The 115343-nt window shown below is 60.4% G+C and carries 110 protein-coding genes and 1 pseudogene (1 of these 111 running past the window's edge); 27 read left to right on the top strand and 84 right to left on the bottom strand.

Annotated elements, in window-relative coordinates:
- From infB to rimP, 4 genes are all read right to left on the bottom strand, one after another.
- Window positions 1–914, bottom strand: the start of a protein-coding gene (gene infB / locus QP970_RS00555; protein ID WP_239269503.1) for a translation initiation factor IF-2. 1954 nt of this gene lie to the left of the window's left edge; 914 of the gene's 2868 nt are visible here — the first part of the coding sequence; it begins with the start codon at window positions 912–914; its stop codon lies off the left edge, out of view.
- A 107-nt stretch (window positions 915–1021) separates the two neighbouring features.
- A complete protein-coding gene (locus QP970_RS00550; RefSeq protein WP_239269502.1) occupies window positions 1022–1384 on the bottom strand; it encodes a YlxR family protein in 363 nt (120 codons plus the stop codon).
- 84 nt (window positions 1385–1468) lie between these two features.
- A complete protein-coding gene (gene nusA / locus QP970_RS00545) occupies window positions 1469–2485 on the bottom strand; it encodes a transcription termination factor NusA (protein ID WP_239269501.1) in 1017 nt (338 codons plus the stop codon).
- 23 nt (window positions 2486–2508) lie between these two features.
- Window positions 2509–3048: a ribosome maturation factor RimP gene (rimP, locus tag QP970_RS00540; RefSeq protein WP_239269500.1), complete on the bottom strand. Its 540-nt coding sequence runs from the start codon at window positions 3046–3048 to the stop codon at window positions 2509–2511.
- Between the two features lie 38 nt (window positions 3049–3086).
- Here rimP and QP970_RS00535 point away from each other — a divergent pair, with 38 nt between their 5' ends.
- On the top strand, window positions 3087–3935 hold the full coding sequence (locus QP970_RS00535; RefSeq protein ID WP_239269499.1) for a DUF4439 domain-containing protein: 849 nt from the start codon (window positions 3087–3089) through the stop codon (window positions 3933–3935).
- 178 nt (window positions 3936–4113) lie between these two features.
- The gene (locus QP970_RS00530; protein ID WP_370657795.1) at window positions 4114–4443 is read left to right on the top strand and encodes a transglycosylase family protein; all 330 of its coding nucleotides are present in this window, start codon (window positions 4114–4116) and stop codon (window positions 4441–4443) included.
- A 124-nt stretch (window positions 4444–4567) separates the two neighbouring features.
- Here QP970_RS00530 and QP970_RS00525 read toward each other — a convergent pair whose 3' ends face one another.
- Together QP970_RS00525 and QP970_RS00520 are read right to left on the bottom strand one after the other, a co-directional pair.
- The gene (locus tag QP970_RS00525) at window positions 4568–4930 is read right to left on the bottom strand and encodes a DoxX family protein (RefSeq protein ID WP_239269498.1); all 363 of its coding nucleotides are present in this window, start codon (window positions 4928–4930) and stop codon (window positions 4568–4570) included.
- A gap of 60 nt (window positions 4931–4990) precedes the next feature.
- Entirely contained in the window at window positions 4991–6760 is a 1770-nt protein-coding gene (locus QP970_RS00520) for a proline--tRNA ligase (protein WP_284771445.1), read from the bottom strand.
- A gap of 30 nt (window positions 6761–6790) precedes the next feature.
- Here QP970_RS00520 and yaaA point away from each other — a divergent pair, with 30 nt between their 5' ends.
- Complete coding sequence (yaaA, locus tag QP970_RS00515; protein WP_239269496.1) at window positions 6791–7513, top strand: peroxide stress protein YaaA; 723 nt, start codon at window positions 6791–6793, stop codon at window positions 7511–7513.
- 22 nt (window positions 7514–7535) lie between these two features.
- Here the strand turns inward: yaaA and QP970_RS00510 are convergent, their stop codons facing one another.
- Genes QP970_RS00510 through QP970_RS00495 form a run of 4 tightly spaced genes read right to left on the bottom strand, consistent with a single transcriptional unit; the run spans window position 7536 to window position 11196 of the window.
- Window positions 7536–8273 carry an ABC transporter permease gene (locus QP970_RS00510; RefSeq protein WP_239269495.1) on the bottom strand — a complete coding sequence of 246 codons (738 nt, stop codon included), beginning with the start codon at window positions 8271–8273 and terminating at the stop codon, window positions 7536–7538.
- 28 nt (window positions 8274–8301) lie between these two features.
- Window positions 8302–9201, bottom strand: a complete 900-nt coding sequence (locus QP970_RS00505) for an ABC transporter ATP-binding protein (protein WP_284869380.1) — start codon at window positions 9199–9201, stop codon at window positions 8302–8304.
- Window positions 9202–9260: 59 nt separating this feature from the next.
- Window positions 9261–10022 (bottom strand): response regulator, encoded by a 762-nt coding sequence (locus QP970_RS00500; protein ID WP_239269493.1) that lies wholly within the window; start codon window positions 10020–10022, stop codon window positions 9261–9263.
- The gene (locus QP970_RS00495; RefSeq protein WP_284869379.1) at window positions 10015–11196 is read right to left on the bottom strand and encodes a sensor histidine kinase; all 1182 of its coding nucleotides are present in this window, start codon (window positions 11194–11196) and stop codon (window positions 10015–10017) included. Before QP970_RS00495 ends, QP970_RS00500 begins: the two co-directional genes overlap by 8 nt.
- A gap of 66 nt (window positions 11197–11262) precedes the next feature.
- Between QP970_RS00495 and QP970_RS00490 the strand changes: the two genes are divergently transcribed.
- Both QP970_RS00490 and QP970_RS00485 read left to right on the top strand, forming a co-directional pair.
- On the top strand, window positions 11263–12087 hold the full coding sequence (locus QP970_RS00490) for a PhzF family phenazine biosynthesis protein (RefSeq protein WP_239269491.1): 825 nt from the start codon (window positions 11263–11265) through the stop codon (window positions 12085–12087).
- Window position 12088: 1 nt separating this feature from the next.
- Complete coding sequence (locus tag QP970_RS00485; RefSeq protein WP_239269490.1) at window positions 12089–13444, top strand: protein adenylyltransferase SelO; 1356 nt, start codon at window positions 12089–12091, stop codon at window positions 13442–13444.
- A gap of 105 nt (window positions 13445–13549) precedes the next feature.
- Here the strand turns inward: QP970_RS00485 and mqo are convergent, their stop codons facing one another.
- Window positions 13550–15046, bottom strand: coding sequence for a malate dehydrogenase (quinone) (gene mqo / locus QP970_RS00480; protein WP_005278731.1), 1497 nt, complete (start codon window positions 15044–15046; stop codon window positions 13550–13552).
- A 285-nt stretch (window positions 15047–15331) separates the two neighbouring features.
- Between mqo and QP970_RS00475 the strand changes: the two genes are divergently transcribed.
- Window positions 15332–16378, top strand: a complete 1047-nt coding sequence (locus QP970_RS00475) for an alpha/beta hydrolase (RefSeq protein ID WP_239269489.1) — start codon at window positions 15332–15334, stop codon at window positions 16376–16378.
- Between the two features lie 35 nt (window positions 16379–16413).
- Window positions 16414–17814, top strand: coding sequence for a mycothione reductase (gene mtr, locus QP970_RS00470; RefSeq protein WP_284869378.1), 1401 nt, complete (start codon window positions 16414–16416; stop codon window positions 17812–17814).
- Window positions 17815–17934: 120 nt separating this feature from the next.
- Here the strand turns inward: mtr and map are convergent, their stop codons facing one another.
- The 5 genes from map to dxr form a co-directional block, all read right to left on the bottom strand.
- The gene (gene map, locus QP970_RS00465) at window positions 17935–18804 is read right to left on the bottom strand and encodes a type I methionyl aminopeptidase (RefSeq protein WP_005283598.1); all 870 of its coding nucleotides are present in this window, start codon (window positions 18802–18804) and stop codon (window positions 17935–17937) included.
- A gap of 65 nt (window positions 18805–18869) precedes the next feature.
- Window positions 18870–20720 (bottom strand): penicillin-binding transpeptidase domain-containing protein, encoded by a 1851-nt coding sequence (locus QP970_RS00460; protein WP_284869377.1) that lies wholly within the window; start codon window positions 20718–20720, stop codon window positions 18870–18872.
- A 93-nt stretch (window positions 20721–20813) separates the two neighbouring features.
- Window positions 20814–21977: a flavodoxin-dependent (E)-4-hydroxy-3-methylbut-2-enyl-diphosphate synthase gene (gene ispG / locus QP970_RS00455; RefSeq protein WP_239269486.1), complete on the bottom strand. Its 1164-nt coding sequence runs from the start codon at window positions 21975–21977 to the stop codon at window positions 20814–20816.
- Window positions 21978–22155: 178 nt separating this feature from the next.
- Window positions 22156–23364: a M50 family metallopeptidase gene (locus QP970_RS00450; protein WP_239269485.1), complete on the bottom strand. Its 1209-nt coding sequence runs from the start codon at window positions 23362–23364 to the stop codon at window positions 22156–22158.
- Window positions 23365–23377: 13 nt separating this feature from the next.
- Window positions 23378–24538, bottom strand: coding sequence for a 1-deoxy-D-xylulose-5-phosphate reductoisomerase (gene dxr / locus QP970_RS00445; RefSeq protein WP_239269484.1), 1161 nt, complete (start codon window positions 24536–24538; stop codon window positions 23378–23380).
- Between the two features lie 140 nt (window positions 24539–24678).
- On the opposite strand from dxr, the gene QP970_RS00440 reads away from it, so the two are divergent.
- Window positions 24679–25167 carry a DUF2631 domain-containing protein gene (locus QP970_RS00440; RefSeq protein WP_239269483.1) on the top strand — a complete coding sequence of 163 codons (489 nt, stop codon included), beginning with the start codon at window positions 24679–24681 and terminating at the stop codon, window positions 25165–25167.
- Between the two features lie 178 nt (window positions 25168–25345).
- On the opposite strand, the gene rlmN is transcribed toward QP970_RS00440, so the two are convergent.
- Window positions 25346–26458, bottom strand: coding sequence for a dual-specificity RNA methyltransferase RlmN (gene rlmN, locus QP970_RS00435; protein ID WP_239269482.1), 1113 nt, complete (start codon window positions 26456–26458; stop codon window positions 25346–25348).
- A gap of 104 nt (window positions 26459–26562) precedes the next feature.
- Here rlmN and QP970_RS00430 point away from each other — a divergent pair, with 104 nt between their 5' ends.
- On the top strand, window positions 26563–26976 hold the full coding sequence (locus QP970_RS00430; RefSeq protein WP_239269481.1) for a LapA family protein: 414 nt from the start codon (window positions 26563–26565) through the stop codon (window positions 26974–26976).
- Between the two features lie 108 nt (window positions 26977–27084).
- On the opposite strand, the gene QP970_RS00425 is transcribed toward QP970_RS00430, so the two are convergent.
- The 5 genes from QP970_RS00425 to rpsB all read right to left on the bottom strand — a co-directional run bounded on the left by QP970_RS00425 (window position 27085) and on the right by rpsB (window position 31580).
- Entirely contained in the window at window positions 27085–27963 is an 879-nt protein-coding gene (locus QP970_RS00425; protein WP_239269480.1) for a phosphatidate cytidylyltransferase, read from the bottom strand.
- 124 nt (window positions 27964–28087) lie between these two features.
- Window positions 28088–28645, bottom strand: coding sequence for a ribosome recycling factor (gene frr, locus QP970_RS00420; RefSeq protein ID WP_005278690.1), 558 nt, complete (start codon window positions 28643–28645; stop codon window positions 28088–28090).
- 70 nt (window positions 28646–28715) lie between these two features.
- Window positions 28716–29402: a UMP kinase gene (gene pyrH, locus QP970_RS00415; RefSeq protein WP_005278688.1), complete on the bottom strand. Its 687-nt coding sequence runs from the start codon at window positions 29400–29402 to the stop codon at window positions 28716–28718.
- Window positions 29403–29629: 227 nt separating this feature from the next.
- Window positions 29630–30442, bottom strand: a complete 813-nt coding sequence (gene tsf, locus QP970_RS00410; RefSeq protein ID WP_239269479.1) for a translation elongation factor Ts — start codon at window positions 30440–30442, stop codon at window positions 29630–29632.
- A 304-nt stretch (window positions 30443–30746) separates the two neighbouring features.
- Window positions 30747–31580, bottom strand: coding sequence for a 30S ribosomal protein S2 (gene rpsB, locus QP970_RS00405; protein WP_005278684.1), 834 nt, complete (start codon window positions 31578–31580; stop codon window positions 30747–30749).
- Window positions 31581–31971: 391 nt separating this feature from the next.
- Here rpsB and QP970_RS00400 point away from each other — a divergent pair, with 391 nt between their 5' ends.
- Window positions 31972–32493 carry a M23 family metallopeptidase gene (locus tag QP970_RS00400; RefSeq protein WP_239269478.1) on the top strand — a complete coding sequence of 174 codons (522 nt, stop codon included), beginning with the start codon at window positions 31972–31974 and terminating at the stop codon, window positions 32491–32493.
- A gap of 7 nt (window positions 32494–32500) precedes the next feature.
- Here the strand turns inward: QP970_RS00400 and QP970_RS00395 are convergent, their stop codons facing one another.
- From QP970_RS00395 to rimM, 15 genes are all read right to left on the bottom strand, one after another.
- A complete protein-coding gene (locus QP970_RS00395) occupies window positions 32501–33418 on the bottom strand; it encodes a tyrosine recombinase XerC (protein WP_239269477.1) in 918 nt (305 codons plus the stop codon).
- A gap of 22 nt (window positions 33419–33440) precedes the next feature.
- Window positions 33441–34622: a DNA-processing protein DprA gene (gene dprA, locus QP970_RS00390; RefSeq protein WP_239275479.1), complete on the bottom strand. Its 1182-nt coding sequence runs from the start codon at window positions 34620–34622 to the stop codon at window positions 33441–33443.
- Window positions 34619–36184: a YifB family Mg chelatase-like AAA ATPase gene (locus QP970_RS00385; protein WP_239269475.1), complete on the bottom strand. Its 1566-nt coding sequence runs from the start codon at window positions 36182–36184 to the stop codon at window positions 34619–34621. Before QP970_RS00385 ends, dprA begins: the two co-directional genes overlap by 4 nt.
- Entirely contained in the window at window positions 36171–36569 is a 399-nt protein-coding gene (locus QP970_RS00380) for a YraN family protein (protein WP_239269474.1), read from the bottom strand. The genes QP970_RS00385 and QP970_RS00380 overlap by 14 nt, the downstream gene beginning before the upstream one ends.
- 182 nt (window positions 36570–36751) lie before the next feature.
- On the bottom strand, window positions 36752–37057 hold the full coding sequence (locus tag QP970_RS00375) for a DUF2469 domain-containing protein (RefSeq protein ID WP_005278666.1): 306 nt from the start codon (window positions 37055–37057) through the stop codon (window positions 36752–36754).
- Between the two features lie 62 nt (window positions 37058–37119).
- The gene (locus QP970_RS00370) at window positions 37120–37770 is read right to left on the bottom strand and encodes a ribonuclease HII (protein WP_239269542.1); all 651 of its coding nucleotides are present in this window, start codon (window positions 37768–37770) and stop codon (window positions 37120–37122) included.
- On the bottom strand, window positions 37748–38485 hold the full coding sequence (lepB, locus tag QP970_RS00365; RefSeq protein ID WP_239269473.1) for a signal peptidase I: 738 nt from the start codon (window positions 38483–38485) through the stop codon (window positions 37748–37750). The genes QP970_RS00370 and lepB (QP970_RS00365) overlap by 23 nt, the downstream gene beginning before the upstream one ends.
- Window positions 38463–39158, bottom strand: coding sequence for a signal peptidase I (gene lepB / locus QP970_RS00360; protein WP_239269541.1), 696 nt, complete (start codon window positions 39156–39158; stop codon window positions 38463–38465). Before lepB (QP970_RS00360) ends, lepB (QP970_RS00365) begins: the two co-directional genes overlap by 23 nt.
- Window positions 39159–39403: 245 nt before the next feature.
- Complete coding sequence (gene rplS / locus QP970_RS00355; protein ID WP_005278655.1) at window positions 39404–39748, bottom strand: 50S ribosomal protein L19; 345 nt, start codon at window positions 39746–39748, stop codon at window positions 39404–39406.
- A 174-nt stretch (window positions 39749–39922) separates the two neighbouring features.
- Window positions 39923–42130, bottom strand: coding sequence for a YhgE/Pip family protein (locus QP970_RS00350; protein WP_284869376.1), 2208 nt, complete (start codon window positions 42128–42130; stop codon window positions 39923–39925).
- A gap of 260 nt (window positions 42131–42390) precedes the next feature.
- Window positions 42391–44715, bottom strand: a complete 2325-nt coding sequence (locus QP970_RS00345) for a Tex family protein (protein ID WP_239275473.1) — start codon at window positions 44713–44715, stop codon at window positions 42391–42393.
- Window positions 44716–44873: 158 nt separating this feature from the next.
- Entirely contained in the window at window positions 44874–45464 is a 591-nt protein-coding gene (locus tag QP970_RS00340; RefSeq protein ID WP_239269470.1) for a hypothetical protein, read from the bottom strand.
- Between the two features lie 97 nt (window positions 45465–45561).
- Window positions 45562–45936, bottom strand: a complete 375-nt coding sequence (locus QP970_RS00335) for a hypothetical protein (protein ID WP_239269469.1) — start codon at window positions 45934–45936, stop codon at window positions 45562–45564.
- A 5-nt stretch (window positions 45937–45941) separates the two neighbouring features.
- Complete coding sequence (gene trmD, locus QP970_RS00330; protein ID WP_239269468.1) at window positions 45942–46832, bottom strand: tRNA (guanosine(37)-N1)-methyltransferase TrmD; 891 nt, start codon at window positions 46830–46832, stop codon at window positions 45942–45944.
- Window positions 46829–47326, bottom strand: a complete 498-nt coding sequence (gene rimM / locus QP970_RS00325; RefSeq protein WP_239269467.1) for a ribosome maturation factor RimM — start codon at window positions 47324–47326, stop codon at window positions 46829–46831. The genes trmD and rimM overlap by 4 nt, the downstream gene beginning before the upstream one ends.
- Window positions 47327–47412: 86 nt before the next feature.
- Here rimM and QP970_RS00320 point away from each other — a divergent pair, with 86 nt between their 5' ends.
- Window positions 47413–47838, top strand: coding sequence for a cupin domain-containing protein (locus tag QP970_RS00320; RefSeq protein ID WP_239269466.1), 426 nt, complete (start codon window positions 47413–47415; stop codon window positions 47836–47838).
- 27 nt (window positions 47839–47865) lie between these two features.
- Window positions 47866–48570 carry a TetR/AcrR family transcriptional regulator gene (locus QP970_RS00315; RefSeq protein WP_239269465.1) on the top strand — a complete coding sequence of 235 codons (705 nt, stop codon included), beginning with the start codon at window positions 47866–47868 and terminating at the stop codon, window positions 48568–48570.
- A 165-nt stretch (window positions 48571–48735) separates the two neighbouring features.
- Here the strand turns inward: QP970_RS00315 and rpsP are convergent, their stop codons facing one another.
- The gene (gene rpsP, locus QP970_RS00310) at window positions 48736–49233 is read right to left on the bottom strand and encodes a 30S ribosomal protein S16 (RefSeq protein ID WP_284851456.1); all 498 of its coding nucleotides are present in this window, start codon (window positions 49231–49233) and stop codon (window positions 48736–48738) included.
- Window positions 49234–49589: 356 nt separating this feature from the next.
- Between rpsP and QP970_RS00305 the strand changes: the two genes are divergently transcribed.
- Window positions 49590–51857: an acyltransferase family protein gene (locus tag QP970_RS00305; RefSeq protein ID WP_239269464.1), complete on the top strand. Its 2268-nt coding sequence runs from the start codon at window positions 49590–49592 to the stop codon at window positions 51855–51857.
- A gap of 80 nt (window positions 51858–51937) precedes the next feature.
- On the opposite strand, the gene ffh is transcribed toward QP970_RS00305, so the two are convergent.
- The 16 genes from ffh to QP970_RS00225 form a co-directional block, all read right to left on the bottom strand.
- Window positions 51938–53578, bottom strand: a complete 1641-nt coding sequence (ffh, locus tag QP970_RS00300; RefSeq protein WP_005278622.1) for a signal recognition particle protein — start codon at window positions 53576–53578, stop codon at window positions 51938–51940.
- Window positions 53579–53629: 51 nt separating this feature from the next.
- Window positions 53630–55762: a [protein-PII] uridylyltransferase gene (locus QP970_RS00295; protein ID WP_239269463.1), complete on the bottom strand. Its 2133-nt coding sequence runs from the start codon at window positions 55760–55762 to the stop codon at window positions 53630–53632.
- 6 nt (window positions 55763–55768) lie between these two features.
- Window positions 55769–56107 (bottom strand): P-II family nitrogen regulator, encoded by a 339-nt coding sequence (locus tag QP970_RS00290; RefSeq protein WP_005278617.1) that lies wholly within the window; start codon window positions 56105–56107, stop codon window positions 55769–55771.
- 227 nt (window positions 56108–56334) lie between these two features.
- A complete protein-coding gene (locus QP970_RS00285; protein WP_239269462.1) occupies window positions 56335–56703 on the bottom strand; it encodes a Na+/H+ antiporter subunit G in 369 nt (122 codons plus the stop codon).
- Window positions 56704–56706: 3 nt separating this feature from the next.
- Window positions 56707–56997: a cation:proton antiporter gene (locus tag QP970_RS00280; RefSeq protein WP_005278611.1), complete on the bottom strand. Its 291-nt coding sequence runs from the start codon at window positions 56995–56997 to the stop codon at window positions 56707–56709.
- Window positions 56994–57527 carry a monovalent cation/H+ antiporter subunit E gene (locus QP970_RS00275; RefSeq protein ID WP_005278609.1) on the bottom strand — a complete coding sequence of 178 codons (534 nt, stop codon included), beginning with the start codon at window positions 57525–57527 and terminating at the stop codon, window positions 56994–56996. Before QP970_RS00275 ends, QP970_RS00280 begins: the two co-directional genes overlap by 4 nt.
- Window positions 57528–59069 carry a monovalent cation/H+ antiporter subunit D family protein gene (locus tag QP970_RS00270; RefSeq protein ID WP_284869375.1) on the bottom strand — a complete coding sequence of 514 codons (1542 nt, stop codon included), beginning with the start codon at window positions 59067–59069 and terminating at the stop codon, window positions 57528–57530.
- Entirely contained in the window at window positions 59069–59545 is a 477-nt protein-coding gene (locus QP970_RS00265) for a sodium:proton antiporter (protein ID WP_239269459.1), read from the bottom strand. Before QP970_RS00265 ends, QP970_RS00270 begins: the two co-directional genes overlap by 1 nt.
- Entirely contained in the window at window positions 59545–62520 is a 2976-nt protein-coding gene (locus QP970_RS00260; protein WP_239269458.1) for a DUF4040 family protein, read from the bottom strand. The genes QP970_RS00265 and QP970_RS00260 overlap by 1 nt, the downstream gene beginning before the upstream one ends.
- Window positions 62521–62769: 249 nt before the next feature.
- Window positions 62770–64797 carry a signal recognition particle-docking protein FtsY gene (gene ftsY, locus QP970_RS00255; protein WP_284869374.1) on the bottom strand — a complete coding sequence of 676 codons (2028 nt, stop codon included), beginning with the start codon at window positions 64795–64797 and terminating at the stop codon, window positions 62770–62772.
- Between the two features lie 54 nt (window positions 64798–64851).
- Window positions 64852–68364, bottom strand: a complete 3513-nt coding sequence (gene smc, locus QP970_RS00250) for a chromosome segregation protein SMC (protein WP_239269456.1) — start codon at window positions 68362–68364, stop codon at window positions 64852–64854.
- Window positions 68365–68421: 57 nt separating this feature from the next.
- A complete protein-coding gene (locus tag QP970_RS00245; RefSeq protein WP_239269455.1) occupies window positions 68422–68700 on the bottom strand; it encodes an acylphosphatase in 279 nt (92 codons plus the stop codon).
- Window positions 68701–68718: 18 nt separating this feature from the next.
- Window positions 68719–70221 carry an alanine/glycine:cation symporter family protein gene (locus tag QP970_RS00240; protein ID WP_239269454.1) on the bottom strand — a complete coding sequence of 501 codons (1503 nt, stop codon included), beginning with the start codon at window positions 70219–70221 and terminating at the stop codon, window positions 68719–68721.
- A gap of 53 nt (window positions 70222–70274) precedes the next feature.
- Complete coding sequence (gene mutM / locus QP970_RS00235) at window positions 70275–71090, bottom strand: bifunctional DNA-formamidopyrimidine glycosylase/DNA-(apurinic or apyrimidinic site) lyase (RefSeq protein ID WP_239269453.1); 816 nt, start codon at window positions 71088–71090, stop codon at window positions 70275–70277.
- Window positions 71091–71093: 3 nt separating this feature from the next.
- A complete protein-coding gene (gene rnc / locus QP970_RS00230) occupies window positions 71094–71864 on the bottom strand; it encodes a ribonuclease III (protein ID WP_239269452.1) in 771 nt (256 codons plus the stop codon).
- Window positions 71861–72409, bottom strand: a complete 549-nt coding sequence (locus tag QP970_RS00225) for a YceD family protein (RefSeq protein WP_239275467.1) — start codon at window positions 72407–72409, stop codon at window positions 71861–71863. The genes rnc and QP970_RS00225 overlap by 4 nt, the downstream gene beginning before the upstream one ends.
- A 150-nt stretch (window positions 72410–72559) precedes the next feature.
- Between QP970_RS00225 and QP970_RS00220 the strand changes: the two genes are divergently transcribed.
- Window positions 72560–73177, top strand: coding sequence for a hypothetical protein (locus QP970_RS00220; protein WP_284869373.1), 618 nt, complete (start codon window positions 72560–72562; stop codon window positions 73175–73177).
- Window positions 73178–73278: 101 nt separating this feature from the next.
- Here the strand turns inward: QP970_RS00220 and QP970_RS00215 are convergent, their stop codons facing one another.
- Both QP970_RS00215 and gdhA read right to left on the bottom strand, forming a co-directional pair.
- Window positions 73279–74046, bottom strand: a complete 768-nt coding sequence (locus QP970_RS00215) for an SPFH domain-containing protein (protein ID WP_239269449.1) — start codon at window positions 74044–74046, stop codon at window positions 73279–73281.
- Between the two features lie 377 nt (window positions 74047–74423).
- A complete protein-coding gene (gene gdhA, locus QP970_RS00210) occupies window positions 74424–75770 on the bottom strand; it encodes an NADP-specific glutamate dehydrogenase (protein ID WP_284869372.1) in 1347 nt (448 codons plus the stop codon).
- Window positions 75771–75971: 201 nt separating this feature from the next.
- On the opposite strand from gdhA, the gene QP970_RS00205 reads away from it, so the two are divergent.
- The gene (locus QP970_RS00205; RefSeq protein WP_239269988.1) at window positions 75972–77057 is read left to right on the top strand and encodes a glycerate kinase family protein; all 1086 of its coding nucleotides are present in this window, start codon (window positions 75972–75974) and stop codon (window positions 77055–77057) included.
- On the opposite strand, the gene QP970_RS00200 is transcribed toward QP970_RS00205, so the two are convergent.
- A complete protein-coding gene (locus QP970_RS00200) occupies window positions 77054–77452 on the bottom strand; it encodes a hypothetical protein (protein WP_239269987.1) in 399 nt (132 codons plus the stop codon). The two genes, QP970_RS00205 and QP970_RS00200, sit on opposite strands and share 4 nt — an antisense overlap.
- Window positions 77453–77488: 36 nt before the next feature.
- Here QP970_RS00200 and QP970_RS00195 point away from each other — a divergent pair, with 36 nt between their 5' ends.
- A complete protein-coding gene (locus QP970_RS00195; RefSeq protein WP_239269986.1) occupies window positions 77489–78691 on the top strand; it encodes an amidohydrolase in 1203 nt (400 codons plus the stop codon).
- Window positions 78692–78773: 82 nt separating this feature from the next.
- On the opposite strand, the gene pyk is transcribed toward QP970_RS00195, so the two are convergent.
- From pyk to hisD, 14 genes are all read right to left on the bottom strand, one after another.
- On the bottom strand, window positions 78774–80192 hold the full coding sequence (gene pyk / locus QP970_RS00190; protein WP_175279200.1) for a pyruvate kinase: 1419 nt from the start codon (window positions 80190–80192) through the stop codon (window positions 78774–78776).
- A 121-nt stretch (window positions 80193–80313) separates the two neighbouring features.
- Complete coding sequence (gene lgt / locus QP970_RS00185; RefSeq protein ID WP_239269985.1) at window positions 80314–81285, bottom strand: prolipoprotein diacylglyceryl transferase; 972 nt, start codon at window positions 81283–81285, stop codon at window positions 80314–80316.
- A gap of 52 nt (window positions 81286–81337) precedes the next feature.
- Complete coding sequence (locus QP970_RS00180; protein ID WP_239269984.1) at window positions 81338–82168, bottom strand: indole-3-glycerol phosphate synthase TrpC; 831 nt, start codon at window positions 82166–82168, stop codon at window positions 81338–81340.
- An 86-nt stretch (window positions 82169–82254) separates the two neighbouring features.
- The gene (locus QP970_RS00175) at window positions 82255–82890 is read right to left on the bottom strand and encodes a TIGR02234 family membrane protein (protein WP_239269983.1); all 636 of its coding nucleotides are present in this window, start codon (window positions 82888–82890) and stop codon (window positions 82255–82257) included.
- Entirely contained in the window at window positions 82890–83252 is a 363-nt protein-coding gene (gene hisI, locus QP970_RS00170) for a phosphoribosyl-AMP cyclohydrolase (protein ID WP_023022973.1), read from the bottom strand. The genes QP970_RS00175 and hisI overlap by 1 nt, the downstream gene beginning before the upstream one ends.
- On the bottom strand, window positions 83249–84019 hold the full coding sequence (gene hisF, locus QP970_RS00165) for an imidazole glycerol phosphate synthase subunit HisF (RefSeq protein ID WP_239269982.1): 771 nt from the start codon (window positions 84017–84019) through the stop codon (window positions 83249–83251). Before hisF ends, hisI begins: the two co-directional genes overlap by 4 nt.
- 32 nt (window positions 84020–84051) lie before the next feature.
- On the bottom strand, window positions 84052–84822 hold the full coding sequence (locus QP970_RS00160; protein WP_239269981.1) for an inositol monophosphatase family protein: 771 nt from the start codon (window positions 84820–84822) through the stop codon (window positions 84052–84054).
- 3 nt (window positions 84823–84825) lie between these two features.
- Window positions 84826–85614 (bottom strand): bifunctional 1-(5-phosphoribosyl)-5-((5-phosphoribosylamino)methylideneamino)imidazole-4-carboxamide isomerase/phosphoribosylanthranilate isomerase PriA, encoded by a 789-nt coding sequence (gene priA, locus QP970_RS00155; protein ID WP_239269980.1) that lies wholly within the window; start codon window positions 85612–85614, stop codon window positions 84826–84828.
- Between the two features lie 13 nt (window positions 85615–85627).
- A complete protein-coding gene (hisH, locus tag QP970_RS00150; RefSeq protein WP_239269979.1) occupies window positions 85628–86260 on the bottom strand; it encodes an imidazole glycerol phosphate synthase subunit HisH in 633 nt (210 codons plus the stop codon).
- Between the two features lie 3 nt (window positions 86261–86263).
- Window positions 86264–87514 (bottom strand): MFS transporter, encoded by a 1251-nt coding sequence (locus QP970_RS00145; protein WP_284849578.1) that lies wholly within the window; start codon window positions 87512–87514, stop codon window positions 86264–86266.
- Complete coding sequence (locus QP970_RS00140) at window positions 87511–87669, bottom strand: CG2302 family histidine operon protein (protein WP_496111633.1); 159 nt, start codon at window positions 87667–87669, stop codon at window positions 87511–87513. The genes QP970_RS00145 and QP970_RS00140 overlap by 4 nt, the downstream gene beginning before the upstream one ends.
- 12 nt (window positions 87670–87681) lie before the next feature.
- On the bottom strand, window positions 87682–88284 hold the full coding sequence (gene hisB, locus QP970_RS00135; protein ID WP_239269977.1) for an imidazoleglycerol-phosphate dehydratase HisB: 603 nt from the start codon (window positions 88282–88284) through the stop codon (window positions 87682–87684).
- A gap of 3 nt (window positions 88285–88287) precedes the next feature.
- Window positions 88288–89400, bottom strand: coding sequence for a histidinol-phosphate transaminase (locus tag QP970_RS00130; RefSeq protein ID WP_239269976.1), 1113 nt, complete (start codon window positions 89398–89400; stop codon window positions 88288–88290).
- Window positions 89401–90711 (bottom strand): histidinol dehydrogenase, encoded by a 1311-nt coding sequence (hisD, locus tag QP970_RS00125; protein WP_239269975.1) that lies wholly within the window; start codon window positions 90709–90711, stop codon window positions 89401–89403. It abuts the gene before it with no gap.
- Between the two features lie 138 nt (window positions 90712–90849).
- On the opposite strand from hisD, the gene QP970_RS00120 reads away from it, so the two are divergent.
- Complete coding sequence (locus QP970_RS00120) at window positions 90850–91749, top strand: YbjN domain-containing protein (protein ID WP_239269974.1); 900 nt, start codon at window positions 90850–90852, stop codon at window positions 91747–91749.
- Here QP970_RS00120 and QP970_RS00115 read toward each other — a convergent pair.
- Both QP970_RS00115 and QP970_RS00110 read right to left on the bottom strand, forming a co-directional pair.
- Window positions 91736–92155, bottom strand: a complete 420-nt coding sequence (locus QP970_RS00115) for a hypothetical protein (RefSeq protein ID WP_239269973.1) — start codon at window positions 92153–92155, stop codon at window positions 91736–91738. The genes QP970_RS00120 and QP970_RS00115 overlap by 14 nt on opposite strands.
- 118 nt (window positions 92156–92273) lie before the next feature.
- Window positions 92274–93044, bottom strand: a complete 771-nt coding sequence (locus tag QP970_RS00110; RefSeq protein ID WP_239269972.1) for a hypothetical protein — start codon at window positions 93042–93044, stop codon at window positions 92274–92276.
- Between the two features lie 161 nt (window positions 93045–93205).
- Here QP970_RS00110 and QP970_RS00105 point away from each other — a divergent pair, with 161 nt between their 5' ends.
- The 4 genes from QP970_RS00105 (at window position 93206) to QP970_RS00090 (ending at window position 96893) form a co-directional block, all read left to right on the top strand.
- Complete coding sequence (locus QP970_RS00105) at window positions 93206–93739, top strand: TetR family transcriptional regulator (RefSeq protein ID WP_239269971.1); 534 nt, start codon at window positions 93206–93208, stop codon at window positions 93737–93739.
- Between the two features lie 102 nt (window positions 93740–93841).
- Window positions 93842–95194, top strand: coding sequence for a 3'-5' exonuclease (locus QP970_RS00100; protein WP_239269970.1), 1353 nt, complete (start codon window positions 93842–93844; stop codon window positions 95192–95194).
- Between the two features lie 72 nt (window positions 95195–95266).
- A complete protein-coding gene (locus tag QP970_RS00095; protein WP_239269969.1) occupies window positions 95267–95884 on the top strand; it encodes a hypothetical protein in 618 nt (205 codons plus the stop codon).
- A 10-nt stretch (window positions 95885–95894) separates the two neighbouring features.
- Window positions 95895–96893, top strand: a complete 999-nt coding sequence (locus tag QP970_RS00090; protein WP_239269968.1) for a GTP pyrophosphokinase — start codon at window positions 95895–95897, stop codon at window positions 96891–96893.
- On the opposite strand, the gene QP970_RS00085 is transcribed toward QP970_RS00090, so the two are convergent.
- From QP970_RS00085 to ilvA, 4 genes are read right to left on the bottom strand one after another with little or no spacing between them, the layout of a single operon-like run.
- Entirely contained in the window at window positions 96890–97279 is a 390-nt protein-coding gene (locus QP970_RS00085; protein ID WP_005283779.1) for an RNA-binding S4 domain-containing protein, read from the bottom strand. The genes QP970_RS00090 and QP970_RS00085 overlap by 4 nt on opposite strands.
- On the bottom strand, window positions 97279–97518 hold the full coding sequence (locus tag QP970_RS00080) for a hypothetical protein (protein WP_284869371.1): 240 nt from the start codon (window positions 97516–97518) through the stop codon (window positions 97279–97281). Before QP970_RS00080 ends, QP970_RS00085 begins: the two co-directional genes overlap by 1 nt.
- A complete protein-coding gene (locus tag QP970_RS00075) occupies window positions 97515–98159 on the bottom strand; it encodes a YigZ family protein (protein ID WP_239269967.1) in 645 nt (214 codons plus the stop codon). The genes QP970_RS00080 and QP970_RS00075 overlap by 4 nt, the downstream gene beginning before the upstream one ends.
- Window positions 98159–99427, bottom strand: a complete 1269-nt coding sequence (ilvA, locus tag QP970_RS00070) for a threonine ammonia-lyase IlvA (protein ID WP_284869370.1) — start codon at window positions 99425–99427, stop codon at window positions 98159–98161. Before ilvA ends, QP970_RS00075 begins: the two co-directional genes overlap by 1 nt.
- A 122-nt stretch (window positions 99428–99549) precedes the next feature.
- Here ilvA and QP970_RS00065 point away from each other — a divergent pair, with 122 nt between their 5' ends.
- The gene (locus QP970_RS00065) at window positions 99550–101418 is read left to right on the top strand and encodes a choice-of-anchor I family protein (RefSeq protein WP_239269965.1); all 1869 of its coding nucleotides are present in this window, start codon (window positions 99550–99552) and stop codon (window positions 101416–101418) included.
- A gap of 277 nt (window positions 101419–101695) precedes the next feature.
- On the opposite strand, the gene dnaE is transcribed toward QP970_RS00065, so the two are convergent.
- Window positions 101696–105268 (bottom strand): DNA polymerase III subunit alpha, encoded by a 3573-nt coding sequence (gene dnaE / locus QP970_RS00060; protein ID WP_239269964.1) that lies wholly within the window; start codon window positions 105266–105268, stop codon window positions 101696–101698.
- A 45-nt stretch (window positions 105269–105313) separates the two neighbouring features.
- Between dnaE and rarD the strand changes: the two are divergent.
- Window positions 105314–106272 (top strand): annotated as a pseudogene (rarD, locus tag QP970_RS00055) (EamA family transporter RarD).
- On the opposite strand, the gene QP970_RS00050 reads toward rarD, so the two are convergent.
- The 4 genes from QP970_RS00050 to lspA form a co-directional block, all read right to left on the bottom strand.
- The gene (locus QP970_RS00050; protein WP_239269963.1) at window positions 106269–107291 is read right to left on the bottom strand and encodes an HNH endonuclease signature motif containing protein; all 1023 of its coding nucleotides are present in this window, start codon (window positions 107289–107291) and stop codon (window positions 106269–106271) included. The pseudogene rarD and the gene QP970_RS00050 sit on opposite strands and share 4 nt — an antisense overlap.
- A 61-nt stretch (window positions 107292–107352) precedes the next feature.
- Window positions 107353–107892 (bottom strand): hypothetical protein, encoded by a 540-nt coding sequence (locus QP970_RS00045; protein WP_239269962.1) that lies wholly within the window; start codon window positions 107890–107892, stop codon window positions 107353–107355.
- Window positions 107889–108815 (bottom strand): RluA family pseudouridine synthase, encoded by a 927-nt coding sequence (locus tag QP970_RS00040; protein ID WP_005278479.1) that lies wholly within the window; start codon window positions 108813–108815, stop codon window positions 107889–107891. Before QP970_RS00040 ends, QP970_RS00045 begins: the two co-directional genes overlap by 4 nt.
- Window positions 108808–109308, bottom strand: coding sequence for a signal peptidase II (gene lspA, locus QP970_RS00035; RefSeq protein ID WP_023023023.1), 501 nt, complete (start codon window positions 109306–109308; stop codon window positions 108808–108810). The genes QP970_RS00040 and lspA overlap by 8 nt, the downstream gene beginning before the upstream one ends.
- Before the next feature lie 32 nt (window positions 109309–109340).
- Here lspA and QP970_RS00030 point away from each other — a divergent pair, with 32 nt between their 5' ends.
- The gene (locus QP970_RS00030; protein WP_239269961.1) at window positions 109341–110285 is read left to right on the top strand and encodes a hypothetical protein; all 945 of its coding nucleotides are present in this window, start codon (window positions 109341–109343) and stop codon (window positions 110283–110285) included.
- Window positions 110286–110291: 6 nt separating this feature from the next.
- Here QP970_RS00030 and QP970_RS00025 read toward each other — a convergent pair whose 3' ends face one another.
- Window positions 110292–110927: a WKL family lipoprotein gene (locus QP970_RS00025; protein ID WP_239269960.1), complete on the bottom strand. Its 636-nt coding sequence runs from the start codon at window positions 110925–110927 to the stop codon at window positions 110292–110294.
- A 107-nt stretch (window positions 110928–111034) separates the two neighbouring features.
- On the opposite strand from QP970_RS00025, the gene QP970_RS00020 reads away from it, so the two are divergent.
- Window positions 111035–111949, top strand: coding sequence for an asparaginase (locus tag QP970_RS00020; protein ID WP_239269959.1), 915 nt, complete (start codon window positions 111035–111037; stop codon window positions 111947–111949).
- Here QP970_RS00020 and QP970_RS00015 read toward each other — a convergent pair.
- A complete protein-coding gene (locus tag QP970_RS00015; protein ID WP_239269958.1) occupies window positions 111946–113331 on the bottom strand; it encodes a DNA polymerase IV in 1386 nt (461 codons plus the stop codon). The genes QP970_RS00020 and QP970_RS00015 overlap by 4 nt on opposite strands.
- Window positions 113332–113410: 79 nt before the next feature.
- On the opposite strand from QP970_RS00015, the gene QP970_RS00010 reads away from it, so the two are divergent.
- Together QP970_RS00010 and QP970_RS00005 are read left to right on the top strand one after the other, a co-directional pair.
- Complete coding sequence (locus QP970_RS00010) at window positions 113411–114055, top strand: GntR family transcriptional regulator (protein ID WP_239269957.1); 645 nt, start codon at window positions 113411–113413, stop codon at window positions 114053–114055.
- Window positions 114052–115269, top strand: coding sequence for an MFS transporter (locus QP970_RS00005; protein WP_239269956.1), 1218 nt, complete (start codon window positions 114052–114054; stop codon window positions 115267–115269). Before QP970_RS00010 ends, QP970_RS00005 begins: the two co-directional genes overlap by 4 nt.
- Window positions 115270–115343 lie beyond the last annotated feature (74 nt).

The following is a 115343-nucleotide window of genomic DNA, read 5'->3' as shown; positions in this document are numbered from 1 at the left end:
GGACGACCGCCGCCTGGGCCACCTGGGCCTCCTGGTCCACCGTGGCCACCGCGACCGCGGCCACCGCGTCCCCCACCGCTCGGTGCCTTGGACGGCATCGAGGCTGGGTTTGGATGCGAAGGCATCATGGCAGGCGATGGACGACGTCCGCCGCCACCCTGGCCTTGGTTCTGATCCTGGCCCTGACGGTTATTGCCACCTTCATTGCGGCCGCCGCGCTTTCCACCGCGATTATCGCCGGGGCGGTTGCCGCGCTGGCCCTTAGAGCCACCGGGGCGTGGGCCTGGGCGGTTGTCTCCCCCACCCGTGGAAAATGGGTTATTGGCCACGCGGCGGGATCCGCCGGGCTTAGGCATCGGTCGCGGCATGGCGTTGCCTGGGGTCGGGCGCTCGCCCGACTTCTTGGCATCGCCTTGACCTGCGTTCTGGCCTGGCTTCGGTGCACCTTGGCCGGGCTTAGGTGCTGGCTTGGAAGCAGCGGCGCCTGGCTTTGGTGCTGCCTGACCTGGCTTGGGGGCAGCCTTAGCGGACCCTGCACCTGGCTTCGGCGCAGCGTCGGATGGCTTCGGTGCCTGTGCACCTGGCTTAGGGGCGCCGGGCTTTGGCGCAGCGGATTTCGCGCCGCCCTGTGCACCTTGACCTGGCTTCGGCGCAGGCGATGCCGGCTTCTTGGCGTTGCCCTGGCCGGGCTTAGCGGGCTTGGCAGCCTTCTCAGTCTTGTCTGCCTTGCCTTCGGTGGCATCGCCACCGGACTGTGCTTCATAGTGAGCACGCATCTTCTTGACCACCGGTGGTTCGATGGTCGAGGATGCGGTTTTGACGAACTCGCCTTGTTCCTTCAGGGTGGCGAGCAGTTCCTTGCTGGTTACTCCGAGCTGTTTTGCCAACTCGTGAACACGTAGCTTTCCGGGCACTTGTCTCCTCTTGGTATCGCCTAGGAGCCAAGGCCGCGAAAAACTGGCCTGACTCCTAGTTAAACGTTCTGGACTTTCATCGCTGATGCTTCATCGTTGTGCGCTCATCAGTGTTCGGTCTTCCTTTTTAACTCTGGTGTGTACGAATCTTGTGCAGCTTGTTCCGCACACGGTACTTTTTCGCCCTGTACATTTTCGCACTGTGCTTCCAAGTACCTACGTACCTGACCTGTGTCCACGGATGCGGACGTGCGGAGCGCGCGCTTGAAAGCATGTTTGCGCTCAGCTAGCTCGAGTGCAGAAAGCGTGGGGCTAATCCATGCGCCACGGCCAGGAAGCCGCCGGAATGGATCCGCCACCGCGCGGCTGCCGTGAGGATCATTGGCATCAATGACCACCCGCAGCAGCTCCGTATCGGGCATGCGGCGACGCGTAGCGATGCAAGTACGAAGCCGTTGAGTCTGCGACATCCAACTCCTTAACTTTCGCTGCGTCTACATGTCCCTTTCTGCATCTGGGCCGTTTACTAGCCTACGCTATATATCCGCATTTCCTTAATTCGCGTCCGCGTCTGAATGAATATCGATCTTCCATCCGGTCAAACGGGCGGCTAGGCGCGCGTTCTGGCCTTCTTTACCAATGGCAAGGGACAGCTGGTAGTCAGGGACGATGACGCGCGCCACCTGCTCCTCGCTATCGAGCACGGTCACCTTGATCACCTTTGAAGGAGCCAGGGCATTGCCCACATACACGGTGGGATCTTCGCTGTAATCGATGATGTCGATCTTTTCGCCACCCAGCTGACGCATGATGTTATTCACGCGCTGGCCGCGCGGGCCGATGCACGCACCCTTGGCGTTCAGGCCCTTCGCGTGGCCGATGACGGCGACCTTCGAGCGGTGCCCAGCTTCGCGGGCGATGGCGATCATTTCCACGCTGCCATCCGCAACTTCCGGAACCTCCAGTTCAAAAAGCCCGCGCACCAGCTCCGGGTGGGTCCTGGACAAGTTGATCTGCACATTGGCACCATTGCGGTTTACTCCCACCACATAAGCCTTGATGCGGTCACCGTGCTGCAGCTTTTCCCCGGGGATTTGTTCTGCGGGAAGCAGGATGCCGTCCTGCGATTCCAGCTCGGAGCCGAGCTGGACCACGACGATGCCGCGGGCATTGGCATGCGCATCGCGCTGGACGATGCCACTGACAACGCGCCCGCTCAGCTCCGAATAGGAATCAAAAGTGCGCTCAGCTTCGGCCTCGCGCAGCTTGCGTAAAATGGCTTCGCGCACGGCACGTGCACCCACGCGGCCAAAGTTATCCGGGGTGTCATCGTACTCACTGGTTACTTCCCCGGTTTCGGGGTCGCGCTCGGTAACGATGACGCTGACGGCACCGGTAGTGGTATCGATGTCTACCCGGGACTTGGCGCCTTCGGCCTTGCCCTCCGCGGTGGATTCGCGGTAATCCAGGTAGGAATACAACAAGGCACTTGCAATCGACTCCAACAGGTCATTGACTGGGACCTGCCGTTCGGATTCGATGGTGCGAAGTGCCTCAAGATCAATATTCACTTGTCTATCCTCTCGATTGCCGGTTAGCTCTCGGCTTCTGCAAATGGCTGGTGCACGGCGTCTAGCTCACGTTGTGATGGCTGTGCAAACTCAATTTCTACCACTGCGTGGGCAATGTTTTCCAATCGCTCCACTTCTGTATGAACCTCGTTTTTCTCAGAGGTGATAAGGACAACGGCATCTTCGTCCGCGTTGAGTGCGCCGATGCGCGCGGTATGGCTCTTGTCGTCGCCGCGATTAAAGGTCACCTTCCTCCCCTTGTTGCGGCGCCAGTGGCGCGGTGCAGTCAACGGCAAATCCACACCGGGGGTGGAGACCTCCAAGGTATATCCAGCACCAAAATTCAGCTCGCCCACAGCCTCTAGTTCATCGAAGAAGGCCGAAATATCGTCGGAGACTTCCTCTAATACGTCGGAGCTGGGACGCCTATCGCCATCGATGCGGATGATGACCTGTGATTTCTTTCCCGCCTTGGTGGTTTTAATATCCTCCACGTCGAGCCCGCGGGCTTCTAGGCGAGGTTGGAGCAAATCAGTTAATTGTTGTGCATCTGGGAAAGCCATGCCCACTAGCCTACGTCCTTCAAGGTACAGTCTTTTGGGTGAACCGCCGACGTATTGCTTTAACCTGTGTAGCCTCGACTGCCGCCCTGCCCGCACTCGCGGGCTGTTCCGCGGTCGATTCCGTCGTCGACTATTTTGGCCCGCGCCCAGAAGACGCGCTCGAGCGCCTTGCCGTGGCCGCCGCTAGCGATAGCCTCGCCCTCCAGGGCGTCGATGATGCGGCCGCGGATATGCGCAGCTCCCAAGCCGATGCGCTGTATGAGGAGATCGCGCGCCTCTGCGGCACCGATGACCAAGGAAACCTCCCGCACAGCTGTGAGGTGGAACGGCCCACGCAGGCACCGCCGGCCCCAGATTCCTCCCAGGTACTAGAAGAAGCCGCCTCGGCCACCACGGAAGCCGCCGATGAAGTCAGCTCTGAGTCGCGGCCGATAGTTACCCAACAGGCCATCACGCTTAATGCTTGGCTGCCTGGCGATGCCCCCGATATCCCCACGCTCTCCCAGCCGCACCGCGAGAGCGCGGCTGATTTGTTGCAGTGGGAATACGAGCAGGTCTTTGGCCTGGATTTCGCTCGGGCTTATAGCGAACCTGCTGCCGAGGGGCGCATCGATACGCTTTTAAGCCTCCATCATCGCCGCATCGACCAACTGCAAGAGGCGCTTAGCCAAAATGGCGAGGCTCCCCAGCCGGAGCCTGCCTATTCCTCCGGCGCAGCCACGCTTCCCAGCGATGCGGACTCCGCTGCCACCTTCCTCGATACCTTGGTTGAACGAGACGCCGACAAATGGCACGCGGCCGCGGTGGCTGCCGCACAACAAGAAAGCCCAAACCAGGAGTGGCTGAACTGGTTAATCGGCACCGCCGCCGAAGCCAAGGCCGCATAGTTCCCGTTTTTCCCACCGCGCCTACCTGAACATTCACTGTCCGGTGGGCAGCGAAAAATCAGCGAATTATAGGCCGATATTCATTGATAATTCGTCCAACCCCTACGTAACTTGGTGGATTACGTGCTTGATGGAGATTCCACAAGCCCAAAACACAATGAGAAGGAGTGCTTTCTCAATGCGTACTAAGAAGACCTTGCTTACTATGGCCGCAGCTACGTTGGGCATCGCCGGCATTGCCGCACCAGCCGCCAATGCAGCCCCGGCGAGCGCCTGGGACCAAGTCGCCGCGTGCGAGTCCGGCGGTGACTGGCACATCAACACCGGCAACGGCTACCACGGCGGACTGCAGTTCTCCCAGCAAACCTGGGCCGGTAGCGGCGGCACCCAGTACGCGGCTACCGCTGACCAAGCCACAAAGGAGCAGCAGATTGAAATCGCTGAAAATGTTCTTGCAAACCAGGGAGCTGGCGCATGGCCTAATTGCGGCGGCCCCGTGGCTGGCTAAACCTCTTCCGCCCGCAGCGGTCGCGTGATGCTGCGCTAGCGGCGGCATCACGCAAGCTACCGACCCCCGATTTCCTCTGGGTATCTATTTTCTTGGAAAATTGGGGAGTCGGTTCTTTTTGGTTTTATGTCCTACCCTGCGCGATCTTCCATGCGTAGCGAATCAACGGAATCTGCAGCGGCAACCGAATGATGTGATACAGCTTCTTCGGCCATCCCGCGTCGCGCTCGATCCAGGCGTGGTACATATTCGCCGGCCACACGGCAAGAAATAGCGCCGCGGCTGACGCGCCACCGGACTCGCGAGTGGCGCGTTCAGTGAGCAAACAGCCGGTAGCTATTTCCCAGGCGCCGGAAGCAAAGTTATACAACCGCGGCGAGCCCGGCAGCTGCGGCGGCACGATAGATTCAAAATTTTTAGCGCGCAGGAAATGCAGCGTGCCCATCGTAATAAGGGCCATGGGGAGCACGTATTTATTAAGTCTCATGCTTCCCCAGGCTACCTTGCCCCTGCTTATGAGCGCTGGGCCTTGGCGCGGTGCTTTAAGTTAAGCCCGCACAAGCTCGAGGAGTTTATCCACGATTTTCTCCGCCGGAACTTCCAGAGTTTCCTGCCCGCGGATGCGCAGCTCAATGATGCCGTCTTTGAAGGCGCGTCCCAAGATGGCCACAAAGGGCATGCCAAGTAACTCTGCATCTTTGAACTTCACGCCCGGGGAGACCTTGGGGCGGTCATCGAAAAGCACCTCAAGGCCTGCCTGGGATAGCTCTTCTACCAGCTTATCGCCGGCCTCCATGGCCGCTGCATCCTTATTCGCCACCGCCACGTGCACTTGGTACGGCGCCACCGCCACCGGCCAATTCAGGCCCTTTTCATCGTGGCGCTGCTCTGCCAGCACGGCCAGCATGCGGGAGATGCCGATGCCATAAGAGCCCATCGTGGGGATGGCGCGCTTGCCGTTTTCATCGAGGATTTGCACGTCAAAGGCCTCGGTGTACTTGCGGCCCAACTGGAAGATGTGGCCCAGCTCGATGCCTCGCTGCAAGGCCAAGGTGCCCTGGTTATCCGGTGCGGGATCGCCCTCTTTGACCTCTGCTGCTTCCACGAACTCATCGACGTGGAAATCGCGGCCGGCCACGCAGCCCACGACGTAGCAGTTTTGCGCATCCGCGCCGGTGATCCAGGAAGATCCCTTGACCACGCGGGGATCGGCAAAGACCTTCACGCCATTGGAGTTCAGCGCGCGCGGGCCCACAAAGCCCTGTTCCAAGAAATCGTATTGCGCATAGATCTTATCGCTTGCCAGGGTGAATTCTGCCGGTTCCAAGGCCGCTTCAAGGCGCTTGGGATCTAGTTCGCGGTCGCCCGGGATCAGAATCGCCGCCAATTCCTTCTTCTCTTCAGCATCCTCTAGCGCCGGGTGAGTTACCTCCACCATGACGCACTTGAGGATATCCGCGGCCCGAGCCTCATGGCCGTCGACCGCTATGTCCTCGGTCTTCGCCCAGTGCACCAGCGCTTCAATGGTGGCGGCATCCGGGGTACGATATTCCTTTGCCGCGGGCTGACCCGCAATGTCCTTTTCTGGGGGCGCTTGGGTCACGACCGCCTCTACATTGGCCGCATAATCGCCTTCGGTGGAGCGAACAAAAAGGTCTTCGCCCACCTCAGAAAGCGCCAAGAACTCCTCGGAGGCGGATCCGCCCATCGCGCCAGAAGTGGCCTTACAAATGGCGTAATCGATTTCCAAGCGGTCAAAAATATTCTGATATGCCTTGCGGTGACGGGCGTAGGAGGAGTCTAAGCCCTCATCGTTCATATCGAAGGAGTAGGAATCCTTCATCACGAACTCGCGCCCGCGCAGCACCCCGGCGCGGGGGCGTTCCTCATCGCGGTACTTCGTCTGAATCTGATACAGGGTGACCGGGAAATCCTTGTACGAGGAGTACATGTCCTTTACGGCATTGGCAAACATTTCCTCGTGTGTTGGCCCCAGCAGCAGGTCCGCATTCTTGCGGTCCTGCAGCCGGAATAGGTTGGGACCGTATTCCACCCACCGGTTGGTCTTTTCATAGGGCTCGCGCGGTAGCAGCGCTGGGAAAAGCATCTCTTGCCCGCCAATGGCATCCATTTCTTGGCGTACCACGTCTTCAATCTTGCGCAGGGTGCGCAGCCCTAATGGCAGCCAGGTATAAATGCCCGGCGCGACGCGGCGCACGTAACCGGCACGCACCAGCAGCTTGTGGCTGGGGACCTCGGCATCGGCTGGGTCCTCGCGAAGGGTGCGGAGAAATAGTTCAGAAAGGCGGGTAATCATGGTCAAAATATACATCGCTACCCTATCTATATGCTCATTGTCCTCCCTCCTTCAGAAACCAAGGCCCATGGCGGCACGGGAAAGCCGCTCGATTTTGCGCACCTATCTTTTCCAGAACTTACCGATACGCGGCGCGAAATCGCCGCTGAGCTGCAGTCTCTTCCCGTTGATGAGGCGATGGTGACGCTGAAGCTCTCGGAAAAGCTGCGCAGTGAGGCCGAATCCAACAGCCAGCTTTTTACCACCCCCACCATGCCGGCGGTCGAGCGCTATACTGGCGTGCTTTTTGATGCACTTTCGGCATCCACCCTTCCCTCGTGGAGCCGCCTTGCTATTGGCGATGCCCTCTTCGGCCTCCTGCGCGCCGACGACCCCATCCCCCATTACCGCTTATCGGGCGGAACCAAGCTGGGCGGTCGCACCATGAAGTCTTTTTGGGGCAAGCAGATAACGCAGGCACTAGAAAACATCGACGAGCTGGTTGTGGATCTGCGATCGGGCACCTACCAGCAATTGGGCCGGCTGCCTTCGGCGGTGACGGTGCGGGTGGAAAGCGTGCAACCGGATGGCTCGCGCAAGGTGGTCAGCCACTTTAATAAGCACTTTAAAGGCCTGCTGGCCCGGGAGCTGGCGCTTTCGCCCGCCGATGCCTTCAGCGCCGCCGATGTCGCCGCTATCGCCCGCGCGGCCGGCATGACGGTGGAGGAACCGCCGCACGGCTCACGGGAGCTTACCCTCGTCGTATCCCCGTAGGGTGTGAGTGCCTGGCAGGAGCTTAGACCACGGCGCGGCGGCGCTGGACGGCCGCTGCCCCACCGAGGACAGCTACCACCATGGCTAGGACGATAACGCCGGATACCCACTGCGGGGCCATGAGCCCGAAGGTGTTTTGGCCTTGGAAGAAGGTGCGCAGGTTGGCATCGGGCAAAATCTGCAGGATGATTTTGGCCCAGCCCATATCCATCGAGGTCAGTACGCTTTCGATGACGAAGTACTCAATAATGAGCAACATGGCCGCGAAAGTGCCGCTGCGCAGGATATATGCCAAGCCGGTAGCGAGCAGGGTGTAGACGATGTATTCCACAAAGGTAAATAGGAACACGGCGTTATCTGGGTAGTGCACGAAGCTGGAGAAGTCATACGAGCTGCCGAGCGCAGCGTTAAACAACATTCCGAGGATGCCTGCCAAGGCCGCGGCGGCAACGTTAGCCACGGTAATGACGAGGATCTGGCTCGAAAGCACTTGTAAACGCCGGTTGGTAGATAGGTAGCTCCAGGCTACGGTGCCTTTCTGTAAGTCGCCACCGACGAGCGTGGCCGAAGAAAAGATCATGATGACCACGGCGAAGATGGCGCCGATGGCTAGGTCAGAGGATTGGAGGGCGCTGTCGTCATTGCGGATAGCTCCCATCAGCACGTTGGCGGCTGTCAGCCCGACGGTGATGATAGCGAGGTATACCCACGTTGAGCGCAGGGAAAATATCTTGCGGGATTCGGAAACGATGGTATTCATGGCTCGTCATCTGCCTTTCTTAAGCGAGTTATGCGGAGCGGTAGTCCAGGTGGTCTGCGGTAGCGCCGAGGAAGGCGTCTTCTAAGGAGGGATGCTTGACCTCAAGGCTGCTGATGCGGATGCGGTGGTCAAAGCACAATTGGCCGACCTCGTCGCGGTATAGACCGGTAATGCGCAGCACTTCCCCATCAAAGGAGGTCTCCGCCTGCGAATCGTGCAGCAGGCGAGCCAGCTCTTCGGGCTGGTCCACGACGACCTCCACGGTGGTAGCACCAGAGGCGTTGACGAATTCTTCTACCGTGCCTTCGCCGACGAGCTTGCCCTTGCCGATGACCACTAGGCGGTCCGCCGTGAGCTGCATTTCTGAGAGCAGGTGGGACGACACCAGCACGGAGCATCCCCCGGCGGCGAATTCGCGGATGCGGTCGCGCATCCAGTGCACGCCTTCGGGGTCGAGGCCGTTGACGGGTTCATCGAGAAGCAAGTGCTTGGGCTGTCCCACCATGGCGCAGGCGAGGCCCAGGCGCTGTTTCATACCAAGCGAATAGCCCCCGATGCGCTTTTTCGCCACCTTTCCGAGCCCGACGCGCTCCAGGGTGTCATCGACGTGATTCATCGATACCCCCTGCAGTGCTGCCATATAGCCCAGGTGCGCGCGGGCGCTGCGGCCGGGGTGGAACCAGTTGGCATCGAGCAGAGTGCCCACCATGGAGGCAGGATCGGATAGTTCGCGAAATGGGGTGCCATCGAAAGTGGCGGTGCCGGAGGTGGGATTTTCTAGACCGACGCACATGCGCATCGTGGTGGATTTGCCGGAACCATTGGGTCCAAGGAACCCGGTGACCTGGCCATCGGGAACCTCGAAGGAGAGGTTGTCTACTGCTGTAAAGGAACCGTATTTCTTGGAAAGCTGTGTGACTGTGAGCATGGTTTTATCCTGGCGCTTTCCCGGCGCGAAGTAACCATCCTCGAGGCGGATTTAGCCGTTCATCCCTGGGGATGAGAAAGCAGCTCCTCTACGGTGACTACCCCATGGGTATAGGCATACAGCACGGCCTGGACGCGGTCGCGGGACCCAGTCTTGGTCAGCACGTGGCGCACGTGGGTCTTGACCGTTGCCATGGAGACAAACTCCTCTTCGGATATTTCGGTATTGGAATACCCCAGCGCCATGAGCCTTAAAATATCCATCTCGCGCGGGGTGAGCTCCGCTGCAGGCGGGGTCGTGGCGGCATCGGCGCCGGGCTGCGCTGCCGCAGCGGTATGCGAAGCCGAGTGCTCCTTCCCGCTATCCCCACCCTCCTCGCTGCGGACTTGTTGGAGCACCTGGGCGGTAATGCGCGGCGAAAGCACGGCCTCGCCCGAGTGCACGGTGCGAATGGCGGAGAGCAGCTCCTCGGGCTCGACGTCTTTGAGCAAGAATCCAGACGCCCCAGCAGAGATTGCGCCGTGGACAAAGTTGTGATCATCAAAGGTGGTCAGCATGATGACCTTGGTCTCCGGGAATTCTGGGAGAACTTCCTCCGTGGCCGCAATGCCGTTGACCCGCGCCATTTGCACGTCCATGAGGATGATATCGACGGGCTCTTGCCGCGCAAGGTCCAGTACCTCATCGCCATCGGAGGCCTGCCAGACCACGCTCATATCCTCCTGCGAGCCGATCAGCATGGCGAACCCGGCGCGCAGGAGCGGTTGGTCATCGACAAGCGCAATGCGAATGGGCTCAGGTTCCTGTTCCGGATTAGACATGCGGTACCTCCACGGTGATTGCAAACGTTCCATCCTCGGCCTTGGTGGACACACTGCCACCATAGGCCTTTACGCGCTCTTTCATCCCGATGAGGCCGTAGCCTGGCGTGTGGTCCTTGTCCGGCTGCGCCATGGGGTTGTGCCCCTCGATAACAAGCGCCGACCTATCGCTGCGAAAGCGCAGGGTTCCCCTATTTTGGCTGGAGTATTTGAGCATATTGGTCAGCATCTCCTGCACGATGCGGTAGATGGTGAATTGATAGAGCTCATCGCTATCGGCGGGTAGCTTTTCCATGCCGTAGACGGTGATATCGAAGCCGGCGCGCCGGGCCTCCGAAAACAGCCCGGCGATGTCTGAGGTGCCTGGGGCCTTGGTTTCCCCGCGCGAATCCTCTTCGCGCAAGACGGAGAGCAGGCTGCGCATCTGTTTTAAAGACTCGCGCGAGGTGGAGGCGATGGTATCGAGCGCCTCCGTGGCTACCTTGGGGTCTTTGGTGGCGGCGAACCGGGCGCCATCGGCAAGCGCAATGACGCCAGCGAGGTTGTGGGCGACGATGTCATGCATCTCGCGGGCGATGCGGTTGCGCTCGACGGCGCCGGCCATCTCCGCGCGCTCGATGAGCAGCTGTTGGCCCTCCCGGCGCTTCCGATTATTGGTGCCGAGCAGGTAGAAAAAGCCCAAGACCGGCCAGCCGAGCAGGACCGTGCCGGCATAGGCAAGCAGCGGGCTCATGGTCGCATCGCCCAGGCCGATGTCGCTACCCGCGAAGAGCTTTTCCCCAAATAGGCTTGCGGTGGTTCCGGCCAAAGAGCCCAAGGCGATCCAGGAAAGCCAGATATAGCGCAAGCGCTTGCGGGAATGCGTGCCGATGAGAAAGGCCGTGTAGGCAAAAATCGGGGCGTGGAAGTTTGCCAGGGAGGCCAAGGGCGTGAAAATGCACAGCGTCATGGTGCCGGCAACGAAGAAAATGGACTTTTCTTGCAGCTTGGGATGCAGCCACAGCGCCAGCGGGATGCCGACGGTGTACAAGACCGCGACGATGGCCTGGAAGGGCGAATCGGTGTGTAAAAAGTTCGCGGCGTTGGGCAACAGCACGCCGAAGAACACGGGGATAATGATTCGCCACGGCGGTCCAATCCAGTCGCGCAGACGATCCGGCCAAAGCTTAGTCATAAGGGCAAGGCTAGCGCAGAAGCCAGCCTGCCGGCCTCATCCCCAGGGCTGACTAGACTGGCGGGCATGCAACTCCAGTTCTTTGAAGTCGATGTCTTTGCCACCTCGGCGTTTTCCGGTAACCCGCTCGCCGTCGTGGCCCATGCCGATGGGCTCTCGACGCAGCAGATGCAGGCCATCGCGCACTGGACCAATTTTTCTGAAACTACGTTCTTGCTCGAGCCCACCGATCCCGCGGCGGACTATCGCGTGCGCATTTTTACCCCGCACGAGGAATTCGATTTCGCCGGCCACCCCACCCTGGGCAGCGCCGCCGTCTGGCGGGCACTCGGCAATAAACCGCAGAAGGAAGGCACCATAGTGCAGGAATGCGGGGTGGGGATGGTCTCCGTGCGCGAAAGCGGGAGAATTTATTCTTTTGCCACCCCTCCCCTGCGCGCGAGCGGGCCGCTGAGCAGCGCCGAACTGGCAGAGGCCTGCGCGGGCTTGAATATCGCAGAAGCAGATGTCATCGATTCCGCTTGGGTGGACAATGGGCCTGGTTGGCGGCTTTTACAGCTGCGCGATGCCGCGGCCGTGCGCGCGGTTCAGCCCGCCGCAACCCGACCCAAGGTGGGCGTGGTGGGCATGTGTAATAGCAGCGCGGGTACTGATTCCGCCGCCTATGAAGTGCGCGCGTTTACCGCAGGATTCGAGGATCCTGTCACCGGCTCCTTCAACGGCGGTGCCGCACAATTCATGCGCTCGCGCGGGCTGGTCCCTGCCCGCTACACCGCCTGCCAGGGCAGCCAGCTGGGACGAGACGGGGAGGTCTTTATCCACGATGACGGCGCCGATATTTGGGTCGGCGGCCGCGTCCACATCCGCGTGCAAGGAAAATTGGAGGTCTAAAATGCACCTACACCACGACTATGCAAAGCACCTGCCGGACTTGGTGGCGGCAACGCACGGCGAGGAACAACCGGATCCTAAGCTCGTGGTTCTCAATGAAGAGCTGGCCCGACAGCTGGGCCTCAATACGGACTGGCTGCGCTCTGCAGAGGGCCTGGATTTCCTCTTGGGCCGCGGCGGCGGGCATGCCATGGCCTATTCCGGTTTCCAATTCGGCTCCTTCAACCCGCAGATGGGCGATGGCCGAGCCATGCTCTTGGGCGAGGTGGAAAAAGACGGAAAACTGTGGGATCTCCATGCCAAGGGCACGGGGCTGACCCCCTATTCCCGCCTGGGTGCCGATGGCCGCGGCACCCTTTCATCCATGCTGCGCGAATACCTGATTTCTGAGGCCATGCATGCCCTCGGCGTGCCCACCACGCGCTCGCTCGCCGTGATTTCCACCGGCCGGCCCATCCAGCGCGGCCACGTGCAGCCGGCGGGCGTCCTGGTCCGCGTGGCCGCCAGCCACATCCGGGTCGGAACTTTTCACTATGCCGCGCAGTCCGGCCACCTCCAGGCTCTCGCGGACTACGCCATCGCGCGCCACTACCCTGGGGCAGACTACCGGGAGTTCTTCCAGGGCGTGATGGACCGCCAGATAGCCACCGTGTCTTCGTGGATGCGCTTGGGCTTTATCCACGGGGTAATGAATACGGATAACACCACCATCTCCGGTGAAACCATTGATTATGGCCCGTGCGCCTTTATGGAGGCTTACTCTCCCGATACGGTATTTTCCAGCATTGACCAGCAGGGACGCTATGCCTTTGGCAATCAACCAGCCATCCTGGGCTGGAACCTCGCCCGGCTCGCGGAATCGCTCGTGCCGCTTTTTGATGCCGATATCAACGCCGGGGTCGACTTCGCGCAAGAGACCATCAACGGGTTCCAGGAGAAATTCGCCACCCAGCGCCACAGCGATATAGCCGCGGCCCTCGATTCCACCACCGAGGTAGCCTCCGCCTACCTTACTGCGATGCAGCTATCTCGCCCGGATATCACGTTGGCGCACCGTGCGCTTGCCGATGCCGCCCGCGGCCACACCCTTCCTGCCCAAGAGCTCTTCACAGGTACGGACTTCCTGGATAGCTACCTAGCCACTCACCCCGCCCCGGATGCCGTGGATGCTGCCATGCCCCGGGTCATTCCCCGCAACATGGCCGTCGAAGCCGCGCTGCGCGCCGCCGAGGCGAGCGATATGCAGCCCTTTACTGAGCTCCTCCACGCCGTGACCCACCCGTGGGAGCCGCATCCGTCCTACGAACAGCCCGACCCGAATGGGCTTGCAGGTTTTCTCACCTACTGCGGTACCTAATTTTCTAGCCACCCCGAATTCAAAAGTTGCACAGCACAAAGCCCTCCGCGCAGTACGTTCTGCACGGAGGGCACGGGCTGGGACTTAGTCCCAGCCGAAGGCGTTTTAGCGCTCTAGCTTCAGCGTCTTCTGGGTGTATTCCCACATCTCGTTGTAGAAGTCCTCATCATTGGCCAGCTTCATGCCGTAGGACGGGACCATCTCGCGAATCTTATCGCTCCAGTCAATCATGCGCTCGCCAAAGCAACGCTCCAGCAGCTCCAGCATGACGGCTGGGGCAATCGAAGCACCCGGGGAAGCACCGAGCAGGCCGGCAATATTGCCCTCCTGGTTATTAACCAAGGCGGTACCAAACTCGAGGGAGCCAAAGCGCGGTGCACCAGCAGGCTTGATGACCTGTACGCGCTGGCCGGCAATCACGGTTTCCCAGTCACTTTCCTTCGCATTCGGGACGTATTCGCGGAGGGAATCAACGCGGTCAGAGAAGTCCTTGCGCACCTCATCAATGAGGTACTTGGTCAGGCCGAATTCCTGCACGGCAACGCCCAGGTAGGAGGTGATGTTATCCGGGCGGATGGACTTGAAGAGATCCAGGTAGGAACCCTTCTTCAAGAACTTCGGGCTCCAGCCGCCGTACGGGCCAAACAGCAGGCCCTTCTCGCCGTCGATAACGCGGGTATCCAGGTGCGGCACGGACATCGGAGGAGCACCCACCGCTGCCTTACCGTAAACCTTAGCCTGGTGCTGCTCAATGAGCTCCGGATTCTTGGCGCGCAGCCACAGGCCGGAAATGGGGAATCCGGCGTAGCCAGCTACTTCCTTCACCTTTGCCTTGCGGAGCAAGTCCAGGGCGTAGCCGCCGGCACCGACGAAGACGAACTTCGCCTTCACCACGGTGATATCGCCAGTGTGCTTGTTCTTGGAATAAACCTTCCAGTCGTTTCCGTCGCGGTCGATATCGAAGACCTCGTGGCCGTAACGGATCTCCGTGCCAGATGCGCGCGCCGCGGTCAGGAACTGCTTGGCCAGGGCGCCGAAGTTCACGTCGGTGCCGACTTCGGTCCAAGAGATAGCGACCTTATTGGAAAAGTCGCGGCCGTCCGCCATGAGCGGCAGCTTCTCCGCAAAGGTGGATTCGTCATCAGAGAACTGCATGCCGGGGAACATGTGCTTTTCACTCAGCACCTCGTAGCGGCGCTTCAGGTAGTCCGCCTGGATTTCGCCCTGGGCGAAGGAGACGTGCGGGACTGGGTTGATGAACTCGCTGGGTTCAGTCAGGATGCCGTTGTTGAGCTGGTGGGACCAGAACTGGCGCGACTTCTGGAACTTCTCGTTGGTCGCAATGGCCTTAGAGATATCGATGCGGCCGTTCTTCTCTGGTGTGTAGTTGAGCTCGCACAGGGCGGAGTGGCCGGTACCAGCGTTATTCCACGGCGAGGAGGATTCCAGGGCGGGGCCATCAAGGCGCTCAAAGATCATCTGGGTCCAGCTCGGCTCCAACTCGCGGAGCATAGCGCCCAGAGTGGCGCTCATGATGCCGGCACCGACCAGTGCGACATCGACCTCATCTACAACTTGTGCTGTCTTCTTTGCTGAGGACACTGTGTTATAACCTCTTCGAATTGAAAATTTATATACATCGGCGCGTTCTGCACCATATATTTTAAGCGCTTTGCGCCCCACACCGCGACTGTTGTGCACAGCCAACCTGCCGATGTGTCACGCATTAACGCCTTACCTTACGCTTTTCTTTTCTCGATTGGTTTTTCTCCCCCACCCTGGTCACCACAATATGGGGCGACCTGTTATACAGTTCACATTTCACTGAAATAATGGCAGGTCACGCAGCTACCGTAGTGACGACCAACTGTTGACTAGACTCGTGTCATGGCTACAGCAACTCCGTCATGGGGGCCCGATATCCTCGGCCCCGATTTTCAATCAGCCACCCTCGACCTTGGCCCCGATCCCGATGGCGAGGGGGATATTGTCACCACCCTCGTCCGCTATGCGCCAGGCTCGGCCGCAGGCTCCACGGATTCGGGCCCCGCCGATCCTTCTTCGCCTTCTGCCACTTCCCGCCCGGCCTTGGTATGGCTGCACGGGATGACTGACTACTTCTTCCAAACGCACGTCGCACAGCACTTCGCGGCACAAGGCTATGACTTCTACGCGGTTGACCTGCGCAAATGCGGCCGATCGCACCGCCCGGGCCAGTCCTGGCACTACGTTTCGGACTTGTCCTTATATAACGCGGATCTTTCCGCAGCCCTCGATGCCATTACAAACGACGAGGTAATCGTTATCTCCCACTCCACCGGTGGCCTGATTGCGCCGCTGTGGATGGACTTCTTACGCCGCCATGACGCGGAGCGCTTCTCCCGCCTGAAGGGCCTCATCCTCAATAGCCCCTGGCTGGACATGATGGACGTTCCCAGCTGGGCCGTATCAGCGCTGAAGCCGGCGATATACTCCACCGCCAAGATCGCACCCAAGATCGCCTTGCCTGGGGGCAACCTCACTGCCTATGGCGAATCGGTGCACAGCGACTTCTACGGCGAGTGGGACTACGACCTCAGCCTGAAACCATTAGCCGGGCATAAGAAATATATCGGCTGGCTGGCCGCCGTCTTCCACGGTTTTGACGCCATACACAGCGGCCGCATTAATGCCGGGGTCCCCGTATTGACGCTGCAATCTACCCGCTCGCTATTGGGCACGCCCTACTGCGATGCGGTCAATCATGCCGATTGCATCATCGATGTCGCACAGACCCGACGGTGGGCAAAAGAGCTCAATGCGCACTACACGCTGCGTTCCATCGAAGGCGCGCGCCACGATGTCTTTTTATCCCTCCCCCACCCCTTAGAAGAGGCCTTCGCGGCGTGCGATGCGTGGCTTCCCACCATTGTGGAAGCGCCCACACCAGCATAAATACCCAAATTGGACACATGGATTAAGGTACAAATATGACCACAATTGATACAGCAAATACTCCGGCCGCTGAGGAACACTACGCCCTCATCATCATTGGCACCGGTTCCGGCAACTCCATTGCCAACCGCGATTTTCACGATAAGAAGATTGCCATCATTGAAAAGGGCCGCTTCGGTGGCACCTGCCTGAATGTCGGCTGCATCCCCACCAAGATGTACGTCTACGCAGCCGATGTCGCCCTCGCCGCCCGCGAAGGCGAGCGCCTCGGCATTGACGCCCAGGTCAACAACGTGGAGTGGAACTCCATTGTGGAGCGCGTCTTCCACAACCGCATTGACCAGATCGCCCAAAGCGGCGAGGACTACCGTCGCGGCGACAAGACCCCGAATATCACCGTCTACGACGAGCACGCACGCTTCGTCGGCTCTAAGACCATCCAGACCGGCGATCACGTCATCAGCGCCGATCAGATCGTTGTTGCTACCGGCTCCCGCCCGGTAATCCCTGAGGTCTACGCCAATTCCGGTGTGAAGTACTACACCAACGAAGACATCATGCGGATGGACCGCCAACCAGAAAGCCTGATCATCGTCGGCGGCGGCTATATCGCCATGGAATTTGCCCACGTATTCGATGGCCTCGGCACCAAGGTCACCGTGGTCAACCGCAGCGAGACCTTGCTGCGCCACCTCGATTCCGATATCTCTTCACGCTTCAACGAAATTGCCCGCGAGCGTTTCGATATACGGGTTGCTAACGGCACCAAGCTGGAAGAAACCGACAAGGGCGTAAAGCTGAAGCTCGATAATGGCGAAACCCTCGAGGCAGACGCCATCCTGGTAGCCACCGGCCGCAAGCCAAATGGCGATCTCATGGATGTGGACAAGGCCGGCATCAGGCTGCTGGACAATGGCCGCATTTCCACCGATGCTCATGGCCTCACGGATGCAGAAGGCGTCTGGGCGCTTGGCGATGTCTCTTCGCCCTACATGCTCAAGCACGTCGCCAACGCCGAAGCCCGCACCATCCAGCACAACCTGCTCCACCCAGAGGATCTGCAGGATCTTCCGCACGACAATGTTCCTGCCGCCATCTTCACCCACCCGCAGATCGCCTCTGTGGGCTTGAAGGAAGAAGAAGCGCGGGAGCAGGGCTTCGATGTCACCGTAAAGATTCAGAACTTCGGCGACGTGGCCTACGGCTGGGCCATGGAAGATACCACCGGTATTTGCAAGCTGATTGCGGACCGCAAGACGGGCCAGCTCTTGGGCGCCCACCTGATGGGCCCGCAGGCTTCCACCCTGATCCAGCAGCTGATTACCGTAATGGCCTACAAGATCGACCTGCGGGACTTTGCCCGCAAGCAGTACTGGATCCACCCAGCCCTGCCTGAGGTCGTAGAAAACGCCCTCTTGGGCCTCGAATGGGACTAAGGCACCGTAGCTAAGATTCCATAGTAAAAGCCGCCTCCCTGGCCACGCGCAAAGATTCATGCGCGGCGGTTAAGGAGGCGGCTTTCGCCGTGCCTAGGCCTTGAAGAAGGGCCCTAGCGATTAATCCTCATCTGGGATGGTCAGGATTTCATTGCCATCATCGGTGATGACCAAGGTGTGCTCGAACTGGGCGGTGAACTTACCGTCCCGGTTCTGCACGGTCCAGTCATCATCCCAAATATCGTAATCCAGCGAACCCAGGTTGATCATCGGCTCTACCGTCAAGGTCATGCCCGGTTCCAAGATGTCGCGGTACGTGGTGGAATCGTGGTGCAAGACCACCAGCCCATTGTGGAAGGTGGGTCCTACACCGTGACCGGTGAAATCGCGCACGACGTTATAACCAAAGCGCTTGGCATATGACTCGATAACGCGGCCGATAACGTTAATCTCGCGGCCAGGCTTTGCGGCCTTAATGCCGCGCATCGTTGCCTCTTTGGTGCGCTCTACTAATAGGCGGTGCTCCTCTGATACGTCACCGGCCAAGAAGGTGGCGTTATTATCGCCGTGCACGCCGTTTTTATAAGCGGTGACATCGATATTGACGATGTCACCTTCTTCAATCACGGTGGTATCCGGAATGCCGTGGCAGACGATTTCATTCAGCGAAACGCAGCTACCCTTGGGAAATCCCCGGTATCCCAAGGTAGATGGGTATGCGCCGTGATCACACATATACTCGTGCGCCACGCGGTCGACCTCATCCGTCGTTACGCCAGGCTTTACGGCCTTGCCGGCTTCCTTCAGCGCGTTGGCCGCGATCTTGCAGGCCTCCCGCATCTTCTCAATCACTTCGGGGGACTGTACAAAAGGCTCGCCGATGGCCTCTTGTACCTCGTCTTTCCACACATATTCCGGGCGCTCGATATCTTCTGGCACCGGCCGGATGGGGGTTGGTTTACCTGGCTTCAATTTTCCACGAGTACTCATAATTGCCCATGGTAGTCCTCATACCGCGTAGCGCAGTATCCGGGTATCGCGTCCGAGGCTGCGGATTACTCGACCATCGGCGCTGGGCCATCATTGGGACGCGAGCGGTAATCATCCAGCTTCCGCAAGAAGTTATCCGTAATGGCTACCGAGGATTCAGAGCCACCGCCCAGCACGACGAGCGTGGCGAAGGCGATATCGTCTTCTTCCCGGTAGCCCGTAAACCACGCGTGCGAGCCTTCATTGATCTCGGCCTCACCAGTCTTGCCGTAAATGGTTCCGCCTGCTTGTATTCCGCGAGCGGTACCGCTGGTGACCACCTGGCGCATCATGCCGCGCACGTTATTCAACACGTCCTCGGGAATCTGCGCCGGCTTATCCGAGGCCTTGGTCTCGCGGCCCTCAATAAGCGTCGGCGTTGGGGTCTTTCCCGCCGCCACAGAGGCAGAAACCATAGCCATGCCGAACGGACTGGCAAGGTCGTAGCCCTGACCATAACCGGCTTCGGTACGCTCCAGTACTTCCTTGCCCTCCGGAATCGAGCCGGTCGTAGTGGTGAGCCCGGGGATTTCATAATCCACCCCGAAGCCAAACTTCTTGCCGATTTCCTTCAGCTCACCGGGTGCCAGCTTGGTAGAAATATCCGCGAAGGTGGTATTGCACGATTGGGCGAAGGCCCGGCTTAACGGCACATTGCCGAGCGAAAACGCGTTGTAGTTGGTCACCACGCGGCCATAGATATCCATCGTGCCAGGGCACGGAACGATGGTATCCGTGTTCAGGTTTTGTTTTTCTACGCCCGCAGCGGCGGTAAGGATCTTGAAAACCGAGCCGGGCGGGTATTGGCCTTGCAAGGCGACGTCGCCGTCTTCGTCCGCCTTCTCGGTCTGTGCGACGGCCAGGATATCGCCATTGGAAGGCCGGATGGCCACCAGCATGGCCTGGGCGTCCGAGCGCTGATCCACTGCCTCTTGGGCCGCGCGTTGGACGTCATAATCCAAGCCCACCTTGATGGAGGGGGCGGCCTCGGGCGCATGCTTTTCGACATCGGAAAGCGCCGCACCGTTCTCATTGACGACGGCAATGGACCAGCCGGTCTCGCCGTCGAGCTCGTCATTGACGGCCGAGCGCACGCGCGATAAGAGATCGGGTGCGAGGCCGCGGTCCCGGGTCACCAGCGCGGGTTCTTCATTAATGCGGACGCCGTCCATCCCCTCCATCTTGGCGCGGATGACGGACTCCTGCTCTTCTGTATAAAGGCCCACCGAATAGGCAGAATCTGCCTTTTCTAGCTTTTCGGCGAGCTCTTTGGCGTCCACCTCCGCGATCGAGTCGTCCTCGCGGTGCGCCGCAGCAAGGGCGCTGCTGACCTTGGAGGCCGTGGGGCGGACATCGGAAAGCGAGCTCGTATCCACGATGACACGGTAATTCAGCCCGGGGCTCATCAGCTCCACCCCGTTGGAGGAGACGACGCTAGCGCGCGTGGCTTCCAAGGCGCGCAGCTCCAAATGCTGGTGCGCACCCAGGTCCGGGTGAATAATGCTGGGCTTCCACCGCACCGTCCACTCATCTTCGGCCTTGGTCAAGGTCATCTGCGTGGTATAGCTCAGGCTGCGATCCTTGGGCAGATCCCACGTGACCTTATAATCCGCCGTGGCCACGGTTTCGTCCTGCTTTACCCCCTCGAGCTCAATATCGAGGCCCTCTGCCTGCAAACCCGAGTAAGAAGCATCGAGGGCCTGCGTGGCGTCATCGGGGGAATCCGTAAGCTCTGCCAAGCCCTCGTTATTTCGGCTCTCCATGCCTTCAATGAACTCTTCTGCCACCGGCTGTGCAGATACGGGCTTAGGGGTACAAGCAACCACACCAGTTGCAGCAAGCGAGACTGTAGCAACCAGTGCGAATAACTTCTTCATGCTTTGGCACATTAGCAGCGCACGCAGCAAAAAAGACTGCCCCACACCGAGGTGCAGGGCAGTCTATTAATAATTAGCGTAGAGGCGCGCGGCTTACTGCGTCACGCGGACATCGGCCTTAGCGCCGTCCACGGCTTCGAGGCCTTCCTCATCCGCAATGCGCATTGCCTCTTCGATGAGGGTTTCCACGATTTTGTCTTCCGGCACGGTGCGCACCACTTCGCCCTTGACGAAGATCTGACCTTTTCCGTTACCGGATGCCACGCCCAAGTCTGCGTCGCGGGCCTCGCCCGGCCCGTTAACGACGCAACCCATGACAGCAACGCGGATGGGAAATTCCATGCCCTCGAGGCCGGCGGTAACTTCCTCCGCCAGCTTGTACACGTCCACCTGCGCGCGGCCACACGACGGGCAGGAGACGATTTCCAGCTTGCGCGGGCGCAAGTTGAAGGACTGCAGAATCTGGTCTCCCACCTTGACCTCTTCTTCCGGCGGGGCGGAGAGCGAAACGCGAATCGTATCGCCGATGCCTTCTGCCAAAAGGGCGCCGAAGGCGACGGAGGACTTAATGGTGCCCATGAACTTCGGGCCCGCTTCCGTCACACCCAAGTGCAGTGGGTAATCGGTCTGCGCGGCCAGCTGGCGGTAGGCCTCCACCATCAGCACGGGGTCAGAGTGCTTGACGGAAATGGCGATATCGCCAAAGCCGTGCTCCTCAAACAGGCCCGCCTCCCAGATAGCGGACTCCACGAGCGCTTCTGGGGTGGCTTTGCCGTACTTTTCCAACAGGCGCTTATCCAACGAACCGCCATTGACGCCGATGCGGATGGGGATTCCCGCATCGCCAGCGGCCTTCGCCACTTCCTTAACGCGGCCATCAAATTCACGGATGTTGCCGGGGTTGACGCGGATTGCCGCGCAGCCAGCATCGATAGCCTGGAAGATGTACTTGGGCTGGAAGTGGATATCCGCGATGACCGGGATCGGGGATTTCTTGGCGATGGCCGGCAGCGCCTCCGCATCCACCGGCTTAGGGCAGGCCACGCGCACGATATCGCAGCCAGAGGCAGTAAGCTGTGCGATTTGCTGCAGGGTGCCGTTGATGTCATGGGTCTTGGTATTAGTCATCGACTGCACCGAAATTGGGTAGTCAGAACCAACGCCCACTGGGCCTACGTGCAATTGCCGCGTTTTCCGGCGCGGGTGCAATACTGGCGGAGGCCCGTCAGGAATTCCTAGACCGATAGGACTAGACATGAATGCTCCTTATTTCTAGCTCGTGGCTCGTTGCTAAATGTTATTGCACAATAAGTGTTGAACGTCCCCACTCTAGCACTAGATGGTTAAGCGCTAAAGTGCGCGCTCGCGCTGTACACGTGCGCTAAGCGTTGGGCGCTCTACTCACGCCGAGCGGCGGGCACAGGGGCTAACGAACCTAGCCAAATAGCCTGATCGGATTGACCACATCCGCGATGATTATCACTACGCCCAGCGCCATAAGTAAGGCCGCCATGACATAGGTAATGGGCATAAGCCTGGTGTAATCGGCCGGACCCAGCGGCTGCTTGCCCATCAATTTGCGAATGCCATCGCGGATCTTCTCATACAAGATGACCGCGATGTGGCCACCGTCAAAGGGCGGCAGCGGAATGAGGTTAAACAGAGCGAGGAAGAAGTTCAGCGTCGCCAGCATCATGAAGAACGATGCCCACAGGGAACGCTCCACGAGTTCGCCACCAACCCGCGATGCACCGACGACAGACATCGGCCCGTTGACATCCCGCTCGTGGCCAAAGATGGAGGCCACCACGCCCGGTACCTTAGCGGGGAATTGTTTGATTCCTTCCACCGTGGCCTCGAGCGAATAGGTGGTGAAATGCCACGTTGCGGGGACCGCCTGCGTTGCTGAATACTTCTCGACGATGTCGAGGACCTCATTGCTCAGCCCGATCGAACCGGCGTCGACCAATTCGCCCTGTTGATTCAGGCGCTTGACCGTTTCCAATTCGATGGAGAAATCTTTTTCCTCACCGTCTCGCTCTACTGTAAGAGTCACGGTCTCGCCGGGGCGCTGCATGACCTCATCGCGCAATTGCGTAAAGGAATCTAGGTGCTCGCCATCGAGCGCGAGAATGATATCGCCTTCCTGCACACCGGCCTTACCAGCGGGCCCGTTCCCGGTGCATGATTCCAGCTCCTGGTTTTCTTTTTGGTCAGCGGTGCAGGTTACCTCTCCCACCCGCGGGCGCACATCGGCATCTGGGTTGGGTAGCCCCGCAGTCATCGCCACGAAATACAAGATGACAAAGCCGAGGATCAGGTTGACGCCGATACCACCTGCAAGAACGATGATGCGCTGCCACCAAGGCTTTTTGTACATTGCATAGGGCTTTTCTTCCTCCGTAAGGAATTCATCCTGCGCGGTCATCCCGGCGATATCGCAAAATCCACCCACCGGGAACGCGGCTAGGCCGTATTCGGTATGCCCCTTGCGGAAGGAGAAAACGCGCGGGCCAAAACCAATGAAATACCGGCGCACCCGCATACCAAAGGCGCGGGCAGTAAACATATGCCCTGCCTCATGGAGTGCCACGGTCAGCCCGATGCCAAGGGCGAAAAACACGATGCCCAGCAAATTTGCCATTAAAGAAAGCTTTCTAGTCAGCTAAACGGTCAATGCGCGCATTCGCGCGCCTGCGAGCCTCACCCTCTACGGCGAGGATTTCATCGAGGGTAGAGACTACACCAGCAAACTGGGAAGACTCCCCGAGGATCTCGCCTACAACATCAACAATCTCTGGGAAGTGGATGCGACCAGACAAGAAGGCCGCAGCGGCCTCTTCATTGGCCGCGTTATAAATCACTCCAGTTCCCTGCGCCGCGGCCTCGCGGGCGAGGGATACGGCGGGAAAAGAAACATCATCAAGCGGCTCAAAATGCCACGTATGCGCTTGTGAAAAATCGAGCGCCGGCTGCGCCCCCGGCACACGCTGGGGCCAATTCAGCGCCAGGGAGATGGGCAGCTTCATCGACGGCGGCGAAGCCTGGGCGATAGTGCAACCATCTTTAAAAGTGGCCATAGAGTGAATGACCGACTGCGGGTGAACTGTGACATCGATGCGCTCTGGCTCAATATCAAAAAGCAGCGTGGCCTCAATGAGCTCGAGCCCCTTATTGATCAAGGTGGCGGAATTCAGCGTATTCATCTGCCCCATGGACCACGTGGGGTGCTGCGCGGCTTGCTGCGGGGTAACGTCCCACATCTGCTCACGCGTCTGGCCGCGGAAGGGGCCGCCCGAGGCCGTGAGGACGAGCTTCGCCAGCTCGCCCTCTTCGCCCGCGCGCAGGCATTGCGCCATCGCAGAATGCTCCGAATCCACGGGGATGATCTGGCCTGGCCGCGCGGATTTCGTGACCAGCGTGCCGCCGGCAACCAAGGACTCCTTATTCGCTAGTGCGAGGTACTCGCCCATGTCCAGCGTGGCTAAAGTGGCCTTAAGCCCGAGGGAGCCCACTAGGGCATTGAGCACGGTATCGGCGGGAACCGAGCGCACCAGCTCTTCTGCAGCACCATCACCAGAAAGTACCGTACCGCCTAAAGCCGCAGAAACCTCCGCAGCCGCCGCAGGCTGGGCCACAGCAATGTGGTCAAACGAAAGATGGAAACTACGGGCCTGCTCAATGATCTGCTGCGGGTTAGAGCCGCCCGCGGCAATGCCCACGACCTCGAATTTATCGGGGTTATCCGCAATTACTTCTAATGCTTGCGTGCCAATAGAGCCGGTGGAGCCAAGGATAAGGATTCGCTGAGTAGTCACCCCTCTACCCTAGCGGTCATTTACCGCGCCCTGCTATGGGGTGGAGCCGGTCAAGCAGGCGGGGGTGTTTAATCGCCTTTGCAGCCACGATGTTTTAAAATAGGTGTCAGTCAAATGGCATTGGTGTGCCCCCTCGATTAATGGACACACGCGATAGCGAAGGAGAGCAAGTGTCTTCCCACAAGCCGGTACCGCAGGTTTATGACGGTGTTTCTACCGAAGATGTTCCATCCGCAGGCTTCGGTTGGTCCCGCATCAGCCGCTCTGGTGTGCAAATCGCGGGTTGGATCTCCGTGATCTTCATGATTGGTTTCAACTTTGGTAACCACAAGGGCCACGTGGAGACCGTCTGGCTCGTCGCCCTGACCGTCCTGTTGGTTGTGGGCCTGCTCATCTTCACCTTCGAGCCGAAGCTCAACCAGGTGCGCACCATCACCGCTAATAATAAGCCGGCCGACCACCAAGAACGGGACTGGACTTATGACCAGAAGACCGTTTCTGGCGCCTACACCGAGTTGACCGACTCCCAGCTGCGCGCGTTGAATATCGAGCCTTCCCGCGTAGCCCACCTGCGCGTTGACTCCGCGTCCGACGCTGCCGAGGTAAGCTCCGGCAAGCACGCGCTATAATCCTAGCTACGGAAAACCGCCGATCCTCCTCATTGCGAGGGGCTCGGCGGTTTCGTGGTTTTACCGGGTACGTAGCCGTACTGCGTTTGACTGCACCGCACGTATAAACGCAGAATACAACGAGAAAACCACCTAAGCACTTATCCAAAAATGCCTAGGTGACTGTGACAGCGGGCTCTTAGGCCGACATGTCTTCTCGTTCATCGGCGGCAAGTTGGCCACAGGCTGCCGCGATTTCATCGCCCTTAGTATCGCGCACAGTGCACGGCACTCCTTGTGCTTGGACGCGGCGCACGAATTCATCAAGCCGCGTCTTAGGAGCTGCGTCCCACTCCGAGCCAGGGGTCGGGTTAAGAGGGATCACGTTAACGTGCACCTTGGAGCCGAGCTTCTGGTGCAGCTTGCGGCCTAGCATATCGGCGCGGAAATCCTGGTCATTCTTATCCCGGATAAGGGCGTACTCGATAGATACGCGGCGGACGGATTTATCGGCGTAGTACCGTGCTGCGTCGAGGACCTCATCAACGGACCAGCGGTTATTTACCGGAACCAGGCTATCGCGCAGCTCATCATCCGGGGTGTGCAGCGACACCGCAAGCGTGCAGGCAAGGTCTTCGTCCGCGAGCTTGCGGATGGCAGGTGCCAAACCCACGGTGGATACGGTCACATTGCGCTGCGAGAGCCCAAAGCCCGTTCCATCCTGGCCGGTAATCTGGCGCACCGCCTGGACCACGCGCTTGTAGTTTGCCAGCGGCTCTCCCATGCCCATGAAGACCACATTGGATAAGCGCCCGCCTTCGGCCGCCATTGCTGCGGCTGCGTGGCGGAACTGTTCGACGATTTCGCCGGTAGAAAGGTTGCGGTCTAGTCCGCCCTGGCCGGTAGCACAGAACGGGCAGGCCATTCCGCAGCCAGCCTGGGAAGAAATGCACAAGGTAGCGCGGCCAGGATACCGCATCAGAACGGACTCCAATAAGGTGCCGTCGTGCAAGCGCCACAGGGACTTGGTGGTTTCCCCATCGTCGGTAGAAGTCGTACGAATAGGCTTCATGAGCTCAGGGAAGAAGGCCTCTTTGACTTCCTCGCGCTTGCCGGCGGGGATATCCGTCATCTCTTCGACGTCGTCAGTGAGATGCTCATAGTAGTGCTTGGCAATTTGCTTAGCACGGAATTTAGGTAGGCCAATTTCTGCGAGCTTATCGATGCGCTCGCTTTCAGAGAGATCTGCAAAGTGCTTGGGTGGCAGACCGCGCCGCGGCGCGGAGAAGTTAAGTTTTACTGGTTGAGCCATAATAACGCCCATCTTTCCACGGTTTACCGGTACTTTTCCAATTGGGAAGGCCTCAATTTATAGCCAAGTGGAATTTTGGAAGGGTTTACAGAAATAATGGACACATGACCAATCCGAAATACCCCGAAGATGACTTTTCCGCCTCCAATGATGAGGCCACCGCGGCAGGCGATAATGCCGCTTTGGCCGAAACCGGAAACAAGGAAGTCTCCACCGGTGCCGGCGCCGACGCTGGGACCACCGAGCCCGCTGCCGCACCACAAAAAGCCCAAGGCTCGTTCGCCGCTAGCACTTGGGCAGCGCTCATTGTCGGCTTCCTCTTGCTGATCGTGTTGATCATCTTCATCATGCAAAACCAGCAAGAAGTGCCGATGAACTTCCTGGGCTGGTCGGGGCAGTTCCCAGCGGGCATTGCCTACCTGATGTTTACCATCGGCGGCGCGCTCATCATGGCGCTTGTGGGTGTGTGGCGGATGCTTGAATTGCGCCGCCAATTGCGTAAGCAGGCCGAAGGCTAAAAGAGCCGTACCGCCGCTCTCCTCCCTGCCCTCGAGATATTTCCGGTGGCACAGGGGAAGCGGCGGTTTATGCGCAGCAGTCCTTATACGCGGTGACTGCGACTCGGTTTAGACCGCGAAATTTGCCATGAGGCTCATGGCCACCCAGGTAACCATGGCAGAGGGAAGCATGCCATCAAGGCGGTCCATCAAACCACCATGCCCGGGGAGGATGTGGGACATATCCTTAATGCCCAGCTCTCGCTTAAACTGCGATTCCACCAAGTCACCCAACGAGGCGCAAATCACAAGGCCGAGCCCCATCAAGGCGCCTATCCACGCCGAATGATGCAAGAGGAAATGGACGGACACGGCACCAACGATGACGCCGAAGCCAATGGAGCCGCAAAAGCCCTCCCAGGATTTCTTCGGGCTCACGGCCGGTGCCATGGGGTAGGAGCCAAACATCACGCCGACGATATAGCCGCCCGTATCGGAGGCGACCACGCACAGCATAAAGACCACGATGGAAGCAGCGCCGCTGGCCACCGGGGTAGAAATCAGCGATAGCATCGCAGCAAAGGTGGCGAAAAGCGGAATCCACGTCAGCACGAAAATGCCGACGGACATGTCCCGCAGATAATTGATGGGTGGGCGATGCCGCCCATTATGGAAAAGCCTGCCGAACATCAAAATGAGTACGGCGGTGACGTAGACGGCCACGAGGCCGGGCGCGCCAAGCGGCCAGGAAATCCACACCATGGCCTGGCCCAAGATGATTAACAGCGTGCGCGGGATATAGTACGAGTTCTCCCGCAGGCGGGTAAGAACTTCCCACATGGCCCCGCCGACGGCGACGGCTACCACCGCATACCAGGCCAAGGGGCCAGCCCACACGGCGAGGACAACGAGGGCGCCGAGCCCCACGCCTACTCCAATAGCCGCCGGTAAGTCACGGCCAGGGCCATTTTTCGGCTGCGGCAATCGGCGGTTCAAGGCGTCACTCACCGTGACCGGCTCCTTTCACTTGGCGTTGTATGCGCGTCGCGGGGCTTATCTATTTCCTATACAAAAATACTACGTAAAGAAAAGCGCCGCCGGCCGAGGTGGGCGCGGCGGCAGCGGAAAAGGCCTAGACCTCCATCAATTCGGATTCCTTGTTTTCCACCAGCTTGTCAACCTGCTCGACATAGCCAGCGGTAATCTTTTCCATTTCCTTTTCTGCGGCAAGGACCTCATCCTCGCCCTCTTCGCCATCCTTTTGGAGCTTCTTCAGCTGTTCCATGGCCTTGCGGCGGATATTACGGATGGCAATCTTGCCGTCCTCGCCCTTGCTCTTGGCCAGCTTGACCATTTCCTTACGGCGTTCCTCGGTCAACTGCGGAACGGTCACACGCAGTACGTGGCCATCGTTGGTGGGGTTAACGCCCAGGTCCGAATTGCGGATGGAGTTTTCAATCTCTTGGATCATGGACTGCTCGTATGGCTTGATGAGCAACATGCGCGGCTCTGGCACGGAGATGGTAGCCATCTGAGTAATCGGGGTCGGCGCACCGTAGTACTCCGCGATGAGTCCGTTGAACATCGCCGGGTTCGCGCGGCCGGTGCGAATGGTCACCAGCTGCTCGCGGGTGTGCTCGACGGAAGCGGTCATGTGTTCTTCGGCTTCGAGCTGAATGTCATCGATCATGAGGCTGAATCATCCTTCAACGTTGAGGGGTAGCTGTATAAAAGGTAGCAGGTTCTGTGCCGTTTTAGAATTAGGACTGCACCAGCGTGCCGATAACCTGGCCGCTTGCGGCGCGGGCAATATTCCCCTCTTCCAAGAGGTTAAAGACCAAAATCGGCATGTCATTGTCCATGCACAGGCTAAAGGCGGTTGCATCGGCTACCTTGAGCCCCTTTTCAATAACCTCGCGCGGAGTGATTCGGGTGTAGAGCTCCGCATCGGGGTTCGTCCGTGGGTCGTCGGAGTACACGCCATCAACACCCTTGGCCAGGAAGAGGACATCGGCTCCGATTTCCAGGGCACGCTGCGCGGCGGTGGTATCCGTGGAAAAGTACGGCATGCCCATGCCGGCACCAAAAATAACGACGCGGCCCTTCTCCAAGTGGCGGTCAGCGCGCAGTGGCAGGTATGGCTCCGCGATTTGCGCCATGTTGATAGACGTTTGCACGCGGCAATCAACGCCCTTTTGCTTCAAGAAGTCCTGCAGGGCCAACGAGTTCATGACCGTGCCCAGCATTCCCATGTAGTCAGACCGGGCGCGGTCCATGCCGCGCTGTGAAAGCTCTGCACCGCGGAAGAAGTTGCCGCCGCCGATCACCACGGCGATTTCGATGCCCTGCTCGGCCACTTCAGCGATTTGGCGAGCGACGTTATCGACAACGTCCGGGTCGATGCCAACCTTGCCGCCGCCAAACATTTCGCCACCGAGTTTCAGCATTACTCGTTTGTATCCGGTTCGCTTCTCGTCTGCAGAAGTCACGCCTTCATCGTCTCCTTTTGCGGGGGCTGATTTATTTCTTTTCTATCTTACCTACACTGCCCTCGCTTCCCCACACCGCACCGCGGCCCGGCAGCCGCCCCTTCCCCATTGCCCCTAGACAGCAGAAAAGCCCACCGAGAGGGTGTACCTCCCGTGGGCTTTAAAGGCTAAAAAGCGGCTGAGGCTTAAGCGCCAACCTCGTAGCGGACGAAGCCGGTGATGGTGGTGCCGACCTCTTCTGCGACCTGCTTGACGGTCTTCTTGTTATCGGACAAGGAAGCCTGCTCCAGCAGAACAACGGACTTGTAGAAGCCGTTCAGGCGGCCTTCCACGATCTTTGGAAGCGCAGCCTCAGGCTTGCCTTCCTCGCGAGTGGTGGCCTCAGCGATGGAGCGCTCCTTCTCGACGATCTCTGCAGGAACGTCTTCGCGCTTCAGGTACTCAGCGTTCATAGCTGCAATCTGCAGAGCGGCAGCGTGTGCGCCTTCCTTGTTGCCTTCGTAGGAAACCAAGACACCGACTGCAGGAGGCAGGTCAGCGGAGCGCTGGTGCAGGTAGACAGCAACGTTGTCGCCATCGACGGTGACTGCACGGCGTGCCTGCAGCTTCTCACCGGTCTTTGCGGACTCCTGGTCAACGAACTCGGAGACCTTCTGGCCGTCGATCTCTACGTTGTTGAGTTCTTCCGGCGAGTTAGCCTTGGCTGCGGCTGCAGCTTCAACAATCTTCTTAGCGAAGGACTGGAAGCCCTCGTTCTTTGCCACGAAGTCGGTCTCGCAGTTGATCTCAACCATGGTGTTACCGGATACGGCAACGAGGCCCTCGGTAGCCTCGCGGTCAGCGCGCTTGGACACGTTCTTTGCGCCCTTGATGCGCAGGAATTCAACGGCCTTGTCGTAGTCGCCGCCGTTTTCTTCCAGCGCCTTCTTGCAATCGAGCATGCCGGAGCCAGTTGCTTCGCGCAGTGCCTTCACGTCTGCAGCAGTGTAGTTCGCCATAGTTAGGGCGATCCTCCTTGAAAATCAGTCAGTGTTCGTTGAGACAGCGTAGCCGAAGAAGCGGTCTCGCGCCGTCTTTGGGTGGGGGTATCTACCCCAGTTTCCTTCATCAATGCGATTGTACGGAGGCTAGGTTTAGCCGCCTCCAGCATAGATAAAAGTAACCCCCACCGCCGTAGCACACGGTGGTAGGGGTTAGGTAAACAGCCTTGTACAGGAATTATTCCCTAGCTGCCCCACACCAAAATGTGCGTGGGGTATTCAATTAAGTGCAGTTAAGAAAGAATCCTCACAAGAGGCAGGCCTACTGTGCAGGCTTGTCTGCGGGTGCTTCCTCAGCCTTTTCTGCAGAAGCAGGATCGGATGCGGCTGCAGCAGCCTCAGCATCGCGCTGTTCCTTCTCTGCGGAATCGCCGGCAGCTTCCTTAGCGGCTGCGAGCTGGCGCTCCTCGCGAGCCTTCTTGCCCTCTTCGACGGCGGAAGCCACGATGCCGGACAGCAGCTTGGTGGAACGGATTGCGTCATCGTTGCCTGGGATCGGGAAGTCAACGTCATCCGGGTCGCAGTTGGTGTCCAGGATGGCAACAACCGGGATGTTCAGCTTGTGGGCTTCCTTAACCGCGATGTGCTCCTTGTTGGTATCAACAATCCACAGTGCGGACGGGGTCTTGGCCATCTCGGAGATGCCGCCCAGAACGCGCTCAAGCTTGGCGCGCTCGCGGTTGAGCATCAGAACTTCCTTCTTGGTACGGCCCTTGTAGCCGTCCTCGCGCTCATCCATTGCCTGAAGCTCCTTCATGCGCTTCAGGCGCTTGGACACGGTCTGGAAGTTGGTGAGCATGCCGCCCAACCAGCGGTGGTTAACATAAGGCATGCCGACGCGGGTTGCTTCTTCAGCAACTGCTTCCTGCGCCTGCTTCTTGGTGCCAACGAAAAGGATGGTGCCACCGTGAGCGACGGTTTCCTTAACGAACTCGTATGCCTCATCGATGTAGGTCAGCGTCTGCTGCAGGTCGATGATGTAGATGCCGTTACGGTCGGTGAAGATGAAACGACGCATCTTCGGGTTCCAGCGACGGGTCTGGTGACCAAAGTGCACACCAGCGTCGAGGAGCTCGCGCATGGTTACAACTGCCATGATTCGCTCGCTTTCTTTTAATTGTCTTTCGGTTTTCCAATTGTGCGGTGTTTTATTCCGCACCCTAGCAACGAAGGCCCTGCCAACACCTTGTTTCCAAGGACCGCGTCAGCTGTCGGACCGCCACACCCTTAACTCAGGATGCGACAACTTCGTCGCGCGTAGTCAATGCCTCCGTGAGGGTTAACTCCCAGCGGACGCACTGCTATGAAAGACAATAATCCCAGCCAGCTGAATTTTCCAAACCGAACAAGCACTTTTCCACAAGTTTCTTTGAGCGTTTTACCTCGGTTGTCACTTGAGTTTCTTCCGCCCCACCGCTGCTGGTTTATCCACAGCCGGTCCACCTTTCGCCGGGCATTATTGACCGCAGCGCACCACACTGTGCCACATGCACTTATTGCCACGACCACGAAATACCGCCGCTTGCCGATGCCCCCTTATCCCCACCCTCGCCACCATCCTCACTGGTGCGCTAGTGCTACTGTGCGCCGCGCCCGCTGCCGCATACGTCGATCCCGCCTCGGGTAAACCGCGCCCGGTGCGAGTGCTGCGCGGCTTTGATAAGCCCGAGCATAAGTGGAGTGCGGGACACCGCGGCGTCGATATGGCCCTAAGAATTGGCGGCCGCGTCGTCGCCGCCGAATCCGGCACCGTCGCTTTTGTCGGCACCGTCGCCGGAACCCCGGTCATCTCGATCGACCATGCAGATGGCATACGCACCACGTATCAACCCGTGCACGCGAGCGTCACCCAAGGCCAAGCGGTGCACGAGGGCCAAACTATAGGCAAGCTCGCCCACCCAGTAGACGGCACACCAGGGCTGCATTGGGGCGCCCGGATTGCCAAGGACAGCTACATTGACCCCTTAAGCCTGCTGGATATGCCGGTTATCCGCCTCAAGCCTTTATAAGAATCACTCAGGCCCGCGGGTGGGCCTGGGAATAAACCTGCTTTAGCCGCTTTGCGGAGACATGTGTATAGATTTGCGTGGTACTCAAAGACGAGTGCCCCAGTAACTCTTGGACCACGCGCAGGTCCGCGCCGCCTTCTAAGAGATGTGTAGCCGCAAGGTGGCGCACCCCGTGCGGGGTTAGGCCACTTGTGCCGGTGACCGTGGCGGCTTTGTCCACGATGCGCCGCACCTGGCGCTGGTCAATGCGCGCTCCCCTGCTGCCTACAAAGATGGCCTGGGTATCTCCCCGCGCCATTTCTTTACGCCCGCCGTCTATCCACTGCTGCAGGGCATCGGTTGCGGCGGCACCAAAGGGCACGACCCGTTGCTTATTTCCCTTACCAGTAACACGTGCGGTGGACCGCTTAAAGTCCACGTCTTCTATATCGAGGCGGACCAATTCCGCCACGCGCATTCCGGTGGCATAGAGCAACTCCAAAATCGCGCTATCGCGCTGAAAATGCGCTTCATCGACAGAAACGGCGTTGCCCACAAGTTCGCCCGCCTGTTGCGGGGCCATCACCGTCGGGAGATGCTGTCCCACCTTCGGTGTTACCAATCGTGCCGCAACATCGCGGCTTAGGTAGCCTTCCCTTTCCGCCCAGGTAGAAAAGGCTTTAACTGAGGCTGTCCTACGCGCCAGCGTTGCGCGCGCCTTTCCTTCTGCGACCGCGTTTCCTAGCCACTGGCGCAGGTTATTGAGGTTAAAGTCCGCAAATGCATCGATGTCTTGGGCCAGGTTTTTTAAGTCCGCGCGGTAGCCACGCACCGTGGCCTCCGCACGGCCCTTGACGTGGAGTTGGAAGTCCGCGAAGTCCTCGATAGCCTCGTCCATCTGCCCGACCGGGCCACGACTTACTGCGGCCTTCCATTTATCACTCATACCCCACGAGTTTACTTGCTTTTCAGCCCATCTCTAAGCGAACCCAGTTATTTCCCTCCCGCACGATCACACACATTTTCTCTAAGGCAAGCAATAAGTGGACGGTGAGGGGCAGGCGGAATCCCGCGTCCCGCGCAATATCTTCAGCAGTAGCCGGAGGGCTTCCTGGCGGCGGGGTCGCATCAAAGACTCGCAGCTCATTCCGCGATAATCGCTGCGTTAAAGACGCCGCAAAATTCATTTCATACTGCGCCTCCGGATCAACCGTCCCGGCGCGGCCCACCAGGGCGCGGACTTCGTCGGCGCTGGCGACCAACTGGGCTCGTCCATCCTGGATGCGCTGGTGGCACCCGAGCGAACCGCTCGTCGTAATTGGTCCCGGCACGGCCATGGCAACGCGCCCCAAGGCTTCTGCCCAGTTGAGGGTATTAAGCGCGCCCGAGCGATATGCCGCTTCCATGACCACGATTCCTTGGCTTAGCGCAGCAACAAGGCGGTTGCGAATGAGGAAGCGATGCCGCTTGGGTGCAGTCTCTGGAGCGAATTCGGAGACGATGCAGCCATTATCGGCTATCTGATCAAAGAGTCCACCGTTGCGGGCTGGATAATTCTTATCGATTCCGCACGCGGCGACCGCGACAGTGCGCCCCGCATTGTGCAAGGCGGTCTCATGCGCCACGGTATCTACCCCCAAAGCCCCGCCGGAGACGATAGTCCACTGATGATTCACTAGGCCTGAGACCACGCTTTGGGTTGCCTGCCACCCGTAGCGCGAAATGGCGCGCGTGCCTACGATTCCAACGGCCTGCCCTACCTCGGGTTTAAGCGCTGAGCCGCGTACCCACAAGCTATGTGGCGGCACCGCTTGCTCATCGAATGTGGCCGGCGCATCCGCGCCATTCTGGTAGAAGCCAAAGGCAGAAGAAAACGCCTCGGCTGGCCACTCGGGGCTATCGGCAGTGATCAATCGCGCCCCCACGCGCTCTGCGGCGGCGAGGTCTTCTTTTTGCCGCACCCAATCAAACCGCGAGGCGGTGCGGGCTAAAAGAGGACCGATCCAATCGGCTCGGTGATAAATCCCGTGGGCAATCTCTTCGGCCGAATGATGTTCCAGCAAGGCCTGCAAGGAGGCGGACGGGCCTTCCACCACGCGATTGAGATATACCCATGTGGCAAGTGGAGTCGATAAATCAAGATCGCTCATGCCGAAATCCTCCCTACCGTCTGGCTCGAACGAAGGTCGAGGGCTTGGCCCACTTCCGCAAGATCGGGTGTGGAGCTGCCGTGCAAATCCGCCAAGGTCCACGACACGCGCAGGACGCGGTCGATGCCGCGCTGCGAAATCTCGCCCTCGGCGAGGTAGGCAGACAACATGATCATGGCGGACTCGGAAGCCGGGCGGTGCCGGCGCAAATATGACGAGGGCACGGCGCCGTTGACGCGCGCGGGAATGCCGTCGGCCGCCCAGCGCACCCGGGCACGGTCGCGGGCCGCGGCGACCCGCTCGGCAATGGCAGCAGAGGATTCTTCGCCCTCCGCATTGATGGTGGCTGACTGTCCGGAGAGGGTGACCACCATGTCCAAGCGGTCGCGCAACGGCCCGGAGAGATTCGATAGATAATTAAGCCGGTCATGCGGATTGCACGTACATTTAGAGGGATCTTCGGCGGCGCACCGACAGGGGTTGGCTGCCATAATCAGTTGGAATCGCGCCGGGTAGTCAATCTCCTGCTGCGCGCGTGCCAGGCGGACATGGCCTTCTTCCAAAGGCGCGCGCATGCCGTCGAGCACTGGGGCGCTTACCTCGCTGACCTCATCGAGGAAGAGCACCCCATTATGGGCCAAGCTCACCGCGCCTGGGCGAGGATGGCCGCTTCCTCCACCAAGGAGCGCCGCGCGGGTAACCGAAGAGTGCGGGGCGATGAAGGGTGCGTGGGACACCACTTCACCGGGAGTTCCCGTCAGCGAGTGGATGGCAGTGGTTTCTACCATCTGGTCTGGGCTTAGCGCCGGAAGAATGCTGGGCAATCGCGAGGCAATCATGGATTTCCCCGAGCCCGGTGGGCCGATCATTAACAGGTGGTGCCCACCGGCGGCGGCGACTTCTGCAGCCCACTTTGCATGGTGCTGGCCGGCTATATCGCAATAGTCGAGCCGTTCCTGTGTGGGTGCCGGTGCGAGTTGGTCAGAGCAGCACTCGGCCGCGCGGGGTAGGTCGCGCTCTCCTAGCGCCCACGCAAAGGCATCAAAGAGCGTGGCTGCAACCAGCACATTCATATCGGGAACGAGGGTAGCCTCGGCAGCATTTCCTGGCGGAATGACCAGCGTAGAAATGCCCTCCTCGCGGGCAGCGAGAAGCGCTGGGATGATACCGGGTACTGCTCTAACCGTGCCGTCCAGGCCTAGTTCCCCAAGCACCAGGGTTTCTTTAAGAACCTGACTGGGTGACTGCACGGAACGCGCGTAGTCAGCGCCGTGCTGTTCTACGTGGGCGGCGAGAATCGCAAGCGCCATAGGCAGGTCAAAATGGGATCCTGATTTTGGGAGCGAGGCCGGCGACATGGACACGATCACCTTGGTTTTCGGCCATGGCAGGCGGGAATTCGCGGCGGCGGTCTTGATGCGGTCGCGGGATTCAGATATCGCGGTATCCGCATGCCCCACCACATGGATTCCGGGCAGGCCGTGCCCTACGTTGGCTTCGACGTTGATGACGCGGGCGAGCACGCCGTGCAGGGAGACTGCTAAGCATTTACCGAGAGCCATCGTCGACCCCCGTAAAGTGCTCTAGTTCAAAACCCTCGCCTTTGACCACGAGGGCTATGACATCGAAGCGCACGGTGGCCAGTGGCTTGCCGTCTAGCCACTGGACGGCGGCCCTGCGCATGCGGGCAAGCTTGTGTGGAGTCACGGCCTCGGCTGTGCCATAGCTCGCGGTAGAGCGGGTTTTTACCTCTACGAAGACGATCGTGCCATCGGGCTCGCGGGCAATAAGGTCGATTTCTCCCACTCGGTAGGAGACGTTGGCGGCGATGATATCGGAGCCACGCTCGCGGAGGTAGCGCGCGGCGAATGATTCTCCCCGCTTGCCCAGTTCTTGCCTGTGCCGAGGGTGCTTCGTAGCGAGGTGATTATCGGATGCAAATTGCATGTGCGGCGTCCTTTTCTTTCGTGCTGTTTGTGCTGCACGCACAGAACATCGCAGGATGCGGGCCGGCTGCAAGCCCGAAAACCAGAAAACCGCCGCGGATGTGAATAACTTCGGCATCACGAAGAGTTATCCACAGCTGCGGCGGGATGAAGCGGGCGCCGAGTTGACAGGCGCCCAGTTCCCTAGTCCGGCATGATGAAATCCGGCTTATCCAGTTCCTCGATATTGACGTCCTTGTAGGTAATGACGCGGACGTAGCGCACGAATCGGGCGGAACGGTACATATCCCATACCCAGGCATCGGACATGCGCACCTCGTAGTACACATCGGGCCCGGCGGTATGGGGAATCAGTTCTACGGCATTGGCCAGGTAGAATCGTCGTTCGGTTTCTACGACATAAGAAAACTGGCTGACGACATCGCGATATTCGCGGTAAAGGGACAGCTCTACCTCTGCCTCGTAGTTTTCGAGTTCCTCTGCACTCACTGTGGACCTCCAAAATATGGGATAGCTCGCCCTAGCTTAGCGCGCAGAAACCACAATTTTCGCTAGGCACGCGCAGTGAAGTGGGCATGCGCGCGCTGCACATTGCTGTAGCTCATGCGGTGTTCTGGACTCGCCCCCAAGGCGGCAATCGCGGCCTCGTGTGCCTTGGTTCCATAGCCCTTATGCCCAGCCAATCCATAACCTGGAAAGCGCTCGTCTAGATCCCGCATGAGGCGATCTCGGCTTACCTTGGCCAGCACGCTCGCCGCCGCGATGCACCGCGCCGCCGCGTCCCCACCGATGATGGGCAGGTGGGGTTGGGTGAGGCCGGGGATAAAGAGGGCATCGGAAAGCACATAGCCTGGGCGCTGTTCCAGGCGCGCTATCGCCCGGCGCATGCCTGAGGTATTGGCGTGCTGGATGCCGCGCTTGTCGATGTCCCCCGCACCAATATGCACCACAGACCAGTCTACAGCCTTGTCTTTGATGATGGGGAAGAGCTTTTCGCGCTGGCGGGGCGTGAGCTTTTTGGAATCAGTTAAGGTATCCAATTCGCTCACGATGCGCTCGGGCAGGATGCAGGCGGCGACGGTGACGGGGCCGCAGCACGCACCGCGGCCGGCCTCATCCACCCCGGCGACGGGGCCGAGCCCCGCCCGGGCCAACGCCACTTCAAAGGTGCGCTGCTGTTTAAGCCGCCGCATCCTGGATATCCGGATCGTCGATGCCGCCAAAGCGCGATACGGGCAGGATCACGGCTTCTACCTTGCCGCGCACGTTGTCCACCGGTACGGTGCCTTGCAGGTGATCGCCTATGTGCGCGCGAGAGTCCAGGGAATTGGTGCGGTTATCCCCCATGACCCACATATTGCCTTCTGGGACGGTCACGGGGCCAAAGTACTGGCCACCGCAAGCCTGCGAGCCGGAGCTGGGATCGACCGGGATCTCGGGCGGATCCAACGTGAAGCTCTGGTCTATCGGTGCACCATCCACCATCACCGCGGAATCGCCCTCCTCGCACTTGACCGTCTGACCCTCGGTAGCGATAACGCGCTTGACTAGGATATTTTCCCCATTGGGCAAAAGCCCCACCGACGCCAAGGCGTTTTGGGCGCCGCGCACAAGCACGTTATCGGAGCGCTGCACCTCAAATTCCGTATTCCAGGACTCAGGTCCTTCAAATACCACGACATCGCCCGGGTCCGGGTCGTGGAAGTAATAGCTCATCTTCTGCACCGCGATGCGGTCATTATCGCAGCCGGTACAACCATGCAGCGTGGGTTCCATCGACGCGGAGGGGATGACATACATCCGGCCGACGAATGCCTGCAATAAAACTAGGAGCACGAAGCCGCCTATGACCGGCGCAAGGAAATCGCGCGTGCGCAGGCGCTGTTGCTGTGGTTTAGCTTTGGATGTCTGGGTCATCGACCCCACCAATGCGGTTGAACGGCCAGAATACGAACTGCACCTTTCCGCGCACGTTATCTACGGGGATCGTGCCGTGGAAGTTATCGCCCATGTGGTAGCGCGAATCGGCAGACGCGGTGCGGTTATCCCCCATGACCCAGATATTATCCTCAGGCACCTTCACTGGGCCGAAATACGGGCCACCGCAGGCTTCCGATCCGGTCGATTCATCCACTGGGTAGGTCGGCGGATCCTGCACGTAGTCCTGCTTGATGGGCTTGCCATCCACCATGACGGCGGGATCGCCCTCTTGGCAGGACACCGTCTGTCCGCCGGTGGCGATAACGCGCTTGACCAGGGTATTTTCATCTGGTGGCGCCAAGGAGATAAAGCTCAGCGCATCCTGAATGCCGTGAATGACGGCATTGGATGAGCGCGGGGAGACGTAACTCCCGTTCCAGTCGTCGGTGCCCTTAAAGACCACGACATCGCCTGGCTCTGGGCCCTTATCGCCGTAGTAAGAGACCTTTTCTGTAAAGATGCGGTCATTCGTGCATCCCTCACAGCCATGCAGCGTCGGCTCCATGGATCCTGAGGGAATCACGTATTGGCGGCCGATGAAGTTTTGGAATAGCCCCACGACCACCAGCACGGAGACGACGACCACGAGAGTCTCCAGCCACCACGGCATTTGTTTTTTCTCCGTGGTTGATTCCTCCGCGGCCGCTTCTTTGCCCTGCGAGATGCTTTCGTTATTCACCCGTCAGATCCTAGCAACTGCGTGCCCGCGATCCGGATTGGCTCCCGTGACTGCGGGGCGATTCACAGGAAATCGAAATGATTCGAGGAGTGCACAATAAAAATCTCCCTTCCTTTCCGGCACTGTGTATGCAGGAAAGGAAGGGAGATAGGCGCTGCCCAGGGCGGGCGTTAGAACTAGCGACGCTCCTTGATGCGAGCCTTCTTGCCGCGCAGATCGCGCAGGTAGTACAGCTTCGCACGGCGAACGCGGCCGCGGCGGGAGACCTTGATGGACTCGAGGTTCGGGGAGTGAACCGGGAAGGTACGCTCTACGCCGATACCGAAGGAAACCTTACGCACGGTGAAGGTCTCGCGGATACCGGAGCCCTGGCGGCGGATGCAGATGCCCTTGAAGAGCTGTGCACGCTCGTTGTTACCCTCAATAACCTTGACGTTGACGTCGAGTGTATCGCCGGGGCGGAAGGACGGGATGTCGTCGCGCAGCTGTGCTGCATCGACCTTGTCGATAATGTTGGTCATACCAATATTCCTTTTCAGTTTGGGACAGAGGACCCTGGCGGCCGGAGGCCTGACCGGTTCGTGCCCGTTACATAGAACGATGGATTATCTTTCCATAGGAACCGGCCAATTCCAAATTCCTCTACTTCGCGGATTTACTACCCTACCTGGGGCGAGCCGGGCGCGCAGCACGCCTTAGGCAGGCATGGGCGAGCGGAGGATGGAGTGGTGCTCATCGAGGATCTTTGCCGTGCCCAGGTGCCGCGCCCGGAAGACCAAGTACGACGCCACCACGGCACCCACCGTGATGCTAAAGAGGATAATGATGCTGCTCCAGAAGGTGCCATCATGAATGCCGTCGGTGGCGCGGGTGAACGCGTCCTTGGCGTAGGACATCGGGTGGAAAGGGTGCAGCAGGCTGAGCGCGCGCGGAATCGCCAGGACCGGCCAGACCCCGCCAAAGACCATCCCGCCCAGGGCGAACGCGCCGGCGGCAAAGATCGAACCGATCTTGCGCCCGAAGGTAATCAGGAAGAACTGGTAGGTCGCCGCAGCCACGGCGGAAATCGCGGCGAGTACGAGCGCAATCATGGACCAGCTTGCCGGCTGCCACCCCAAGGTGGAAGACATCAGGGCCATAAACGCCAGTATGACGAAGTTCAGGCCGGTCAGCGCGGCAAAGGCGTCGAATACGCTGCGGGCCGGGCTGGTGACGCGGGCTCCCCGGCGCGCCATGTAGTACGGCAGCGTCATCGCCAAGAGCAGCATGACGAGGAAGCCAAATACGAGCACGAAGAGCATGGAGGCGCCGCCGGTAATATTCTTTTCGGTCGGGTCCGCTGGGTTGACCACCGTCTGCACGGGGTGGACATTGGATGCGGTGAAGTTAATGGGTACTGCGATATTTTGCGCGGAATCCTCTGGGCGGGAAATGGTAGGTGCCTTGGCGGCGCCTTCGGCAAGCTTCGTGGATAGCTCGCCGGAGCCTTCCTGGAGGCGGTCCAAGCCGCCCTTGAGCTCGGCTCCGCCTTCAGCCAGGCGGCCGGTGCCCTCCTTGAGCGCGCCCGTGCCATCGTGGAGACGAGAGGCGCCATCCTGCAGGCGGGTCGCACCGTCCTGCAGCTGCGAGGTACCGTCACTGAGCTTGCCAACTCCGCCGCGCAGCTCCTTGATGCCATCGGATAGGCGGTGCGCACCGCCGTTCAGTGAGGTCAGCCCGCCGAGGTATTCCGACTGCGGGTCGGACAGGTTGTAGTGCAGCTGCCCGGTGCCTGCGGAAAGCTTCTCCAGCTGCCCCACCATATTTCCACTAGAGGCGGGATCGAGCCTGGATACCAACGAGTAGAGCTGATCCGCTTGCTGGGTCATGCCGAGCCCGCGCAGGATGTCTACCAGCTGGGTAAGGCCAGGAACCACGGCTTGGGCTTGCTTCAGCACGGGGATGAGCATGCCGGTGAGCTGATTGACCCCGGCGTCGATCTGGCCTGCACCATCGGCAAGGCGGCCGGTACCGGCAAGGAGCTTGTCGGAGCCATCGGCAAGCCGGGAGGCGCCGTCATCGAGGCGCGCTGCGCCATCACTAAGCTTGCCCGCACCATCATTCAACCGCACGACGCCGTCATTGAGCCGCGTCGTTCCGTTGAGGAGCTCGGCCGTGCCGTTATTGAGCGTGCCCGCACCGTTGTCGAGCTTGTTGATGCCCTCAACCGCGCGCCCGCCGCCCTCTTGCAGCTTTCCAGCGCCCTCATCAAGGCGCCCCGCGCCGTCCGCGGCATTGCCCAGGCCGTCGCTCAACTTAGTAAGTCCCTCAATAACCTGGTCGGCGTACTTTTTGGAAATGGCGTTTTCCACGCTCGTTTGCACCTGCGGAATGAGGCTGGAGGAAATCACCGAGCCATTCGTGCCGTAATAGTCATTCGTAGCGAAGTTGATCTCCGGTTTTTCGGGCTTATCGCTGATGATGGTCACGGCCTGCTCGGAAAAGTTCTTCGGAATCGTCACGACCATCAAGTACTTGCCCTTGACCAAGCCCTCTTCGCCGTCGTCCTTGTTGACCTCAGAGAATTTGAGGTAGTCAGTCTCTAGCAAGCCCTCGACCACCTGGTCGCCATAGTTGGTGTGCTTGCCCTGCTTGTCCACGCCCGCGTCTTCATTGACCACTGCGAGGTCAATATTGCGCATGTACTTGGATGGATCCCACATGGCCCACATCATGGTTCCGGCCACGATGATGGGCGCAACGAGGAAGAATACGATAAGCACCCGCGACAAAGCGCTGCGCGGGCGCCAATCCAGAAGGCGGTGCCAGCCCAGCACTCCCCGACCCTTGTTCCCCTCGCCGCTTATCGAAGGCATCGCTGCGGTGTCCTCGGCACCGTGACCGCTATCGGCCGCACGACTCATAGTTGTCTCCTTATGGCAGTAGTTCGACGCCCCGTTGTCTCATCCACCCAGGAGTGCCTCGCTAAAGCGGGGAGAAGCAGGACGCCATTTACTTAGTTTTGCCAAACTTACCATTATTGAACGGGAGAGGCCGCATCGGCTGCGATGTCGCGGGAAAATTTCTTCTGCGCGTGCGCGGTTGGCGGGACGAATGCCCCGCCCCCACCACCGCAGCAGGCAGCGGCCCTCCACCGCGCGGCTGATGGGGCCGATGTCGGTAGCTAGAAGCCTGCCTTCTTCAGGGCATCCGCCATGGTCCCCTTGGCTGCCGGGCGCCCGCGGGAGCCACCGCGGTCGGAGTTGCGTCCGCCCTTCTTCCCCGCTGCGCGCGAAGGCTTTTGACCGCCACGCTTGCCAGATCCGCGCTGTGAGTCACCGCCGCGGCGCTTCGGCGCGGGCTGGCCTGGCTCATCATCCAGCCGCAGCGTTAGGCCGATGCGCTGGCGATCGACGTCAACCTCCATCACCTTGACTTTGACCACCTGGCCGGAGCGCACGACCTCGTGCGGATCGGAGACAAATTGATGGCTCATCGCAGAGACATGGACGAGGCCGTCCTGATGCACGCCGACATCCACAAACGCGCCAAAAGCCGCCACGTTGGAGACCGTGCCCTCCAACACCATGCCTGGGGTGAGGTCAGAGACCTTATGCACGCCTTCTTTAAAGGTGGCGGTCTTAAACTCAGGGCGCGGATCGCGGCCGGGTTTATCCAGCTCGGCGATGATATCGCTCACGGTTGGGATGCCGAAGGTCTCGTCTGCGAAATCGGCGGGATCCAGCTTGTCCAGCACCCGGGCATTGCCAATGAGCTCGCCGATGCCCAGCCCCGTCTGCTCCGCGATCCGCGTCACGATGGGATAGGCCTCGGGGTGAACCGCGGACGCGTCGAGCGGGTCCGCTCCCCTATTAATGCGCAGGAAGCCGGCGGACTGTTCAAAGGCCTTCGGTCCCAGGCGCGGCACCTTCTTCAGTTCCTTGCGGGTGGCAAAAGAGCCATTGTCATTGCGGTAGGCCACGATATTGGCGGCGATGGTGGGGTTTACGCCCGCCACGCGCTCCAAGAGCGGCGCCGAGGCTGTATTGAGGTCAACGCCAACGCCATTGACGGCGCTTTCCACCACGCCGTCCAGCGTCCGCGCCAGCGACGTCTGGTTCACATCGTGCTGATACTGGCCCACACCGATGGCCTTCGGATCGATTTTCACTAGCTCTGCCAGCGGATCCTGGAGGCGCCGGGCGATGGAGACCGCCCCGCGCAGCGAGACGTCCATATCGGGAAATTCCTCCGCCGCCAGCTGCGATGCGGAGTAGACCGATGCTCCGGATTCGGAGACAACGACGGGCGTCGGACGCTGGCTGCCAGCCTGCTTGAGCAGGTCAGCAATCTCGTGCGCAAGCTTTTCCGTTTCCCTGGAGGCAGTGCCATTGCCGATGGCCATGAGGTCGACCGAGTGCCGTGCGCACAGCGTGGACAGGACCTGCACCGCCTGCGACCACTGGTTTTGGGGCTGGTGGGGATAAACGATGGTCGTATCGAGCACCTTGCCCGTTTTATCCACCACGGCGCACTTGGTGCCGTTGCGGTAGCCCGGATCGAGGCCGATGGTCGCGCGCTGGCCCGCGGGGGCGGCGAGCAGCACGTCGCGCAGGTTCGTGGCAAAGACCTTGAGCGCGCCTTCTTCTGCCACTTCTTTCAAGCGCATGCGCACATCCAGGCTGGAGGAAACATACAATTTGGTGCGCCATCCCCAGTGCACGGCATTATCCAGCCACGCGGAGCTGCGATCCAGATCGAAGCGATCCGCAATGAGGTCCTCGTAGTCGGCGTCATCACCGGCGTCCAGGTGCAGCTGGAGCACGCCCTCGTTCTCCCCGCGCAGTAGCGCCAGGATGCGGTGAGAGGGCAGCGAAGAAAAGGGCTCGTTGAAGTCGAAGTAATCCTTGAACTTCGCCCCCTCGGCTTCCTTTCCCTCTACCACCTGCGCTTGCATGGCACCCTGGTCAAACATGCGCTCGCGCACGCCTCCCACCAAGTCCGCATCGAGTGCGAAGCGATCGATGAGGATGGAGCGCGCCCCCTCGAGCGCCTTCTTGGTATCGGGAAAACCTTCCGTGAGATAGCTCTGCGCTAATTCCTCGGGCTGGGCCGCCGGCTGCGCGATCAGCTTGTCGGTCAAGTCTTCCAAGCCGGCGTCGCGGGCGATATCAGCCTTTGTCTTGCGGCGCTTTTTATACGGCAGATACAAATCTTCGAGCCGCGCCTTGGTATCGCAGGCAAGGATTTGGCTACGCAGGTCATCGCTAAGCTTGCCCTGCTCCTCGATGGCGGCAAGGATCGTCTCTTTGCGCTCTTCTAGCTCGCGCAGGTAGGTGGCCCGCTCTTCGATGGTGCGCAATTGCGCATCATCCAAACCACCCGTGACCTCCTTGCGGTAGCGCGCAATGAAAGGCACGGTATTTCCCTCCGCCAGGAGCTTCAGCGCCGTCGAAACCTGGGTTTCTTGAGCGCCGATCTCCGCCGCGATGGTGGCCGCAATATTCACGTAGATTCCTCACACTTCTATTTCACAGCTTGGCATGGGACCCACCCAATTTACCGCATGCCTTGTCCACTGCCCCGGTCTGCCGCCGCGGGGCACACAAAAATCCTCTCCCTCCCGCACGCTAAACGCAGGAAGAAGAGGAACGGACGTGCTCGGTTTTAGTGGATGACTACCTTGGCCCTATCGCCGCCGGAGCAGCTCACCCGCGAGGAATTACCCGAGCAGTACATCGTGTAGGTACCGCCGGTAGTCGGCGAATAGACGCTCAAGGTGGCATCCGTTCCGCCACCGGACATCCAGTTATTCATGAAGGTGTCATAGACGTTTTTGGCAAACGGATCTGACGTTTTGCTCGAGGCAGCATAATAGCTCGTGTAATCGCCCCATGAATGCCCATTGCCGCTGCTCACAGGCGCCTGTGCCGGGGCGGGCGCGGGGGCCTGCTCGGTCTTGGTTACGGTAGCTTCACTGCCCGACTTCCCGTCGTCCTTGTCCTCGACCTTTGTGGTGTCAACCTTTTGCTGGAATTGGCTTTCCTGCGCGGTGGCGCTGGAGTTATCGCCATTTCCCTTCACAAAAAAGAACGCCGCAGCGGCGATGGCTAAAAGCGCCACGACTCCCAAAATGATCGCCGCAACCATGGCTCCATTCCCGCCACGGCTCTGTTGGGGCTGAGAATACGCGGGGTACTGATTGTACTGCGGTTGTTGGTTGTATCCGCCAAAGTCATGTCCGTTGGGAGAAGTCATGCGAGAGAATCCTTGAAGAGCAAGTAAAAATGCGAGTGTGTGCTGCACTTACAGTATCACTGCCCTGCACCGATACAAGTCTTCTTAGGGCATTATCCTAATTTTCTTCGCTGGACTCTGCGCGCCATACCGGCTTGGCCGACCACGCGAATTCGGTATGGCCAATTTCCGTGCTCCCCAACCACGCGGCGGTGGGCGGCAGGCAAGTGGCAACCATGGGCGCGACGGAGGGCAGGGGTGCTGCGGTATCGCCATTGACGATGACCCGCCACAGCGGCGTCCCCTCCGCCGGGGTTTCATTGCTGAGTTCATATTCCTGGGCGAGCGGGCTATCTGCCGGCGGCGACGGGGCAACCACGGCGGCAAAGATGCTCTCCGGTACAAAGCCTGCGCTGCGCAATTTCTGTGGCATGCCTGCCTGGTATGCTTCCCATACTTCCTGGGGCATCAGCACAGAAAGATCCACGCTCACCTGCACTACTGTGCCTCTCCTTCAGATTCACGCTCGCGCACGTGCGCTAAATATGCCTTGTCCGCCTTGCTCAATTCCACGTGATCCAATAACTCGGGGCGGCGCTGCCACGTGCGCTCCAATGCTTGTTCCCTGCGCCACCGGTCCACCAGCCCATGGTTTCCAGAGGTCAGAACCTCCGGAACCGCAAGCCCGCGCCACTCCCGCGGCTTGGTATAGCTTGGACCCTCTAACAGGCCATCAGAAAAAGAATCCTCCTCATGCGAGCGCTTATTGCCCAATACCCCCGGAATAAGCCGGACGACGGCCTCTGCAATCACCAGTACCGCAACTTCCCCGCCGATGAGCACATAGTCCCCGATGGATACCTCCCGAACGCGGTAGCGCTTCTTTGCATCTTCAACCACGCGCTGGTCGATGCCCTCGTAACGCCCACAGGCAAAAACAATATGCTCCTCGGTAGACCATGCCCGGGCATCCGCCTGGGTAAAAGGCGCCCCAGCCGGGGTGGGCACCAAGAGCAGCGGGAGGCCTTCATCTTCGCTGCCGCTTTCTCGCTCGCCTTGTGCCGCCTCAGCGCCATATGCCTGGGCTTCGACGCCTTCTAGTTCATCGTGGCGCGGACGGTTTAGGTGCGGCAACGAGGACTCGAGGGTGGGAGCGGTGGTCCCAAGTGCGACATCGTCAAGCGCAGGGCCCCAAACCTCCGGCTTCATGACCATTCCTGGGCCGCCGCCAAAGGGCGAGTCATCGACCGATTTATGCGCATCCGTGGCCCACTGCCGCAGATCGTGCACGCCCACCTCAAGGCGGCCCTGCTCGATGGCTTTTCCTAAAAGAGCGTGGCGCAGCGGCTGCAGATATTCCGGGAAGATGGTCACTACATCGAGCCTCATAGGTCCAACAGCCCTTCCGGGGGTTCGATGGTGCAGGTGCCGGCTTCCACATCGACCTCTGGGACTATGGCATGGACAAAGGGCACCAAGGCGGAGCTACCCTTAGACAGCTCAACCTCTAAGAGGTCTTGGCTAGGCCCGTGCACGACGGAAGCTACAGCACCGATGTCTTCCCCGTCGCGGATAACGCGCAAGCCTTCGAGCTCATAATCATAAAAGCCCTCGTCGTCATCTTCTAATGGGGCGGCGAAAAATTGGGTACCGCGCAGACTATCCGCTTGGGTGCGATCAGCAATTTCCTTGCACGTCACCAAAAGCCGCCCCTTGTGGCTGCGCACCGCAGAGATGGTCAATTCGTGCTCCTTGCGGCCCTGCCTGCCCTGCAGTTTTTCTCCCACCGCAAAGCGCACCTCGGGCTCATCGGTGGTGGGCTCTACCACCACTTCTCCCTTGATTCCGTGCGACTTAATGACGCGCCCAATCATCAATTCCATGGCGCAGAGTTTACCGCATGCACCCCGTTGCCTTTATCTCCTGCCGCGTTCCCCACAATCCGGCCGCTAAGGATTAGGCTTGTGGCATGAACGACTCACCCAGCCCAGCTTCCGAGCCACGCGGTGCACATCAGGAGGCACCGCACTCGCCCTTGATCGACCTTGACCTCGTAGCCTTGGCGCCTGCCACCGATCCTGAACGCAAGCGCCCTGGGGTCAAGCGGGTCTTAAACGGTGAGCGCGCAAACCTCATCCTTTTTAGCTTCGCACCGGGGCAAACCTTGCCGGACCACAAAGCCGCCCACCCGATTACCGTGCAGGCCATACGCGGCGAGGTGAATTTCACCTGCGGGGAGAAAACGGTCACCCTATCCCCGGGTAGGATTGTGCATTTGCCGGCCTATAAAGTACATAGCGTTGCCGCGCCCCTACCGGAGATGGATTCGAATTCGCCCGCAGAACAGGCGGACGCGCAGCCTGCACTGATGCTTCTAACGATGCTTACAGGCTAATTGAAATACAGACTATTAGGACAGATTTTGGATACAACGCAGTCTCATAACAAGCCTTATCACCACGGAAACCTCCACGACGAGCTGCTGCGCATCGCCGTGCAATTAGGCAAAGAAAAAGGCCCCGAGGCTATCACTATCCGCGCCGTTACCCGCGCGGCAGGAGTGTCCCCTACATCTGCCTACCGGCACTTTAAGGACCAGGAAGAGCTGCACGATAAGGTGGCCGAACTCGCCACCGATGAGCTCGTGCGCCGCCTGCACCGCACCACCAATGAATCTGGTGACCTCGCCTTCCCCGATCACCTCGTGCAGATAGGTTTTGCCTACCTCGACTTTGCCTTGGATGAAACGAATTTCTTCCGCTGCATGCTGGAGTGGAAGGCGCTGCGCTTTATGCTTGGCGTAGACCCTTCGACTCCCGATGATCCAAAAAGCGAGCACCTGAATATGATTCAGCGCTACTTCGATCTCTTGGCCCGCCACGCCCAGGCCCTCGGCCAAACGCCCAATAAAGAATATTTCCTACACAATAGCTTGCTGTCGTGGTCCGCCGTCCACGGGTTTACCGTACTTGCCATTGATGGGCCCCTGTCTAAACTGCCGCGGGAGGAAATCTATAAGCTGTTTAAGCCTGTCGTCGCAGGCAGCCTGCGCGGAATGGATTTTGAAGATCCGGGCGATGTATACGCCAATTACCCCGAATTACGGCCGCGCGATGAGGAGCGTTAGGCACTAGCGCGGTGCGGCCGCGCGGCGTACACGCGGCGTTTACGCGCGCAAAATCCCCCACTCGCCATCGCTGGTAAATACCGCGATGACGGGTGGGGGATGAAGTTTATGCAGCTTATACACAGCGCCCCTTATCAATAAAGGGGCGCTGGAAACCCAAGCAGATTACTCTGCGGACTCCTCAGAAGCTTCTGCCTCAGCATCTGCTTCGCCGGCAGCAGCGGCGGCAGCCTCAGCTGCAGCGGCCTCTTCAGCTTCCTTCTTCTTTGCTTCTTCCTTGGCCTTCTTCTTTTCGGTGATGGCCTCGATGGTTGGGCCGTTATTAGCCTCAGCCAATGCCTCGTTGAAGAGGTCCAGCTTGGACTTCTTCTCCTCGGCAACCTTCAAGGTGCCTTCGGCACCCGGCAGGCCCTTGTGCTTCTGCCAGTCACCGGTGACCTTCAGCAGTGCCAAGACCGGCTCGGTGGGCTGTGCACCAACGGACAGCCAGTGCTGTGCGCGCTCGGAGTCGATCTTGATGAGGGAAGGCTCTTCCTTCGGGTGGTAGATGCCGATGTTCTCGATGACCTTGCCGCTGCGGCGGGTACGAGCATCAGCGATAACTACGCGGTATTCAGCGGCGCGAATCTTACCTACGCGCTGCAGTTTAATTTTGACAGCCATGATGGCTCCTTTTCTAGTCACTGGGCAGTTCAGACACGCGCTGTTTAGCACGCCGGTTCAACCCTTGGATTTTATCTGCGCGTGACGTACCGGCCGACCGTAGACGGGAACGGTGTTACGCAGAATGAAACGTCTCATTATCATCAGCAGTTCGCACCACTGCGATAACCCGAACCATTTTAGCGTGTGCAGGCAGTATTTTAAAATCTTCGCGTCTCCCGCATTTTACGTTGCCCCGTTATGCTTTCGAGACCTTTAAAGAGTACCCTTATTAGCCGAATGTAAACCTTTGCCACAGAAGGCTTTGAAATACGCCGCGTTTGTTTTCCATGAACAAGCGCACGAAATGACGTTTTATGACAAAAGATTCTCCACGCAACTTTCGATACCGCTATGACCTCGATGGTCTGCGCGGTATCGCAATTGGCCTCGTAGTTATCTACCACGTCTTTGTCGGTCGTGTATCTGGCGGCGTGGATGTCTTCTTACTGCTTTCCGGTTATTTCTTCTTAGGCTCGCAGCTGCGCTATGCCGGAAAGTCCAACGCCTCCTTGAACCCATGGTGGCCAATCTGGCGCACGTTGCGCCGCTTGGTACCAAGCCTCGTCCTAGTCATCGGTGTGACGTATATATTGGTGCGCCTTTTCACGCCGCAGCTCATGCGCACTGAATTTACCCAGCAAATTACGGCAACCATGCTGTATTACCAGAACTGGGAGCTGGCGCGTCAAAACGCTGACTACACTGCGGCCGCCGCCGATACTTCCCCGCTGCAGCATATGTGGTCAATGTCCGTGCAGGGCCAGTTCTACCTGATGGGCATTGCCTTTGCCCTCATCCTGGCCGCGATTATGAAATGGCGTCCGCAGCATTCTTCGCTGCGGACCAGCCGCTTCCCTACGGTCAACCAAATCGCCGGCCCCATTCTCATCGTGGTGACCATCGTGTCCTTTGCCTATGCCTCGCGCCATGGGCTGCACGGAACGCCGGAAAACTATTACTCCACGTGGTCGCGTGCCTGGGAGTTGACCCTCGGTGCGGTTCTAGCCATCTACGGTTCCGCATGGAAGATTCCTGCACGTTTTTATGACCTGTTTACCGGCCTCGGCCTTTTCATGCTGGTCTTTACCGGCGCCATCATCGCAGAGACCACCGCCTACCCAGGACCGCTCTCGCTTTTGCCTTTGGGCGGTGCCGTGCTCATCATCTTGGGCGGTGGCGGCAAGATCTCCAAGGCCATGGCCTCTAAGAAGGCACGCTGGCTGGGCGATATCGCCTATCCGCTGTATCTATGGCACTGGCCGCTGCTTATTTTGTCCACCTCCTACTTGGGCCAGCAGACCCCGTCGTGGTGGCTGGGTATCATTATCATTGCCATCTCCCTGCTGCTTGCAGATATCACGCATCGCTTCATCGAACGCCCCCTGCGCCAGCACCGCAAGCGCCCCTTGGCAGAGGACCTCCCAGCCCACAAGGCAATCTCTAGTCTGTCCACCCGTGCCGGTGCCGGTCGAGCCATCGGCGGTGTCGTGGTCGCCAGCTGCGTCACGGCGCTGCTTCTCATTCAGCCGCTGTGGCTGCGCACCCTTAATATCGCCGACGCGGAAACACTTAATCCCCGGCTATATCCCGGCGCTACCACGTTCATCAATGACATCACCCCGCCGGACGGAGTAGAGATCAAACCTGATCCCGTCGTTGCTGGAGGAATCGAGCCACCGGTTGCTGCAAACTGGTGCTTCGTGCCCGATACTCAGCCCGCTGATTTCTTCTTTGAAACGCGCAGGGACGGCAAGACCCCCTGCATTTTCGGCGACACTACTGCCGAAAAGGAAGTCTATTTGGTGGGAGGATCCCACGCGGAGCAATACTCCTCTGCCCTCGACCGCCTGGGCCGAGAGATGGGTTTCAAGCTGGTTCCCCTCTTGCGCCAAGGTTGCCCCATCGAGCTTGGCGATGACGTCACGGTCAGCCCCGATTGCGCCGAGTGGGGTGAACTGGTCATGGACCGCATTGCCGAAGCCAAGCCAGAGTTGGTTATCTCCAATACCACCCGCCCGCAAAACGAGTTTGGGCATGGCCCCGATGCGGTGCCCGCCGGCTACCAAGCCTTCTGGGATGAGCTGTCCAAGCGCGATATTCCTTTCTTGGGCTTCCGCGATAACCCGTGGGGATTCGACGAGGACGGAGAGCCGCGCGAATTCGATGAGTGCTACGTTGCCAACGAGGACGCTGTGGGCTGTGGCATGCGGTTCGAGCAGGTCTACCAACCTTATGATCCAGGCGCTGTAGTCCTATCGCAGTATGAGAACATGCTGTCCCTCGATACCGCGCCGTGGTTCTGCGATACTAATGGCGATTGCCCGGTCATCATCGGCAACACCATGGTCTACCGCGATATGCACCACATCACCAATGCCTTTGCGGATTCCGCGATGCCGATGATCCGAGAAGCCCTCACCCCCTTCTTGAACGGCGAAAAGGTCCAACAAGAGGCGCCAGAAATCTCCCCTGAAGAGGCGGAGGCAGCACTAGAGGAATCGCCAGCTTCCCCCACCACCGGTGGCGCGCGGCGCGCCAACCCAGTGCCGTACCCCAATACCCCGGAAAACGATCCGGTGTAAACGCTCCCCGCGACGGCACGCACAAAGGTGGCCCATTACCTGTAAGCAATGGGCCACCTTCTATTTATTTCTCTGCGCGGCTACTTTTTACCCTTGCCAAAGTTGAGGTTATCGAGGTCGATATTCTCCATGCCTTTAGGCATCTTGGGCATACCGGGAATCTTTCCACCGCCGAGGCCACCGGCACCGCCAGCGCCTCCCATCTGCTGTTGCAGCTGCTGTAGCTCTTCCATCGACGGCATACCGCCGCCCATGCCTGGCATACCGCCCGGCATCTTGGGTCCGCGGTTGCCACCGCCGCCCTTGCCCTTCTTGCGCTTGCCGTTCTTGCCCTTGCGGCCCTTAGGCTTTTTCTTGGTGGCAGAACGTCCGCCACCTCCCATGCCAAATTGGCCGGCCATCTTGGACATCATCTTCTTGGCCTGGTTGAAGCGCTCGATGAGCTGGTTGACCTCGGAAACGCTCACACCGGAACCATTGGCGATGCGCTTGCGGCGCGATGCGTTCAAAATCTTCGGGTTCTCGCGCTCTTCTGGGGTCATACCGCGGATGATGGCCTGGATGCGATCCAGCTGCTTTTCATCCACCATGGCGGCCATCTCATTCATCTGCTTGCCGCCAGGCATCATCTTCAGCAAGTTGCCAATCGGACCCATCTTGCGGATCATCAGCATCTGGTCCAAGAAGTCATTCAGCGTCAGCTCGCCGGAGCCAAGCTTAGAGGCCGCTTCCTCGGCCTTCTGGTGATCCAGGGTGGCTTCCGCCTGCTCAATTAGGGAGAGCAGGTCACCCATGCCCAGGATGCGGCTGGACATGCGCTCTGGGTGGAAGACATCGAAATCATCGAGCTTCTCACCGGTAGAGGCATACAAAATCGGCTTGCCGGTCACCTCACGAATGGACAGAGCTGCACCACCGCGAGCGTCACCATCCAGCTTCGTGAGAACCACGCCGGTAAAGTCCACGCCATCGCGGAAGGCCTCCGCCGTTTGCACGGCGTCCTGACCAATCATGGAGTCGATGACGAACAGCACTTCATCCGGGTTTACGGCGTCGCGGATATTGCGCGCCTGCGTCATCAAGGTTTCATCAATGCCCAAGCGGCCGGCGGTATCGATGATGACCACATCGTGCTGCTTCTGCTTCGCCTCAGCAATACCGCGCTTGGCGACGTCCACCGGGTCCCCGTGCGAGGTACCCATCTCGTGGTCATTGGAATCCAGGGAGGTACCTGGGTCTGGGGCAAAGGTAGGGACCTCCGCGCGCTCGCCGACGATCTGCAGCTGCTGCACAGCGCCTGGGCGCTGCAAATCACAGGCCACGAGCATCGGGGTGTGCCCCTGCTTCGTGAGGTGCTTGGCCAATTTACCGGCCAGGGTGGTTTTACCAGCACCTTGCAGACCGGCCAGCATGATGACGGTCGGAGGATTCTTGGCCAGGTTCAACCGGCGGGTTTCGCCGCCTAGGATCTCAATGAGCTCCTCATTGACGATCTTGACCACCTGTTGGGCGGGGTTGAGCGCCTCAGATACTTCCGCGCCGCGCGCGCGTTCCTTGATGCGCTTGATAAACCCGCGCACCACCGTCAGAGAAACGTCAGCTTCCAGCAATGCCAAGCGAATCTCACGAGTCGTGGCGTTGATATCCGCCTCAGTTAATTTGCCCTTGCCGCGCAGGCCCGCCAGGGCTGACTGTAGGCGGTCTGATAGTGAGTCAAACACTACGGATGCGCTCCCTTAAATTAGATCGATCTAAAGTTCAATTATTCAATCTTAGTCCCTAGCCAGGGCCCTGGTCACATTCCCCACCACCTGGGCGCGAGAAACCGAAGCTCCAAAGAACACATGCACAATCATCGTTGCACCCAAGATTTCATGGCGCAGCCACATAAACTCCGGCAAAGCCTCCACCAGATAGCCCAACGCGCCTATCCTCTCCACGGTGCGAATCTCTAAGATTCCGCCCACGTTAAACGCCGCCGTCGTGGGCTCACCTGCGATCTCGGGAAGCTCGGTGTACGTCCGCGAATTATAGGACTGGATAAACCTGTCCGGTTCCGCGGCCTCTCTAAGCGTCTTTTGCACGGTGCGGATGACAAACTCCGCCTGATAACCACCAGCATCACCGCGCACGAAATTGGCCCGCACAATGGTCCACCCTAGGGCGGAAATCAACGCAAAAATGCGCTTAAAATCCGCCTTATTGGCGCCGGACCAGGTTACTGTGACCACTTCCTCCTGCCAATCAACCGCAAGCCCTACCCCATACTCGTCCTGCGGAACACGCACTAAGGGGCGGGTCACTATGCGTGGCTTATTGGCCTCCAAGGCGCGGGCCACGATAAGGGCCTGCGCCTGAGCGGTGCGAGCGGACCAAACCCCAGGGCCCGTCGATAAGGCATCCGCCTTGGATAAGGTGGCAAGCAGCGAAATGGTCAATTGGTCATAATGGCACGCATTTAATAGGGCATCGCGCGCGGCGTCCGAACTCGGATCCATCGTCGCCGCCAATCGCGCCAGGCTCGTATGCTCTGCCACCACGGTTTGCACGCGAGATATATCCGCAAGGTTAAACCGCATGCGCGCGGCCTGCCGTGCCACCAGCTCTGCCCCTACCTGCTCGTGCGGGCGGTCATGGCCCTTGCCCAAATCGTGATACAACGCAGCCAAGAGGAGGAGATCTGGGCGGGCCACCGAGGTCCGGACCTCGGCGCAGCGCGTCACGGTGGCAACCAAGTGATAGTCCACGGAATGCATGTGGCTGCGTTCCCTGGGCAGTAAACCGCGCACATGACCCCATTCGGGGACCAAGCGCTCCCACAGGCCATAGCGATCCAGCTCCGCAATCACCCGCGGGGTATGAGAAGGCGAAGACAAAATGGCGAAAAAGTCATCGACGGCCGCCCGCGGCCACCGCTCCGGTGGAGCCGGCAGCTCCTGCAACGCCCGCCACGTCGCAGGTAATACGGAATAACCCGTCCGTGCTGCGGCCGCCGCGACTCGGGTCAACAGCCATGGATCCGCACGATTGGGCGTACGGGCCAGGGAGATAACGTCGCCATCGGCCACAACGTCCACGTCGAGGGGACGCCGCACGCGGCTCCTTCCCTGCGACTTACTAGCGCTGCGGCTACCCAAAACGTCGCGGGCTGTGGCCAAGCTACGCTCTACCGCTTCATCGACAGCAGAGGCCGCAGTTACCAATGCCGCCGTTAGCTCATAGCGGCTGTTAAAGCCCATTTCATCAGCAACATCTGCGGCAAAGTCCGGATCCAAAATATCGCGGTGGCGGCGAGCCTTTACGTGCAGCAGGGTCCGTGCATCGAGTAGCAGCCGCCGCTCTTCTTCCAGCACAGGCAGATCGCACAGATTTCCTAGGGCTAAAGCGCGCAGGAGCTGAATATCGCGCAATCCCCCTCGCCCGTTTTTTAAGTCTGGGTTGGTCATGGTGGCAACGGCGCCAGAACGGTTCCACCGGGCGATGGCGATAGCGACGAAGCTATCAAAGCCCCGCTGCAGCTGCCGCCGCCACGCGTGCAGGAGGCGCTGACGGGCGTCATCGACAAGCGGCTTCTCGCCGGCGATATACGTCAGGTCCAATTGTGCGAAGCCAGCCGAGGCGTCCTGCAGAGCGATCTCGGCGCACTCCTGCGGGGTGCGCAGGGCGAAGTCCAACCGATACTTGGCATCCCACACCGGATACCACAAGTCCTCTACCAAGCGGGGATCTGGCTCGTGGTCCTCCGGGAAGATCAAGATGACATCAATATCGGAATAGGGAGTCATCTCCTGCCTGGCTAAAGAGCCAGTTGCAGCTAGCGCCGTGTGCGGCGGCAGGTCTAAGTCCTGGAGCACGCGCACCGCCCCGGCATAAGCCTCGCTGCGAAGAGCGGATGCTGCCACCATCTGTAATTACAGGGCGGTCTCGCCGCGCTCCCCGGTGCGGATGCGGATGACGTCTTCTACCGGGGTAATCCAAATCTTGCCATCGCCAATCTTGCCGGTATAAGCGGCATCCACGATGGCATCAATGAGGTCTTCCACCTGGTCATCAGCGGTCAAAACCTCCAACTTCACCTTGGGCACAAAGTCCGTCGCGTATTCGGCGCCGCGGTAAACCTCGCTGTGCCCGCTCTGCTGCCCAAAGCCTTGGCTTTCGGTCACTGTAAGGCCGTGTACATCCTGCTGTTTTAACGCCTCCCGGATATCCGGCAGAGTAAACGGCTTAACAATGGCGGTAATTAGTTTCATTTAATCCTCCTAATGAAAAGTATAATTCGGTGGCCAAGCGCGGCGCGGATATGCTGCGTTCCAGTCTAGCCCGGCCCAACTTCCGGATGTGCCCGAATTACGGTGGCGATCTGCAATTACAACTGCATCCACTGCGTTAAACACCGCGGCAGCGCAAAGGAAACGCGGGCCGCACACCCTCCATGGAAAAGGTACGAACCCGCGCTGCACACTAGGGTAGGAAATCCCTAGATTTCGTCTTCATTGGCGAAGACGGTCTGAATTTTCTCATTATTGTGTTTGGCGTGCTTGACGTCAGTAACCGCAACGCCATAGATGGAACGTCCCAGGTAGAACGAGCCCACCGAGCCGATAATCCAGACGCCAAAGCATGCGATGAGGCCCTTGATAAGAAGCGCCAAAGAAAAGCCATCTTGACCAAAATCCACGACTAGCTTGGCGAGGATAATAAGCGGAACCGCCAACCCCACGGTCGGGCCCATCAGGTTGGCACGTGTCAGGGCATCCGGTGCGCGCCACAAGGAGACCACGGTTGCCACCACAAGGATGGTAGCCACAATGAGCAGAACCGAAGCAATAATCTCGTAAACAGCCATGGCTTATCGCCGACCTTTCGAAATAATGCGGGCCATAGACAAGGTCGGCAAAATACCGGCCGCGATGGCGCCAATCAGGGCAATGTCATAGGCCAGTGGGGCATTGTTGATCATTGACCAACCGAGGTACATGCAGATCATGCCGTAAAAGACGATGTCTGACATCACCGCGCGGGTGAGCTCATCGCGAGTGCGCAGCGCCAATAGCACCCCGCACCAGGCGGCCCCGCCCATGATGAACACGCACACCAGTACAACCCAACCGAATGGGGACAATGTTGCAAAATCAATCATCGGTCGGTCTCCTTCCTGCGTTGAATTTTCCGGGCGAGGTGCTTGGGCTTTTCGACGTCCGCCTGGCTCTCCGAAAGCGGAGTGTCCTCCGCCCGCGCGAGATCCGGCGAGCGCATATAGCGGCCCAGGGTATCCAAGGGGAATTCGTAGAAAGCCTCATCGAGCTCCGTCGTATCCCCTTGCCCAGGAACGCCATAGTCGATGCTCTTAACGCGCGGTGCCAAGTGCTCTTCCATATCGGCCAAGTCAGCCACGATCGCGGCAGGATCGGAGCCCTGTACCGCTTGTACTAGCACGATGCGGGGCAAGCCCTTGCGCGGTGGTTCGCGCAGTCCCAAGGACAGCGTGCCAGGGGTAGCGGTAATGGAGGAGGTGAACCAGAAAATCTCCCAGGCGCTGGTAACGCGCAGTGGGTACCGGATGATCACCGGGTGGTATTCGTTATCGGGCTTAAATGCTGACATCGCCAGGGTGAACCCAGCAACGAAAATCTCCTTGATGAGCCAGAGTGCATAAGCTACGGCATGCATTTATCGGCCCTCCTGAATGTCATCGATATTAGGTAGTGCGGCTGAGTCATCGCCCAAGATGGTGTCAGTATAAGCCGTCGTGTCCAGCAGTTGTTCGGCTGCGGTTTCCACCACATCAATAACCACGCCGGAAAAAATGAACATGCCCAGCGAGACCAAGATGAGCGCTGCGGAAGGTGCCATCAGCTTCTTGCGGATGATGAGCTCATCGGGAACCTTGTCCGAGGGCAGATCGTGTCCCCAGAAGGCTTCGCGCCAGACGCGCAACATCGCCAAGAATGCCGCGAAGGAGGCGATGATGATGGCGGCAATGGCAATCCAGGCCCAAGCGCCGCCATTGCGGGCGACCTCGAAGACGATCATGAGCTTGCCCCACATGCCGGAGAATGGCGGGAAGCCCACCACAGAGAAGGCACCGGCGGCAAAAATCCAGGCGATAATGGTATCGCGGCGTGCGAGGCCGGATATTTTGGTCAAGTCACCCGTGCCATAGGTCTCTTCGATAGCACCGGACGCCAGGATCAACGAGCCAACGGTCACCATGTGGTGAATCGTGTACATGATACCGGCGGCCAAGGCGCGACTTGGGTTTTCCGAGGTAAAGGCCAGCATCACCAAGATGAACGGCATACCGTTGAGCATCTGGTAACCCAGCACGCGGCGAATCGTCTTTTCGGTTAGACCACCGAAGGCACCGATCATCATCGAGATCAGCATGAGGACGATGATGAGTACGTTCCACCGCTGCTCGAGATCGAAAAGCTGCACGTACAGCCGGTAGAGCATGTAGACGGCGACCTTCGTGTGCAGGCCGGAGAAAAGGCCCATCACCGCGGCCGACGTGCCTGGATAGGTGCGCGGCAGCCAAGACTGCACCGGGAAGACACCGGCCTTGGCGGTAATCGCAATAAGGATAATGCCCGCGGCGACGGTCACCGGGCCGTTGCCGGCGGCGGCTCCCTGCAAGGCAGCCAGGTTGACCGTGCCCGTGACGGAATAGATATAGCCGACACCAACCACCAGCAGCGTGGAGGCAAAAAGGTTAACGAGGACGAACGCGCGTCCTGCCGCCAAGCGCGACCACGTGCCCGACATGGTGATAAGGCCGTAGGACGGCAACAGCATGACCTCAATGAACACGAAGAAGTTAAAGAGGTCAGCGGTCAGCAGCGCACCGCATACACCGGTGATAAGAATCAGCGTGAGCGAAGGGTAATAACGAGATTTCGTCTCCCCGCCCACGATGGCGAACCAGTTAGCGCCAAAGGCCACGATCATCGTGGTGATGATCATCAGCGCGGAGAAGGCATCCGCAACGAGCGGAATACCCACATTTCCTACGTAGAGGCCCACGGTATGCGCCACTACCCCATTGTTCATGGTGTAGATCAACAGTCCCAGGCCGGCGAAGACACCGACTCCGGGGATGATGAGCATGATCGCATCGCGAACGGCGCGCCACGGCGCCAGCAAGGCAAGAGCCGCGGCAATGAGCGGAATGCCCGGGAAAAGCGGAAGAAGTTGGGCTACAACATCAGCCATTATTTTTCATCCTCCTTCTTCCTATTTACCCCGCGCTCAGCCACGGGGGTGTCGTGGTCTACCCGGCCAATGCGATCGAGCTCATTCGCGGACTCTTCCAAAATCGCGCGGTTCTGAGCATCGCGGCCCAAGGTAGAAAATGCGTGGTCAATGGTGTTGTCATCGACGGGTTCCACAACATCGGTGTCATCGTTTTTGCCCATCGCAGCCATGGTCAACAGGATGGTCGAGGTTGCCATGGAGATAACAACGGCCGTCAGCACGAATGCCTGCGGTAGCGGGTCGGCCATCTGATCGTGGGGTACCTCTGAGGGAAATGCTTCGCCTCGGTAGGAGTACACACCAGTGGCCAACAAGGTCAGGTTGGCACCGTGGCCGAATGCCATCATGCCCAACACAATGCGGACCAGGCCGCGTTGTTGAATGAGGTAGACGGCGCCCCCGAAGAGGATGGCGATAGTTAACGCGAGAATCATTACTTCTCCCCTCCTCGGTTGGCGTTAGAACGGCGACGTTGCTTTGTCTTTGCCTCTTTGGGGCTGAGCAAAGCGAGCGGATCCGTCGACGGGTTGATTGGGTCTGGATACGGATCGTCCGCATCCTCAACGGCGATGCGCGGCGTGGCCGGCAGGGCCGAGTCATCATCATGAATCCACGGCAGGAAGTCCCGCTCAGTACCTGGCCTGAGGTAGCCGCCCAAGGCGTTGATGGCCATCGTGAGCATGCCCAACACGGCCAGGTAAATACCGAGGTCGAAGATGAGGGACGTCGTCCAGTGCTGGCCAAAGGCTTCGCCGTGCAAGGCAGTGAGGAAACCACCATTGCCAAAGCCGTCGTGCCAGTAACCAATAAAGCCTGCCAATAGCGCCGTAATGATGCCGATGCCGGTCAGATGCACTGGGGTCATCCGGCCAAAGACGATTTCATCGGAACCGCGGGACAGATAGGTCAGGCCAATGGCCGCACCCATAATCAGCGCCGCGGGGAATCCGCCGCCGGAGGCATTGTGCCCGCGGAAGAAGACGATGACGGACATGATGATGAGCAAAGGAATGACAATATTGATTCCCTTGCGCAGCGGCACGGAGTTCAGCTGCGACTGACCGAAAGGCGCTGGGCGCGTACCCGAGCTGAACGGGAAGCGCGGCAGCGTCGTAGTAATGGCTGCAATAACGACGGCGGCCATGCCCAGCACGGACAGCTCGCCCAAGGTATCGAGTGCACGGAATTCCACGATGATGGTGGCCACGACGTTATCGCCACCCGTGATATCCGGTGCCTCGTCGAGGTACCACAGCGCCAAGTCCGAGCGTTCGTGGCGGCCCATCAGGCCCCAGACGCCGAGGAAGGCAGCGATACCGGCCAATACGGCGATAACGATGGAGCCTACCCTGCGGGATTTATCAGTAACCGGCTGGAAGGTCTCCGGCAGGTAACGCAGCACCATCATCATGACGACCACGGACAGGGCTTCCACCATGAACTGGGTCAGCGCGACGTCCGGTGCGCCCAAGAGGAACATTTGCAAGGTAACGCCCGTACCTGCGATGCCGATCATGACGGCGCCGGTTAGGCGGTTCTTGGTGCGTACCAGCCCGAATACGGACAAGGCAATGATACCCAACGGCAGCAGGTCCCACGGGTTATCGAGACCATCGACGCGCGGTTGCAGCGGTACGCCGTCGACCCCCTCGCCAAACAAGGTAGTCCCCGCCAGGACGATAATCACAATGACGATCGGCAGGATGTGACGGGACGGGTTGTGGGAATCGGACATCTTGCCCAATACCTGGCCGAGCTTGGCGCAGCCATCTTGCAGGCTTTGCAGGAGCTCGTTGCCGCTGCGCGGCATGAAGTTGCGTCCCTCGAAGGCCGGCCACATCTTCTTGCGGGCAAAGAGACCGGCAATACCGGCCACCAGCACGAGAATCGAAATGATGAATGGAACGTTGATTCCATGCCATACCGCAAGGTGAGAATGCGTTTCCATGCCCACGGCGCCAACGGCATGCTCCAAAGGCTCATCGAAAATACCCAAGACGAAGACGAGCGGCAGGGACATAAAGCCCGGCAGCGCCGCGGGAAGCCACAGGGCAACTGGGGCTTCGTGGACATCGTCCATAGAGCGCGGCCCATCGAAGAATGCACCGAAGACGATCTTCGCCGAGTAGGTGAAGGTAAAGAAGGCACCGATACCTGCCACGGCAAGCAAGATTGCTTGCCCTGCGCCGCCAATGGGGGCGTCCTCAAAGGCGGTGAGCATTCCTTCCTTGGACACGAAGCCCAGCAGCGGAGGAACCGCAGCCATGGAGGCGGCGCCGATGACGACAGAGCCAAACGTCCACGGCATCTTATTCCACAGCGGGCCAAGGCGACGGATATCGCGCGAACCCGCTTCATGGTCAATGACGCCGATGAGCATGAACAGCGAGGACTTAAAGAGCGCGTGGGCCAAGGTGTGCACCAGTGCTGCCCCAATAGCGAACGGGGTACCGACACCGATGGTGGCCACAATCCAACCCAGGTGAGACACGGTGGAATATGCGGTCAGCTTCTTCAGGTCCGTCTTTTGCACCGCGAATACCGCGGACATAACCGCCGTGCCCATACCGACGACGATGAGCACCCAGTTCCACACCGCGACATCGTAGAAGACCGTGGAGAAGCGAATGAGCAGGTAAATACCCGCCTTGACCACGGCCGCGGCGTGCAGGAACGCCGAGACAGGCGTAGCGGCGGCCATGGCTTCTGGCAGCCAGAAGTGGAATGGGAATTGAGCGGACTTGGTAAAAGCAGAAGCCGCGATAAGCACGGCAACGCTCGCGGTCACGCCGGGGCGCTCATCCCATACCGAGGATGCGAGGATCTCAGAAATGGTGGTCGAACCGGTGGTCACTGCGGCGATGCCCAATGCCGTCAATAGCGTAAGGCCACCGATAAAGGTCAGGATTAAGGTGCGCTGCGAACCTGCCTCTCCCCCGGAGCCAGAACGCGCAATGAGCATGAAGGAAGCCAAGGAGACAAGCTCCCAGGCGAGGAATAGGACAACAACGTCATTGGCCAGAACCAGCAACAAGATGGACAGCGTGAACGCCGTCATCAATGTATAAAAGCTCGTATTTCCCTCATTTTTCGGGAGATACGCTGCCGAGTACGTCAGCACGACAGCGCCAATGACAAGAGCCAACATGGCGAAGAAGATGCTCAATGCATCTCCACGCAGAGCGAAACTTACATCAACCCCCGGTGCAATAAAATCGCGTACCCAGGTGGCTTGGAAACTGAGTTCCTGCCCCGCTGCAATGGCAGAAAAATCCTTAGCAATGAGCACCGCTGCGATGAGAAAGAGGACGGCTAATGGATAGCCCGCCTGTCGGTCCATGACCTTTACGGTCACCGGTGCCAAGATCACTGCCAATGCTGCGAGGAGGACAGCAAAAAGTAGCGTCACGAAATACTTGCCTCACGAACCTTGGTCTTGGATTGGTGCGAATTTCGCACCGAATCACTAAATACAGCCCTACCAGATTACCATTGCTCACCAGCTCAATGCAGATCACAGCAATCCAGGGCTCCCCATGCTCGCAGGACATACCTGCAAGGCACATAGGCGCGAAAAACTCCCCAGCACCCGCGACTACTTCATTTAATGAGCAGCCAGGTACTGGGGAGTTATCTAAAACGGTTGAGGGAGAAGACCCTATTTCTCACCTAGCAAGGCATCGACGAATCCTTCGACTTCGAATGGCGCAAGGTCATCGGCACCCTCGCCCAAGCCCACAAGCTTGACTGGAACGCCCAACTCCTCTTGCACTTGGAAGACGATGCCGCCCTTCGCCGTGCCATCCAACTTGGTGAGCACCACGCCGGAAATATCCACGACCTCGCGGAAAATGCGAGCCTGTGCCAGGCCGTTTTGGCCCACCGTGGCATCGAGGACCAAGAGGACCTCATCAACCTCGGTCTTCTTTTCTACGACGCGCTTGACCTTGCCCAGCTGATCCATCAGGTCAGTCGAGGTGTGCAGGCGGCCGGCCGTATCGACCAAGACGACATCGACCTGCTGTTCCACACCGGTGGCCACGGCATCAAAGGCCACGGAGGCTGGGTCTGCGCCTTCCTTGCCACGCACGGTTTCGGCGCCCACGCGGCGTCCCCACGTTTCTAGCTGGTCTGCAGCCGCAGCACGGAAGGTATCTGCCGCACCCAACAGGACGCTGTGATCCATCGATACGAGAACGCGGGCGAGCTTACCGGTGGTGGTGGTCTTACCGGTGCCGTTGACGCCTACGACCATGACAATGGCGGGCTTTCCGTCATTGGGCATCGCGCGAATGGAGCGATCCATTTCTGGGTGGCACGCCTCGATGAGGCATTCACGCAGCATGGCGCGGGCCTCTTCCTCGCTCGACACGCCACGCTCAGCAATCTTGTCGCGCAAGGAATCGGTGACCTTCATCGTGGACTTGGTGCCCAGATCCGCCATGATGAGGGTATCTTCGATTTCCTCCCAGGCGTCTTCGTCCAGATCGCCGGCGGAAAGAATTCCCATCAAGCCTTGGCCGATGGCGTTCTGGGAACGAGAGAGGCGCCCGCGCAGACGGCCGAGGCGGCCTCCCGCCGGAGCGATGTCCTCGGTGGGCTGGGCCGCCGCAGCAGGTTCGCCTTCTGGCACCGGAGTTTGTTCCTTGGCTGCTTCCGCAGCATCCGTTTGTGCATCGGCTGCAGCCGCAGCTTCTTCTGCTTCCTCGTGGTTATCGACGCGTTCTTCGATGTGGTCTGCGTCTTTATCATCTACCACCTCATCGAAGACCGGGGATTCATCCTCTACCTCGGCGGCCTCGACGGATACAACGTCTTCCGGGTCTTTTTCTTCATGGTCTGGCTCGCCGCGGTGGTAGTCGTTCGCACTTTCTGCCGCAGGTTTCTCGGCGGCGGCTGGGGCGGAGTGCTCGCTGTCCTCTACTTCTTTATCCTTTGCTTCCGCCTTTGCGGAAGCAGGTGCGGAAGCTTGCGCGGAATCCGGCTTGTCAGAATGATCCTTTGCCTCATCTGCGGCGGATTCCTGGCGGTCACCAGAGGCTGCAGCAGCGGCGCCGACTCCCCCAGCTGCGGCCCCAGCGGCAGCCGCAGTACCGGCAGCGCCTTTGCCTTCAGGCTTATCCGCCGCAGGCTTGGGTTCCGGTTCCGGAGTGGTGGCAGGATCGGACTCGGCCTTAGCTTTATCGCCATCGCCGTCCGCTGCAGGTTGCTCAGGTTCTGCGGACTTCTTTGACTGCTCGTCAGATGCAGATTCTTGGCGCTGCGGTTCTTCCTCCTTGGCCGCCTTATCGGGGGCAGCGTTCTTATCCTTAGCCGGTTCAGGTCGCTTGGCCGCCGGCGGCTCTTCACCGTTGAGCTGGGCATTCGCGATATCGGTGGCGCTGGGCTCTGACTGCTCCGAAGACTCCCGCTGCTGCGGCTGCTTAGCCTGCTGCGGTTGAGTCTGCTGCGGCTTCTCCTGCGCTACCTTTTCGGGTTCTTTTGAGCCTGCTGGGGCAAAGTTGAAGCCAGACTTCGCCTGGTAATTGCCGGACTTTTGCTCCTGGGTTAGCTGTTTGGGCTCTTCCTTGGGTTTTTCGAAAGAAACCTTCTTGGATTCACCGCGCTTTTTGCCGATTGCAATGAAGACGACAATCAGCACAATGACAACGACTGCTATGCCGATCCATAACCATAAAGAATTCATGCCTCTATAGTGCCAGCCTTTCGGGCTTGCGGCACATAAGGGCGGCGAAATCTTCTATTCCGTTGATTGCGGTGCATCAACTCCAAGCCGCGTCGCATCCTGGCTCGCTTGCTCGGCTCCCGGCGCGAGTCCGGCTGGATTCATGCGCTGGGAGATGACCCGGGTGATGCCATCGCCGCGCATGGTCACGCCATAGAGGACATTGGCCACATCCATGGTCGGCTTTTGGTGCGTGATGACAATGAGCTGGGAATCTTTCCGCAGTTCCTCGAATAAGGCGATGAGCCGGCGCAGGTTGACATCATCAAGCGCTGCCTCGACCTCATCCATGACGTAGAACGGGCTGGGGCGCGCACGGAAGATCGCCACGAGCATGGCCAGCGCGGTAAGGGATTTCTCGCCGCCGGAAAGCAGCGACAGGCGCTTGACCTTCTTGCCTGGCGGCCGGGCTTCGACCTCGATGCCGGTGGTGAGCATGTCTTCTGGCTCGGTAAGGATTAACCGGCCCTCTCCACCCGGGAAGAGGGTATTGAATACCTTGGGAAACTCTGCTTCCACATCCCGCCAGGCATCGGTAAACAGCTGCAGGATCTGCTTATCCACGTCCGAAATCACCCCGGCGAGATCCTGGCGGGCTTGGATGACATCGTCTAGCTGCGTAGAAAGGTAGCTGTAGCGCTCTTCCAGCGCCTTATATTCCTCCAAGGCCAAGGGGTTGACCTTGCCCAAGGAGTTCAAATCCTTTTCCGCCTGCTGCAGTCGCGACTTTTCCGCGCTGCGGTCGAAGTCTTCGCCCGGGGTGAAATCGCGCAAAAGGTCAGCGATAGCGATGCCCAGTTGTTCGCCAATCTTTTTTTCGGCTTCATCTAGGCGCACCTGCGCCTGCGAACGAGCTAGCTCTGCTTCATGCGCCCGTGCTGTTAGCCGGTCGCTATTTTGACGTGCGGCCGATACCGCCTGCTTGGCCTGCTGCAATTGGGAATTTAAGGAGTTGCGCTCGTGGACAAACTCATCGCGCTCGGAGGTGGCGCGGCTTAAAAGCTGGTTTGCCCGGGCTGCCAAGTCCTGTGCGTGCCGTGCCACCGCTGATGCCAATTGCCCCTGCGCCTTGCGGCGGGCCATGGCCTGTTCATGGCGGGCCTTCGCTTGGCGCTCGTGTTGGGCCTGGCGCCGCAAATTATCGGCCTTGCCGGCAACTTGACCCACGCGCTCTTGCGCCGAGCGGGCCGCGACTTGGGCCTCCATTTCCATGGATTTTACCTCTTCCAGCGCGGCCGAGGCGGCATCCCTATCGGCGGACGAGGGCTCGTCTGGTTGATCGTCGGCATCGACGCGGGCGAGCCTATCGCGGGCATCGGCAAGCTCCTGGTTGGCTTTCTGCAACCGGATCTCGATCTCGGTGGCGCGCTGCGCGGACTTTTCCAGCTCCGCCTTATTTGCCTCGTACTGCTTCTCCAGGCGGTGATGATCGCGCTTCCAGGCATCAACCTCGGTATCGTGCTCCCGCAATGCTGCCTTGGCGGATGCGGCCGTCACGCGGGCATCCTCGGCGGCAATCTTTGCCCCCTTCAAGGTGCCAGAAAGCTCGTGCAGGGCTTGATTTGCCTGCTCTAACTCCTCTTCAGCCTCCGCGATGCGGGCGGTGACCTCCACGGTGGACGAGGAACCGGTGCCGACCTCGACCCACCCTTCGCCGATGACAACCCCGGACGCGGTCACGGCGCGCAGGCGCGGATCATCGGCCACGAGGCGCCGGCCGTGGGCAATATCGGGGACGAGGGCGACATCGGCAAGCAGCCGGTGCAACGCCACCGAAACCTCAGGTTGCACCGTGACGTGATCCAGCAACCAGGAAGCTTGCGGCGGCAGATCGGCATCGACGCGCCACGAACTCGCGGGCGCTGAAGCCGCCGCATCTAGCAGCGCCGAGCGCGGGCCCTTCTCCAGATCCGCAATCAAGCCCTCGGTCAACTGCCCCGCCTGCGCCTCTGCGAAGGTGCCCAACGCGGCCGCAACCGCCGATTCATAGGTGGTGGAAATATACGCGGCCAATGGCTGGAATTCTTCGCCCACCTCGACCGACTCGGGGATGGTCTGGGACAGCGTATCGATGCGGGACCGCAACGTATAGACACTGCGCTCGCGCTCGCGCTGGGCATCGCGGAGCTGATCCAAGCGCTTATCGGCAGCACCGGACTCGCTGGCAGCCCGCGTATGCGCCTCCTCCAAAGGCTGGCGCTCCGCGGCATAATTATCCAACTTCTGCGCTACCTCAGCGGCTTCTGCCTGCGCATTCTGGGTGCGGCGCTGCAGCGAAGCCACGGCCTCTTCCTGCCGCGCCAGCTCTTCTTCCGCGCTGGCTACCTGCCCCGCCGCCTTTTCTTCGGCGGCAAAAAGGCGCACAACTCCCTCGCGGCGGTCCGCAATGGCGCGCACCTGTGCCATATGTTCGTGCTCGGCGGCCTCGAATGCTTGCCGACGCTCCGCCACTTCCTCCCGAATGCTTTCTAACCGCTCCGCAGCTTCTTCTGCCGCTACCACGAGCTCCTCGTGTTCCTCGTCCGCGCGCGTCGCCTTGGCCTCAAGATCATCCGGATCCTGGCCGGCATAGGCGACCTGGGACCCGGCATTATCCGCCCGCTCCTCTGCGATGCGCTGGGTCGCCGCAATGCGCTCGGACAAGGTCGAGAGATCAAACCACAGTTTTTGGGCCGCTTCCGCTTGCGGATTGACCTCCTCCAGCTGGGTTTCCAGCTCCATTTGGTGCTCGGTCGCTTCTTCGAGCTGCGCCGTGGTCTCTTCCACCTGGGTAGATAAGACCGTCGCGGTCTGCTCGGCAGCGGAAAGCTTCTGCCGCAGGCCGACGATGCGGCCTCCGGCCAGGCGCAGGCGCGCATCGCGCACATCAGCCTGCACCGTGGCCGCGCGCTGGGCAGCTTCTGCCTGCCGCGCCAAGGGCTTGAGTTGTTTTCCCAGCTCATCAGTCAAATCCTGCAGGCGGTCCAAATTGGCCTGCATGCCCGTGAGTTTGCGCTGGGCTTTTTCTTTGCGGCGGCGGTGTTTGAGGACACCTGCGGCTTCCTCGATATAGGAGCGGCGATCCTCGGGGCGCGATTCTAGAATTTCAGAAAGCTTGCCCTGCCCCACGATGATGTGCATCTCTCGGCCAATGCCGGAATCAGAAAGCAGCTCCTGGATATCCATCAACCGGGCCTTTGCCCCATTGATTTCGTATTCGCTCGCGCCGTCGCGGAACATGCGGCGGGTAACAGATACCTCGGAGTACTCGATGGGCAGCGCACCATCGGCATTATCGATGGTGAGCGTGACCTCGGCTCGGCCCAGTTGCTTGCGGTCGCCTGCCCCGGCGAAGATGACGTCTTGCATCTTGCCGCCGCGCAGGGTCTTTGCGCTAGCCTCTCCCATGACCCAGGCAAGGGCATCGACCACGTTGGATTTGCCGGAACCGTTCGGGCCGACAACAGCGCAGATGCCCGGCTCAAATTTGAGAGACGTCGCCGACGCGAATGACTTAAAGCCTTTGAGCGTCAGCGATTTCAGGTGCATTTGGGATAGTGTAGCAAGCCTTTAAGACACGAGTTGCAGCAAGCATTGGGTTGGCTATTAGCGCTCGACAAAGCCGCTTTCGCCCTTCGCAGCAGCCCACTGCTCGACCACTAAATCGACGCTGCCGGGGCGGCGGGTGGTGCTCGGTTGCTCCTGCAATAGTTCCAAGAGCTTCTCGCAGTCTGTGCGCGGGCCCTCAGCAACAACCTGCACGCGGCCGTCTGCCAGGTTGGTCGCATGCCCAGAAAGGCCTAATTCCAGTGCGCGCGACCGCGTCCACCAGCGAAAGCCCACTCCTTGCACGTTGCCGTGCACAAAAGCCGTCATTCTTTCCATGTCACTGCACCATCCTCATTAGTAGCGATCGGCCTCGCCGCGATCGCGCAAGATTTTACGGTCCGCAGCGCTGCGGCGGGTCACTGGGTCAGAACCGTCCCAGCACTCCACGCCGGGCACACCCGGAAGCATATCGCGGTGGAAGACCGGATCGACTCCCTTACTGCGCTGCTCGTTGAAGTTCTTCAGCAATTGAATGGCCACGCCGGATAACGGAACAATGGCGATGATATTCAGGATCACCATCGTCGCCGCACCGGTATCCGCCAGGGCGAAGACCAATGGCAGGGACCCGACGGCACCGAACCAGACAAAGAACAGCACCACGAGGCGGAAGGTATTGAGCACCGTCTTATTGGTGGTGAGGTATTCCAGGTTGGCTTCTGCCAAATAGTAATTGCCCAAGATGGAAGAAAAAGCCAGGAAGAACAGGATGAAGCTGACGAAGTGAATGCCCCAGTGGCCAACCTCGGCGGACAAGGCCGCCTGGGTAAGGGAAACGCCCTCGGCCTCTTCACCGTAGGCAACTTCCGGGCCAAGCAGGATCAGGAAGGCGGTAATGGTACAGACCACGATGGTGTCGAAGTACACGCCCAAGGTCTGCACCAGGCCCTGCTTTACCGGGTGGGAGACGGTGGCGGTCGCCGCCGCGTTAGGAGCAGAACCTTCGCCGGCCTCATTGGAAAACAGGCCACGCTGGATGCCCTTCATCATAGCGGTGCTGATGCCCGCACCGGCGATTTCCTTAAAGCCAAGCGCGTGGCCGATGATATCGCCCAGCATGCCCGGGACCTTGTCAAAGTTCGTAATGACCACGAAGCCACCTATGAGCAGGTACGCCAGGGCCATAAACGGAACGACTACCTGGGTGATATTGGCAATGCGCTTCACGCCGCCAAAAATGATGAGGCCCGCGGCAATCGCGATGATGATGCCAATGATGGAGCCAAAGGTGGCATCGTCTTCGCGGCCGAAGGAAAAGGCCACGGCCTCTACAATGGCGTTGGTCTGGAAGGAGTTATAGACCAAGCCAAAGGTAAAGACGATAGCAATAGAGAAAAGAACGCCGAGCGGGCCCCAGCCCAGGCCACGCTTCATGTAGTAGGCCGGCCCGCCGCGGTACGTATCGCCATTGCGGACCTTCCACAGCTGCGCCAGGGTGGATTCCACGAAGGCGGTCGCACCACCAAGGAGGGCGATGATCCACATCCAGAAGACGGCGCCAGGTCCGCCTACGGAGATGGCCACCGCGACGCCGGCAACGTTGCCGGTGCCCACGCGCGATGCTGCGGAGATGGTAAATGCCTTAAATGCGGAGATTCCCCCGCTTCCTGCGCCCTCATCCTCATCATCGCTGTTGGGTCGCTCGACCACGGCGCGCAGCATATCGGGTACTTTGCGAATCTGCACCACCGCGGTACGAGCGCCAAATAACAGGCCTGCACCGATAAGCAGCCAGGGCAGGATGTATGTCCACACGCCATCGTTAAATGTCGTGACGACATTTTCGAGAAATTCCATGCGAATTAATTTACTGCCTGAAGGTGCACAACGTGAACCTCACGGGTGCGAGATTATTGGCAGTGGGGGCAATAATGGCTCGAGCGTCCCCCGATAACACACCGCTCAATGGGCGTGCCGCAGCGGGAACATGGCTGGCCAGCGCGGCCATAAGCTGCAAGCGAGCGCGCGAAATAGCCGGATTCACCATTGACGTTAACGTACAAAGAATCAAAGCTCGTTCCCCCCGCTTTGAGGGCGGCAGACATCACGGTCTGCGCCGCGCTTAATAGCGCCACGGCGTCTTTTTGCCGCAGCGCAGAAGCTTTCTTGCGCGGTGAAATGCGTGCTGCCCACAGCGCTTCATCTGCGTAGATATTGCCAATGCCAGATACCAGCGATTGATCCAATAGCGCCGTTTTTGCCGCGGTTTTCTTCTGCCGCAGGCGGCGCGCAGCGCTAGCGATATCAAAATCGGGTTCCAGGGGATCCAAGCCGATATGGGAGATCTTGGACCACGGCGCATATAGCCAGTATCCAAAGGTGCGCTGGTCCACAAAGTGCAGGTCGGTGCCATCGCTGAGCCCTACCGTGATGCGGCGGTGCGGCGAATCGGTAGGGCCGATGCGCAACTGACCCGACATGCCTAAGTGAATAAAAAGCACGTCGCGGTGGCTATCCATCGGGTCCTCCCCCACGAATTCCAGCCACATGAATTTGCCGCGGCGGGCCACCGCGGCGATTTCCTTGCCCACGACAAGGCCCGCCAGCGGTTCATCTTGGCCGCGGTTCGCCCGCGGGTGCGCAATGTCTACCGCCGTAATTTCTTTGCCCACGACGTAGGTTTCCACCCCGCGGCGCACCGATTCTACTTCGGGCAACTCTGGCATTATTTAGCCTTCTTTATGGGCGGTCCCTTGCACCAGCAACGGGGTTTCGCGCAGGGTTTGGCATGCTTCTTGCGCGGCCTGCTGCTCCGCTAATTTCTTATTGTGGCCCTGCCCATTTCCCACGGTCAGCCCGGCGACGGTGGCAACCGCGCTGAAGGTTTGATCGTGTTCTGGGCCGGTAGCGGTAGCCGAATAGACCGGCATGGGTGCTTTCAACTCAGCACACAGCTCTTGCAAGGTGGTCTTCCAGTCCAAGTGGCGCCCGCTGACGGAGGCATTATCGATCTTTTCCGCAAAGAGGCGCAGGATGACATCGCGGGCGGTTTCAAAGCCGTGCTCGCGGTAAATGGCACCAAAAATCGCCTCGGTGGTATCCGCAAGGATGGAATCCTTATCCCGCCCACCGGTGGACTGCTCGCCCTTGCCCAATAAGATATGCGGACCCAGGTTAATCTCACGCGCGATATCGGAAAGCCCATAGCGCGAGACAATGGAGGCGCGCATCTTAGAGATATCGGATTCCGGGCGCGATGGATACGTCACGTACAGCTTCGCGGCCACCGATAGCCCTAAGACGGCATCGCCCAAGAACTCAAGGCGCTCGTTATTAGGCAGGTGGCCGTTTTCATTGGCAAAGGAACGGTGTGTGAGCGCCAAGCGCAGACTGTCCGGTTCCAGGGCAACGCCGAGCGATTCCAAGAGCGAGCTGTGGTCCACCGCCGCAAAGGCGGCCTCCCATGCCTCGTGCCCGGTCAGCTTCTTCTTGCGGCTCATAGGAACTTCTCCAGACCTGCCCAGCGCGGGTCTATCTTCTCCTCTTCCTCTTCTTCCCCGGAGATTCCGGTGGTCACACCCTCTGGGGTCTGAATATCGCAGCCGTCTTCGCAGACGGGGGCGAAGGGAAGGTTCAGGCCGACTTCATCAATCACCGCCTGGAGTAGATCCAGCTCATCGTCTTGGATTTCGGGGATTTCATCGCCCGAACCGGCATCGTCAGAATCGGCGTCATCGCCGCTGACAAAGGATTCATCGGCGGCAAAAACCTGGGTCACGTGCAAATCCAGCTGCGGGTGTAGCTCTTTTAAGCAGCGCGCACACTCGCCCGTGAGAACACCCGAGATATCTGCATCAACCAGAACGCCTGAACCCAGCGGGGTCAGGGTCGCGGCAACGGTGAGATCTTCGCCTTTGGGGATGGCGATCATTTCCACGCCGATCCTTTCCGGTGCAGGGCCCGTCTGGGTGCGTTGTTCCGGCATTACGTCAGCGCCTTGGGCGTTTAATAATTCGCCCACATCGAACTTCAATGGAGATGTCATAACAGTTGGTAGTCTACCCTGCCTCGCAAACTCCGCGTAGTTGCTGGCACGACCGCATTTTCTGGCAAGAAACTGAAGGTTTGGGCATAAAGCGCTATGGCTTGCCGGTTTTCCCTTTCCTGCAGGCCGCGGCGGCCTTAGCCTGAAAGCATGACTTACCACTTGGCCGCGGCCTCAGGAGATTTGAGCGCTATCGCTCCTAGATTCGGAGTGTTGTGCTGCCTTCCCGCCACCTTCTTGGTCATCTCTGGGTTAGTCCTCCATCGCCTGCCCAAGGCTGACCACTCTGGCATCTACGGCGACAAGGGCCTGCGCCTTTCCTCCGCCCTCATCCTCAGCATGTGTGCGGGGCTTATCTCCGGCGCGATTTTGGTCATTCCCTCCGGCCTCGACCTCACGGTGCTTACCGGCGCCCTTGTATTTTCCGCCAGCGCCGCCGCCATTACGTGGCTCTCGCGCGAAGCCCTTGCCTGCGCGCTGCTTTGCGTCGGCGCCATGTTCCTGACCGCAGGCGCGGTTATTAGTCTTAGCGCGATGTTCTTCCCCCAAGACTTTATGAGCGGCTCGATGACCTCGCTCACCTCCTACTTCACCACGGCCCTGGTCACCTTCCTCTTCCCCGGCCTGGTCAGCGCGGGGATTGTAGCCTTCGTAGCGGTCCAGAGCCAGCGCCCTCACCCTGCTACGAATACTGCTGACGCCGCGCTTGCCGATGCCCCCTCATCGTCCCCCACGCCGCGCTACTCCAACTCTCGCAGCTCGGTCTAGCCTCCCACAAGCACAATAAGTCCTGCTACACGGTGACGCGATTTTCGCAAATCACCCGTGCAGCAGGACTTTTTAAGCGTCGTGCCTTGTAACTTACGCCTTTAGCGCTCGGTGTAACGGCGCTCGTAGCCGTCGCCCTCACCGTAGCGCGGGGTGCTAGCACCACCGCGGGAAGAACCGGCGTTCGTGGACGGCAGGTAGTCGCCGCCGCGAGAGCGCACGCCGGCCCCACCGCGCAGGGCGGAACGATCGGAGTTTACGGTGCGCAAGAGGCCACTGAGGGAGCTTTCAAATTCGCTGAGCTTGCTATCTACAAAGTCATCGCACTCCGTGCGCAGCCGGTTGGATTCGGTGTATGCGGTCTCCACGATCCGGTTGGCTTCTTCGTTGGCGCGGCGCACAACTTCAGATTCGGAAACCAAACGCTCTTGTTCCTGGCGGCCCTCAGCCACCGAGCGCTCGTATTCCTCATTGGCCTGAGCAATGGTGCGGTCCGCATCTGCGCGGGCTTGCTCAACAGTGTTTTGAGCGCGTGCCTCGGCATCGGCCACTAGCCGCTGCGCATGTTCTTCTGCCTGCGCAACCGTGGTATCGGCCTCTTGGCGCGCCTGGCTCACCATGTCGGTGGCCTCCGCAGACGCCTCATTAATGGTGTTATCCGCACGCTCTTCGGCGCCGCGGATAATCTCGTCTTGCTTGTCTAAAACGTCCTGCGCATCGTCGATTTCTACGGGCAGCGCGTTGCGCAGGTCATCGAGAAGCGCCAGCATCTCATGGCGGGGGACCAAGCAATTGGAGGTCATGGGAAAGCCAGAAGCCTGCTCCAAATGCTGAACTAATTCATCAAGGGATTCAAAGACACGGTACATGCTGGGAATTCTACAACGCGCCACCCCGCATTGTGTGGAGGGCGCGCCTTGGATCCTCAGGCCGATGCAACGAAGGCTAAAGCTCTCCGAGTTCAATTCGCTTCCCGTGTGCGATTAACCCATTTTCCCTCCACATACCTGCGGCACTGGCGCATACAGCTGCCGTGCCATCGCAGCAATGCAAAAGCTCCCCGTCTCCCCGCGGGTGCGGGGAAATGGGGAGCCGTGAATGAAGGGGAGTTTAGATAACGCCCTGTGCCAGCATGGCGTCAGCCACCTTCTTGAAGCCGGCGATATTGGAGCCAGCCACGTAGTCGCCTTCACGGTCGTATTCCTTGCGGGTGCGGGGAAATGGGGAGCCGTGAATGAAGGGGAGTTTAGATAACGCCCTGTGCCAGCATGGCGTCAGCCACCTTCTTGAAGCCGGCGATATTGGAGCCAGCCACGTAGTCGCCTTCACGGTCGTATTCCTTGGCCGTGTTGTCGATGTTCTTGAAGATGTTGCTCATGATGCCGCGCAGGCGGTCATCGGTGTACTCGAAGGACCAGGAGTCGCGGGATGCGTTCTGCTGCATCTCCAGTGCGGAGGTTGCCACACCACCGGCGTTGGCAGCCTTGCCGGGTGCGAAGTTGATCTTGGAGTCCTGGAATACGTGCACCGCATCCGGGGTAGACGGCATGTTAGCGCCCTCTGCAACGTAGCGCACGCCGCCCTCGACGAGCTTCTTGGCGGATTCGCCGTCGAGCTCGTTCTGGGTTGCACACGGCAGTGCAACATCAGCCTGGACATCCCAGATATTGCCGCCCTCGTGGAACTCCACGCCGTTGCCAGCTTCCTTGGCGTAGGTGGAGATGCGCTCGCGGCGCACTTCCTTGACATCGCGAAGCAGGTCAACGTCCACGCCGTTCGGGGTGGGGATGTAGCCGGAGGAGTCAGACATGGCAACCACGGTAGCGCCGAGTTCCTGTGCCTTTGCGGCGGCGTAGATGGCAACGTTACCGGAGCCGGACACGATGACCTTGGCGCCGTCGAAGGACTCGCCGTGGGTCTTCATCATTTCTTCGGTGATGTAAACGGCACCGAAACCGGTGGCCTCGGTACGTACCAAGGAACCGCCCCAGGTCAGGCCCTTGCCGGTCAGGACGCCGGACTCGTGCTGGGTGGTCAGGCGGCGGAACTGGCCGAAGAGGAAGCCGATTTCGCGGCCGCCGACGCCGATATCGCCGGCAGGAACGTCGCGGTACTCGCCGATGTGGCGGTGCAGCTCGGTCATGAAGGACTGGCAGAAGCGCATAACTTCCTGCTCGGACTTGCCCTTCGGGTCAAAGTCGGAGCCACCCTTGCCGCCACCGATGGGCAGGCCGGTCAGGGAGTTTTTAAAGATCTGCTCAAAGCCCAAGAACTTAATAATGCCCAGGTTTACCGAGGGGTGGAAACGCAGGCCACCCTTGTACGGTCCGAGCGCGGAGTTGAACTGCACACGGAAGCCGCGGTTGACCTGCACCTCGCCGTTGTCATCAACCCATGGGACGCGGAAGATGAGCTGGCGCTCCGGTTCGCACAGGCGCTCAACCAGACCGTAGTCTGCGTAGTGTGGGTCCTTATCCAGGACGATCTTGAGCGAATCCAGCACCTCGGACACCGCCTGGTGGAATTCCGGTTCACCGGCGTTACGCTTGAGTAGCTTGTTGTAGTACTCAGAAATCTGGCTATCAACAGACATAGTGTATAAATCCCATTCTCGTGGAGTTTGACTAGCAGGAACTAGTTTCCTATCAATCTACCGATAATGCAAGTACAATTATTTCTCAGTCCCCCAATTACCCACGTTCACCTGCGACAATAAAGATAAATATTTTCTGTAGAGCGTTCGGATTCCTAGCAGAAAGCCGCAGTGCGGGTCGCGGGCTTTATAATCGCGGGCATGCATATTGTCGTCGCGCCTGACTCTTTTAAAGGTACCGCTTCTGCCACGGAAGCCGCAGCCGGAATCGCCAACGGAATTCGCCAGCACTACCCCACCGCCACCGTCACCACCTTGCCCATGGCCGATGGCGGCGAAGGCACCGCCCAGGTGTTGGCCCAGGCCGCCGCGGCGGGCGGGCAAGAAACCCAGACCATTACCCTTCCCACCACGGATGCGGTGGGGCGTTTGACCGAGGCGCAGTATTTCCTCGCTGGGCACACGGCCTTCATCGACGTCGCCGCCGCCACCGGGCTGCCCGCGGTCCGCGACGCGCTCGATCCCCTCCACGCGGATTCTTATGGCACGGGCGTGCTGCTTGCCGATGCCCAATCCCGCGGCGCCACCTCCATCGTGCTCGGCCTTGGTGGCACGGCCAGCATCGACGGTGGCATGGGCATCCTTGCGGCCCTCGGCGCCGCCGCCCACGATGCACGCGGCTATGCCCTGCCCAAGGGCGGCGCCCCATTGGTGCAGCTCGATTCCATCGATACCGCGCAATTAAATATCAAAGCGGGCATGGTTGATTTCACGCTCTTGGCCGATACCCGGGCTAAGGCTATGCAGGCAGCCACCATGTACGGACCTCAAAAAGGCGCAGAGGGCGAACAGATTGCCTTGCTTGCAGGCGCCCTCCTCCAATTGTGCAAGGTCACCGGCACGGATCCGGAGGCGGAATTTACCGGTGCGGCAGGCGGCATCCCCATCGGCCTTACCTGGCTTTCGCGCACCCTATGGGGCACCGATGAGCACGCCCGCGTCGTCTCTGGCGGGGCACATGTGGCCAAGGCCCTCGGACTCGCCGAGGCCATTTCTCAGGCTGACCTCGTCATCACCGGCGAAGGCGCATTTGACGAGCAATCCTTAACCGGCAAGGTCGTCGGCACCGTCGCGGACCTGGCGGCGGAGTCTTCTACCCCCGTCGGCATCGTTGCCGGGGCCATCAACCAGGACACCGAGCACGTCACCGCGGAGCTAGATCAAGAAGGTGGGATGCCGGAGCAGCTGGCTAGGGCTGCCCGGGACATCGTCAAGCAGCTGGGCTAAGGGCGAATCTCGACCGTCCACGGAAAGATGGCGGGGCGTTCATGCGCCAACTCATCCTCCAGCAGCACGTGATCCTTGGGCAATACGGCGTGCGGCGTGAGCAAACGCGACAGCACCATAGCCAGCTGGTTCACGGAGCCGGTTGCCCCCTCCACCGCGATGTTATAGCGATGGGCGTGGGCGCCTTCTAAATCGCGCTCTTCATGTTCATCACGGTAATTTTGCTGCAGCTGCTCCTCCAAGCCCTCAGGGAACTGGGGATCTGCCGGGCGAGTAACCTCGGCGGAGGTAAGCGATCCGCCCGCTACCAGCTTATCGGTGGCAGTGGTGAAAATTTCCTCCACGCGGTCCGCTTGCTCATCTGGAACCAATACATCGAATTGAATAGTCGGCATATAGCTGACCCTACCCTAACCAAAGGGATGAAAACTATGTCTTATTCCACAAACATCGCTTCCATGGTCCACTCTGCGGATACTGACCTGGCGTGGCAGCGGGATTTTTACGAAGATCTGCACCGCCACCCCGAGCTTTCCCACGAGGAGGAACGCACCGCGGCGCGCATCCGCGCCAAGTTAGCGGAGTTTGATTGCGAGGTAGAAGAAAACATTGGCGGGCATGGCATGGTCGCCATTTTCCGCAATGGCGATGGCCCCACCGCGCTCATGCGCGCCGATTTCGATGCCCTGCCGGTCAAGGAGGCCACCGGCGTGGCGTATTCCTCGACCAATGACTACATGCACGCCTGCGGGCACGATATGCACACCACGGCCCTACTCGGTGCCTGTGCGCTTCTCGATGCCTCCCGCGATACCTGGTCCGGCACCTTCCTCGCCCTGTTCCAGCCAGCGGAGGAATCATCCATGGGCGCGAAATACATGATCGCCGATAACCTTACCGAGCGCGTGCCGCGCCCCGATATTTGCTTAGGCCAACACATCATGCCTGGCCGCGCCGGCACCGTTCGCCATACCGCAGGCCCCATCATGGCCGGCTGCGATTCCCTGCGCATACGCATCTTTGGCAAGTCCGCCCACGCCTCCATGCCGCATAATTCCATCGACCCGACTTATACCGCGGCGATGATCGTTACCCGGCTCCAGGCCATCGTGGGCCGCGAGGTAGCCCCGCACGAATTTTTCGTCATCTCCGTGGGCGAGCTGCATTCCGGCGATAAAAACAACATCATCCCGGATTCCGCCGAGCTCGTGCTCAATACGCGCTTTTATGATCCAGCCCTGGCGGAAAAGGTCTACGCCTCCCTAGAGCGCATGGTGAAGGCAGAATGCATGGCCTCCGGCTGCGAGAAGGAGCCCACCTTCGAGTACTACGCGCACGGCGAGGTCACCGATAATGACGCCGCCGCGTATTCGCCCATCGACGAGGTCTTTGCGGCCACCTTCGGGGAAGCATCCGTTACGGCCTCGCCCTCGACCGCTTCCGAAGATTTTTGTTACCTGCCGCAGGCATGGGGCGTGCCGTACGTCTTTTGGCACGTAGGGTGCACCCCAGATGCCGAGTTGGCCGATCCCCCGGTCAATCACCAGGCCAACTTCCTGCCGGAGTATGAGCCGACGGTCAAGGCCTCCACCCAGGCCGCCCAAGCGGCGGTGCTGGCGTACCTGGGCGCTTAACCCCGGCTCATCTTGGCATAAAAATCCGCCGCGTCCCCCTTTGCTCAATGGAGTGTGGAGGCGCGGCGGATTTTTCAGTGCGCTAGTCCTTGATGGTCTCTCCCAAAATGTGGCACTGAATCATGTTGGTATTGCCGGAGATTCCCGGAGGGGTGCCTGCAACGACGACGACCAAGTCATTCTCGTCGTACTCGTCCAAGTCCAGCAGGTACTTATCGATGGCCTCCATCATCTCATCCGTGGACTTGACGTCGGGGCTCAAGAAGGTCTCTGCACCCCAGGTAAGCGCCAGCTGGGCGCGCACGTCCTGGTCCGGGGTAAATACCAGAAGCGGCAGGTCAGAGTGCAGGCGGGCGACGCGCTTTGCGGTATCACCGGAGGAGGTGAAGGCAACGATAGCCTTCGCGTTCAGGCGCTCTGCAATATCGCGGGCGGAATAGGACATCACGCCGCGCTTGGTGCGCGGGACGTGCGCCAGCGGCGGGACCTGGCCATCGGTCTCGGAGCGCTTGACGATGCGCGACATGGTCCGCACCACGTTGTGCGGATCCGCACCCACGGAGGTCTCGCCAGACAGCATCACCGCATCGGCACCGTCGAGCACGGCGTTGGCCACGTCGGACGCCTCCGCGCGGGTCGGGCGGGAGTTTTCGATCATGGAATCCAGCATCTGGGTGGCCACGATGACCGGCTTGGCGTTCTCGCGGGAAATCTGGATAGCACGCTTCTGGAAGAGTGGCACCTCTTCCAGCGGAACCTCAACGCCCAAGTCACCGCGGGCAATCATCACGGCGTCGAAGGCCAAGATGATGGACTCGAGGGCATCGACGGCCTCGGGCTTTTCCAGCTTAGCGATGACCGGCACGCGGCGACCTTCCTCGTCCATGATCTCGTGGACCTTGTCGACATCGGCAGGCGAACGCACGAAGGACAGTGCGATGTAGTCCACGCCGAGCTGCAGGGCAAAGCGCAGGTCTTCGATGTCCTTCTCAGACAGGGCCGGCACAGAAATGCTCATGCCGGGCAGGGAGACGCCCTTGTTATTGGATACGGGGCCGCCCTCGGTAACCTCGCACACCACGTCATTGCCGTCTACTTCCTTGCAGACGACGGCGACCTTGCCGTCATCGATAAGCAAGCGATCGCCGGGCTTCGCATCTTGTGCCAAGCCCTTGTAGGTGGTGGATACGCGGTCGTGGGTGCCTTCGACATCGTCCACGGTGATGCGGACGATCTCGCCGTTATCCCACTGCTCTTCGCCGTTCTTAAACCGGCCGAGACGGATCTTGGGGCCCTGAAGATCGGCCAGGATACCGACGTTCCGGCCGGTCTTTTCGGTGGCTTCGCGGACCCACTTGTAATTGGCCTCGTGGTCCGCATGCTCGCCGTGCGACATGTTGAGGCGCGCGACGTTCATGCCGTCTTCTACAAGGCGCAAAATTCCGTCCCCACTAGCTACCGCAGGGCCGAGAGTACAGACAATTTTGGTTCTTCTATCCAGCATTATTGGCCTATTCCATCGGGGAAATTGAACAACCCCCAACCTACTCCCTCGCGCGCCGACAGGCCACAATTTTTTGGCGCCTTAACTACGGCAATCGGACACGAACACACATAACCGGTCATTTCCGGCCGGTAGCAGTGCCCGAGGTGCCGTTAGCATGCGTGGCTGCCACGCGTTTCTCGTCACCCTCGCCGCCGTTTTCCGCCTGCTCGCGGTAGTAACGCGGGTCAACTTCCTCTGGCGTTTCGGGGCCCTTGCGCTGCCTGTCCAGCAAGAAAAAGACGATGAGACCTGCGATAAAGACAACGGCGGAGACGATGAGGTTTACGCGGACGCCGAAGATATGGGTGGCTTCGTCTGAACGCATGCCTTCGATGAAGAAGCGGCCCAGGGTGTAGCCCACGACGTAGAGGGCAAATACCCGGCCGCGCCCCAGCTTCCATGCCTTGTGCGCCCACAGAAGGAACAGGCACACCAGCACGTTCCAGATGAGCTCATATAAATACGTCGGGTGCACCGAAGCGATGACCTCGCCAGTAGAATGCCCGGAAACCGGCGCGTACTCCCCGGCCTCATCGACGCGGTAGTAAATATCCAGCGCCCACGGAACGTCGGTCGGCCGGCCGTAGAGCTCCTGATTAAACCAGTTTCCCAACCGGCCGATGCCCTGGGCAAGGATGAGGCCAGGCGCCACCGCGTCCGCGAACGGTGCAAGCGGAATCTTCTTGATTCGAAACATCACCCACAGCGCTACGGCGCTTAAGGCAACCGCACCCCAGATGCCAAGGCCGCCATTGGTGACCTTGAGGGCGTCGGCTGGGTTGCAGGTATCACAGAAGTACTTCTGATGATCCGTGATGACGTGATAGAGTCGGCCGCCCACGATACCGGCGGGGATGACGACGATGGTCGCATCCCACACCGTATCGGGATTGCCGCCCCGGGCCGTGTATCGCCGCAGCGTCATCCACATGCCCACGAGGATGCCGGCGATGATGCACAGCGCATACGCATGGATTGGAATGGAGCCAAGATGCCACACCACGCCCTGCGGCGGGGAGGGGATATTTGCAAGATTCTGAGTATGCACGTTGATAGTGTGCCTTATCGGCGTACCCTTGAGCTAGTTTGGGGTCACTTTCCTAGGAACTTTTACGCGACGGGCACGCCGGGTGCTGGCCCGCGGCCACCAGGGAGCGTGCCAAGGCGGTTGGATCCTGAGCCGCCATGACGGATTCACCGACCAATACCGCATCCGCCCCGCGGGAGGCATAGTGGAAGAGATTGCGGGCATTATTCACCCCACCCACGGCGATGCGCAGGAGGGATTCCGGCAGGCCCGGGGCAATATCATTGAAGGCCTCCCGGTTGATCTCATCGGAGGCAAGGGACCACGCATTGATCGCAATGACGCTGCTGCCGGCTTTGATGGCGCGGTTGACCTCCCCGCAGGTTCGCACCTCCACGATGGCGGTCATCCCTAATGATTCCGCCCGGTCCAAGAGGGCTTCCAATCGGGCTTGCTCTAAAAGCTCGACCTGCAGTGGGATCGCATCGGCGCCAAAACAGCGAGCCTCATGAATCTGGTACGGGTCCACGATAAGGTCGCGCGCCATCATCGGGATATCGATGGCAGCGCGCGCGGCCGCCATATCCTCAAGCGATCCGTTAAAGCGCCGCGTATCCGTCTGGCAGGCCATCAAATGCACGCCGCAGTCCTCAAAGGTGCGCGCCCATTCGGCCATCTGCTCGGCCGAGCCCACGTGGGCGATTTCCCCGGTATAAGGAACGGCGCGCTTCAGCTCCGTAATGACCGAACAACCTGGTTTTAAAAGCGCCGCGCGGGCATCGCGGGGAGGCTCCATGTCCCGGGAGCGCGCCTTGATATCTTGGAAGGAAACGCGTGCTTCGCGCGCGGCGACATCCTCTAGCACCCCAGCGACCAGGTGATCGACGGCTATGGGTGTGGGCATGAGCACCTCCCTCCAAGCGCGATTAAAATCACACTTAGATTAACGCTATTCGGGGCGTTTCCGGAAATTGTGCTGCGCGAACGGGGCTATTTACGGCCCACATCGGTCGGGTCGATATCGCTATCGAGCGCATCCCACATCACGCGGCCGGAATCGGATGAGGTCTCCAAATCTTCCGCCAGCTTTTCTTGGCGGGCGGCAGGGGTTTCGTATTTGCTCGACGCCTTGACCTTGTCCTTGCCCGGGTTCTGGGCCAAGAGTACGGCGCCGAAAAATGCCAGCGCGGCCCCGATAATGGCGACAATGGGGCCCAGCTTGGTGGCCTCCGTGGAAATGACGGTAGCCCAATCAGAAATTGCGGCAGAATCCACCGCGTTTTCATTTGCGGACGCGCCCTGCAATATTTTTTGCGCGCGCTCGGCATCAGCGCCGCTGGTCAGCAAACTAATAGGGCTCCACGCGGCGCCTGCCGCGGCGAGGGCGCACACAATGGCCACGATGCGCCGCCCTGTTCGGCGCAGCGCTAGGCCCGCGAGCACCCCGGCGAGGAGGACCAGCGTCAATGCCATCAGTTCTAGGGACCACGCGGAACCCACGATCTCATTGGTTGCCGAGCCCGATTTATCGTCCTCGCTTACCGCTTTTACCCAAGTGCTACGGGAAGAAAACCACAGCACCGCCGTGCCCACCGCAATAAAAAGCGGGCCAAGTCGCCTCGTCATTAGGAATCATCCCCTAAAAGAACTTTCGCATCGAAGCATGTCCGGTCACCGGTGTGGCACGCGGCGCCGCGCTGCCGCACGGTCAGCAAGATGGTATCGCCATCGCAATCAAGGCGCACACCGAGTACCTCCTGCGTATGTCCTGAGGTCTCGCCCTTAATCCAATACTCGCCGCGCGAGCGCGAAAAGTAGGTTCCCTTGCGCGTGGCCAGCGTGTGGGCAAGCGCATGGTCATCCATCCAGGCAAGCATCAGCACTTCGCCGGAATCGGCCTGGGCAATAGCTGGCACGAGCCCTTGCTCATTGCGCTTGAGTAGCGCAGCAATCTGTGGGTCTAGCTCATAGTCTGCGGGATTGCTCATCGGCGCACCTCGTTTCCGGCATCTGCCAAGACCTTTTTAACCTCGCCAATTTCTACCTCCCCAAAGTGGAAAATGCTGGCTGCTAGGACAGCATCGGCACCTGCTTCAACGGCGGGTGGAAAGTCCGCTGCTGCGCCCGCTCCGCCGGAGGCAATGACGGGAATATTCACCGTTTCCCGCACCGCGCGCAGAAGTTCGAGGTCGAATCCGGCCTTCGTGCCATCTGCATCCATGGAGTTTAAAAGGATCTCCCCCACACCCAGCTCGGCGCCAGTCCGGGCCCATTCCACTGCATCGATGCCAGCCGATGTCGTCCCGCCGTGTGTCGTAACTTCGAACCCCGACGGTGCGTGCGCCGCGTCGGTGCGCCGCGCGTCCACGGATAAGACGATACACTGCGAGCCAAAGACTTCCGCCAATTCGCGCAGCAGGCCGGGATTGCCTATCGCGGCGGTATTGACCGATACCTTATCCGCGCCGGTGCGCAGGAGCTCGCGGACATCGTCAACGCTGCGCACTCCCCCGCCCACGGTCAGCGGAATAAAGACTTGATCGGCGGTGCGGCGTACCACATCGAGCATGGTGGACCGGCCATGCTTGGACGCGGAGACATCGAGGAAAGTCAGTTCGTCTGCGCCCAATTCCTCATAGCGCGCGGCCAATTCCACTGGGTCTCCTGCATCGCGCAGGTGCGCAAAATTCACGCCCTTGACTACGCGGCCTTGATCCACATCAAGGCACGGGATTATGCGTACGGCTACAGCCATGCGGGGCTTACTCCTTCACAAGTCGGTCAGGGTTAATTTGAGTGGTGAGATAGGATTTCCAGGATTGTCTCGTGCACCTGCGGGGTACCAGAGACCATACCCCGCGACTGCACGGTCCACGGATTACCCTCCGGATCCGTGACGATGCCCCCGGCCGCCTTGATAAGGAGCGCTCCCGCCGCGTTATCCCACGGGTGCGGCGAGAAATTCACGGCACCGTCAAAGACGCCCTGGGCCACGAAGGCATTATCTAGTCCCACCGAGCCTGTGATGCGCGGGCGCAAGCCGGATTCTCGCAGTTCGTGGAATGCCGCAGTGGGAAGGTTGGAAAAACACCCCACGTGCCCACGGGCATCATCGAATTCTGGGGACTCTTCCCCGCCACCGAAACCGCCGGACGGCCCACCCACAGAGCGCAGCGGCGAGCCGTCGCTGGCCACCAAGCGCCTGCCCAAGAGGGGAAAATCTGAGATGGCCGCAACAGTCTGGCCCTCGTGGACCAAGGCCACCAAGATGCCGGCCATGGGATTGCCCGCGGAATAATTTGCGGTCCCATCGATCGGATCGACAACCCACACGGTGTCGTGGATACTACCGCCGGATTCTTCCCCGTACACCGGGATGCCGGTCATCTGCTGCAAGATATCGCGCAGCTGCTTTTCGATGGCCAAGTCCACCTCTGTGGCGAAATCGCCCCGGCTTTTAAAGTGGGCCGGCGGCGCCCCGATGCCGGACCGAAAGATGGGCTCGACCTGGTCAACGGCCGCCTCCGCGAAGGCCACCAACTCGCGCGGATCCATCATCGCTTACTCTTCCTCGGGGTCATAAGGATCGATGGGCACCTCTGCGGGCAGCGGATCTACCTCTGCCACCGCAGCTAGCGCCTCCTCCAGGCTGAAATTTCCCTCATACAGCGCCTTGCCGATGATCGCCGAATCGATGCCCTCATTTTGATACCGGGCCAGCTCGGTGAGATCCGCCAGGGAGGAAATGCCACCGGAGGCGGTCACCTTGGCATCGGTTGCCATTGCTACCTCGCGCAATAATTCCACATTGGGCCCGGTCAGCGTCCCGTCCTTGGACACGTCCGTAACCACGAAGCGCTGGCACCCTGCGGCATCGAGGCGCTCGAGCTCCTCCCAGAGATCCCCGCCGTCGGAGACCCAGCCGTTGCCCTTCGTGCGCCATTCACCATCTTCTAAGCGCACCGCCAAATCCACGGCGACCTTTTCGCCGTAGTGCCCAAGGATTTTTTCTATCCACTCTGGGTTTTCTAAGGCGGCGGTGCCAATATTGATGCGATTCGCGCCGGTAGCCAGCGCGCGCTCTACCCCGGCATCATCGCGAATGCCACCGGTCAGCTCGACATTAATGCCAAGTTCTTGGGTAATCCCCGCCATCTGCTCGTGGTTGGAACCGCGATTAAAGGCGGCATCGAGGTCAACAAAGTGCAGCCACTGGGCGCCCTGGCGCTGCCATTCAAGGGCTGCATCCCGCGGGGCGCCGTAGACCTTTTCGGTGCCGGCCTCTCCCTGATCCAAGCGCACGGCCTTGCCGCCGGCGACATCGACTGCGGGCAAAAGCGTAAAAGTCATGGTCTCATCCTACCTAGAGCGTGTGCATCCAGTTTTCCAATAGCTGCGCGCCCGCATCCCCGGATTTTTCGGGGTGGAATTGCGTGGCCCACAGCGCGCCATTTTCCACCGCCGCCACGAAAGAATCACCAGCGTGCGTGGACCAGCTCACCAGCGGCGGGCGGGTAATGACGGTTTCCAATTCCCAGCGGCGAACGCCGTAGGAATGCACGAAATAAAACCGCTCATCGGCGTTAAGCCCGGCAAACATGGCGCTGCCATCCGGCATCTCAACGGTATTCCAGCCCATATGCGGCAACACGTCGGACTGCAGGCGTTCGACCGTACCCGGCCATTCGCCGCAGCCTGTGGAGTGGATGCCGTGCTCAACGCCGGCATCGAAAAGCACCTGCATTCCCACACAAATACCCATGACCGGCCGCTCTCCTGCCAGGCGCTGGCCGATGACCCTCGGCCCATTCACGGCCTTCAGCCCTGCCATGCAGGCATCGAACGCGCCCACGCCGGGAACCAGCAGCCCGTCTGCCTCGAGGGCCTGATAAGGATCCGCCGTGACGGTGACCTCCGCCCCGACGCGCTCGAGGGCACGCTGGGCGGAGCGAATATTGCCCGCGCCGTAGTCCAATAACACCACAGATTTTGTCATGGGCTATACCTTACGCATTCGACGCAAACGGGTGCGGATATCGTTGGTCTCGCTCACGCGGGTCCGGCCCAAGATGAAGTCCGCCGTGGTGAGCAGCAAACCGGCGATGAGGATCGCAACCCCAGCTCCGAAGGCGCCGTCGTAGCCGTAGCCCGCCACCATGGCGCCGAGCAGGGTCGAGCCCAGACCGGTGCCGCTATCGTAGAAAATATTCCAAATGGCCGAGGCCTCCGAGACCCGCTCGCGGGGCAACCGGTCAAACATGGATAGCAAGGCCTCGTTTTGCGCGATACCGAAGGCACCGCCGAATAGAACCGCGCCGAGCACCAGCCACCAGATGGAGCTTTCCATAAATAGGGTGAGCGAAATCGTCCCGACGCCGATGATCGCCATGATCTGGCTCGGAATGTACAAGCTGCCTGGGGTCCCAGTGCGGTCTGCCACCACGCCGGCGAAGTACCGGAAGATCATCGCCGCGCCGCCCACGATGGACAGCATGATGCCGGCGAGGCTGGCACCCCTTGCGGCATCGAGCTCCTGCATCGCAGGGGACAAGAACGAGGAAATGGCACCGTAGCTCATAGAAAACGTGGTCAAGGCCAAGGCCGGGACCAGCACCAGCTTCCAGGTAGGAACACGGATGATATTGACTTCTTCATCGTTATCCTCGGCCAAGGTGACCTTGATCTTGGGAATGCGCAGACACATAGCAAAACCCAAGAAGCCGATCAGACCGGCGGTGATATAAGTAGAGGCGTATCCTAGCGAATCGGCCATGAACAGGCCGAGCGGCAAGAAGATCATCTGCCCCAAGCCTGTAAATACACCAATCATACCGGTGGCCTTGCCCAGCAGGCGCACCGGGGAGAGCTCTGCAATGAGCGCGGATTCGGACACGGTGAGGGCACCAAAGCCCACCCCGCGCAGGGCGGAAAATAGCAAGACGATCCAGGCGTCGGTGCCCAGCAGGTGGCCGAAGGCCGGCACACCCAAGGTAAACGCGGACAGCGCCATCACGCGCCTGTAGCCCCAGCGGCGCAATAGCCACGGCGATACGATCTGCGTGGCAACCGTAAAGGCCATGAAGATACCAGTGGATCCACCAGCCAGGGTCGCGGAACCGCCGGAGTCAATGACGGCAAGCGGCACCACGGGAAGCAGGATGGACCAGGCGCCAAAGGCGGCGGCGATGGCTACCATCGTCGGCGTATAGCCGGGGACCTTCCAAATATTGGTCTCTTGAGATTCGCTCATTTACTAAAGCCTCCAACCATCCAGGCAATGGCCGCGGCCGCGGTGATAACGGCTAAAAGCGCGGCGACGACCGTAAAAAACTTCGAGTCCTGCTGATACGCGGACCAGGCTCCTCCTACCAAGAGGCCTGCCACCAAAAACAGGATGAGGATCATAAACTGCACGGGCTACAGGGCTCCCTTCGTTGAAGGGATGCCGGTCTGGCGCGGATCGTGGTCCACGGCAGCGCGCAGCGCGCGGGCTACCGCCTTGTATTCCGCCTCGGTCACATGGTGCGGATCGCGGCCGTAGCGTACGTTGACGTGCAGGGTAATGGCTGCGTGCGTGGCCAAGGATTCGAAGAAGTGGCGGTTAATCACCGTGGCATAGTGCCCGCCGATGACCTGCCACTGCAGGTGTTCCGGTTCGCCATTCATCACAAAGTACGCGCGGCCCGAAAAGTCCACTACCGCCTCTACCAGTGCTTCATCCATGGGCAGCAATTGGGAGCCGAAGCGGCGGATCCCGGCCTTATCCCCCACTGCTTCCCGCAGGGCCTGGCCTAATACGATGGCGGTATCTTCCACGGTGTGGTGGGCGTCTACCTCCACGTCACCGGTGGCCTTAACCTGCAGGTCAAAGAGCCCGTGTGTGGCAAATGCGGTAAGCATATGGTCAAAGAACGGCAGTCCAGTGGAAATGTCGCTTTTCCCAGTGCCGTCAAGGTCGATGGAAACGGTGATGTCCGATTCCGATGTAGCTCTTTGGGCACGCCCCACACGGTTTGTCATAAATCACTCCTTTGAAGTATCCGCTCCTACTGTAGTCGCTAGCTTTTCCGCCGCAGCCAGAAAGGCCGCATTTTCTTCTGGCAGGCCGATGGTCACGCGCAAATACCCGTCGATCCCTACATCGCGGATGAGCACCTCTTCATCCAGGAACTGCTCCCACACGCGGTGTTGATCCGCAAAATTGCCAAAGAAAAGGAAATTCGATTCGCTCGGCATGACGGTATAGCCCATCTCGCGCAGGCGACCTGCCACCATGTCGCGTTCGGCGGCGATGGTTTCCACGGTGGCGAGGGTATCTGCGCTGTGGCGCAGGGCCACAGTGGCCGCGGCCTGGGATAAGACGGATAGGTGATATGGCAGGCGCACCAGCATGATGGCCTCCACGAAGGCCGGATCCGCCACGAAGTAGCCGAGCCGCCCGCCGGCAAAGTCGAAGGCCTTCGACATCGTGCGCGAAACCACGAGCTTGGTGGGGTATTTTTCCAAAAGGCTCGTCGCGGACGGCGAGTCAGAAAACTCGGCGTAGGCTTCGTCGACGATGACGATGCCGGGGGCGGCATCGATAAGCGCGGCGATATCCTCCAAGCTGGTTACCCCGCCGGTGGGGTTATTCGGGGTAGTAACAAAGATGACGTCGGGCTGGTGCTCGGCCACCGCCGCTAAGGCGCGGTCCATATCGATGGCGAAGTTCTCATCGCGCGGGCACTCGATAAACCGGGTGTGGGTTCCGGCTGACAGGATCGGGTGCATGGAATACGACGGCGTAAATCCCAGCACGCTGCGCCCGGGCCCGCCGAAGGCCTGCAACAGCTGCTGCAGGATCTCATTGGAGCCGTTGGCTGCCCAGACCTGCTCGTAGGTGACATCCACGCCGGTTTGCTGCGAAACGTAGCGCGCTAGTTCGGTGCGCAGCTCGACCGCATCGCGCTCTGGGTAGCGGTTGAGCGAGCTGGCGCAGCGGCGGACCTCGTCCACGAGGGCATCGACAAGCGCGGGCGAAGGCGGGAAAGGATTTTCGTTGGTATTGAGCTGGTAGGCCACCCGCAGCTGCGGGGCGCCATAAGCGGTCTCGCCGCGCAATTCCTCGCGCAGCGGTAGGTCATGTAGCTGGGCCATTTATTTCTCCTCGAATCGGGCGCGGATGGCCTCCCCGTGGGCGGGAAGGCGCTCGGCATTGGCAAAGGCGATGACGTTGGGGGCGATTTCTTCCAGGGCGCCGCGGTCATAATCGATGAGGTTGACCGGCCGGAGGAAGGTGTGGGTGGAAAGCCCCGCGGAAAACCGCGCCGTGCCCGAGGTGGGCAGCACGTGGTTGGAACCGGCCGAATAGTCCCCCAAGGGCACCGGGGAATACGCGCCGACGAAAATGGCTCCGGCGTGGTTGATGCGCTCTGCCACGGCGCGCGCATCCGCGGTGTGGATTTCTAGGTGCTCGGCGGCATACGCATTCGCCACGGCGATGCCAGCGTCCACGGAATCCACCAGAACGATGCCGGATTGCTCGCCGGTAAGTGCCTCGGCGGCGCGGGCGGAGTTCTCCGTTGCCGTATAGCGGCGCTCGACCTCCTGCTGCACCTGCTGGGCCACGCTTTCCGATGCCGTAATTAACACACTTGCCGCCATCGGATCATGCTCTGCCTGGGAGATGAGATCGTAGGCCACGTAGACGGGGTTCGCGGTCTCATCCGCCAAGATGGCGATTTCGGTCGGGCCGGCCTCCGCATCGGTGCCTACCACCCCGCGCACCGCCCTTTTGGCCGCGGCGACAAAGATATTGCCCGGCCCGGTAATCATGTCCACGGGCTCTACGCCTTCTTCCGCATCTCCGTAGGCCAAAAGCGCTACCGCCTGACCCCCGCCGACGGCCCAGACTTCCTCCACGCCCAGCATGTGGCACGTTGCCAAGACCGTAGGGTGTGGCAGGCCGCCGTGCTCCTTTTGCGGCGGGGAGGCAACCACCAGGCTGGAGGCGCCGGCCTCTTGCGCGGGCACGGTATTCATGATGACAGAAGACGGGTAGACCGCCTTGCCGCCGGGCACGTAGAGGCCAACACGCTCGATGGGGCGGAATACCTCGGTCACGGTGGCGCCGGCGGCCAGCTGCGTGGTGTGCGACTCCGGCTTTTGGTCCGCATGCACGCGGCGCACCCTTTCAATGGAGGCCTCGATGGCCGCGCGCACCTGGGGATCAAGCTCGTCGGCGGCCCGCTGCAGTTCGGCCTGGTGGACGCGCAGGGACGGCGGGCGCACCCCATCGAATTGCTCCCCATAATCCAACGCCGCCTGGACGCCTTCGTCGCGCACCTTATTGACCATCGGCACGACGGTCCCCATGACGGAATTCACATCGGTGCCGCCGCGCGGAAGGACGCGGCGCAGCGTAGCGGGGCGAAGCTGTTGACCGCGGAGATCGATGGTTCGAAGCATTCCTGGCTCACTTTCTGGTTGATCACCGTGGGCTATATCTGTAGACAAACCAATATACTATCGCCCAAAGCGCCGCGGGGACACCCTCTTGGGCGATAGACTCAAAATCAACTTCCAGCGAAGGCGAGTGTGCGGTGCATGATGATCGAATTTGAATCCACCAGTCTTGAGCGGCACCTGCGCGCCATCGTCCGCAAGCTTGATTTTTCCTATTGGGCGCTATCAACTGGAGAACTCGTCATTTCCCATGGGCAGGCGGGGTCCACGCTGGTCTTTGTGTCGCAGACCGACGATGTGGTTGTCCACCTGCACACCACTCTGCGCGGCGCGGTTGACTTGGGCGAGGCCGCCGCGCTGTCCCGATTTATCACCAGTTGGAATGCCGATTGCCTCTACCCCACCGCCGTGCTGGACTATGACGAGGAGGGGTCGCTGGTGCTGTGTGGGCAGAGCCACTTCAGCACTGGAACTGCACCAACGCACGATCAATTGGCCGCTTTTGTGCCCGCCGCGCTCCGCGGCGCAGAGGTGCTCATTAGCGTGGCGACGCGCGAATTTCCGGCCCTGGCCCAAGAACCAGAGCTGTTGCTAGCTCAAGACGATGCCGCTTCCCCGCCCGCGGTCACCCTGGATTTCCTCGCGACCGCTCTGCCGCAGATAGGGATCGACCGCTTCCATAGCGATGGTGAAATCTGCCTATTTGCCCTCGTCAACTCCATCGCCTGCACCTTCACCCTCGACTCTGGGCCAAGCCTCATCATCACAGGCCGGTGGGACCTGAATGCGGATGAGGACGAATTCACCCGTTTGTTTTTGATCTGCAATGACTGGAACCGGGCAAACCACAGCGCCACGGCCTACTGCCGCGCCAGCGACGACGGCCTCCACGTCCACGTCGATGTGCCGACCCTGACCGGGGCGGGCCTTCACCAAGGCCAGCTGCTGCGGGTTTTAAGCCAGAGCCTCGATGCGATCCTGCACGCAATCGATGACATCGCGCGGGAATTCTGTGGCAGCTCCCCGGTCAAGTGGGCGTAACTACTTCCCTTTGCGCACTGGCCTCTTTGCCAGCCGTCTCCCAGTCCGCGTCGGAGCTAATAAACGCGGTGCACCAATAGGAAAACATGGCCAAAAATGGGGCTACCACCCAGGCCACGGCGGGAGAAAAGTTCGGCGCAAATTCCACGACGTCCCCGGGGTTCTCCGGCGGGTGCGTTGCGGTGATGCCACCAAAGACGTAGAAGGAAGCGGCACCGGTAAGCGCGCACAGCCCTACCCACAGCAGCATCGTGAGACCACGCCCGCGACGCTGCGCGAATGCGGCCAGTCCGAGGCACAGCCCCAAGAAACCCGTGACGAGTGCAAAGGTCATAAATGCGACGAATTGCGCGTTGCCCGCGGCTTCAATGGCGTAGCCGCCACCGTCGACAGCATGGCCGGTCATCGTAGGGCGCATAAACCCCCAGAGCGCGCCACAGATGCCGAAAACGAACAGGGAACACGCGAGGAGCCCCGCACCGAAACCGAGTGTGCGGGGCAAGCGAGCTTGGCGGGAAGACATTTTAGTTACAGAAGGTCCAGTTACCGTCCTCGCGGCGGAAACGAACGGTGGAGGTATCGGTACCGTCCGAGTTCGACACGCTCACGGTAGCAGAGGCATCATCGCCATTGACCACAACGTCATTGATCGATTCCAGCTTGGTGGAGGTAGGGATGGCCTCTAGCTGGTCGGCGAACTCGTTGATCTTGGCATTGCCCTGGCTTTGCTGGCGCATGGAGTTTGCGTATTCCGCAAAGGACTGGTTGGGCAGGCTATCGACGTAGTTGAGGTACTGCTGGAAATCCCCGGACTCGCCTTCGCGCACGGCCTTGCAGGCGTGGGCAGGCATGTATCCAAAGTAGTCCTTAACATTGTCAATCTCATGCTGCCCGCGCACCAACTGCTCAATGGCCTGCTTATCGCCATCGCTTGCTTCTTGCCCACCTTCAATGGGCTTGATGTCCTGGGCGTTGGCGAAGGGATCGTCCTCATTCTCAATGGGGTTCGCGTTGGTGCCCTCATTGCCGCCTTCTTCGCCCTTCTCCTTAGGCTCCTCGGCGGCCTTTTTCTTGTCCTTTTCTTCCTTTTCCTTCTTTTTATCCTTATCTGCGTCTTTGTCCTCAGACTTTTTCGCCGATTCCTTCGCGGAGGTCTCAGAGGACGAGGAAGCAGACGAAGACGACGTGGTCTTCGTCGAATCGTCCTCGTCATTTGAGCTGCATGCAGCTAAGGCAAGCGGGGCAACCATAGCGACCGCAAAAAGGGACTTCTTAGCAGGGGTCAAAAAGGACAAGGGAGAGCTCCTGAATCAATCTTTCGAATGCGAAGCCGCCTCACGACGGGTTCTTATGTCCCCGCAATCTTAACAATGCAAGTTTGCAAGGGACATTATTGCAGTCTGAAAAGTACCTGTGAGCTATTCCTTGGCGCGGCGAAACACGTACAATTTCCACTGTGCAACTACATCGCGAGGCCATCATCGACGCCGCCACGACCCTATTGAATACGTATGGGCTTGCCGATGTCACCATGCGCCGCGTCGCCTCCTCCCTCGGCGTTGCCCCGGGCGCACTGTATTGGCACATCGCCAATAAGCAGGCGCTCATCGCCGCTCTTGCCGAAGATATTATCGCCCCCGTCGCCGGTTCCACGCTGGAAGAAATTAGCCTGCACCTGCGCAAATTGCTCCTGGCCCGGCGCGATGGCGCGGAAGTTGCCATCGCCGGCCTCTCCCAGCCGGATTCCACGGCGTGGGATCACCTCGTCGCACAGTTTAGCTCCGCCACCTGCCCCGATTTCGATGATACTGCCCGCAAGGCCGCCGCCCTTTCCGCCGTGCACCTCGTCCTAGGCGCCACGCTGCTCGAGCAATCCCAGCGCCAGCTTTTAGAAACCACCGGCGGAGCTACCCCGGCGGACTACCGCGCCGATTTGGTGCGTGGCGTGCGTATTATCAATGCCGGATTGCAGCACAGCGGGACGGATTAAAACGCTTCACCCCCGCGGCGGATTTCTGCTAAGCACAAGCGAGTACGATCTCTGTGCAGCACCTCCCCCTTAGATTCTCACCTCAGAAGAAAGGCCATTTTCGTGTCGTATCCCGCGCATGGCGTATCCATCGATGTCACTGCGGAAAAAGTCGTGCTTCACCGCAGCCTGCTCTCCCGCAGCTTAGGCGCTCCTGCCACCGCAGAAATCGCGCTCGATACCATCGATGACCTGCGCGTCCACGGACCCACCGCCACCGGTTTTGGTTCCTTGTCCTTAGGCAGCGCCGGCAGCATTGCCTTCGCGCCGCACCAAGATCCCCACAGCGTGGCGCGCGCCATTAAGGCGGCGCAACAGGGCGACACACCCGCGGAAGCCCCAACCCCATCCACTAACGAGGAAACCCCAGGGCTTGATTTCGTCGCGGTTGATGTAGAAACCGCCAATGATAATTGGGGTTCCATCTGCCAGATCGGTGCCGTGCGTTACCGCGATGGCGAGGAAACCGCGTCCCAGTCGTGGCTGTGCACCCCTCCCCCAGGCTTGGAGCACTTTGCAGAAATCAATATCTCCATCCATGGGATTACCGCCGCCGATGTCGAGGGGGCCACGCCCTTTGCCACAGCGGCCGCAGAGCTCTTTGATTTCATCGGCAGCGATGTCATCGTCGCGCACAATGTCCAGTTCGACTCTTCCGCGCTGCGCTCCGGATTGCTGGCCGCCGGCGCCGATGTCCCCACCGTCCCGTTGGCCTGCTCGCTCGCTTTGTCCCGCGATGCGTCCAAGCAAGGTATTATCTCGGTAGCCAACCACAAGCTTCCCACCGTGGTGAAACACCTCGGCGGCGACTCTTTTACCCACCACGATGCCACAGAGGACGCCCGTGCCGCCGGCACCATCATCACCGGGTTGGCCCAGCGCTTCGTGCATACCGGAAGCATCACCGATCTCTTCACCAGCCGCGAGTTTAGCCTCGGCCGGCTCGAGTCCGCGGCCATCCTGCCGGTCCTGCGCGCGCATACCGCGCCCACCTCCGGCGACGATCTGGGCGCCGGTACCGATTTCCGCGATTCCACTCGCTCCGCCGGAACCAACAAGAAGCCCTCGTCTTCTGGCCGGGCGCCGTGGCAGGCCGTGGCCACCCCGGATACCATCCCAGATCCCAATCCCGATGCCGATCCAAAGGGCGCGCTCTACGGCCAGCACGTCACCCTGACCGGCGATTTCGAGCCGTACGATAAGGGGCTGCTGTGGCAGGGCATCGCCAAGCGCGGCGGGCAAGTGGGCAAAAACGTCACCAAGAAGACCACGCTGCTTGTCGTCGGCGAATGGGCGAAGAAGACCTCCAAGGAAAAGCGCGCCGAAGAGCTGCAGAAAAAGGGTCAGGACATCACCATGTGGTCCGGTGCCCAGCTCTTTTCTGAACTCGAGCTCGACGCCGAGCCGCCTTTTTAAGCCCGCAGGGAACCACCCGGCCATTTCTCCAGTCCAATAGGGGCGGATACTCACGACCCTGGAGAAATCACCATGACCCTTACGCTCGACGCTCCCCGCCCCACCACCGCTAATTTGCTGCCGGCGCTCTTCGCTCGGTCGTGGATTAAGCACCAGCGGCTTTCCGATGACGGCTTTTGCGACTCCCTTGCCACCATCCAGCTTTCGCCCAACTTGTCGATGGCGCTGGTCTTTCCCGGGCAGCGCACTTTTCGCAGGCTTAGCCACCGCGGCCTCGCGGACCTCGATGTTTCGGCCCGACAGGCGTGGAATTGCGCCTCGCATAACCTGCAGCGCGCCGCGCTCGACTCGCAGGGCCTGCGCTTTTGGACGCGCCCGGCCCACTGCGCCCTGCCGGCCGCAGCGCCCTATGGCGGCCTGCAAGTTCGCTCCCACGGCGCCCCGGTTTCCTCGTGGTTGGCCCACCCAGAAACCTTCACCGTGCTGGATAAGCACATGCGCCGCCTCATGCGCTCGCATTCTTTAACCTACCTGGTGCCTGATTCCGCGACGGTTTTTGTCTTCGCCCACTTACCCGATGAGTATGCCCGCGACCTCGCCCGCGCCGCCGCCGAACAACTTCCCCGCCATCGCACCGTTTTACATTCGCGCCCGCTAGTATGGTCTAACGGATTTCCCCGCGAATTATGAGAGGAGCACCATGGCGGAAAGCAGGATGTCGAGGCTGAGCAATCAGTACCACGCCTGGACCCGCAGCCACCCCACGGCGGCGGAGGATTTTCGCACCGCCATCGAGGATCTACTCAATGACGCCGGCATCATCTTTGACCGGGTATCCACGCGCGTCAAGGCGTGGTCTTCGCTCAAACGCAAGGCCAAGAAGCGGGGCGAGGGCGGCGATTTCATCTACCCCACCCCGTGGGACGATATCCACGATGTCATGGGCGTGCGCGTTACGCTGTACCACTCCACCACCATTCCCAATGCGCTAGACGTGCTGGGCGAGTCCTTCAAGGTCGTGCGCTCTGTAGATAAGGCGGCCGAGACCCGCATTTCCGGCGGTTTTGGCTACGGTTCCCACCACCTGGTGCTCACCGTGACGGACGATAGCGCGGCGGCCATGGAAGAGCTCGCCGATTTCGTGGGTTGGACCTTTGAGGTGCAAATCCGCACCGTGCTGCAGCACGCGTGGGCGGAATTCGAGCACGATATCCGCTATAAGCAGGGCCCTACCCCGCCCTCGCCCGAGGTCGACCGCCTTTTTACGCTGGCCGCCGGCCTCATCGAACTAGCCGATCAGCAATTCGATGAAATCGCCGCGCTCAAGGCCCCGCGCACGGAGACGGACACGGACGTGGAGCTTACTCCGGAAACCCTGCCTGGCGTCCTAGCCATCATTTTGGGCAACCGCTTCCCACTTTCGCGCTCGGAGCACTACCGCTTCCTCGCGGAAATCTTGGAGGAAAACGATATCCGGTCCTTGGACCAGCTCGAGCAGCTGCTTGACGATGACGCCATTGCCCACGTCCACGACACCATGCACTATCGCTTTCGGCCCGGCCAAGTGCGCCTTATCGATGACCTCTTGCTCAATAAATTTGGCAAACAGCATATCGAGGCCACCGCTGAATCCGGCGACCGCGCCGGCCGCCGGCGCCGCCTGAACGCGCGCCTTAAGGCGCTGCGCGCTAATTCCTAGCGGAACCCGCCGCGGAATTTTTCCATATCGCGGCGTTCCTTCTTCGTCGGCCGGCCCGCACCGCGGGGGCGCACCGGCACGGACGGCATGAACTCCTTGGGCGGTGGCGGAGGCGCGTGATCGGTATAGCAGGTGCGCGCCACCGGCGCGCCCACGCGCTTGGCGACGGTAGCCAGCACCTCCAAATCGTGCTCGTGGTGGTTGCGCCACACGCGCACCCTATCGCCTGGCACGACTTGTTGCGCGGGTTTGACCGCTTCACCGTTGATTTTCACGTGCCCGGCGCGCACCGCGGTGGCCGCGGCGGATCGGGTTTTGAACATGCGCACCGCCCATACCCAAGCATCAATGCGGACGGGGCGGCCGCTTGGCTGCGGGGTAGGCATTAATAATTATTGTGGTTCTCGTTGACGATTCTGCGGATCTTCAACCAGTTATACCCGCCGCCCACCACGGCGATGATAAGGCCCAAAACCATCCAAGCGGCCAAATTAGCAGATAGCACACCTAAAACAACTCCTGCGCCGAGGCCACCGGCAACGGAAATAACGGCGTTGCGGGAGTGCTTGCGCACCTGCTGCTTGCGCTGCGCAATGGGGTTATTCGGTCGCTGCTGCATAGTCATGACCCAGATCCTACCTCAACCCAAGCAGAACCTGCTTCGCGCGCGCTGATTTCACCTTGGGAAAGCGCGGCGAGCATCGCCTGGAGCGCATCGAGCCCACCCGGGCGCACGGCGACGGTAAAGGTTACGGCTGCACCGTACTCGGTATCGGTGATATCGATGCCGCGCCCGCGCAAATCCGCTTCGAGGCGCCCGGCCGTGGCGTGCGGGCATTCCACCGTATAAAGCTCCCGGCGCGCCCGAGTGACCGCCTCGACCTTCTCCATGGCCTCGCTGACCGCCCCGCCATAGGCATGCACGAGGCCGCCCGCGCCCAGCTTGATGCCGCCGAAGTAGCGCACGACCACCGCGCAAATATCAAGCATTCCAGAGCCTTTCACCACATCCAACATGGGTTTTCCGGCCGTCCCGGAAGGCTCGCCATCATCGGAGGAACGTTCCACTGGGTTCGCGTCGTCGACGTGGTAGACATAGGCGGAGCAATGGTGGCGGGCATCGGGAAAGCGCTGGCGGGCGGCATCGATAAACGCCCGCGCTTCTTCCTCGTTTGTGACCCGGCCGATCAGGGCAATAAACCGCGAGCGTTTGATCTCATTTTCGTGTTCCACCTGGCCGGTGGGGCGCCGATACGTATCGCGCATTAGGCCACCAGGAAATCGTACTCGGGGGTATTCGGCTGCAGGTGCTGCACCGAGATCTTGGACTCGGCCATCCGCTCCTTCAGCCCCGCCAGGTCCTCGGCGCGGCTTAGCTGTATGCCCACCAGCGCGGCACCGGTCTCGCGGTTATTGCGCTTGAGGTACTCAAAAAGAGTGATGTCATCGCTGGGGCCCAGGATTTCAGATAGGAAGTGGCGCAGCTGGCCCGGTTCCTGCGGGAAATTGACCAAGAAGTAGTGCTTCAGGCCGCGGTGCACCAGGGAGCGCTCCATGATTTCGGCGTAGCGCAGCACGTCATTATTTCCCCCAGAAATCACGCAGACCACCGTCGAACCCGGTTCTAGCGGCACCCGCTGCAGCCCGGCCACGGACAGCGCACCGGCGGGCTCGGCGATAATACCCTCATTTTGATACAGGTTGAGCAGGTCCGTGCACACCGCCCCCTCAGAGACCGTGTCCCAGTGCAGGCGCGATTGGTTGGCCTCCAAAATCTCATACGGCAGCGAGCCCAGGCGCTTGACCGCCGCGCCGTCGACAAACGGATCCACGCTCTCTAGCGCCACCGGCCCGCCATTGCGGAAGGCTGCTCTTAGCGATGCCGCCCCTTCCGGCTCCACACCCACCACCTTCGCGTGCGGTGCCATATCCGCCATATAGGAGGTGATGCCAGAAATCAGCCCACCGCCGCCGACGGGCACGACGATGGTATCGACCGAGGCGCCCTTGGCCGAAAGCTGCGCCAAGACCTCCGCGGCCACGGTGCCCTGGCCGATGATCGTATCGCGGGCATCGAAGGGCTCGATGAAGTTGGCGTGGCGCTCGGCGGCATCGGCATGCGCGGCGGCCGCGGCCTCGTCAAAGTTGGCACCCACTACTACGAGTTCCACTTGGTCTCCGCCGTGCACGTGGATGCGGTCGCGCTTTTGCATGGGCGTGGGCTCCGGGACGAAAATCTTGCCCGGAATCCCCATGGTGCGGCACGCATAGGCCACGCCTTGTGCATGGTTGCCTGCCGATGCCGTCACGATGCCCCGCTCCCGCTCCTCCTGCGACAAGCTGGAGATGCTATTGAGCGCGCCGCGTATCTTATACGAGCGCACGTCCTGGAGATCCTCGCGCTTTAAATAGACCTCACAGCCCGTTTCCGCAGAAAGCCGGGGGCAATACTGCAGCGGCGTCGGCGCGATTTCGGAACTGATACGTGCCTGTGCCTGCTGGATATCGGATGCGTGGATGGTCGATTCAGTCATGATTGCAGAGTCTACTCGTCCTACCTAGTGCTCGACCGATTCACCTAGATTTCATTCCGGTTTAGCGTGACTGTTACGTGGTTTGGAGACAATGGAGTGCTCCACACGAAAGGACTCTCTCTATGTTTAAGCGCACCTCTATCGGCGTGGCTGCCTGCCTTGCGCTCAGCTGCGCCCCGGCCGCCAACGCGCATATCGTCGATAATGTTTTAGAACGCTCCGCCGACGATGCTGCGGTAAAACTAAGCCCCATCGGCTCGTATGAAGCCGGGGTCATGGGCAAATCAGCAGCGGAAATCGTGGCCTACCACGCCGCCTCCCAGCGCATTCTCACGGTGAACGCGCAATCGGGCAAGGTGGATATCCTGGATGCTTCCGATCCCGCCAACCCCACCAAGGCGGCCGAGGTTTCCGCCGGCGGCGATAAGGAAATCAACTCCGTGGCCGTGCGCCCCGATGGCCTCGCCATCGCCGCCGTGCAGCAGGGAGACAAAACCGAAAACGGCGAGGCCCTGATTTTCGATGCCGCCTCCGGCGACGAGCTCGGTCGCGTGCCGCTCGGCGCGCTGCCGGATAACGTGCACATCACTAATGACGGCGCCTATGCCTTGACCGCGAATGAGGGCGAGCCCTCCGATGAGCTCACCGCCGACGGCACCGAATACGCAAAAGATCCAGAAGGTACTGTATCGGTCATCTCCCTGCCAGACGGCGTCCAGGCCCCCTCCGCTGCGGATGTCCGCACCGCTGATTTCCGCGCCTTCGACGGCTCAGATGCAGAACTCGACCCGTCCATTCGCGTCTTCGGCCCAGAAAACCACCACAATAAGCCTTCGCTCGACTTCGAGCCGGAGTATATTTCCTCCGCCGATGGCAAGGCCTATGTCACCTTGCAAGAAAACAACGCCATCGGCGTGGTCGATATCGCCTCCGCCACCGTAGAAAAGGTGCTGCCCGCCCACATCGCGGACCACTCCGTTGTCCCCATCGATCCCTCCAATAAGGACGGCGCGGCAAAGCTGCGCACGATCCCTGTGCAAGGGCTATCCATGCCGGATTCGATTGGTGCCTTTCAAACCAACGGCCAGACCTACTTCGCCACCGCCAATGAGGGCGATGCCCGCGATTGGGGCGGCTACACCGATGAGGTCAAGCTAAAAGATCTTGTTGAAGAGGGCCAGGTCTGTGATTCCGTCGACCTGCCAGAAGGCATCGAGGACAAGAAATACGCCGGCAACCTCAAGTTGAGCAATGCCTCTGGGTGGAATGAGGAACAGGGCTGCTTCGATGGCCTGTATTCCTTCGGGTCCCGCTCCTTTAGCATTTACGATGCCGAGGGCAACGTCGTCTTCGATTCCGGTTCCGACTTCGAGGAAATCACCAAGGACATCGAGGGACTTAACTTCAATGCCGATAACGAAGACCCCGACTTTGACGATCGCTCCAATAATAAAGGCCCCGAACCGGAAGCCCTGACGATTGGAACAGTTGGCGATCGCACCTATGCCTTCATCGGCATGGAGCGCGTGGGCGGCATTTTCGTCTACGACGTCACCGACCCCGCTCATGCCGAGTTCGTCACCTATACCAACAATCGCGATTTCGCCGTGGACTATGACGAGGACAATGTTGCCGTCACCAGCTTGGCCGGCGACTTGGGCCCAGAGGGGTTGGCGTTCGTTAGCAAGGAAGACTCGCCTACTGACGATGCCCTCCTTATCGCCGGCAACGAGGTGTCCGGGACCACTACTATCTTTTCTGTCGCCGATCTCGTCGGTGGCTCCCAAGATGAAGACGGCGACGCTCCTGACGATGCCCCCGGGGCATGGCTGCCTGGTGACGGCTCCAGCAGCATCGCGAAGGGCGTTGGAATCATCGCTGGCGTCATTGCCCTCGGCGCCATGTTGAGTGGTGTTCTACACTTCATGCCGCAGGTAGCCGATCAGTTCTATAAGATGCTTCCAGAACCGGTCCGCCAGCTACTTCCGTAGATTTCGGTATTAAAGCGGTGGCGGTTGGGGCGCGCGATCAGCTCTTCAGCCACCGCCTACTTGCTCCGCTTGTACTGCATTGCCAGCGGTAATCGCGCGGGAGCTTGTGCGATTTCACAAATCCGAGTCGTGGACGGCACGCCAACTTCTGAGACAAACGCAATTATTCCTCTGCACGCGAGCGGTCTTCACAATTGGCCCACCGTTACCGCAGGTGCAGCGAAATTGCTTTCTCTGAGCGGCGGTAACAGTGTCCATAGAAGGTGCAGGAGAGTTTCTATCCCAAAATACCTGCACCCATCGTGGCCTTCAGGTCTCCCATGAGGTTGCCCGATCGTTCCACGCGGAGGTGCTCACCGAGGACCATGGTGGTGGATTGGTCGCCCTCGACAAGCTCAAGATAGACATCGGACTCACCGTGGTTTTTAACCAAGACCTGCTTGAGTCGGGCGATATTTTCCATCGTGCACTGGTCCGTGCGCATGGTCAGGCGCAGCGGCAGGCTCGCGCCACCGCCTGGACCCAGCTCGGGAACGCGAATATCGGAACAAAACAGCGACCGGCGCTCATCGCGCACCTTCACGTTGACGCGCGCCAAGATAATGTTGTCTTCCACAATATGCGGCGCCGCCAGCGAATAGACCTTATTGAACACCAAGATCTCTACCTGCGCGCCGTTGTGGTCTTCTACCGTGACAATCGCCCACGGGGAACCATCGCGCTTAGAAAAGCGGCGGTCCACACCGGAGATGATGCCGCCGATGATGAGTTCTTGGCCATTGTGTACCTCGTCGTTGAGGATCTTGGTCAGCGGAGTATTGGTCTGCGCAGCTAGGGCCTCTTCGAAACCATCAAGTGGGTGGCCAGAAACGTAGAGACCCAGCATCTCTCGCTCGAGTGCCAACTCGTGCTTGCGATCCCACGAGTCGTCCGGAACATCAATGGCAAAGGCGCCTTCAGAGGAGGCATCGTCGCCACCGCCGAATCCGGCAAAGAGGTCGAATTGCCCCTTATCCGCCGCCTTCTTGGTGGTCTGCACGGCATCAACGGCGTCCTCGTGAATAAGCATCAGCCCCTTGCGCGGCTGCTGGAAATCATCAAAGGCACCGGCCTTGATCAGCGCCTCGGTCACGCGCTTGGAACACGCTGCCAAATCGATCTTGTCGAGGTAATCGCTAAAGGACGTAAACGCCCCCTTTGCCTTGCGCGAGGCAATGATGGATTCGACCACTTCAGAGCCCACGTTGCGGATAGCGCCCATGCCGAAGCGAATATCCTCGCCCACAGCTTGGAAGTCCTCCTCGGACTCATTGACCGAGGGCGGCAAAACGTTAATGCCCAAGTGGCGGCAGTCCGACAAGTAGATGGCGGACTTATCCTTCTTATCGCCCACAGAGGTCAACAGCGCAGCCATATATTCCGGCGCGTAGTAGGCCTTGAGGTAGGCCGTCCAGAACGAGACCAACCCGTAGCCTGCGGCGTGGGACTTGTTAAACGCGTACGACGCGAAGGGCTCGATGGTCCCCCACAGCGCATCCATGGCGGATTTAGAGTAGCCATTTTCTTGCATGCCGCCCCAGAATTTATCGTATTGCTGGGCCAGGACCTCGGGCTTTTTCTTACCCATCGCCTTACGGAAGCCATCTGCCTCGCCGGCGGTGTAGTTCGCCACCTTCTGCGAGATACGCATGATCTGCTCCTGGTAGACGATGAGACCATACGTCTCATCCAGGATTTCCTTCAGCGGTTCCTCGAGTTCAGGGTGGATCGGGGTGATTTCCTTACGCCCGTTCTTGCGGTCGGCATAATCCCAGTGGGCGTTGACGCCCATCGGGCCAGGACGGTACAGGGCCAAGGAGGCCACGATGTCTTTGAAGCCGGTAGGCTTCATGCGCTTGAGCAACTCCTGCATACCGCCGGAGTCCAGCTGGAACACGCCCAAGGTATCCCCGCGCGAGAGCAGGTCATAGACCTTGGAGACCTTGGGGTCATCGGCATGCAGCTGCTCGAGCTGCACTTCTTCGCCACGGTTGCGCTTGATGTTTTCGATGGCATCGCCGATAACGGTGAGGTTGCGCAGGCCCAGAAAGTCCATCTTCAGCAGGCCAATGGCCTCGCAGGCGGGGTAATCCCAGCCGGTGATATAGGCGCCATCGGCAGGCCGCTTCCACATCGGGATGTGGTCCATCAACCGCACCGAGGCCATAATCACAGCACAGGCGTGCACACCAGCCTGGCGAACAACGCCCTCCAAGCCGCGCGCGGTGTCATAAATCTTTTTCACATCCGGGTCGGATTCCACCATCTGGCGGACCTCGGCGGCCTCGGAATAGCGCTCGTGGTCGGGGTCAGTAATGCCCCGCAACGGAATATCCTTCGCCATAATCGCCGGCGGCAGTGCGCCGTTGATGCGGTCAGCCATCTGGAAGCCGGGCTGGCCAAAGTGCACCTTGGCGGAGTCCTTGATGGCCTGCTTGGTTTTCACCGTGCCGAAGGTAATGACCTGGGCAACCTTGTCCTCGCCCCAGCGCTCGGCGGCATAGGTAATCATCTCGCCGCGGCGGCGATCGTCGAAGTCGATATCGATATCGGGCGCGGACGGGCGCTCGGGGTTCAAAAAGCGCTCGAAGAGCAGGTCATGTTCCAGCGGATCGATATTGGTAATGGTCAGTGCATAAGCCACGAGCGCACCCGCCGCAGAACCACGGCCGGGCCCAACACGAATGCCCACCGAACGCGCATACTTAATAAGCTCCGCCACGATGAGGAAGTAGGACGGGTAGCCCTTCATCTCAATCACGGAAATCTCGTACTTGGCGCGCTCGATATACTCCTCCGGCACATCGCGCCCGGGGAACCGCCGCTGCAGCCCCTCCATCACCTCGTGGGTCAGCCAGGAGGTGGGGGTGTGGCCCTCGGGGACATCGGCAATGGGCATGCGGTCGTGGGTGTGTTCCTCCCACACCTCGCTGTAGTCTTGCACGCGCTCGGCAATCCACAGGGTGTTATCGCAGCCATCGGGAATCAGGTCATCCCAGGTATCGCGCATCTGCGCGGCGGACTTGATGTAGTAGCCGGTACCGCCGAACTTGAAGCGGTCCGGGTCCATGAACGTCTTACCGGTCTGCACGCACAGCATGGCCTCGTGCGCCGGCGCCTGGGACTCCAACACGTAGTGGCAGTCATTGGTCACCAGCGGCGGCAGGTCCAGCTTGCGGCCGATTTCGAGCAGCCCATCGCGCGTGCGCTTTTCGATGTCCAGCCCATGGTCCATCAACTCCAAGAAGAAGTTGTCCTTGCCATAGATGTCTTGCCACATCGCCGCGGCCTCGAGGGCCTCGTTGAATTGACCGAGGCGCAGGCGGGTCTGCACATCGCCGGATGGGCAGCCGGTGGTGGCGATGATGCCATCGGCATGCTCGGCGATGAGCTCTGCATCCATGCGCGGCCACTTTCCCAGCTGGCCTTCGTAGGAGGCGAGCGAGGACAAGGTGAACAGGTTGCGCAGCCCGGTGGCGTTTTCCGCGATCATCGTCTGGTGCAAGTACGCGCCCGAGGCGGAGACATCGTCGCGCTTTTGGTCGGGGGTGCCCCACAGCACGCGCTTTTTATTAAAGCGCGATTCCGGGGCCATGTAGGCCTCGATGCCGATGATGGGTTTAACCCCGGCGCTGGTCATGCGCTTATAAAAGGCATCGGATCCATACATATTGCCGTGGTCTGTCATGCCCACGGCGGGCATGTTTTGCTTGACCACCTCATCAGCCAACATATCGACCTTGGCCATGCCGTCCAGCATGGAGAACTCGGTATGGTTATGCAGGTGGACGAAGGAGGAGTTTTTGGCCATGCGGTCATCTTAGCGGGGCGGTCAAGATGACGATATTATGCGGTGATGATCTACACGCTTGCCGCATACATCATGTGGGGGTTCTTCCCCGCGTTCTTCCCGCTCCTGCTGCCGGCCACGCCGCTAAAAATCCTCGCCCACCGCGTGTTGTGGACCGCGGTTATCGTCACGGCATTTTTAGTATTCAGCGGTGGCTGGCGCGAATTGGTCCGCATGGACAAGCGCACGTGGGGCTGGCTTGCCGCCGGGGGCGTATTTATCACGGTCAACTGGGGCACCTATGTGCTGGCGATTAATACCGATCACGTGGCCGATGCCGCTTTAGGCTATTTCATCAATCCCCTGGTATCGGTGGCGCTCGGCATGATCTTCTTAAAGGAGCAGCTGCGCCCATGGCAGGCGACCACCGTCGCCGTGGCGGCAATCCCGGTGCTGTATCTGACCTTCTTTACCGGCCAGGCGCCGTATATCTCGCTGCTGTTGGCGGCATCGTTTGGCATCTACGGGCTTATCAAGAAGCAGGTGCGGGTATCGGCAGCGGTCTCGGTCGCGGCGGAGGCTTTGGTGGTCTCCCCGTTGCCATCGCCTATATCGTGTGGATCGAGCAGGCGGGCCACGGCACGTTCACTTCGGAAGGCACGCCACACATGCTGCTCTTAATCAGCGCCGGCCTGATCACCGCGCTGCCACTATTGTGCTTTGCCCAAGGCGCGCGGACGCTGCGCTTGTCGACGATCGGCATGCTCCAATACCTCACCCCCATCATGCAGATGCTGTGGGCGCTCTTTGTCACCCAAGAGCACTTCTCCACGCACCGGTGGATTGGTTTCGGCATCATCGGCGTAGCGGTCAGCATCTACATTGCGGATCTCATTCGCGTTCGCCAAAGCGCGCCGCGCAAGAGTGCGCGGCGCGGGAGAATGCGAAATGGTTGCGCGCGCAGGAAAACGGCGCGTAATGGTCGCCGCCGAGGGGCGGGCCTTGGGCCCAAAGCCGTGGGTTAACTGGGGCCAGTATCAACAAGGTCCGGCGGTGGCGGCTGCCAGGGTTTAATCCACCGCACGCCGCCGTGCACGCGCTCGAACCGGCCATTGCGGGGGCGGGCCGCGCGGTCGTCGTCATTGCGGCCGTTGTGGTGCGGGCACGCTACGGTGAGGTTCTTGGCATTGGTCCAGCCGCCGCCGGCCCAGCTATAGATGTGGTGAACCTGGCATTCATCGGCTGGGCGGTGGCACCCGCGCACCGGGCAGACGGGGTTTTCAGCGGCAGCCATCATAAATTGCTTCCACGTTGCCCCGCGCCGCATGCGGTACAGGTTCACCGGCCCCTCCACGGGGTGGATTAGGGTGATAAAGCCTTCCTCCGCCATCGCGCGCTGGGCCAGCTCGGCGCCGCTTATCTGCGCGCCGTTGGTCATGGTGACCGTCACGTCTTTATCGCCCTGCACAACGGCGCTCAGCTTATCCAGCGGGATTACCACGTTGGTGCGCACGGTGGAGGTGGAGGCGCCGGAGTGGAAGAGGGCGGCGACATCGGCAAGCGTGCCTGCTTGGTTATGCAGCTCCGCGACGAGGTTGGAACTGCCCGTAATCGTCAGCGTCCATGGTTTGCCGGCGGCGCGGCGGCGCAGCCTAACGCCTGGTTTGGGTTCGCGCGGCGGGCGCAGCGCGCGCACCTTCTTGCGGGCGAGCTTGTCCATCGCCTGAGTATCGGCCGATACCTGGGCAAGCTCCGCGCGCAGGGCCCAGGCCCGGGCTTGGGTGGGCGCGCGACGGGCGTATTTTTCGATGACCTCCAACGTCGGCAGCGAATGCCCATTGCGGCGCGCCCCCTCGACCGCTCGGCGCTGGCGGCGCGTAAAGCTGGTCGGCCCGAAATAGATCTGGGAAAGGTGGGCTATCGACGCGGCGGCGGCATCCGGCATGCCGGCGGCCGTCAGCTCGGAGGCGGGCATATCGGCGGCCTCGGCGAGGATATCCATCGCCGAGTTTAAAGCCGCAATATATGCCCGAATGTGTTCCATGCCCCCGATGCTAAGCCGCCACCCCTGCATCCCGCGCGGCGAAGCGTTCAGGATGGCAAATTTAGCTGGGTGGGCGCACGGCGAAGCTGCCCCAGGCGGCATCGGCAGGCGCGGGCTCGACAGCGGCGACGGCGGGGAGGGAGGCGACATCGGCAAGCTGAGTGCCCGTGCCCCACACCACGGCGGCGCTCACCGCGCTGGGGCGCTGGCCGTAGGAGGCGCCGATGCGATCGAAGGTGCGGTTAATCACCGCGGCGCGATCCTCGCCGGCAACGGGCTCCGGCACCGCGATGGGCGCGGTCGAGCCCATGAGGATGGCGTCCATGCGCGGAATATCAGTCAAGGCGGCGGCCACGGCGACGGGGGGCAACTCGGTATCGAAGGTGACCAGCGCATACGTGGTGGCATCCGGATCGATGTCCATGGAATTGACGCGCTCAATATACTCCGCGCGGGACTCCCCATCCGGGCCTAGCTGATCGCCTTGCACCCGCGTGGATGCCTGCGTGCCCAGCGTGCCAAAAAGCACCAGGGCCACCACGATCGCCACCAGCACCAGCGCCAAGGCCGCTAGGCGGCGCCGCCGATAAAACTTCCTCATCCCTGCAGGCGCTCCAGGGCCTGTTGCAGGTCATCGGGGTACGGCGCGCGGGCTTCGAACCACTTTCCGGTGCCGGGGTGGGTAAAGCCCAGCTGCACCGCATGCAGCCACTGGCGCTCGAGTCCTAGGCGGGCAGAAAGTTGCGGGTTCGAGCCGTACATGGGATCGCCAACGCAGGGATGCCCGGTGGCGGACATGTGGACGCGGATTTGGTGGGTGCGGCCGGTTTCCAGGTGCACCTCGATGAGGCTGGCCTCGCGAAAGGCCTCGATGAGGCGGTAATGGGTGACCGCGGCCTTGCCATCGTCAAGCACGGCGAATTTCCAGCCCGACTTCGGGTGCCTGCCGATGGGCGCATCGATGGTGCCTTCAATCGGATCGGGCAGGCCCTGGACCACCGCGTGATAGGTCTTTTTCACGGTCCGGTGCTTAAACGCATGCTTGAGTGCCGAATAGGCGCGCCCGGAGGAAGCCACGACCATGACCCCGGAGGTGCCCACATCCAGGCGGTGGACTATGCCCTGGCGCTCGGTAGGGCCAAGCGAGGCCACGTTATACCCTGCCGCACGCAGCCCACCGATGACCGTCGGACCATCCCAGCCCACGCTCGGGTGCGCGGCGACGCCCACTGGTTTGTGCACGCAGATGATATCGGCGTCGCTATATAAAACGTCCATGCCCTCTACCAACTCCTCGCGCGGCAGCAGGGGTTTTTCCGGCTCCGGGAGCAGCACCGAAACCACCTGGCCGGAAGCTAGGCGCTCGGATTTACCCAGCTCCTGCGAATCTACGGTGACCCCGCCTTCGGCGCAGAGCTGGGCAGTGGCCGAGCGCGAGAGGCCAAGGAGCTTGGCCAGCGCGGCATCGGCACGCATGCCCTCCAACCCCTCTGGAATGGGAAAACTGCGCAATTGCCTATTCATTTTCCGCCCTCCGTTCCGCGAGCAGCATGGCGCCGATGAAGATGACGACGCCGCAGGTAATGGCCGCATCTGCGATATTAAAGACCGCGAACGAGCCGACCGAGATATAGTCCACGACGTGCCCGAACCAGAAGCCCGGGTCGCGGAAGATGCGGTCCGCAAAATTGCCCAATGCCCCGCCAGCAATGAGCGCCAGCCCCAGCGCCTGGCCCGTATTGTGGATGCGCGGGGCGGCGATGGCCACACCTAGGACGAACGCCAATTGAATGGTGGTAAACAGCCAGGTCGATCCCTCGCCGCCGATGGAAAACGCCGCGCCCGGGTTAAAGAGCAGGGTAAACCTGAACCAGTCCCCGATGACATAGTGCGGCACACCCTCCGTCAGGACGGTCAGCATAAGTTGTTTTACGGCTTGATCCACAACCGCCACGGCGATGACCACCGCGGCGATAAGACCTGTCTGACTCCTTCGTTTTTGGCTCACCCACATCATTCTAATCAGGAGCGTCCGGTATTTTGGTAAGCGTGTTTCGAGTCAAAGTTTTTACAGCCCTTTCCGCCGTCGCCGTAGCGCTAAGCGCCTGTTCTTATGAGACCCCCGGCCCCGCCGTGGAACAGCCCGTCGGCCTGACTATCGATGCCCCGCGCCTGACCGTCGAAGAGGCCGGAACCGGTGAGAAGAAATTGCTGGAATATCACGACATCGATTCCTCGCAGGAGGTAACCTACCGCGCCACGGAGGGATTTTCGCAGGATTTGCTGAATAAATCCGCCGCGGCCGATTTCCAGGCCGCCGACGTGGATAAGGAGACCACTACCCTGCCGCTTTCAGCTTCCGTGGATAAAGCCACCGAGGACGTCGAGGACCAATTGCCGGCCTCGCGCAACGCGTTTGTCACCGCAGGGGATCCGGAATACTCCGGCGATACCGATGTCTCTTCCGCTGACGGGTTCCAATTTGGCTGGCGCGGCCAAGACAACGGCCAGATGAATTCCCTGCGCTTGGCCGCCCCGCAGGAGGCGAGCGATGAGGCGCGCGGCACCGTCGAACAGGCGATCATGAAGCTGACCGCGCTGCCCATCGTCTTTCCGGAAGAAGAGGTGGGCACCGGCGCGACGTGGACGGTAGATTCGCGCGTGACAGGGGAATCCACGCTCTTGCAGACGACCCGCTATACGGTCAAGTCCATCGATGGTGACCGCGTCACGCTATCCGTCGAGGTGGAACAACGCCCCACCCTGGGCGCATTATCCTTCGAAGGTCAGGCCGAGGGCACGGAGTTAGAAGATAAGGAACTCGACGTGCTGGATTCTTCCACCAACTCCTCGGGCAGCATCACGGTAGATCTAACGAAACCGCTCCCCGTGGGCGGTGACGTCTCCTTCGATACGAAGGTAACCTACGGCACCGCCGATTCAGACCTGCGCGTCGTGCAATCAAGCCTGACGGAGCTGGCGTTTTCCGAGTAACAGGACTTACTCGGCGGGGGCCTCTACGGGAGCTTCGGCAGGCGCCTGTTCTGCGCCGGCCGCGGGGGCATCGCCCTGGGCTGGTGCGCCGTCGCCCTCATCGGCAGGCAGCGCGCCCGCACCGGTATCGGCGCACATCTCCGGCACCTGCTCAGGCGGCACCGTGTTTTGGATCAGCGTGCAGGCCCAGGTCTTCGATAGCTTCCAGGTGCCGTCCTGATAAATGAACTCCACCTGGTCCGCGGTCTGCTCCTGGCCATCGGCCGTGGAGAAATTCACCGTGGTCAGCACGGACTGCGGGTCATAGCCGGGCAAAACCGGATCCACGACCGCGAACTCCGCGCCGGATTCCTCCTTAGAGCGCGCCATGGTGTCAAAGATCTCCGGGGCGGATTCGCCGCCTTCCACGGTGGCGGTCTTTTCTTCCTGCGATGCCTCCGGATCCGTGGCCTTTGCCAGGATGGCGTTCAAATCGGCGGCGGTTGGCCGTGCGGGGGCCGCGGAGTCGCCGTCAGCGGACGCGGATTCGCTGGATTCACTGTTCTTGGTGGTGTCTTCTTGCTCGTCATCAGAAGAGCAGGCGGACAGGGCGGCCGCCGCGCTCAATGCGAGGCACGCGGCACCAAATTTGCGGAATTTCACTTCTCACTCCTCACGTCTGGGGTATAAACTCCCATCAGTTTACATTTGCACCAGCTTTTCTGGTCCGCGCCTGCCGCCTCGGCGCGTCTTCTTTTATTCTGGGAAGCATGACTAACCTCGCCCTCATCGCCACCGGCGGCACGATTGCCTGCACCACTGTGTGGGATGGTTCCCTCGTCCCCACCGTCACCGGCGCGCAGCTCGCGGCCGATATCGACGCCGAAGTGGTGGAATTTCGCCAGCTCGATTCCTCTTCTATTACGCTCGCGGACCTCGACGAGCTCATCGCGGTAGTCAACGAGCAGACCGCCCGCGCGGACATCGACGGCGTCATCATCACCCACGGCACCGATTCCATGGAGGAGACGGCGATGGCGCTGGAAATTTTTTGCGCCGACGATACGCCCATCGTGCTCACCGGCGCGCAGCGCTCCTACGATCACCCGCACCCGGATGGCCCGCGCAATCTCCACGATGCGCGCGAGCTCGCCCGCAGCGGGCAGCCCGGCGTCTTCATCCGCTTTGGCGGCATGACCATCCCGGCGCGCGGGGCCCGCAAGCAGCACACCTTCGACCTGCGCGCTTTTGAGTCCCTGCGGGTCCCGGATGCCACCCCGCGGCTGCAGCCGCAGCCCTTGGCGCCGCACCCGGTAGAAATCATCCCTGCCTACCCCGGCGCGGGGCGCGTGCTTGTCGATGCCGCCCGCACTTCCGCCGCCGGCCTCGTCATCGAGGCCATGGGCGCGGGCAATATGAGTGGGGATATGGGCCGCGCGCTTGCCGATGCCCTCAGCGACGACCTCCCCGTCGTCATTTCCACCCGCACCCCGTACGGCGCGACCGCGATGTCCTATGGCGGCGATGGCGGCGGGGCGAGCCTGCGCAGCCTGGGCGCGATCAACGCGGGGGCCTTCAGGCCCAGCCAGGCGCGTATTCTTTTGGCCGCAGCGCTGGCCACAGGCACGAATCCTGCCGAGGTATTCCGGCAAAACCCTGATCCCAAGCGCTATGTTGCTATCTAGTCTTGGGTTTCCAGCCAGTCCTGCCAGTCTAAGGAATCGAGCGGGTCGGCCGGCACCAACTCTGGGTCGCTAGCGGCGAAGGATTTAGTGCGGCCAGGCCCGGTCGAACGGGTTTCAAAACGCACGCTGACCACCCCGTGCCCGGTGCCCTGGATCCACCCGTGGCCAAAATCCGGGTGGTAGACGTCTTGGGTGGCGCGCCACTGATCCTCCACATCGTCTTCGACCACGACGGTGGTCGGCGCCGGTGGCGGGGAGTCATCGCTCACGCCCGTTTCATAGTCGCTATCCGGCAGCACGGGCCGCACGATTTCGCGGTCGAGCTCCGGAAACAGTACGTCTTGGCGCGCGGCTTCCAGCCCGGAATAGCTCACCCCCACCAGGCGGATGGGGCCCAGCTCATCCGGGTAGCGGGCCAGCTTGAAGGCGGCGGCAGTCAATACCTCTAGGTCATCGGTGGCATAGGCCAGGGTGGTCGAGCGCGATTCGATGTGGAAATCTGCCATTCGCAGCTTGACCGTCACGGTTCGCGCGCCGCGGCCATCTTTAAGCAGGCGGCGATGCGCGCCCTCGGCCGCGCGGGTAATCGCCGCATCCACATCCGGTACCGTCAGCAGGTCCTTGGAATAGGTATGCTCCGTGGAGATCTGCTTGGAAATCGCGCGCGGTGCCACTTCCCTATCGTCGATGCCTTGCGCCAGCTGCCACAGCTGCAATCCGACGACGCTGCCGATGGAGATTTCCACCTCCTTTTGGGTCATGGCGGCCAGCGCGCCGATGGTCTCCACCCCGATGCCCTTGAGCTTGGCCTCCGTAACCGGCCCGACGCCCCACAGCTTCCCCACCGCGAGCGGATGGAGCATCTCCAGCTGCTTTTCCGCTGGGATGACATAGGTGCCATCGGGTTTGGCTTCACCGGAGCCGATCTTGGCAAATTGCTTGCCGGAGCCCGCACCGATGGAACACGGCAGGCCCGTTTCCTCGCGGATGAGCGCGCGCAGGCCGTCCGCCCACTGTTGTACCTCGTCCGCCGTCGCACCCACCAGCGCCTCTGGCTCCATAAAGGCCTCATCGATGGATAGCTGCTCGATGACCTCGACGTGCTGAGAAATGATCTCAAATACCCGGCGCGAGGCCGCCGAATACACCGCCCGGCGCGGGCTGACCACCACCGCGCGCAGGCCCACCAATTGCTGGGCGCGATACATCGGCATCGCCGAGTGCGCGCCGTACTCGCGCGCCTCATAGGACGCGCCGGCGACGACCCCGCGGCCGCCAACCCCACCGACGAGCACCGGCCGGCCCTGCAAAGTCGGTCGGGTCAGTTGCTCGACGGAGGCGAAAAACGCATCCATATCGATGTGTAAGACCCAACGTTGCATGCCCTCCAGTCTAAGCCACGCCAACCCCGGAATTGGGAATAGGTTGACGCTTAAACTAACTTGTATGCACGATGTATGCATGAGCGATACAAGCATGCAGCCTGCCGCGGAGCGGGTTTATGAATTGGTTAAAGAAAGGATCATCGACGGCACCATCGATTCCACGCAAATGCTGTCAGAAGCCGCGCTCGCGGCCGAGGTAGGAGTCAGCCGGACCCCGGCTCACGAGGCTTTCCTGCGCCTGGAGCTCGAGGGCTTTTTGCAGCTTTATCCCAAGCGCGGCGCGCTGGTTGTGCCAATTAGCCCCCAAGAAATCCGGGAGGTCTACGAGGCTCGCCTGCTTGTCGATGCCCACAGTGCCGAAAAGATCTGCGAGCTAGGCGAGGCAGAACGTGGGGGCATCGCCAAGCGCCTGCAAGAAAACATTGCGGCCCAAGACGCCGCTTTGGATGCCGAGGATCTCCGCGAATACACGCGCCTGGATGCCCAATTCCACCAAATCATCATGGATAGCGCCGGCAATAGCCTGCTGGCCAATGTTGGCTACCAGCTGCGCGAGCGCCAGCAGCGCTTTACCGCCACCGCCATCGGGCGCAATGTGGCGCGGGCCCGCGCGTTCGTCGATCAGCACCGCGTGCTTGCCGATGCCCTCCGCACCGCCAACCTGCCCGCCTACCTTTCTGCACTCCGCTCGCACCTGAAAAATTCGAAGGATCAACTATGAGTCAAGACCCCGCCAATCGCGACTGGTTACCCGTTGCAGGCAGCATGGTGGCCGTTGCCTGGGGTGGCAATGAATTTACTCCCCTGCTCGTGATGTACCGCGAGCAATCCCACTTCTCGCAGGTCACCGTCAACGGCCTCCTGGCGGCCTACGTCATCGGCATCGTGCCCGCACTGCTTATCTCCGGGCCACTGTCGGACTATATCGGCCGCCGCCCCACGATGCTGCCCGCCGCACCGCTCTCCCTGGCCGGGTCGTTCCTGCTGTCCATCGCGCCCGAAGAACCCCTCATCATCGCCGCCGGCCGCGTGCTGTGTGGCCTGGCGCTGGGCATCGTCATGGCGGTCGGCTCCACCTGGATTTCCGAGCTCATCACCCGCTCCGGCGGTGACCCCGCCGCAGGTCCCCGAAAGGCATCGATGTGCCTTACCGTGGGCTTCCTTATCGGCGCCGCCCTGGCCTCGGTGTTGGCGCAATGGGGCCCGTGGCCCACCCACTTGGCCTATGTCTTGCACATCCTGCTCACCGTTATTACCGCGGTGTGGCTGTTGAAGACCCCTGAGACCCGCCCGCCCCGCGGCGCAACCGTCAAGGACACGTTCCTGGATTTAAGCATCCGCGATATGTTGCACATGCTGCACATTCCTTCTGCCGCGCACCGCCGTTTTTCCCGCATCGTCCTTCCCGTAGCCCCCTGGGTATTCGGCTGCGCGGGTGCTGCCTATGCCCTCTTGCCCCAGCTGCTTTCCGATTCCGCCGGCGATGCCCCCATCGCCTTTTCCGGCCTCATGACCGTCATTACGCTGGGCTGCGGCGTCGGCATCCAAATGTTTGGCAAGGTCATCGATACCCACCGCTCCGCCCGGGCCTCCGCCGTTGCCATGGCCGTCATTACCGCCGGCACCATCTTCGGCGCCATCGCCGCGCGCACGCTTTCCCTCCCGCTCGGTATCACCAGCGCCGCCGTCATGGGCGCCGGCTACGGCCTAGCACTTGTCGCCGGCCTTTCCGAGGTCCAGCGCATCGCCGGAAAAGATGACCTCGCCGGCCTTACCGCCGTGTTCTATTCCGTGTCCTATACCGGCTTCTTTATTCCCATGGCCTTCAGCGCCCTAGCCCCCTACATTGGCTTCACGGCGCTATTCCTCATCGGCTCCCTTCTCGCCGCATGCTGCCTCATCAACGTGATTCACGGCTGGCGCGCCCACCTGTGACGCGCGACGCTATTTAGTACCGGTAGGGCGGTATCGAGTACCGACCGGTGCGGATATCGGGTACCGGGGGTAGT

Origin of the sequence: Corynebacterium sp. MSK073 (assembly GCF_030232085.1) — a bacterium.
Taxonomy (GTDB): domain Bacteria; phylum Actinomycetota; class Actinomycetes; order Mycobacteriales; family Mycobacteriaceae; genus Corynebacterium.
Note: the sequence above shows the minus strand (reverse complement) of the source record. Positions and strands in the feature narration are given on the sequence as shown.

Excerpts from the sequence above, each read along its gene's own strand:
- QP970_RS00550 (WP_239269502.1), bottom strand. The coding sequence starts at position 1,384 with ATGTCGCAGACTCAACGGCTTCGTACTTGCATCGCTACGCGTCGCCGC.
- rimP (WP_239269500.1), bottom strand. The coding sequence starts at position 3,048 with ATGGCTTTCCCAGATGCACAACAATTAACTGATTTGCTCCAACCTCGC.
- QP970_RS00530 (WP_370657795.1), top strand. The coding sequence starts at position 4,114 with ATGCGTACTAAGAAGACCTTGCTTACTATGGCCGCAGCTACGTTGGGC.
- QP970_RS00525 (WP_239269498.1), bottom strand. The coding sequence starts at position 4,930 with ATGAGACTTAATAAATACGTGCTCCCCATGGCCCTTATTACGATGGGC.
- QP970_RS00520 (WP_284771445.1), bottom strand. The coding sequence starts at position 6,760 with ATGATTACCCGCCTTTCTGAACTATTTCTCCGCACCCTTCGCGAGGAC.
- yaaA (WP_239269496.1), top strand. The coding sequence starts at position 6,791 with ATGCTCATTGTCCTCCCTCCTTCAGAAACCAAGGCCCATGGCGGCACG.
- QP970_RS00510 (WP_239269495.1), bottom strand. The coding sequence starts at position 8,273 with ATGAATACCATCGTTTCCGAATCCCGCAAGATATTTTCCCTGCGCTCA.
- QP970_RS00505 (WP_284869380.1), bottom strand. The coding sequence starts at position 9,201 with ATGCTCACAGTCACACAGCTTTCCAAGAAATACGGTTCCTTTACAGCA.
- QP970_RS00500 (WP_239269493.1), bottom strand. The coding sequence starts at position 10,022 with ATGTCTAATCCGGAACAGGAACCTGAGCCCATTCGCATTGCGCTTGTC.
- QP970_RS00495 (WP_284869379.1), bottom strand. The coding sequence starts at position 11,196 with ATGACTAAGCTTTGGCCGGATCGTCTGCGCGACTGGATTGGACCGCCG.
- QP970_RS00490 (WP_239269491.1), top strand. The coding sequence starts at position 11,263 with ATGCAACTCCAGTTCTTTGAAGTCGATGTCTTTGCCACCTCGGCGTTT.
- QP970_RS00485 (WP_239269490.1), top strand. The coding sequence starts at position 12,089 with ATGCACCTACACCACGACTATGCAAAGCACCTGCCGGACTTGGTGGCG.
- QP970_RS00475 (WP_239269489.1), top strand. The coding sequence starts at position 15,332 with ATGGCTACAGCAACTCCGTCATGGGGGCCCGATATCCTCGGCCCCGAT.
- mtr (WP_284869378.1), top strand. The coding sequence starts at position 16,414 with ATGACCACAATTGATACAGCAAATACTCCGGCCGCTGAGGAACACTAC.
- map (WP_005283598.1), bottom strand. The coding sequence starts at position 18,804 with ATGAGTACTCGTGGAAAATTGAAGCCAGGTAAACCAACCCCCATCCGG.
- QP970_RS00460 (WP_284869377.1), bottom strand. The coding sequence starts at position 20,720 with ATGAAGAAGTTATTCGCACTGGTTGCTACAGTCTCGCTTGCTGCAACT.
- ispG (WP_239269486.1), bottom strand. The coding sequence starts at position 21,977 with ATGTCTAGTCCTATCGGTCTAGGAATTCCTGACGGGCCTCCGCCAGTA.
- QP970_RS00450 (WP_239269485.1), bottom strand. The coding sequence starts at position 23,364 with ATGGCAAATTTGCTGGGCATCGTGTTTTTCGCCCTTGGCATCGGGCTG.
- QP970_RS00440 (WP_239269483.1), top strand. The coding sequence starts at position 24,679 with ATGGACACACGCGATAGCGAAGGAGAGCAAGTGTCTTCCCACAAGCCG.
- rlmN (WP_239269482.1), bottom strand. The coding sequence starts at position 26,458 with ATGGCTCAACCAGTAAAACTTAACTTCTCCGCGCCGCGGCGCGGTCTG.
- QP970_RS00430 (WP_239269481.1), top strand. The coding sequence starts at position 26,563 with ATGACCAATCCGAAATACCCCGAAGATGACTTTTCCGCCTCCAATGAT.
- frr (WP_005278690.1), bottom strand. The coding sequence starts at position 28,645 with ATGATCGATGACATTCAGCTCGAAGCCGAAGAACACATGACCGCTTCC.
- pyrH (WP_005278688.1), bottom strand. The coding sequence starts at position 29,402 with ATGCTGAAACTCGGTGGCGAAATGTTTGGCGGCGGCAAGGTTGGCATC.
- tsf (WP_239269479.1), bottom strand. The coding sequence starts at position 30,442 with ATGGCGAACTACACTGCTGCAGACGTGAAGGCACTGCGCGAAGCAACT.
- rpsB (WP_005278684.1), bottom strand. The coding sequence starts at position 31,580 with ATGGCAGTTGTAACCATGCGCGAGCTCCTCGACGCTGGTGTGCACTTT.
- QP970_RS00400 (WP_239269478.1), top strand. The coding sequence starts at position 31,972 with ATGCACTTATTGCCACGACCACGAAATACCGCCGCTTGCCGATGCCCC.
- QP970_RS00395 (WP_239269477.1), bottom strand. The coding sequence starts at position 33,418 with ATGAGTGATAAATGGAAGGCCGCAGTAAGTCGTGGCCCGGTCGGGCAG.
- dprA (WP_239275479.1), bottom strand. The coding sequence starts at position 34,622 with ATGAGCGATCTTGATTTATCGACTCCACTTGCCACATGGGTATATCTC.
- QP970_RS00385 (WP_239269475.1), bottom strand. The coding sequence starts at position 36,184 with ATGGCTCTCGGTAAATGCTTAGCAGTCTCCCTGCACGGCGTGCTCGCC.
- QP970_RS00380 (WP_239269474.1), bottom strand. The coding sequence starts at position 36,569 with ATGCAATTTGCATCCGATAATCACCTCGCTACGAAGCACCCTCGGCAC.
- lepB (WP_239269473.1), bottom strand. The coding sequence starts at position 38,485 with ATGACCCAGACATCCAAAGCTAAACCACAGCAACAGCGCCTGCGCACG.
- lepB (WP_239269541.1), bottom strand. The coding sequence starts at position 39,158 with ATGCCGTGGTGGCTGGAGACTCTCGTGGTCGTCGTCTCCGTGCTGGTG.
- rplS (WP_005278655.1), bottom strand. The coding sequence starts at position 39,748 with ATGACCAACATTATCGACAAGGTCGATGCAGCACAGCTGCGCGACGAC.
- QP970_RS00350 (WP_284869376.1), bottom strand. The coding sequence starts at position 42,130 with ATGAGTCGTGCGGCCGATAGCGGTCACGGTGCCGAGGACACCGCAGCG.
- QP970_RS00340 (WP_239269470.1), bottom strand. The coding sequence starts at position 45,464 with ATGACTTCTCCCAACGGACATGACTTTGGCGGATACAACCAACAACCG.
- trmD (WP_239269468.1), bottom strand. The coding sequence starts at position 46,832 with ATGAGGCTCGATGTAGTGACCATCTTCCCGGAATATCTGCAGCCGCTG.
- rimM (WP_239269467.1), bottom strand. The coding sequence starts at position 47,326 with ATGGAATTGATGATTGGGCGCGTCATTAAGTCGCACGGAATCAAGGGA.
- QP970_RS00320 (WP_239269466.1), top strand. The coding sequence starts at position 47,413 with ATGAACGACTCACCCAGCCCAGCTTCCGAGCCACGCGGTGCACATCAG.
- rpsP (WP_284851456.1), bottom strand. The coding sequence starts at position 49,233 with ATGGCTGTCAAAATTAAACTGCAGCGCGTAGGTAAGATTCGCGCCGCT.
- QP970_RS00305 (WP_239269464.1), top strand. The coding sequence starts at position 49,590 with ATGACAAAAGATTCTCCACGCAACTTTCGATACCGCTATGACCTCGAT.
- QP970_RS00295 (WP_239269463.1), bottom strand. The coding sequence starts at position 55,762 with ATGGTGGCAGCATCCGCTCTTCGCAGCGAGGCTTATGCCGGGGCGGTG.
- QP970_RS00290 (WP_005278617.1), bottom strand. The coding sequence starts at position 56,107 with ATGAAACTAATTACCGCCATTGTTAAGCCGTTTACTCTGCCGGATATC.
- QP970_RS00285 (WP_239269462.1), bottom strand. The coding sequence starts at position 56,703 with ATGGCTGTTTACGAGATTATTGCTTCGGTTCTGCTCATTGTGGCTACC.
- QP970_RS00280 (WP_005278611.1), bottom strand. The coding sequence starts at position 56,997 with ATGATTGATTTTGCAACATTGTCCCCATTCGGTTGGGTTGTACTGGTG.
- QP970_RS00275 (WP_005278609.1), bottom strand. The coding sequence starts at position 57,527 with ATGCATGCCGTAGCTTATGCACTCTGGCTCATCAAGGAGATTTTCGTT.
- QP970_RS00270 (WP_284869375.1), bottom strand. The coding sequence starts at position 59,069 with ATGGCTGATGTTGTAGCCCAACTTCTTCCGCTTTTCCCGGGCATTCCG.
- QP970_RS00265 (WP_239269459.1), bottom strand. The coding sequence starts at position 59,545 with ATGATTCTCGCGTTAACTATCGCCATCCTCTTCGGGGGCGCCGTCTAC.
- ftsY (WP_284869374.1), bottom strand. The coding sequence starts at position 64,797 with ATGAATTCTTTATGGTTATGGATCGGCATAGCAGTCGTTGTCATTGTG.
- smc (WP_239269456.1), bottom strand. The coding sequence starts at position 68,364 with ATGCACCTGAAATCGCTGACGCTCAAAGGCTTTAAGTCATTCGCGTCG.
- QP970_RS00245 (WP_239269455.1), bottom strand. The coding sequence starts at position 68,700 with ATGGAAAGAATGACGGCTTTTGTGCACGGCAACGTGCAAGGAGTGGGC.
- QP970_RS00240 (WP_239269454.1), bottom strand. The coding sequence starts at position 70,221 with ATGGAATTTCTCGAAAATGTCGTCACGACATTTAACGATGGCGTGTGG.
- mutM (WP_239269453.1), bottom strand. The coding sequence starts at position 71,090 with ATGCCAGAGTTGCCCGAAGTAGAATCGGTGCGCCGCGGGGTGGAAACC.
- rnc (WP_239269452.1), bottom strand. The coding sequence starts at position 71,864 with ATGAGCCGCAAGAAGAAGCTGACCGGGCACGAGGCATGGGAGGCCGCC.
- QP970_RS00225 (WP_239275467.1), bottom strand. The coding sequence starts at position 72,409 with ATGACATCTCCATTGAAGTTCGATGTGGGCGAATTATTAAACGCCCAA.
- QP970_RS00220 (WP_284869373.1), top strand. The coding sequence starts at position 72,560 with ATGACTTACCACTTGGCCGCGGCCTCAGGAGATTTGAGCGCTATCGCT.
- QP970_RS00215 (WP_239269449.1), bottom strand. The coding sequence starts at position 74,046 with ATGTACCGTGTCTTTGAATCCCTTGATGAATTAGTTCAGCATTTGGAG.
- gdhA (WP_284869372.1), bottom strand. The coding sequence starts at position 75,770 with ATGTCTGTTGATAGCCAGATTTCTGAGTACTACAACAAGCTACTCAAG.
- QP970_RS00205 (WP_239269988.1), top strand. The coding sequence starts at position 75,972 with ATGCATATTGTCGTCGCGCCTGACTCTTTTAAAGGTACCGCTTCTGCC.
- QP970_RS00200 (WP_239269987.1), bottom strand. The coding sequence starts at position 77,452 with ATGCCGACTATTCAATTCGATGTATTGGTTCCAGATGAGCAAGCGGAC.
- QP970_RS00195 (WP_239269986.1), top strand. The coding sequence starts at position 77,489 with ATGTCTTATTCCACAAACATCGCTTCCATGGTCCACTCTGCGGATACT.
- QP970_RS00180 (WP_239269984.1), bottom strand. The coding sequence starts at position 82,168 with ATGCCCACACCCATAGCCGTCGATCACCTGGTCGCTGGGGTGCTAGAG.
- QP970_RS00175 (WP_239269983.1), bottom strand. The coding sequence starts at position 82,890 with ATGACGAGGCGACTTGGCCCGCTTTTTATTGCGGTGGGCACGGCGGTG.
- hisI (WP_023022973.1), bottom strand. The coding sequence starts at position 83,252 with ATGAGCAATCCCGCAGACTATGAGCTAGACCCACAGATTGCTGCGCTA.
- hisF (WP_239269982.1), bottom strand. The coding sequence starts at position 84,019 with ATGGCTGTAGCCGTACGCATAATCCCGTGCCTTGATGTGGATCAAGGC.
- QP970_RS00160 (WP_239269981.1), bottom strand. The coding sequence starts at position 84,822 with ATGATGGATCCGCGCGAGTTGGTGGCCTTCGCGGAGGCGGCCGTTGAC.
- priA (WP_239269980.1), bottom strand. The coding sequence starts at position 85,614 with ATGACTTTTACGCTTTTGCCCGCAGTCGATGTCGCCGGCGGCAAGGCC.
- hisH (WP_239269979.1), bottom strand. The coding sequence starts at position 86,260 with ATGACAAAATCTGTGGTGTTATTGGACTACGGCGCGGGCAATATTCGC.
- QP970_RS00145 (WP_284849578.1), bottom strand. The coding sequence starts at position 87,514 with ATGAGCGAATCTCAAGAGACCAATATTTGGAAGGTCCCCGGCTATACG.
- QP970_RS00140 (WP_496111633.1), bottom strand. The coding sequence starts at position 87,669 with ATGATCCTCATCCTGTTTTTGGTGGCAGGCCTCTTGGTAGGAGGAGCC.
- hisB (WP_239269977.1), bottom strand. The coding sequence starts at position 88,284 with ATGACAAACCGTGTGGGGCGTGCCCAAAGAGCTACATCGGAATCGGAC.
- QP970_RS00130 (WP_239269976.1), bottom strand. The coding sequence starts at position 89,400 with ATGGCCCAGCTACATGACCTACCGCTGCGCGAGGAATTGCGCGGCGAG.
- hisD (WP_239269975.1), bottom strand. The coding sequence starts at position 90,711 with ATGCTTCGAACCATCGATCTCCGCGGTCAACAGCTTCGCCCCGCTACG.
- QP970_RS00120 (WP_239269974.1), top strand. The coding sequence starts at position 90,850 with ATGATGATCGAATTTGAATCCACCAGTCTTGAGCGGCACCTGCGCGCC.
- QP970_RS00115 (WP_239269973.1), bottom strand. The coding sequence starts at position 92,155 with ATGACCGGCCATGCTGTCGACGGTGGCGGCTACGCCATTGAAGCCGCG.
- QP970_RS00095 (WP_239269969.1), top strand. The coding sequence starts at position 95,267 with ATGACCCTTACGCTCGACGCTCCCCGCCCCACCACCGCTAATTTGCTG.
- QP970_RS00090 (WP_239269968.1), top strand. The coding sequence starts at position 95,895 with ATGGCGGAAAGCAGGATGTCGAGGCTGAGCAATCAGTACCACGCCTGG.
- QP970_RS00085 (WP_005283779.1), bottom strand. The coding sequence starts at position 97,279 with ATGCCTACCCCGCAGCCAAGCGGCCGCCCCGTCCGCATTGATGCTTGG.
- QP970_RS00080 (WP_284869371.1), bottom strand. The coding sequence starts at position 97,518 with ATGACTATGCAGCAGCGACCGAATAACCCCATTGCGCAGCGCAAGCAG.
- QP970_RS00075 (WP_239269967.1), bottom strand. The coding sequence starts at position 98,159 with ATGCGCGATACGTATCGGCGCCCCACCGGCCAGGTGGAACACGAAAAT.
- ilvA (WP_284869370.1), bottom strand. The coding sequence starts at position 99,427 with ATGACTGAATCGACCATCCACGCATCCGATATCCAGCAGGCACAGGCA.
- QP970_RS00065 (WP_239269965.1), top strand. The coding sequence starts at position 99,550 with ATGTTTAAGCGCACCTCTATCGGCGTGGCTGCCTGCCTTGCGCTCAGC.
- dnaE (WP_239269964.1), bottom strand. The coding sequence starts at position 105,268 with ATGGCCAAAAACTCCTCCTTCGTCCACCTGCATAACCATACCGAGTTC.
- QP970_RS00050 (WP_239269963.1), bottom strand. The coding sequence starts at position 107,291 with ATGGAACACATTCGGGCATATATTGCGGCTTTAAACTCGGCGATGGAT.
- QP970_RS00045 (WP_239269962.1), bottom strand. The coding sequence starts at position 107,892 with ATGAGGAAGTTTTATCGGCGGCGCCGCCTAGCGGCCTTGGCGCTGGTG.
- QP970_RS00040 (WP_005278479.1), bottom strand. The coding sequence starts at position 108,815 with ATGAATAGGCAATTGCGCAGTTTTCCCATTCCAGAGGGGTTGGAGGGC.
- lspA (WP_023023023.1), bottom strand. The coding sequence starts at position 109,308 with ATGATGTGGGTGAGCCAAAAACGAAGGAGTCAGACAGGTCTTATCGCC.
- QP970_RS00020 (WP_239269959.1), top strand. The coding sequence starts at position 111,035 with ATGACTAACCTCGCCCTCATCGCCACCGGCGGCACGATTGCCTGCACC.
- QP970_RS00015 (WP_239269958.1), bottom strand. The coding sequence starts at position 113,331 with ATGCAACGTTGGGTCTTACACATCGATATGGATGCGTTTTTCGCCTCC.
- QP970_RS00010 (WP_239269957.1), top strand. The coding sequence starts at position 113,411 with ATGAGCGATACAAGCATGCAGCCTGCCGCGGAGCGGGTTTATGAATTG.
- QP970_RS00005 (WP_239269956.1), top strand. The coding sequence starts at position 114,052 with ATGAGTCAAGACCCCGCCAATCGCGACTGGTTACCCGTTGCAGGCAGC.